This is a genomic window from Sphingomonas sp. ATCC 31555 (genome assembly GCF_000282895.1).
Classification (GTDB): Bacteria; Pseudomonadota; Alphaproteobacteria; order Sphingomonadales; family Sphingomonadaceae; genus Sphingomonas.
Map to the genome: position 1 here is coordinate 55,229 of NZ_ALBQ01000004.1, position 95,848 is coordinate 151,076.

Genomic DNA, 95,848 nt, shown 5'->3' on the forward strand with positions numbered 1-95,848 from the left:
CCGATCGCCTTTGCACGCTGCCGCCCGAACAGCAGCGAATAGGCGCCCACCACCGCTGAGGTCGCTCCGCTGGCACCAATCATAGGAGCGGTCGACATTGGATCGGCCAGCCACTGCGTAGCGGCCGCGGCATAGGCGCCGATCAGGTACAGGGTAATCAGTCCCTTGCCGCCAAGCGCCCGCTCCGCTTCCCGGCCGGTATAACCCAACATCAGCATGTTCATGCCCAGGTGGAAGAACCCGGCATGGATTAATGTGGAGGAAAGCGGCGTCAGTAGCGCCGGTACGGTCCAGGCCGCGGGCATTGCCACGCCGCCAGTCAGGCGCGCCGGCAGGAAGCCAGCCAGATACTGGATTTCGAGCGTATTGGGGGCGACGCTGACTAGCAGGCTCACCACGACGGTGATGGCGACGATCGCCGTCGTAGCACTCAGCGACCGCATCGAATTCCTCAGATGAACTCGATCTTGGAGACCAGATAGTAACGGTCGCCCGCAGGCACCGAAACTTCGACTTCCTCGTCGACCTTCCGACCAATCAGCGCTCGGCCGATCGGCGAATTGTACGAGATGCGACCCTTACTCGCATCGGCTTCAGTCTGACCGACAATCTGGTACTTCACCGGTTTGTCGTCTTCGTCGAGCAGCGTCACGGTCGCGCCGAACACGACCTTGTCGCCCGACAGCTCCTTCGGATCAATGATCTGGGCGCGGCTCAGCTTGTCCTCGATATCGTTGATCGAAGCTTCGACCTGGCCCTGCCGTTCCTTGGCGGCATGGTACTCGGCGTTTTCGGAAAGGTCGCCATGGGCGCGCGCTTCCTCGATCGCGTCGACGATCAACGGCCGCTCGGCCTTCAACCGCTTCAGCTCCTCGCTGAGCTTCTGATAGCCTTCGGCCAGCATCGGCATCTTTTCGACGGTCGCCATACGCCCTAGTCCTTCAATACGCCCCCGGGGACCGACCATCGCCCGAAAACGACGTCCGCACATTCACATCGGTTGGGGAAATCCATTGTGCGAACGCGAATTGTAAGGTGCGGCACCCGAAACATCAAGGCGGGGAGCGTAAAAGCAATCTTTAGTTCACTGCCAATGGGCTTGCGCTCCCCTCCCGCAAGCGGGAGGAGTCAGGGGGGAGATCGACGCGGAAGAAGCGCTGAACAGCTTCCGCCCCTCCCCCAGGATTCTCCCGCAAGTGGGAGGCGAACGATAGAACCGCACGCCTCCCGAATTTCACCCGCGCGAAGCGAAATAGGCTTGAATTGGCTGCACGCCGAACGGGTTCTGCCGCATCGCCGCGATCGCCCGCGCCGCCGCGACGCTGCCCGGCGCCGTGGTGAAATAGGGCACCTTCTGCGCCAGCGCCGAGGCGCGGATGCTCATCGAGTCCTTCAGCGACTGCCAGCCCTCGGTGGTGTTGAAGATCAGCGCCACGTCGCCGTCCTGGATGCGGTCGACGATGTGCGGGCGGCCCTGCGCCACCTTGTTCACCGTCTCAACCGCGATCCCCTCGGCCGCCAGGAACTCGGCCGTGCCGCTGGTCGCGATGATCTTGAAGCCGAGATCGGCCAGGATCTTCACCCCCGGCAGCACCACCGCCTTGTCGCCCTGCTTGACGCTGACGAACACCGTGCCGCCGTCCGGCAGCACCGTGCCCGCGCCGAGCTGCGACTTGGCGAAGGCGGTCGCGAAGTCGCGGTCGATGCCCATCACCTCGCCGGTCGACTTCATCTCGGGCGAGAGCACCGGATCGACGCCGGGGAAGCGCGCCCAGGGGAACACCGCTTCCTTCACCGCGATATAATCGATGTCGCGGTCGATCTTGGGCAGGGTCGCCAGCTTCTCGCCCGCCATCACCCGGCTCGCGATCTTGGCGATCGGCGCCCCGATCGCCTTGGCGACGAACGGCACCGTGCGGCTGGCGCGCGGGTTGACCTCGATCAGGTAGACCTCGCCGTCCTTGACCGCGAACTGGATGTTCATCAGCCCCTTGACCTTGAGCGCACGGGCCAGCGCCACGGTCTGGCGCTCGATCTCGGCGATGATCTCCTTGGGCAGGCTGTAGGGCGGGATCGAGCAGGCGCTGTCGCCCGAATGGACGCCGGCTTCCTCGATATGCTGGAGCACGCCCGCGACGACGACGTCGGTGCCGTCGGCGATCGCGTCCACGTCCACCTCGATCGCGTCGCGCAGATACTGGTCGATCAGCACCGGCGAGTCGCCCGAGACCTGCACCGCAGTCTGGATATAGTCGTCGAGCTGCTGGAGGCTGTCGACGATCTCCATCGCCCGGCCGCCCAGCACATAGCTCGGCCGCATCAGCACCGGATAGCCGATCCGCTCGGCGACGCGCACCGCCTCGTCGCGGCTGCGGGCGATGCCGTTGGCGGGCTGCTTGAGGCCCAGCTTGGCGACGAGATCGGCGAAGCGCTCGCGGTCCTCGGCCAGGTCGATCGCGTCGGGGCTGGTGCCGAGGATCGGGATGCCCGCATCCTCCAGCGCCTTGGCGAGGTTGAGCGGGGTCTGGCCGCCGAACTGGACGATCACGCCGACCAGCTCGCCCTTCGACTTCTCGACCTCGAGGATCTCGAGCACGTCCTCGGCGGTCAGCGGCTCGAAATAGAGCCGGTCCGAGGTGTCATAGTCGGTGCTCACCGTCTCCGGGTTGCAGTTGACCATGATCGTCTCATAGCCCGCGTCCGCCAGCGCGAAGCAGGCGTGGCAGCAGCAATAGTCGAACTCGATGCCCTGCCCGATCCGGTTCGGACCGCCGCCGAGGATCACCACCTTGCGGCGGTCGCTCGGCTCGGCCTCGTTCTCGGGCTCGCCGAAGCTCGGCGCCTCATAGGTCGAGTACATATAGGGCGTCTTCGCCTCGAACTCGGCCGCGCAGGTGTCGATCCGCTTGAACACGGGGCGCACGCCCAGCCGGTGGCGCAGCTTGCGCACCTCGGCCTCGGTCACGCCGCCGGAGATGGCGTTGGCCACCTCGCCGATCAGCCCCGAGCTGCGCGCCATCGCTTCGCTGCCCGCGCGGAGATTGACCGACTTGAGCGCAAGATAGGCCAGCCGCTTGTCGCTGAAGCCCATCGCCTTGAGGCGGCGCATGCCCGCCGCGTCCTGCGGCAGACCGTTGGTGGCGACGTCCTTCTCGGCGTCGAGGATCTCGGCGATCCGCTCGAGGAACCAGGGGTCGTAGCTGGTGAAGCGCTGGACCTCCTTGACGCTGAAGCCCTCTCGCATCGCCTGCGCGGCGATCAGCAGCCGGTCGGGCGAGCGGACGGTCAGCGCCGCCTCGATCACGTCGCGCGGCGCGCCGACCAGCCGGTCGACATCGTTGAAGCCGCTGAGGCCGGTCTCCAGCCCGCGCAGCGCCTTCTGGATCGATTCGTGGATCGAACGGCCGATCGCCATCACTTCGCCGACCGACTTCATCGCCGTGCCCAGCACCGCCTCGGCGCCCTTGAACTTCTCGAAGGCGAAACGCGGGATCTTGGTGACGACGTAATCGATCGTCGGCTCGAAGCTCGCCGGGGTGGCGCCGGTGATGTCGTTGTCGATCTCGTCGAGCGTGTAGCCCACCGCCAGCTTGGCCGCGACCTTGGCGATCGGGAAGCCGGTCGCCTTGGACGCCAGCGCCGAGGAACGGCTGACGCGCGGGTTCATCTCGATCACGATCAGGCGGCCGTCCTTCGGATTGACCGCGAACTGCACGTTCGAACCGCCGGTCTCGACGCCGATCTCCCGGAGACACGCGATCGATGCATTGCGCATGATCTGGTATTCCTTGTCGGTCAGCGTCAGCGCCGGCGCGACGGTGATCGAATCGCCGGTGTGCGTGCCCATCGGATCGATATTCTCGATCGAGCAGACGATGATGGCATTGTCGTTCCGATCCCGGACGACCTCCATCTCATATTCCTTCCAGCCGAGCAGCGATTCCTCGATCAGCACCTCGGTGGTCGGCGACAGGTCGAGCCCCGAGCGCACGATCGCGATGAATTCCTCGCGATTATAGGCGATGCCGCCGCCCGAGCCGCCCATGGTGAAGCTGGGGCGGATGATCGCCGGCAGGCCGACATGGTCGAGCGCGGTCAGCGCCTCGGCCTCGGTGTGCGCGATCGCCGAGCGGGCGCTTTCGAGCCCGATCTTGGTCATCGCGTCCTTGAACTTCAGCCGATCCTCGGCCTTGTCGATCGCATCGGCATCGGCGCCGATCATCGTCACGCCGAACTTCTCCAGCGTGCCGTCGCGGAACAGCGCGAGCGCGGTGTTGAGCGCGGTCTGGCCGCCCATCGTCGGCAGGACGGCGTCGGGCCGCTCCTTCTCGATGATCTTGGCGACGACCGCGGGGGTGATCGGCTCGATATAGGTCGCGTCGGCCAGCTCGGGATCGGTCATGATCGTCGCCGGGTTCGAATTGACCAGGACGATGCGATAGCCCTCTTCCTTCAGGGCCTTGATCGCCTGCGTGCCCGAATAATCGAACTCGCACGCCTGACCGATAACGATCGGCCCCGCGCCGATGACGAGGATGGAGGAGATGTCGGTGCGCTTGGGCATTAGTTACTCTGCATCATCTGGCTGACAACCGCACCCAGCAGGGCGTTGGCCAAAGCCTTGATTGTTGGATTTTTGTAGCGATCAATCAGTTCTGAAAGAGCGCGCACGAGCACTTCGTAAAGCAAGTACACGCGAAATTCGCCTGCACGTATCAACTCACGCCCAGCCTTGATTTGGCCAAGCAATCTTTCACGAAGCCCTGGCTGCTCAGGATCGCCATTGTCCTGCTCAAGAGCGTCAATAAGCTCGTTTACCGGACGAACAGCCTCTTCGACCTGATTATGGCTGAGGCTTACAATGCGATCAGAGGCCGGAATCTCAACCTCACTTTGACTCCGCTCGTTGTAATCTTTGAGTCGCGCAATCAAATTTCTCAGTGAAGGCAAACGCTCCGCCGCTTGCAAACCCTCGTCCGTGAGAGAGTAAGAAACAGGGCCATCATTCTCGAATTGACCAGTCCCAACAAGGCCAATGAGCCCTGAGTCAGTCAGACTAGTTAGTACTCTGCGCGTAAAGCCCAGCGCGAATACGTTATCCAAGCGCGCCTGGATGTCGTCTGCTCCTAGGCTGTCCCAATCTGCAAAGCCGTATAGCGTCTCGTACGCAGCGACGAGAACGATATCTTTAGCCTCGTCGAAGGTCGCTCTCACGCCATCATCCCCACGAACCGCTCGAACAGATAGAGGCTGTCCTGCGGGCCCGGGCTGGCCTCGGGGTGGTATTGCACGCTGAACGCCGGGCGGTCGGTGAGCGCGATGCCGGCGTTGGAGCCGTCGAACAGCGACACATGCGTCTCGCGCACACCCTCCGGCAGGCTCTCGCGCTCGACGGCGAAGCCGTGGTTCATGGAGGTGATCTCCACCGCGCCGTCTTCCAGCCGCTTGACCGGATGATTGGCGCCGCGATGGCCCTGGAACATCTTGGTGGTCTGCGCGCCCACTGCGAGGCCGAGCAGCTGGTGGCCGAGGCAGATGCCGAACAGCGGCTTGCCGGTCTCGAGCAGCTGGCGGATCACCGGCACGGCATATTCGCCGGTCGCGGCGGGATCGCCCGGGCCGTTGGAGAGGAAGAAGCCGTCCGGGTTGAACGCCATCACCTGCTCGAAGGTGGCGGTGGCGGGCAGCACGGTCACGTCCGCACCGGCCTTCACCAGGTTGCGGAAGATGTTGCGCTTCGAGCCATAGTCGATCGCGACGACCTGCGGGCGCTTGGCTGCGGGGCGGCTGGTGTCATAGCCGGCGCCGAGCTTCCACACGCCGCCTTCCCAGCCGAAATGCGTCTCGCACGACACGGTGACGGCGAGGTCCATCCCCTCCAGCCCCGGCCAGGCGCGCGCCTTTTCGAGCAGCGCGTCGAGGTCGAACTTGCCCTCCTTGGAGTGCGCGATCACGCCGTTCGGCGCGCCGCCCAGGCGGATACGGCGGGTGAGCGCGCGGGTGTCGATGCCCGACAGGCCGATGCGCTGGTGCTTCGCCATCCAGGCATCGAGATGCTCGGTGCTGCGGAAGTTCGACGGCTCGGTCACGTCCTCGCGGACGATCATGCCCAGCGCATGGGGATCGTCGGCCTCGATGTCGTCGGGGTTGGCGCCGACATTGCCGATATGCGGGAAGGTGAAATTGATGATCTGACCGGCGAAGCTCGGGTCGGTCATGATCTCCTGATAGCCGGTCATCGCGGTGTGGAAGCACACCTCGCCGACGGCATCGCCTTCGGCACCGAATCCTCGACCCCACAATATCTCGCCGCTCGCCAGAACCAGAACGCCCGTGGCTCCAACGGGCATGGACAAGGGTTTGGCGTCGGCCATTTGGGGCGGGCACTCCTGCTTTGGGTTTTGCGATGTTGCTAAGGGCCGCCCGCTAGACCCCATGGGCGGGTGCGTCAATCTGTTAAGTTTTGTGGCATTCGGCTATGTCTCCGCGCTTTCCCGGACAAGATCGAGAGACCACGAATGATTCGCGACGACATCAAGGCTGCGCTGGTGACCGCCATGAAGGGCGGGGACAAGGCGTCGACCGCCACGATCCGCCTGATCCAGAGCGCGATCAAGAACCGCGACATCGAGGCCCGCACCGGCAAGGCACCCGAGGACGACGACGTGCTGGTCGTCGAGGTGCTGCAGAAGATGGTCAAGCAGCGGCGCGAATCGATCGACATGTATGTGAAGGGCGGGCGGCAGGAACTCGCCGACGCCGAGGCAGCCGAAGTGGTGGTGATCGAGCGCTTCCTGCCGCAGCAGATGAGCGAGGCGGAGACGACCGCGGCGATCGAGGCGATCAAGGCCGAGCTGGGCGCAAGCGGCATGAAGGACATGGGCCGGGTGATGGCCGAGTTGAAGGCCCGCCACGCGGCGCAGCTCGACATGAGCAAGGCCAGCGCGCTGGTGAAGGCGGCGCTGAGCTGAGACAAAAGCTCCCCCTCCCTTCCAAGGGAGGGGGTCGGGGGGGCGGGTGCATGTTCACACATAGCAAGCTCTGGATGCAGACGCGCGCGAAAGAGCTTCGCCACAATCCCACGCCGATGGAGCAGAAGCTCTGGCAGCGCCTTCGCGCCTCCCAGCTTGAAGATCTGAAGTTCCGCTTCCAGCACGTCATCGAACCGGCAATCCTCGATTTCTGCTGCCCGAGCATCGGCTTGGTGATCGAGATCGACGGCGACACCCATGACGCGGACGCGGATCGCGACCGCGACATCGGGCTGGCGCAGCTGGGTTATACGGTGCTCCGCTTCACCAACCACGAGGTCGCCACCAACCTGGACGGCGTCCTCCAGACGATCGCGGATCGCGCACGCGGTCTACCCATTCGGCAGTGGAACCGAGGCGTCACCCACCCCCCGGCCCCCTCCCTTGGAAGGGAGGGGGAGCGCTAGGCCCCATCGTTCCCCCTCCCTTCCAAGGGAGGGGAGGGAGCCGCGCAGCGGCGGAAGGGGGTGGGTGATCGGTCGCCTGCCTACCGCCCTCACCTTCCCGACTCACTCACAAAGGCGCATCACGCACCAGTGTCCCTCACCCCCGCCTTTCTCGACGAGCTCCGCGCCCGCACCACGCTCTCCACTCTCATCGCCAAGTCGGTGAAGCTGCAGCGGGCGGGCAAGGAGTTCCGCGCCTGCTGCCCGTTCCACAACGAGAAGACCCCCAGCTTCTACGTCAACGACGACAAGGGCTTCTATCATTGCTTCGGCTGCGGCGCGCATGGCGATGCGATCCGCTGGATGACCGACCAGCGCGGCCTGCCCTTCATCGATGCGGTGAAGGAACTGGCCCAGGCCGCCGGGCTCGACATGCCCGAGCAGGACCGCCGCGCCGCCGAGAAGGCCGAGCGCGCCAAGGGCCTGCACGAGCTGATGGGCGACGCCGCCACCTGGTTCACCGAGCGGCTGAACGGCATCGAAGGCGCCGAGGCCCGCGCCGTGCTCCAGCGCCGCGGCATCACCCCCGAGACCGCGCGGACCTTCGGCCTGGGCTTCGCCCCCGATTCGCGCGGCAAGCTCAAGGAAGCGCTGAAATCCTATGGCGATCCGATGCTGATCGAATCCGGCATGCTGATCGCCGTCGAGGGCAAGGAGCCGTACGACCGCTTCCGCGGCCGGCTGATGATCCCGATCCGCGACGTGCGCGGCCGGACGATCGCGTTCGGCGGCCGCATCATCGGCGAGGGCGAGCCCAAATACCTCAACTCGCCCGAGACCCCGCTCTTCGACAAGGGCCGCACGCTCTACAATCTCGATCGCGCCCAGGCCGCCGCGCGCAAGGCCGACCGGGTGATCGCGGTCGAGGGCTATATGGACGTGATCGCGCTCGCCCAGGCGGGGTTCGGCGAGGTGGTGGCCCCGCTCGGCACCGCGCTCACCGAACACCAGCTCGAGCGGCTGTGGCGGCTGTCCGAAGTCCCCCTGCTCTGCTTCGACGGTGACAGCGCCGGGCAGAAGGCCGCGCTCCGCGCCGCCCACCGCGCGCTGCCGATGCTCGCGCCCGGCCGCAGCCTCGCCTTCGTGACGCTGCCGCAAGGCCTCGACCCGGACGACCTCGTCCGCGCGCAGGGCCCGGCCGCGTTCGAGGCGCTGCTCGCGAAACCCGAGCCGCTGGTCGATCGCCTCTGGGCGAGCGAAGTCGCCGCCGGCCCGCTGGACACGCCCGAGCAGCGCGCCGGCCTCAAGCGCCGCCTCACCGAACTTGCCGAGCAGATCCAGGATCCGAACGTAAAGCACGAATATATCGCGGAATTTCGCGCCCGTGCCGACCAGCAGTTCGGCCGCGGTCCGCGCGAGTTCCGCAAGGACCAGCGCGGCCCCTCGCCCGCCCGCCCGCAGCCGCGCGGCACCCGCAACGCCCGCGGCGTCTGGCAGCCGCCCGAGGCCCCACCCTCGCATCTGATCAAGGGCGTGCAGGCGAGCGGGCTCGATCCCATATTGGCACGCGCCGTCCTCGCGGGGCTGATCCGCCACCCGGTCGAGATCGCCCGCCACATGGAGATCCTCGGGAGTCTGCGTAGTGCATCGGGCGCGCTCGGCCGGCTATTCGAAGCCGTTGTCGAGGTGGCGCTTACCAATCCGGGCCTTCGTCAACTTGATAGCGAGGATTTCCTCACCATATTGGCTAGGTCCGGTTTCGATTCAGTGGCAAGCGAGTTGCTCCGTGCAGACACGCTCCCCTTCTCCTTCACGCGGCCCGCGGCCGACGTGGCGAAGGCGCGCGAGGATCTGGGCGAGGCGATCGCGGTGATGGCGGCGCAGCCCGCCGTCGACGTGGCGCTCGCCGAGGCGACTGCTGCACTGATGCGCGACGGTACCGAGGAAGCGTTCGCCCGCCAGGTGGCGCTTTCGCGGCAGCGGCAGGAACTTCAGGATCGGCTCGCGAATCTGATGCTTGCGGAAGACGGCGTTTTTGAGGAATAGAGGCGGTGTAAAATTGCCGCCATCTGAGTTTCGAGGGATTTGATGGCGAAGGCGAACATGGCAGACGTCACGGACACGGCAGACACGAGTGACGCGCCGCTGATCGATCTGAACGAGGGTTCGATCAAGAAGCTGGTCGCGCGTGCCAAGAAGCGCGGTTACATCACCGTCGACCAGCTCAACGAGATGCTGCCGCAGGACCAGATGTCCTCGGAGCAGATCGAGGACGTGATGGCTGCGCTCAACGACATGGGCATCAACGTCGTCGAGAACGAGGACGCCGGCGAGGACGCCGAGTCCGAGGACGATTCGGCCGACGATTCGGAAGCCGCCGACACCAGCGACGATTCCGCACCTGCCTTCGAAGTCGCGAAGAAGAAGGAAACCGTCGATCGCACCGACGATCCGGTGCGCATGTACCTGCGCGAGATGGGCGCCGTCGAGCTGCTCAGCCGCGAAGGCGAAATCGCCATCGCCAAGCGCATCGAGGCCGGTCGCGACACGATGATCCTGGGGCTCTGCGAGTCGCCGATCACGTTCAACGCGATCATCGGCTGGTCGACCGCGCTCAACGAAGGCACGATGCAGCTGCGCGAGATCCTCGATCTCGACGCCATGCTCTCCAAGGGTCCGTCGGCCGAGCAGGTCGAGGGCGCCGAGGACGACAATGGCGAGATCAGCGAATCGAGCACCGGCCCGACCTTCAAGGAAGAGGAAGAGCCGGAAGAGGTCGCCTCGGACGACGATGACGAGCTGACCGAACGCCGCGCCCGCCGCCCCTCGGACGACGAGGAGGAGGACAACACCCTCTCGCTCGCCCAGATGGAAGAGCAGCTGAAGCCGCAGGCGCTCGAGAAGTTCGCGAACATCACCGCGATCTACAAGAAGTTCGGCAAGGTCCAGCAGCAGCGGCTCGACACCATGTCGGCCGGCGAGGAATTTCCGGCCGCCGAGGAAAAGAAGTACAACAAGCTCCGCGAGGAGCTGACCGCCGAGGTAGAGAGCGTCCAGTTCCACCAAGCGAAGATCGAGTATCTCGTCGACCAGCTCTACAGCTTCAACCGGCGCCTGACCGCGCTGGGCGGCCAGATGCTGCGTCTTGCCGAGCGCCACAAGGTCAGCCGCAAGGACTTCCTGGATCGCTATGTCGATCACGAGCTGGACGAGAACTGGCTGCCCACCGTCGTCGGCGTCGACAAGAAGTGGAAGGCGTTCGTCGAGAACGAAAGCGCCTCGGTCGACCGCATCCGCACCGAGATGAGCGAGATCGCCCAGCAGACGGGCATGACGCTCACCGAGTTCCGTCGCATCGTCAACATGGTGCAGAAGGGCGAGCGCGAGGCGCGCATCGCGAAGAAGGAGATGGTCGAGGCCAATCTCCGCCTCGTGATTTCGATCGCCAAGAAGTACACCAATCGCGGCCTGCAGTTCCTGGACCTCATCCAGGAGGGCAATATCGGCCTGATGAAGGCGGTGGATAAGTTCGAATATCGCCGCGGCTACAAGTTCAGCACCTATGCGACCTGGTGGATCCGCCAGGCAATCACCCGCTCGATCGCGGATCAGGCGCGCACCATTCGCATCCCGGTGCACATGATCGAGACGATCAACAAGCTGGTCCGCACCAGCCGCCAGTTCCTCCACGAACAGGGCCGCGAGCCCACGCCCGAGGAAATGGCGGAGCGCCTGAGCATGCCGCTCGAAAAGGTGCGCAAGGTGATGAAGATCGCCAAGGAGCCGATCAGCCTCGAAACGCCGATCGGCGACGAGGAAGACAGCCATCTGGGCGACTTCATCGAGGACAAGAACGCGATCATTCCCGTAGACGCGGCGATCCAGGCGAACCTCAAGGAAACGGTCACCCGCGTCCTGGCGAGCCTCACCCCGCGCGAGGAACGCGTACTGCGCATGCGCTTCGGCATCGGCATGAACACCGATCACACGCTGGAAGAAGTCGGCCAGCAATTCTCGGTGACGCGCGAGCGTATCCGCCAGATCGAGGCCAAGGCACTGCGCAAGCTCAAGCATCCGAGCCGCAGCCGCAAGATGCGCAGCTTCCTCGACCAGTAAGTCGTCGACAAAGGGCCCCAGCAAGGATGCCGGGGCCTTTTCGAGAGAATTCAAGATTAATCGACGCGTAACCATCTTTCTACGCGCTTCGGTATATCCCCGCATGCGACGAAGCATTGCTCGCAGCAGCAACGTGATGCTTGATCCATTCGAGGAACAACATGCCGGTCGATATCGTACAGTCCGCATCCTTGGCCGGCGCATGGGGGGCGATGGGCACACTCGCCGCCAGCGATGGCAGCACCACGCATCCGCACCTCACCGCGCTCGCACGCGGCAATGCGTCGCTACGCGATCTGGCTGACGCGGTGCATCATGTTGCCCGGCTGCACGGCCGCCATCCTGGCCTGATCGATTTTGCCCGCCGACACGCCGTGCGTCCACTGGAACAGGGTTGGATTGAAGCCGCCGCCGATGCCTTTGTAGCGGAGCGGACCCGGTTGGTCCGGCTCGCTGCTGCCGCCGGCCCGTTGCCGCGCACGCCCGGCCATGCTGAAAGCGAAGCTGCCGCCGCCGCGCAGCGCCATGCGATGGACATGCTGGCCCAGTCCGATCGCACCGGCTGTGCCACCGGGGCGGCGATCGCGCTTGCTATCGATTGGGTCCCGATCCGCGCGATGCTGGATCTGGCCGCTGCGCATTTCGGCGTCGCGTCTGCCCGGCCAGAGCTTCCCATTCCCGCAGAAACGGTAACGGTAGTGGACGTCCTCGCCCGCGAGTCGGCGCTCGAGCGCGCGATGCTGTTCGGCGCTCAGCAGGTGTTCGCACAGCACCGTGCGCTGTGGGATCTGCTGGAAGCTCGCGCAGGCGCCCGTCAGCGCGGCTGATCGAGCAGCTTGCGCCGGCGCAACTTTCTCCCCACTTCGGCACCATGCGCTTCGAAGGCACCCAAAACTATATCGCGACAGCGGACCTCAAGGTCGCCGTCAATGCCGCCGTAACCTTGCGGCGCCCGCTGCTTGTGAAAGGGGAGCCGGGCACCGGCAAGACCGTGCTCGCCTATGAGATCGCCAAGGCGGTGGGCGCGCCGCTGATCGAATGGAACGTCAAGTCCACAACCAAGGCGCAACAGGGGCTTTACGAATATGATGCAGTGGCGCGGCTGCGGGATGGCCAACTCGGCGATCCGCGGGTGCACGAGATCGGCAACTACATTCGCAAGGGGAAGTTGTGGGAAGCATTTACCAGCCCCACTCTTCCCGTGCTGTTGATCGACGAAATTGACAAGGCCGATATCGAGTTCCCGAACGATCTGCTCCAGGAACTCGATCGGATGGAATTCCATGTTTACGAAACGGGCGAAACGGTCCGTGCCGCGGAACGGCCGATCGTCGTCATCACCTCGAACAACGAGAAGGATCTACCCGACGCGTTTCTGCGCCGCTGCTTTTTCCATTACATCAAATTTCCCGAACGCGACACGATGCAGGCGATCATCGACGTGCATTTTCCCGATATCCAGAAACTCGTCGTCGCCCGTGCGCTCGATCTATTCTACGAGATCCGCGACGTGCCAGGTCTGAAAAAGCGGCCGTCCACCAGCGAGCTGCTCGATTGGCTGAAGCTGATCCTGCATGAAGATATGCCGCTGGAGGTTCTGCAGTCCCGCGATCCCGCCAAGGCGATCCCGCCGCTCCATGGCGCGCTGTTGAAGAACGAGCAGGACGTAATGCTGTTCGAGCGCCTCGCCTTCATGGCGCGCCGGCAGAAGTAGGCAGCCCCGCGCCATACCGGGCACCTCCGGCGGTCAACGGAGTGGACGCGGACCGCCCCGCGCTCGTAGAATGTGGCATGTTCCTCGCTTTCCTCGATGAACTGCGCACCGCCGGCATCGCCGCCAGCCTGAAGGAACATCTTCTCCTTCTGGAAGCACTCGATCGTCAGGTCATCGATCCGACCCCCGAAGCCTTTTATTACCTTTCCCGCGCCACCTTTGTGAAAGACGAAGGCCTGCTGGACCGGTTTGACCAGATCTTCGCCAAGGTGTTCAGGGGCGTAGCGGCGAGTGCGCGAGTCTCCCCCATCAAACTGCCGGAGGAATGGCTCCGCGCCGTTGCTGAGAAGTATCTTACGCCCGAGGAGCGCGCGGCAATTGAGTCGCTTGGATCCTGGGAGAGGATCATGGAAACGCTGCGCGAGCGGCTTGCCGAGCAGCATGAGCGACATCAGGGTGGCAGCAAGTGGATCGGCACCGGTGGCACCTCGCCTTTCGGCAACGGCGGGTACAACCCCGAAGGCGTGCGGATCGGCGGCGAGGGTCAGCACCAGCGGGCGGTCAAGGTTTGGGAAGCGAGGGACTTCCGCAACCTTGATTCCAACCGCGAACTCGGCACCCGCAACATCAAGGTAGCGCTGCGCCGCCTGCGCCGTTTCGCGCGCCAAGGCGCCGCCGACGAACTCGATCTCGACGCAACGATCGCCGGCACCGCGCGGCAGGGCTGGCTGGACGTGCGGATGCGGCCGGAACGGCACAATGCCGTGAAACTGCTGCTGTTCCTCGACGTGGGTGGCTCGATGGATCCGTTCGTGAAGCTGTGCGAGGAACTCTTCTCCGCTGCGACAAGCGAATTCAAAAATCTGGAATTCTTCTACTTCCATAATTGTCTCTACGAAGGCGTGTGGAAGGACAATCGCCGGCGCTATACTGAGTGCATCGCCACCTTGGATATCCTGCGCAAGTTCGGGCCCGACTATAAAGTGCTGTTCGTCGGCGACGCGTCGATGAGCCCATACGAGATCACGCAAGTCGGCGGTTCCGTGGAACACATGAACGAAGAACCTGGTGCTACGTGGTTGCAGCGAGTGGTAGATGCTTACCCAGCAGCCGTTTGGCTAAACGTCTTGCCGGAAGCGCAATGGGCCTATTCGCATTCGGTGGAAATGATCCGCGCATTGATGCGTAACCGAATGTTTCCGCTCACGCTCTCAGGGATCGATGCAGCGATGCGCGAGTTGAGTAAAACGCGATGAACAGATTGCGATCGAAGCTCTCCTGGTGGCGGCGACGGCTTTTCGGCAGCTACCGTATCACCGACCCGCGATCGCTTGCGGAATCGGCCCCTTACACATTCTTCCTCCCTAGCGAGAACGAAGTGCTTGCACTGCGGCGGGGTGACCTGGCGAAACTGATCTTCCAATCGGTGCCCGCCTCCACCGACTATGCGGCCGAACGGATGTGGGTCGTGATCACCCTCGCCGACGGCGATCACTTGATCGGCCAGCTCGACAACGCACCGATCGATATGCCGCAACTGCGCCCCGGCAGTGAAATCCGGTTCCGGCGCGGCGACGTAATCGATCTCCGCTGGGGCGCCGATCGGCCCGTGCGGCCGCCCTCCGCCCCCGCCCGCCGCCACTATGAAGAGCGGTGCCTCGTCGATTCCTGCGTGCTGCGGGACGGCTTGGCCGTGCATTACCTCTATCGCGAGGCGGGCTTGCCGCACGACGAGGGCGAGTCTCCAGATAGCGGCTGGCGCATCCGCGGCGATTTCCGGGCCGAGGCGGACGACGCTGCCATCGATGCACGCCGAACCGAGTGGACCACCATCGGCCATGTGCTGAATGCGGACGATAGCTGGGTCAGTCTTGTCGATGCGCCCGTGGGTTCCGCCTATGTCCGCAACTGGCAGAGCAACCGATTCGAGCCGGAGTCCGCCGCGGCCGACTGATCGCCGGGCTTACAGCCCCTCGACTGCTCGCTCGATGCGCCGCAGCAGCACGCCGTCCTGTGCGCTGCGCCGCACCGCTTCATCCGCGAGTGCCATCAGTTGCACTGCGCCGAAGCTGCCCGCCAAGCTTTGCAGTCGCAGCGCCGCGCCAGCCCACGCCTCCGCGCCTCGTGCGGAGCGCATCATTTCGACAGAGCTGCGTGCGCTGTCGAGGAAAGCCATGCGCAACTCGGCGATCAACGCCGGCTCATCGCCCACCGCAGCTGCCAGAGCCGCATCGATCGCACCGGATTCATATGCCATGCATCGGGCTTACTAGGCGCGGCGTTAACGGTTCCTTTCCGCGCAACTCTTGGTGCCGTGAGCAAAACTGGTAGAGTGATCGGCATGACTGGGGGCAACACCGCCGAATCCGCGCCGATCCAACCCGAAGCTGCCGAGTTAATGGCAGCGACGGAGCTGTATCCCGCGCCTTTATCCGACGCGCTCGGGGCGCCTTCGCCGCATGAGCTCCCTGCCCGATGGCCGGCCATGGTAGCGGTCCTGCTCGGCATTGGTGCTACCCTCTCGCTGGTGTGGGTGGCGCTACCGGCACTGCAGGGCCCCCTCCCCCCTGCAGAACGTGCCCAGCTCCTCGCGGCGCTCTGTGTCCCGGCAGGACTCGTTGCGCTCCTCTATCTAGTGGCATTGCGCACCAGTAGCGCAGAGGCACGTCGCTTCGCTGCCACCGCCGGCGCGATGCGGGCGGAAGCGCATCAGGTCGATAGCATCACCGCTGCCCTATCGGCAAAACTCGCCGAACAGCAGGCGACTTTGGCGGAGCAGGCCTCGCAGCTGACTCGCCTCTCCGATGCCGCAGCCGAAAGGATCGCGTTGGCGGCGGCATCTGCGGCGCAACAGGCGGAGGCGATCGTCGTCAGCGCGGAGCGCCTGTCCGATGCGGCGGGCAGCGCCGAGCAGCGTGTCGCGGTCGTGCTCTCCTCCTTGCCGCGCGCGCGCGAGCAGATGCGCGACCTTGCTGAACGGCTCGACAGCACCGGATTGCAGGCCAGCCAGCACGCAGCCGCGCTCGACGTACAGGTCGCCGCCCTGGCCGAGCGGGGGCGCGAGGCCGATCGCCTCGCCGGCGGCGCCGCCGAATGCCTCGCCGCGCATATTTCTCGCATGGAGGCGTCGACGGACGCAGCCAGCGGCCGATTGGAACAGGTGTCCGAGCAGATGTCTCGCCAGGTGGACGAGGTGCTGGATCGGGCGGCCGTGGCGGTGGATCAGTCTCGTCAGGGTATTGCGGCGCAGGGCGAAGCGATATTGGCGATGTTGGCGACCAACCAGTCCGCGCTGGATCGCGCGGGCGCGGAGAGCATCGCCGCAATGGGCGAGCGAATCCGCGACATTGAAGATGCGATCATTCGGATTTCCGCGCGTCTAAGCGAGGAGCAGCGACGCGGCGATGCGCTGTTCGTGCGCCTTTCCGAGGGCGCGGTGCGGTTTGATCGCGAGATCGAGGTACTCTACGCGGCCGGTATGCAGCGAACCGAGGTGCTGTCGGCTTCACTCGGCACGCTGCACCGTTCAATGGACGCGATGACGGATTCGATGCGTACCGGCGAATCCACCGCACGTCAGGTAATCGCCACCACTGAGACGCTTCTGACGGGCTTGGATGCGGCCACCCGCGAAATGGACGAGACGATGCCCGCTTCGCTGGCTCGCCTGGACGCCCGCATTGTCAAAATGCGGCATAACGTCGCGCAATCGAAGCCGGAGCTGCTCGCACTGGTGACCGCCGCAGAGTCGACCCATGATGCGGTTGAAAGCATTCGCGCCGCCATCGCGCAGCAGGAAAGCGCGCTGGCCGAGGCCCAGGCTGCGCTCCTCGAAACACTGGCCACCGGCGGCGGGCAAGCGGAAAGGCTCCATCGCCTGGTCGAAGAGGCGATCGACAATGCGCGCCACTTCACTGACACGGCAGCACCAGACCTCATCCAGACGCTGATGGGGGTTCGGGACAGTGCCAACAAGGCAGCCGACCGTGCTCGGGAAGCGATCGACGCGATCCTTCCTTCGGTGGAGCGGACCCTGCGAGAGGCGAGCGCGGCCACGGTCGAAAAGGCGGTGGAACGCTCCGTACAGGAACAACTTGAATCCCTCACGCATGCTGCCACCGCAACGATGGCCGAAGCAGACCGAGCCGCGACAACGCTGCGTGAGCAGCTGGCTGCACTCGAACAGGCAACCACCGAAGCGCAAGCACGGATCAACGAAGCCGAGCGCATGCGCGAAAGCTCAGAGGCCGAGGGCTTTGCTCATCGCATGACCCTGTTGATCGAAGCGCTGAACGCGACCTCGATCGATCTCGCTAAGGCATTCTCGGCGGACGTTCCCGATGCCGACTGGGCTGCGTACCTCAAGGGCGATCGCGGCGTATTCACGCGCCGCGCGGTTCGCCTGCTGGCTCCGCACGAGGCGCGTGAGCTTTATCGCATTTATGAGCAAGACGCCGGCTTCCGGGAGCACGTGAACCGTTACGTGCACGATTTCGAAGCGATGCTCCGCCAGATGCTAGCACTGCGTGAAGGCAACCCGCTGGCCGTAACCCTGCTCTCGTCGGATGCAGGTAAGCTTTATGTCGCTCTGGCGCAGGCGATCGAACGCCTTCGCACCTGAGCGGAATCTTGGTCTGATGACCGAGCGCGATTGCTAAGGCGGACCTTTAAGGCAATGGACGGAGCCCGCCCCCTGCCGGTTTTGAATTGCGAGACCACCATGCGAAGGCTCGAACGAAAATCTGCGTCATAACCAGTACGGCGCGCGGCATCGGTCACGCCAGTTGCGAACGATTCTAGGCGGAAGGCGCCGACATTGTCCTTACTGATCGCGCCGTCGCCAAGGGCAAGGCCGCCGCGGCGGCGCTCAATCGCCGCTTCGGAACGGTGGAGGAAGTCGCCGCAATGCTGGCAGCGGATGAGGCAAGCTATATCACTGGCGCCGAATTCACGATCGACGGCGGGCTGCTCGCAGGCTCAGCCACCGCGCCTGGCTGTGTCCTTCAGCACTCCATCGTCGAGATACGGATCTAAGGCCGCGGCTTCCGCCTCGATCTGGCGGCGCATGGCCGATCGAATTACCGCCGAGGCCGCGCAATAGCCGGCCCAATCGGCAACGATCCGGCGCAGCGTCCAGTTCACGATGTGCGCGCTGGAGGCCGCCCGGTTTACCGGCGCTATCGCTGCAAGCGCCTGGACCGCCGCGTCCTCCGCGTCGACGCTCTCGCAAAGTACTTGCACCGCCTTGCGCCGGGGGCCGCTCAGCCGTGTCAGCCGATAGCGCAGTGCCGTAACCGCAGCCTCGTCGCAGGCCGGGCGGGGCGTGAGCGCTTCGAGGTCATCAAGGGCGCCCAGAAGGTCGCGGTGCAGAACGGGAAGGTCGGCCATCCCTATTTATAGGCGAAAAATGCCGTTCTTCCGATTAGTTATGCACCCAGTCCAGCATATCCGCTGTCACCCAGCCATAGATATAGTTTAGATAGAAGGCGGTGAAGAGAAGCGTGGCTATAATCGTCGTGCGCGCAACGATGCGCATAGGGCGAAACTCATGCGGCGCACTCGGCGATTGGCCGGGCACCAGCGGTGCCCCCGCTTCCTCGCTGGTACGCACCCCGAAAGGCAGCACGACGAACACCGAAAGCGCCCAGAAGAGCACATAAATCGCGAGCGCCGACTGCCACTTCATGGGGTGGAGGTTACGCCTCGATCAGCAGCACGTCCACTACCGGCTTCTTGCCGGTGAAGCGCACCGCGACGCGACGTACCGCTAGACGCAGCGACTCGCGAAGCTTCTCGCGATCGCGCCAGTCCTTCTTCACCGCCTCGGCGGCGGCATCGGCGGCGGCCTCGATCAGGTCCTCGCGGTCCTCTTCCACCGGCACGCCCTGCACGCGGATCTGGGGGGCGCCGAGCAGCTTGCCCTTGCGATCGATCGCCACCGCGACCGACATCTGGCCGTAGAGCGCGATCCGCCGCCGCTCGCCCATCGTCGCGCCGTCGGCGGGCAGGATCACGTCGCCATCGAGCACGAGGCGACCGACCGTCGCATGGCCGATCTTCTGCGGGCCGTTGGGCGCGAGGCGGATGATCTCGCCATTCTGCTGCTTCACCGCCTTGGGCACGCCCTGCTCCAGCGCGAAGCGCGCCTGCTCGTGCATGTGGCGGATCTCCCCGTGGACCGGCACGATGATCTCCGGCCGGATCCACTTGTACATCTCGGCCAGCTCCGGGCGACCCGGATGCCCCGAGACGTGGACGAAGGCCTGGCGATCGGTGATGATGTCGACGCCCTTGTCGGCGAGCGTGTTCATGATCTTGCCGATCGCGATCTCGTTGCCCGGGATCTGGCGCGAGGAGAACACCACCAGATCGCCCTGGTGGAGCTTGAGCACATGACTGCCCTCGGCGATGCGGTTGAGCGCGGCGCGGGGCTCGCCCTGGCCGCCGGTGGCGACGATCAGCACGCGCGAGGCGGGCAGCGTCATCGCCTTGTCGAAGTCGATCAGATCGGGGAAGTCGCGCAGATAGCCGGTCGCCTTGGCAACGCGGATGATCCGGTCCAGCGAGCGTCCGGCGACGCACAGTTCGCGGCCGGTGTCCCGGGCGACCTCGCCCAAAGTCTGCAGCCGCGCCGCGTTCGAGGCGAAGGTGGTGACGAGCACGCGGCCCTTGGCGCCGGCGACCACTTCGTCCAGGCCCTTGCGCACGTCGGCTTCCGAGCCCGAGGCCTCGGGGTTGAACACGTTGGTCGAGTCGCAGACCAGCGCGAGCACGCCCTTGTCGCCAATCGCGGTCAGTTCCTCGGCAGTCGCCGAACCGCCAAGCGACGGCGCCTCGTCCAGCTTCCAGTCGCCGGTGTGGAACACCTTGCCATAGGGCGTCTCGATCAGCACCGCATTGCCCTCGGGGATCGAGTGGGCGAGCGGCGTATAGGTGACCGTGAACGGACCGATGTCGAACGGCCCCTCTTCCTTGACCACGTTCAATTCGACACGGTCGTCGATGCCTTCCTCGGCCAGCTTGCCGTGGATCAGGCCCGCGGTGAACGGCGTCGCGTAGAGCGGCACGCCGAGATCGGCGGCGAGATAGGGCAGCGCGCCGATATGGTCCTCATGCCCGTGCGTCAGCACGATGCCGAGCAGATCGTCCACCCGGTCCTCGATGAACTGGAGGTCGGGCAGGATCACGTCGATGCCCGGATAGCTGGCATCGCCAAAGGTGATGCCGCAATCGACCATCAGCCATTTGCCGTCGCAGCCATAGAGATTGACGTTCATGCCAATCTCGCCCGAGCCACCAAGGGCGAGGAAGAGCAGTTCGTTTCTTGGAGTCACTTAATTTCCTTGCTGGCTGCGTTCCCACAGCATCGCCAAGCCCTGGATGGTGAGATCGGGCTCGATCGTATCGAACACCGATGTATGCCTTTCGAAGAGAATCGCCAGCCCACCCGTCGCAATAACCTTGAGCGGCCTGCCCACTTCGGCCTTCAGCCGCGCGACCAGCCCCTCGATCATCGCGACATAGCCCCAATAGATGCCGATATGCATCTGATCGACGGTGTTGCGACCAACCACGCTCGCAGTCTCGGGGGCCGAAATCGCGATGCGCGGCAGCTTGGCGGCGGCGGTCACCAGCGCATCGAGCGACAGGTTGATGCCCGGCGCGATGATCCCGCCCTTATAGGCGCCGCGATAATCGACCACGTCGAAGGTGGTCGCGGTGCCGAAATCGATGATGATCAGGTCGCCTTCGTGCCGCGCATGCCCGGCGAGCACGTTGAGCGCGCGATCGGCACCCAGGTTCTGCGGCTCGTCGACATCGAGCGCGAAGCCCCATTCGGCATTGCCCTTGCCGGCGATCACCGCCTCGGTCTTGAAGTATTTGCTGGCGAGTACCTGAAGGTTGTGGAGCGCGCGCGGCACCACCGTGCCGACGATCACGCCGCTGACCGCGCTGCGGTCGAAGCCCTCCAGCGCCAGCAACTGGCTGAGCCACACCGCATATTCGTCGGCGGTGCGGCGCGGATCGGTGGCGATGCGCCAGCGGGCGCGGATCTCGCCGCCGTCCACCAGCGCGAACACGACATTGGTATTGCCGGCGTCGACCGCGAGCAGCATCGCCCTTCCCTCTTCCTCGTTACAGCAGGAACACGTCGCCGGCGTGAATGGCACGGGTCGTTCCATCGGCCAAGCGCAGGATCAGCGCCCCGCTCGAATCCAGCCCGCCGAACAGCCCGTCGAAGCTCGACCCGTCGGCGAGCCGTGCGGTGAGCGCGGTGCCCTCGGGATGCGCCCTGGCAAGCCAGCGCTCGCGCACCGGCCACACCCCCTCGCCCCGCCAGCGTTCCAGCCAGCGGCCGAAGCTTTCGGCGAGCACCTCTGCGAAGATGTCGGGAGCGACGGTCACGCCTTGCGCGGCGAGGCTCGTCGCAGCGCGGTCGAGCCCGTCGGGCGCCGCCGCCAGGTTGACGCCGATGCCGACCGCGATCGCATCCCCTGCCCGTTCGAGCAGGATGCCGGAAAGCTTGGCGCCGCCCACCAGCAGGTCGTTGGGCCATTTGAGCATCGGCGATACGCCGAACGCCCGCACCGCCTCCTCCAGCGCGACGGCCGAGAGCAGCGCCAGCGTCGCCGACGACGGATCGGTCGACCGCACGCGGACCAGCGTCGAAATGTAGAGATTGCCCGCAGGCGAGACCCAGGCACGCCCCTGCCGGCCCTTGCCGGCGGTCTGGCGTTCGGCCCGGAGCCACAGCCCTTCCCCGGCGCCCGTAAGCGCCAGGGAAAGGATGTCGGCATTGGTCGATCCCGTCTCGGCGACGGTCCGGATCACAGGGGTCAGAACAGCGCCTTCGCCGCGACCAGCGACCAGGTGCCGAGCGCACCGAACAGCACCCAGCCGATCGGCGAGATGACGACCGCGCTGATCGCGATCAGCCCGCCTTCGACCAGGTCGGTCTTGCCCGCGAAGGCAGGGGCCGGCTCGTCGAAGTACATCGTCTTGACGATCTTGAGGTAATAGAAGGCACCGATCGTCGAGGCCGCGGCACCCACCGTGGCGAAGGCGATCAGGCCCGAATGCATCGCGGCGATGAACACCCCCAGCTTGGCGAAGAAACCGAGCAGCGGCGGGATACCGGCGAGACTGAACATGAAGATCGCCAGCGCCAGCGCCAGGCCCGGCCGCGTGCGCGACATGCCCGAAAGGCTGGCGATGGTCTCGACCTGCTCGCCCTGCTCGTCGCGCATCTGCAGCACCACCAGGAAGCTGCCGATCGTCATCACGACGTAGATCGCCATGTAGACGAGCACGCTCGCAACGCCTTCCTCGCCGCCGGCGGCAAGGCCGATCAGCGCGAAGCCGACATTGTTGATCGACGAGTACGCAAGCAGGCGCTTGATGTTGGTCTGGCCGATCGCCGCCACCGCACCGAAGATGATCGAGGCAAGCGAGGCGAAGATCACGATCTGGCGCCATTCGAGGATGGCAGGCCCCATCGCGTCGACCGCGACGCGCACCGCCATCGCCACCGCCGCCACCTTCGGCGCCGAAGCGAAGTACGCGGTGACCGGGGTCGGCGCGCCTTCATACACGTCCGGCGTCCACATGTGGAACGGCACCGCCGAGATCTTGAAGGCGAGACCGGCGAATACGAACACCAGGCCGAACAGCAGACCGGTATGCTGGCTGCCGGTCGCACCGGCGCTGTAGGCGTCGGCAATGCCGTCGAACAGCGTCGTACCGGCGAAGCCGTAGACCAGGCTGATGCCGTAGAGCAGGATGCCCGAGGCGAGCGCGCCCAGCACGAAATACTTCAGGCCCGCTTCCGCCGAGCGCGTGTCCCGCCGCATGAAGCTGGCGAGGATGTACGCCGACAGGCTCTGCAGCTCGAGACCGACATAGAGGCTCAGCAGGTCGCCCGCCGAGACCATCATGCCCATGCCCACCGTCGAGAGCAGGATCAGCACCGGATATTCCGGGCGCAGATCCTCGCCCGAGGTGCGCTGGAAGAACTTGGGCGCGACGAGGATCGACACCGCGGCGGCAACAAAGATCACCACCTTGGCGAAGGTCGCGAAGGCATCGGCGCGGTAGAGGCCGCCGAACGCGCTGCCGCCCGTCGAAGACGGACCCGCCAGCGCGATGCCGGCGCCGGCGAGCAGCGCCACCGAGGCCCAGCTCACCAGCTTGGTCGATGCCTGGCCACCCCAGGCGGCGACCAGCATCAGGACGATCGAGCCGGCCGCGAGCAACAGCTCGGGCAGCGTCATGAGGAGTTGCGTGGAATAGGACATCAGTGCGCCCCCTCGTGCGCGGAGGCTTCATGGGCGGGTGCCGCCTGCGGCGAACCCGGCGTGGGCTTGGAGTCGCTGATCGACGCGGTGTGCGCGGCGCTGTCGAGGCGCTGCGTCAGCCGCGCGACATCGGCGCGCATCGGTGCGGTGAAGCTGGTCGGGTACACGCCCATCCACAGCACCACGGCGGCCAGTGCCGCGAGCATCGCGACTTCGCGACCGTCGAGATCCGGCATCGCCTTCACATCGTCCTTGGTCAGGTCGCCCCACACCACCCGACGGAACAGGTAGAGCATATAGGCGGCGCCGAGGATGATGCCGGTGGTGCCGATCAGCGCGGTTGCGGTCGAGACCTGGTACACGCCGGCGAGGCTGAAGAATTCGCCGACGAAGTTGCTGGTGCCCGGCAGGCCGATCGAGGCCATGGTGAACAGCAGGAACAGCACCGCATAGCGCGGCATGTTGATCGCCAGGCCGCCATAGCGGTCGATCTCGCGGGTATGCAGGCGATCATAGATGATGCCGACGCACAGGAAGAGCGCGCCCGAGACCACGCCGTGGCCCAGCATCACCATCATCGCACCGTCGATGCCGTTCGCGTTGAAGGCGAACAGACCCATGGTGACGATCGCCATGTGCGCGACCGACGAATAGGCGATCAGCTTCTTCATGTCGCTCTGCACGAGCGCGACGAGCGAGGTGTAGACCACCGCGACACACGACAAGCCGAAGACGACCCACATGAACTGCACCGACGCGACCGGGAACATCGGCAGCGAGAAGCGCAGGAAGCCATAGCCGCCGAGCTTCAGCAGCACGCCCGCGAGGATGACCGAACCTGCGGTCGGCGCCTGGACGTGCGCGTCGGGAAGCCAGGTGTGGACCGGCCACATCGGCATCTTCACCGCGAACGAGGCGAAGAAGGCGAGCCACAGCCAGGTCTGCCAGCTGGCCGGGAAATCATAGGCCATCAGGTAGGGGATCGACGTCGTGCCGGTGGTCAGCACCATCGCGATCATCGCGATGAGCATCAGCAGCGAGCCGAGCAGCGTGTACAGGAAGAACTTGTACGACGCGTAGATGCGGTTCACGCCGCCCCAGATGCCGATGATCAGGTACATCGGGATCAGGCCGCCTTCGAAGAAGACGTAGAACAGGAACAGGTCCTGCGCGGCGAAGGTGCCGATCATCAGCACTTCGGTCGCGAGGAACGCCGCCATATATTCCGGCACGCGCTTGGTGACCGAGAGCCAGCTGGCCCCGATGCAGATCGGCATCAGGAACAGCGAAAGCTCGATCAGCAGGAAGGCGAAGCCGTCGATGCCGAGCGCCCAGGAGAACTCGACGCCACCCATCTTGAACAGCGTGACATGCTCGACGAACTGCCACTGCGGAGCGCCGTCGCCATATTGGAACTGCGTCCAGAGCCAAGCACCCAGCGCCAGGTTGACGAGCGTCGCTAGGAGCGCCGTCCAGCGGGCGCCCTGGGCACCCACGAACAGGCAGACCACTGCGGCAACCGCGGGCACCGCGAGCAGGACGGAAAGGATCGGAAAGCCGGTCATGATTCCATCACCTCGCAATGACCCAGGTGAGCGCGGCGGTGAGCCCGATCAGCATGACGAAGGCATAGGTGTAGAGATACCCCGATTGCAGCTTGACGGCCCCGAAGCTTCCGAACTGCACCAGGCGCGCCGCGCCATTGGGGCCGAACCGGTCGATCGTCTGCTCGTCGCCGCGCTTCCAGAACAGCCGCCCGATGGCGAACGCGGGACGCACGAAGAGCAGGTTGTAGAGCTCGTCGAAATACCATTTGTTGAGCAGGAACAGGTACAGCGGACGCACCTGCTCGGCGAAGGCCGCCGGGAAGCCCGGCGAAACGATGTACGCGAAGATCGCGGTGCCCAGGCCCAGCAGCATCGCCACCGTGGCCGAGAGCTTCACCCACACCGGCACTTCATGCATCGCGTGCATCAGATGCTCGTTGAAGGCCAGCGCGCCGTGCCAATAGGTCTCGCCCGCGCTCGGCTCGATAAACGCGCCGTGGAAGACGAAGCCGGCCAGCACTGCACCGATCGACAGCAGAACCAGCGGGATCAGCATGACAAGCGGGCTCTCGTGCGGGTGATAGCCCGCCGTGCCGTCGCCGTGATCGTGCGCGTGATGATGGTCATGGCCGTGCGCGTCGTGCGCGGCATGGGCATGATCGTCATGCGCGTGATCGTCATGGCCGTGGCCGTGCGCGTCGTGCACCGCGTGCTGGATATGCTCGGAAGCTGCCCAGCGCGGCTTGCCGTGGAAGGTGAGGAACACCACGCGCCACGAGTAGAAGCTCGTCAGCAGCGCGACGACCACGCCGACCCAGAACACGCCGGTGTTGCCCGAAGCGAAGGCCGCTTCGATGATCGCGTCCTTCGAGTGGAAGCCGGCAAAGCCGAACGCCACCGGATTGCCGAACAGCGCGGGGATGCCGACGCCGGTGATCGCGAGCGTGCCCGCCATCATCGCCGTGTAGGTCAGCGGGATCTTCTTCCAGAGGCCGCCATAATAGCGCATGTCCTGCTCGTGGTGCATCGCATGGATCACCGAGCCGGCGCCGAGGAACAGCAGCGCCTTGAAGAAGGCGTGCGTGAACAGGTGGAACATCGCCGCGCCGTACGCGCCGACGCCCGCTGCGAAGAACATGTAGCCGAGCTGCGAACAGGTCGAATAGGCGATCACGCGCTTAATGTCGGTCTGCGTCGTGCCGACGGTGGCGGCGAAGAAGCAGGTAGCCGCGCCGATCACCATCACGACGTGCATCGCGACCGCACTCTGCTCGAACAGCGGCGACATGCGGCAGAGCATGAACACGCCCGCGGTCACCATGGTCGCGGCGTGGATCAGCGCCGACACCGGGGTCGGGCCTTCCATCGCGTCCGGCAACCAGGTGTGCAGGCCGAGCTGCGCCGACTTGCCCATCGCGCCGACGAACAGCAGCAGGCAGAGCACGGTGATCGTGTCGAAGCGATAGCCGAGGAAGCCGATCGTCGAACCCGCATGGTTCGGCGCCGCCGCCAGGATCGTCGGAATGTCGACGGTGCCGAACACCAGGAACACGCCGAAGATGCCGAGCATGAAGCCGAGGTCGCCGACGCGGTTGACCACGAAGGCCTTGATCGCTGCGGCATTGGCGCTAGGCTTGCGGAACCAGAAGCCGATCAGCAGGTAGGACGCGAGACCCACGCCTTCCCAGCCGAAGAACATTTGCACCAGGTTGTTCGCGGTCACGAGCATCAGCATCGCGAAGGTGAACAGCGACAGGTACGCGAAGAAGCGTGGCTGGTCCGGCTCCTCGCTCATATAGCCCCAGCTATAGAGATGGACGAGCGCCGACACGCTGGTGACCACCACGAGCATCACCGCGGTCAGCGCGTCGACGCGCAGTTCCCAGGCGAAGCTCATCGTGCCCGAGGTCATCCAGTGCAGCACCGGGGTGACCGTCGGCGCGGCCGAGCCGCTCAGGTAGGAGAGGAAGATCGGCCAGGACAGGCCGCACGCCACGAACAGCGAGCCCGTGGTGACGATCTTGGGCAGCGCGGCGCCGAACGACTTGTTCACGAGCCCCGCAACGGCTGCCGCGAGAAGCGGCAGGAATGTGATGATCAGAATGGACGACATCAGCCCTGCATCCGATTGACGTCGTCGACCGAAATCGTGCCGCGACCGCGGAAATAGATGACCAGGATCGCAAGGCCGATCGCGGCCTCACCGGCGGCGACGGTCAGCACGAACATCGCGAACACCTGGCCGACCAGATCGCCGAGGAACGACGAGAAGGCGACGAGATTGAGGTTCACCGCCAGAAGGATCAGCTCGATCGCCATCAGGATGACGATCAGGTTCTTCCGGTTCATGAAGATGCCGAGCACCCCCATGGTGAACAGGATGGCCGAGACGACCAGATAATGGGTTAGCGAGATCACAGCTCCATCCCCTGCCCGACCGCCGGGTTCATGTTACGGGTGGCGTCCTTCGCACGGCGGGCGTTCTGGCGCGCAATGTTCTGCGGCCGCACGTCGCTGCGCTTGCGGTAGGTCAGCACGATCGCACCGATCATCGCGACGAGCAGCACCAGGCCGGCGCCTTCGAACACGAACAGGTAGCGCGTGTAGAGCAGCTGGCCGATCGCTTCGATGTTCGGCACGCCGTCCTGCACCGGGGCGACGCGGCGGCCGAGCGCCAGCGTGCCGGCGCTCCAGGCGCCCACCGCGACGATGATCTCGGCGACCAGCGCTAGCGCCAGCAGCAGGCCGACCGCGGCATACTTCATCACGCCCGCGCGGAGCTCGGTGAAGTCGATGTCGAGCATCATCACGACGAACAGGAAGAGCACCGCGACCGCGCCGACATAAACGATCACCAGCAGCATGGCGATGAATTCGGCGCCCACGAGCACCATCAGGCCCGCAGCGTTGAAGAACGCCAGAATGAGCCAGAGGACGGAATGTACCGGGTTACGCGACAGGATCGTGCAGGCGCCGGAGACGCACACGATGATCGCAAACAGGTAAAAGGCGAGAAGCTGGATCACGGAATCGGATGGCCCCTTTGAATGGTGCGGCGCTTAACGGTACGGCGCGTCGGCGGCAAGGTTCGCCGCAATCGCGCGTTCCCAGCGATCGCCGTTCGCGAGCAGCTTATCCTTTTGATAAATCAGCTCTTCACGCGTTTCGGTGGAAAATTCGAAATTCGGCCCCTCGACGATCGCATCGACCGGGCAGGCTTCCTGACACAGGCCGCAGTAAATGCACTTGGTCATGTCGATGTCGTAGCGCGTCGTGCGGCGGCTGCCGTCGTCGCGCGGCTCGGCCTCGATCGTGATCGCCAGCGCCGGGCACACCGCCTCGCACAGCTTGCACGCGATGCAGCGCTCTTCCCCATTGGGATAGCGGCGCAGCGCATGCTCGCCGCGGAAGCGGGGCGAGAGCGGGTTCTTCTCGTACGGATAGTTGATCGTCGCCTTGGGCTTGAAGAAATACTTCAAGGTCAGGGCGTGCGCCTTCACGAACTCCCACAGAGTCCAGGTGCGGACGAAACTTGCGACGCTCATGCGGGCACTCCAACCCGGGTCAGCATGAGAAACCCGGAAACGAGGAAGACGAAGAGAAGCGACAGCGGCAGGAAGATCTTCCAGCCCAGGCGCATCAGCTGGTCGTAGCGATAGCGCGGGACGGTGGCCTTCACCCAGCTGAAGCAGAAGAAGAAGAACAGCATCTTGGCGAACAGCCAGAGAATGCCCGGCACCATATACAGCGGCGCCCAGTCGAACGGCGGGAGATACCCACCCCAGAACAGCGTGGCGTTGAGCGCGCACATCAGGATGACGTTGGCATATTCGCCGAGCCAGTAGAGCGCGAAGGCCATCGACGAATATTCGGTCTGATAGCCCGCGACCAGCTCCGACTCCGCTTCGGTCAGGTCGAACGGCGCGCGCTGCGTCTCGGCGAGCGACGAGATGAAGAACACGATCGCCATCGGGAAGAGCAGCGGGTTGACGAAGTTGCCGTTGACGAAGCCGTAATAGCCCTTCTGCGCCTCGACGATCGCGCCGAGGTTGAAGGTGCCAGCCCAGAGCACGACCGAGATCAGCACGAAGCCGATCGAGACTTCATAGCTCACCATCTGCGCAGCAGCGCGGATCGCCGAGTAGAACGGGTACTTCGAGTTGGACGACCAGCCCGCGAGGATGATGCCGTACACGCCCAGCGACGAGGCCGCGAGCACGTAGAGCAGGCCGACATTGATGTTCGACAGCGCGACGCCCGCCTGGAACGGCACCACCGCCCACACGATCAGCGCGACCGTGAAGGTGATGATCGGCGCGAGCAGGAACAGGCCCTTGTTCGCACCCGACGGGATGATGGTTTCCTGCAGGAACACCTTCAGGCCGTCGGCGAAGGACTGGAGCAGGCCGAGCGGACCGACGACGTTCGGGCCGCGGCGCAGCGCCATCGCCGCCCAGATCTTGCGATCGGCATAGATGATCATGGCCACGGCCAGCATCACCGGCAGCGCGATCACCAGAATGTCGATGATCGTGGCGATGAACCAGGACCAGCCGTACGGCAGGCCGAGAGCGGTAAACCAGGAGGTCATTCTGCGGCCTCTGCGAAATCTTCGCCATGGAGCAGTTCGGCCGAGCAGCGCTGCATCGTCGGCGACGCACGGCAGATGGCGTTGGTGAGATAGAAGTCAGCGATCGGATAGGTCACCGGACCCGACGCCTGGCTGGGCAGCGACGGCGGGTTCCACGCGAACTCGGCCAGACCTTCCTGGCCGAGCGCCGGAACCTCGCCCGCCATCGCGGCGCGCAGCTCGTCGAAGCTGTCGAACGGCAGCGTGCGGCCGAGCTTTTCGGACAGCGCGCGCAGGATCGTCCAGTCCTCGCGCGCCTCGCCCGGTGCGAACACCGCGCGATCGGCGCGCTGCACGCGGCCTTCGAGGTTGACATAGGTGCCCGGCTTCTCGGCATAGGTAGCACCCGGCAGGATCACATCGGCATGATGCGCGCCCTGGTCGCCATGGTGGCCGATATAGACCTTGAAGCTGCCGGCGAACTTCGAGAAGTCCACCTCGTCGGCGCCCAGGAAGAAGGCGAGCTTCGGCGATGCCGCGACGATGTCGGCAATGCCGCCCTTCTGCGCATAGCCGAGCATCAGGCCGGCCATCCGCGCCGCCGCGGTGTGGACGACGTTGAAGCCGTTCCATGCAGCCTCGGTCTCGGTCGCGGCGCGCTGGAAGGCACCCGCGATCGCGAGCGCGGCACCATGGCCGTTCTTGAGCGCGCCGGGGCCGAGGATCAGCGCCGGCTTCTTGGCATTGTCGATCGCCTGGGCGAGATTTTCCGGCAGGCTGCCCAGCAGCCCCAGATCGTCACCCAGCCACTCGACCTTGTAGGTCAGGTCGACCTGCGGGCCGATCGCGAACACCTTGGCACCGCGCTTGATCGCCTTGCGCACGCGGGTGTTCACCAGCGGCGCTTCCCAGCGCAGATTGGTGCCGACCAGCAGGATCGCATCCGCCTCTTCGAGCGCCGCGATGGTGGTGTTGAACGCCACCGCCGACAGGCTCGACGTGTCATAGGCCATGCCGGTCTGGCGGCCTTCGAGCAGGTCCGAACCGAACGCCTTCACCAGCGCCTTGGCGGCATACATGGTCTCGGCATCGAGCAGGTCGCCGGCGATCGCCGCGACGCTCGAACCGGCATTGGCGGCCACGCCCGCGATAGCGTCGAACGCTTCTTCCCAGCTCGCCGGGACCAGCTTGCCGTCCTTGCGGACGAACGGGCGGTCGAGACGGCGGCGGACCAGCGCGTCGACATGGTAGCGGGTCTTGTCGTGCGCCCACTCCTCGTTCACGTCCTCGTTGATGCGCGGCAGGACGCGCATCACCTGACGGCCGCGGCTGTCGAGGCGGATGTTGGTGCCGACCGCGTCCATCACGTCGATCGACAGGTTCCGCTTGAGCTCCCAGGGGCGATATTCGAACGCGACCGGCTTGTGGGTCAGCGCGCCGACCGGGCACAGGTCCGCGACATTGCCCGAAAGCTCGCTCTTGAACGCCTTTTCGAGATAGGTCGTGATCTGCATGTTCTCGCCGCGATAGATCGCGCCGATATCCTCCACGCCGGCCACTTCCTCGCCGAAGCGGACGCAGCGGGTGCACTGGATGCAGCGGGTCATCACCGTCTTGATGATGGGGCCCATATATTTCTCGGTGACCGCGCGCTTGTTTTCCTCATAGCGCGACTGGCCACGACCATAGGCGACCGACTGGTCCTGCAGGTCGCACTCACCGCCCTGATCGCAGATCGGGCAATCGAGCGGGTGGTTGATCAGCAGGAATTCCATCACGCCTTCGCGCGCGGCCTTCACCATCGGGCTGTCGGTGCGGACTTCCTGATTGTCGGCGGCCGGCAGCGCGCACGAAGCCTGGGGCTTGGGCGGTCCGGGCTTCACCTCGACCAGGCACATGCGGCAATTGCCGGCGATGCTCAGCCGTTCATGATAGCAGAAACGCGGAATCTCCTTGCCCGCGGCCTCGCAGGCCTGGAGCACAGTGGCGCCCTGCGGCACCTCGACTTCGATTCCGTCAACCTTGAGCTTGGGCATTACTCTGCCGCCTCTTGCATGGTTTCGATGCCGCCCGACTTGCGCTCGTTGATACGGCGCTCGATCTCGGGGCGGAAATGGCGGATCAGGCCCTGGATCGGCCAGGCGGCCGCATCGCCCAGGGCGCAGATGGTGTGGCCTTCGACCTGCTTGGTCACCTGCTGCAGCGTGTCGATCTCGCTGATGTCGGCGTCGCCGGTGCGCAGCCGCTCCATCACGCGCCACATCCAGCCGGTGCCTTCGCGGCACGGCGTGCACTGGCCACAGCTCTCATGCTTGTAGAAATAGGAGAGCCGGCTGATCGCGCGGACGATGTCGGTCGACTTGTCCATCACGATCACGGCGGCGGTGCCGAGGCCCGAGCCGAGCGCGCGCAAGCCGTCAAAGTCCATCGGGCAGTCCATGATCTGGGCTGCCGGCACCAGCGGCACCGACGAACCGCCCGGGATCACCGCGAGCAGATTGTCCCAACCGCCGCGAATGCCGCCGCAATGCTTCTCGATCAGCTCGCGGAACGGGATCGACATGGCCTCCTCGACCACGCACGGCTTGTTCACATGGCCCGAGATCTGGAAGAGCTTGGTGCCCTTGTTGTTCTCGTTGCCGAAGCTGGCGAACCATTCGGGACCACGCCGCAGGATCGTCGGCGCAACCGCGATCGACTCGACGTTGTTGACCGTGGTCGGGCAGCCATAGAGGCCCGCACCCGCCGGGAACGGCGGCTTGAGGCGCGGCTGGCCCTTCTTGCCTTCCAGGCTCTCGATCATCGCGGTCTCTTCGCCGCAGATGTACGCGCCGGCGCCGCGATGGACGAACACGTCGAAGTCATAGCCCGAACCGCAGGCATTCTTGCCCAGCAGGCCGGCGGCATAGGCCTCGGCGACGGCTGCGAACAGCGTCTCGGCCTCGCGGATATATTCGCCGCGGATGTAGATATAGGCCGCCCGCGCGCGCATCGCGAAGCCAGCAACCAGCGCGCCTTCGATCAGCAAATGCGGATCGTGGCGGATGATCTCGCGGTCCTTGCACGAGCCGGGCTCGGATTCGTCTGCATTGATGACGAGGAAGCTCGGACGCTCGGGCGTCGGGTTCTTCGGCATGAAGCTCCACTTCATGCCCGTCGGGAAGCCGGCGCCGCCACGCCCGCGCAGGCCCGAGGCCTTGATGCGGTCGATGATGGTGTCCTGCCCCAATTCCAGCAGCGCCTTGGTGTTGTCCCACGCGCCGCGCGCACGGGCGGCGTCGAGGTGCCACGACTGGTAGCCGTAGAGATTGGTGAAGATGCGGTCCTTGTCCTGAAGCACCTTAGCGTCCCTTCCCGACCAGCTTCTGTACGAACAGATAGAAGACTACGGCCAGACCGATCAGGACGAGCGTCCCGATCAAGTTAAATGCAAGCTCGAGCACCCAGCCGAGCACGACGATACCGCCGATGATGGCCAGGATGGTGACGATGAGGCTGTTGCCCCGCATCACCATTCGCCCCGATAGTCATGGTTCTCATGGACCATCGCGGTAAGCGTCGTCGGACCGCCGAGCGGCTCGACGGTGTGACGGCCCGGCTCCTGCGTACCGGTCTTGGGGCTCTCGCCCTTGGCCAGCGCGTCGAGGATCGCGAGCGTCCGATCATAGTCGAGATCTTCGAAATTGTCGTCGTTGATCTGTACCATCGGCGCCGACGAGCAATTGCCCATGCACTCGACCTCGGTGAGCGTGAACAGCCCGTCCGCGGTGGTGTGGCCCTTCTTGAGCCCGCGTGCCTTGCACGCAGCCATCACATCGTCCGACCCGCGCAGCATGCACGGCGTGGTGCCGCAGACCTGCACATGGTAGCGGCCGACCGGCACCAGATTGAACATGGTGTAGAAGGTCGCGACCTCGAACACGCGAATATAGGGCATGTCCAGTTCGCGCGCGACGAACTCGATCACCGGAACCGGCAGCCAGCCCTGCGTGTTTGTCTCCGCGCCCACCTGGCGCTGCGCCAGATCGAGGAACGGGATGGTGCACGACATCTGGCGGCCCGCCGGATAGCGCGCCATGATCTCGCGCGCCTTCTCGGCGTTGGCCGGCGTCCAGGCGAAATTGCCCCAGCGCGCGCGGACTTCCGCTTCGTCGGGGAGTTGGGGTGCGTCAGCCATCAGCGGATAAACTCCACCCGATCGACCTTGTCGTCGGAGAACGTATAAATGGACATCACCTCGAAGGGCTCGGCCTCGGGCGAGCGCGACACCTTCTCGTGCAGCACGACGGTCTCGCCGAGCGCATAGGAGGACAGGATGTCGGCACGGTTGTGCGGAAACTCGGCGAACATCGCCTTCAGCCCCGAACGCACGCCTTCGCGGCCCTCGCGCAGCACGGCGCCGCGATAGGTCGCCTCGCAGGCGCCGTCGGTCATCAGCTCGACATAGCCGTCGGCATCCTGCGCGTTGTACCGCGCGATCATTTCATGGGTCGTGGCGATACGATCCGTGCTCAACGGTCGCACTCCCCGAACACGATGTCCATCGCGCCCAGAATGGCGGTGATGTCGGCGAGCATATGGCCCTTGGACATGAAGTCCATCGCCTGGAGGTGGCTGAACGCCGTCGGGCGCACCTTGCAGCGATACGGCTTGTTGGTGCCATCCGAGACCAGGTACACGCCGAATTCGCCCTTGGGGCTCTCGGTTGCGACATACACTTCGCCCGCCGGCACGTGATAGCCTTCGGTGAAGAGCTTGAAGTGATGGATCAGCGCTTCCATCGACTGCTTCATCTCGCCGCGCTTCGGGGCCCCTACCTTGCGGTCGAGCGTCAGGACCGGGCCTTCCGGCATGTCCTGGATGCACTGCTTGATGATGCGGGCCGACTGGTAGACTTCCTCGACGCGGACCATGAAGCGATCATAGCAATCGCCGCGGGTGCCGACCGGGATCTCGAAGTCGACGCGGTCGTACACGTCATAGGGCTGCGCGCGGCGGATATCCCACGGAATGCCGGCGGCGCGGATCATCGGGCCGGAGAAGCCCCACTTGATCGCGTCCTCGCGGCTCACCGTCGCGATGTCGACGTTGCGCTGCTTGAAGATGCGGTTCTCGGCGACCAGGCTGATCGCGTCACCGAACAGCTGCGGCAGGCGCGTGTCGAGCCATTCCGCGATGTCGTTCAGCAGCTTGACCGGCACGTCCTGACGCACCCCGCCGACGCGGTAATAGTTCGAGTGCATGCGCGCACCCGACGCCCGCTCGAAGAAGTTCAGGCAGTCCTCGCGGATCTCGAACATCCACAGGTTCGGCGTCATCGCGCCGACGTCCATCACGTGCGAACCGAGGTTCAGCATGTGGTTGCAGATTCGGGTCAGCTCGGCGAACAGCACGCGGAGATACTGGCCGCGCAGCGGCACCTCGAGATCGAGCAGCTTCTCGACCGCGAGGACGAAGCTGTGCTCCATCGCCAGCGGCGAACAGTAATCGAAGCGATCGAAATAGGGCAGCGCCTGGGTGTAGGTCTTGTACTCGATCAGCTTTTCGGTGCCGCGGTGGAGCAGGCCGACATGCGGATCGATGCGCTCGATGATCTCGCCATCCAGTTCGGTGACGAGACGGAGCACGCCGTGCGCCGCGGGATGCTGCGGGCCGAAGTTGATCGTGTAGTTCGCGATCGAGGTATCGCCCGTCGCCGGGTCGACATCGCGCTCCATGATCTTGGCTACGGTATCGCTCATTTGTTCTGCCCTTCGCCCTTGGTCGGGATCACGTCCGGATCCTTGGGCTTTTCGCCGGGCTGGTTGCCCGGATGCGGCTGGCCGGCGCCGGTCTGGGCCGGGCTGTCGGTGGTCTTGGTGTCCTTGCCCTGCGCCGGCTCGCTCTTGGCGGCGGCGGTGTCGGCGCTCGCGACTTGGGCGGCGGCAGCCGGCGTGGGCGCCCCCTTGGCCTGCGGCTGCGGCGCCTTCTCGTCGCCGGGCAGCACATATTGCGCACCTTCCCACGGGCTCATGAAGTCGAAGTTGCGGAAGTCCTGCGCCAGGCTGACCGGCTCATAGACCACGCGCTTCGCCTCTTCCGAGTAGCGCACCTCGACATACCCGGTCATCGGGAAGTCCTTGCGCAGCGGATGGCCCTGGAAGCCATAGTCGGTCAGGATGCGGCGGAGATCGTCATTGCCCTCGAACAGCACGCCGTACATGTCGTACGTCTCGCGCTCGAGCCAGCCGGCGACCGGCCAGATGTCGGTCACGCTCGGCACCGGCTTTTCCTCGTCGGTGATGACGCGGACGCGGATACGGTGGTTCCGGGTGAACGACAGCAGCTGGTAGACGACGTCGAAGCGCTCCGCGCGCTGCGGATAGTCGACACCGGCGATCTCGCTGAGCTGCTGATATTCCAGGCCCGGCGTGTCGCGCAGCGCGATCATCGCGTCGCACAGCTTCTCGCGGACGACGGTGAGCGACACTTCGCCCACGGCGTCCTTCGCCTCGACCAGCATGTCGCCGAGCGCGGCCTTGGCCGCCTCGATCACGCCGTCGTTCGCGGCATAGCGGGGAGCCGGCGCCCTCACCGGTCCAGGCTCCCGATGCGGCGGATCTTCCGCTGCAGCTGCATCACGCCGTAGAGCAGCGCCTCAGCAGTCGGCGGGCAGCCGGGGACGTAGATGTCCACGGGCACCACGCGATCGCAGCCGCGCACGACGCTGTAGCTATAGTGGTAATAGCCGCCGCCATTGGCGCAGCTGCCCATCGAAATCACGTATTTCGGTTCCGACATCTGGTCATAGACCCGGCGAAGCGCCGGGGCCATCTTGTTGCACAGCGTGCCCGCGACGATCATCACGTCCGACTGGCGCGGCGACGCGCGCGGGGCGGCGCCGAAGCGCTCCATGTCGTAGCGCGGCATGTTGACGTGGATCATCTCCACCGCGCAGCATGCGAGGCCGAAGGTCATCCACCACAGCGAGCCGGTACGGGCCCACTGGAACAGCTCCTCGGTGGAGGTGACCAGGAAACCCTTGTCCGAAATCTCGGCATTGATGTCGTTCAGGAAGCCGACGTCCGGGAGGGTCCCCGGCGGGGGCGGCGCCGAAAGCTCTACTCCCATTCCAGGGCTCCCTTCTTCCACGCATAGATTAGGCCGAGCGCCAGCTCGGCGAAAAAGATCATCATCGAAATCCAGGCGGTCCAGCCCAGGGTGAACACGCTCACCGCCCAGGGGTAGAGGAACGCCGCCTCGAGATCGAACACGATGAACAGGATGGCAACGAGGTAGAAGCGCACGTCGAACTGGCTGCGCGAATCCTCGAAGGCGGGGAAGCCGCACTCATATTCGGTGAGCTTTTCCGGCGTCGGCTTGTTCGTGCCGGTCAGGCGCGAGACGAGCATCGGCAGGAACACGAACGTGCCCGAGAGCAACAGGGCGATCCCCAGGAATATCAGGATCGGGAGATATTGTGACAGGTCGACCAATGGCCTTCTCTTCTCGCGACTGCGGAATCTTGAGCGGCTTCTAGGACCATGATCCCGGTGCGGCAAGGCCTGGAACCGCTGAGAATCATTCGCAATTGTTAAGGGGCGGTGAATAGGTCCGGAGCGGCTTTATCCAAGTGTATGAATTCGGATCGAATGCGCCGTCCCCTCGATCGTTGCGGGTACGAACCGCGCCCCGGGGCTTCCCCCAGGGACAGGGAGGGCAGGCGCGTTGATGATCGTCGCCAGCCGCTGGGCGAGGAAGCCGCGCGCGCCCTGCCCTTCTTGGTCGCGGGCGATGATCAGCAACTTGGCCTCGTCCGGCGCTGCACCCGGCTCGACGCCGTAGACCGAGATCGGCGCGCCGCGATGATCGGTGAGGCCGCACAAACCCGAAGGGCCCTCGATTGGCGAGGAAAGCCCGCGGAACGGCACCACTTCGCGGATCGCGTCGAGCGGGGTGGCGAGCAGCCGGGCACCGGTGTCGAAGATCAGGAAGGCGCTGGTGGCGGTGGCGTCCGCGCGGGGTCCGCTGGTGCCGCCGCCCGTCGCGGCCGTGGGCTGCCGGCACATCGCCGCCATCGCCTGGATTGCGGGATCGGCACGCACCGCCGCGCTGTCGAGCACGAGATTCTGCCCGCCGGCAGGATCGGTCGCGATGGACGCGAACAGCGTGTTGCGCCCTGCCAGCTCCACCGGCATCGGGCCGAACTTGTCGTCGGCGATCCGCGCGACGCTGCGCACGCTCTCCACGTGCCAGCCCACCAGCTTGTCCGGCGCGATCCGCAGCAGGATCACCGGACCCTGCGACTCTTCCGGCGTCGCGCCCTCGAGCCCCAGCGTCGCCAGCTGATCGAAGACGCGGACGTCGCGCCCGAGATAGTTGACGCTGCGCGACCAGCCGGGCGCGGGAACCGCACAGCGCCGCAGGCTGATCGCAGGCGCGGTGCTCTCCACCAGATGGCTGTCGATGGCGATGTCCACGCCGGCGACGGTCACCAGCACGAACGGCCTTCCGCGCCTGAGCGCCGAGTTCCCCGCGTCGCGCGGGACGCAACGGACCAGCGGCAGGCCGGGCAGGCCGAACAGCGCCTCGGGATCGAGGATGCCGACAAGATGCGCCTCGCGGACGAAGGCGCGATCCACCAGCCGCGCCGCGCCGGCCGAATCGACCAGCGCGCGCACCGCCGAAACGGGGATGCGGTACAGCCCCGACACCGCGTCGATGCGGAGCCCGAGCAGCAGGTCGTCCCGACGCAGCACCACCACCGTGCCGCCCGCGCCGGTTTCGGCGGCGAAGCCGAGCAGGATGCTGACATCGACGACGGGGATCACGTCGCCGCGTACGCCGATCGATCCGATCAGCGCCGGGTGGCTGCCGAAACGGGGCCCAAGCGCGAGCGGGCACGGCACGACCTCGCGCACCCAGTCGACCGGCACCGCGAATTCGACGCCGCACAGGCGGAGCAGCCCGACATCGAGATGCCGTCGCCCGGCCTCCCCTGCCACCGCCTCCGCCACCGCGTCATGCTCCACCCCCTCGCGCATGATCAGATCGCGCTGTGGGTGGACGTTGCCAGCTCGCCGATCATGGCGACCACCTGGCGCGACGTCTCGCGCTGGGCGCTGACCGACTGGGCGATGCCGGAAATCGCGCCGGTCGTCTTGTCGACGCACCCGGCGATCGCCTCGAACGCATCACGGGCCGAGCGCGAGCGTTCGGTGCCCTGGGTGACGCGCTCGCTCGACTCGCCGATCAGCCGGGTGATCTCCTCCGCCGCCGAGGCGCTGCGCTCGGCGAGCTTGCGCACCTCTTCGGCGACGATCGAGAAGCCGACACCGTGCTCGCCGGCGCGCGCCGCCTCGATCGCGGCGTTGAAGGCGAGCAGGTTGGTCTGGCCGGCAAGGTCGCCGATCACGTCGACGATGCTGGAGATCTTCTTCGACGACGCCGCCATCAGCTCCATCGATTCGATCGTGCCCTCGATCGCGCTGGTGCCGCGATCGGCCGCCGCCTGGGTCTCGCTGGCGAGGCCCGTGGCGCTGCAGGCGCCCTCGCTGATCGTCTTGATCGCCTCGGAGAGATCGCCGACGACGCCCTGCATCTGCTCGGTCTTGGCGGCGATCTTGCGCTCGAGCATCACCTGGTCGGTGACGTCATAGGCATATTTGATCACCCGCGACGGATTGCCCTGCAGGTCGAACACAGGCGAGTAGCTCGCCTGGATGAACACGTCGCGGTCATATTTACCGATCCGGTGGAAACGGCCCGATTGCCCCTCGCCGCGCCCGAGCGAGCGCCAGAAATCGCCATATTCCTTCGACTTGAGATGCGTCGGATCGACGAACATCGAATGGTGTCGCCCCTGGATCTCGCGCAGGGTATAGCCCATGGTCGACAGGAAATTCTCGTTCGCGGTGAGGATCTCGCCGTCAAGGCTGAACTCGATGGTGGCGAGGCTGCGGTCGACCGCCTGGGCGCGGCTCTTGCCCTCGATCGCCGCCTTCTTGCGCTCGGTGATGTCGTGCGCGAACTTGACCACTTTCACGACGTTACCGAGACCATCGAAGATCGGATTGTAGGTTGCGTTGAGCCAGATCTCCGCGCCGGCCTTGTTGCGGCGGCGGAAGTCGCCGGCGATGTACTCGCCATGCGCCAGGTCCGCCCAGAATCGCGCATATTCCGGCGAATTCACCAGTTCGGCATCGCAGAAGATCTTGTGATGCTTGCCGATCACGTCATCCCGCCGATAGCCGGTGGTCGCCAGGAAATTCTCGTTCGCGTCGAGCACGATCCCGTCGGGGGTGAATTCGATCACCGCCTGGGCGCGACTGATCGCCGCGACCTTGCCCTCCGCGTCCGCCGCCCGCAGCTTCTGCTCGGTAATGTCATAGGCATATTTGACGACCCGGATCAGTTTCCCGTCGGCATCGACAATCGGATTGTAGGTCGCCCGGATCCAGACGCGACGACCGTCCTTCCCGATGCGCGGGAAGACTCCCGCCTGGAATTCGCCCGCGGCGAGCGCGCGCCAGAAGCTGTTATACTCCTCCGTCTTAACATAGTCGGGATCGCAGCAGGTGCGGTGATGCTTGCCGATCAGCTCGCTACGCTCATAGCCCATCGTCTGCAGGAACATGTCGTTCGCGGCGACGACATAGCCGCTGGTGTCGAACTCGATCACCGCGGTCGAGCGATCGATTGCCGCCAGCTTGCCGGCGGCCTCGGCGCTTTCCGTCTGTTGCTTGGTCACGTCCATCGCGAACTTGACGATCTTCACCGGCAGGCCCTGATGATCGAGGATCGGATTGTAGGTGGCCTGGATCCAGCGGACGGTGCCGTCCTTGGCGACGCGCTTGTAGAGTCCGCCATCGAACTCGCCGTTCCCCAGCCGCTCCCAGAACTGGCGATAGGCGGGCGACCGGGCATATTCCGCCGTGCAGAACATGCGGTGATGCTGACCGATCAGCTCTTCCACCTTGTAGCCGAGCAGCTCACAGAAATTCTCGTTGGCGCCGAGCACGCGCCCGGACAGATCGAACTCGATCATCGCCGTCGCGCGGCTGAAGGCGTTGAGCACACTGCGGTTGAGCGCCGCCTCGATCTGCACGCCGCGAACGTCCCGCGCGATCAGAACGACGCGCTGCACCGTGCCGGTGGCGTCGGTGATCGGGGCATAATGACCGGCGAGCCAGGCATCCTTCCCCTCGCAGCCGTTGCGCCGCGCCGTCTCCTCGATGGTCTCGCCCGCGCGCAGCCGATCCCAGAAGGCGGCATAGGCGGGGCTGGCGGCATAGTCGGCGTCGCAGAAGAAGCGGTGATGCTCGCCGACCACGGTCTCGAGCACGCAGCCCATGGCGTCGAGAAACAGCTGGTTCGCCCGCAGCAACGTGCCGTCCGGGCTGAACTCGGCCACGGCGTAGAGCCGGTCCAGCACCGTGCCGACAACCTTGCAGAAGGCCTCGTCCTCAGCCTTTGCGCGCCGCCCATTGCCCAGGCCCGTCACTTCCATGTTCATGCGCCGTTCGTCCCGTCTCAGGCCGGCATTTTCGCCGGGGCCTTTTCAGGAACTTATAGAACGGTAACCGAACGAACCGGCTGGGAAACAAAGTTAATTCTAGGATCCCTACTCTTACGAGTGACCTCAACGCAGGGCGTTGGCGACCAGCTTGTGGAGCTTGGAGTGCAGCCCGTCATTGGCAGCGAGGAACTGGTTGCGCTGCATCGCCATGTCCTGGCCGCGATAGTCGGTGACGAACCCACCGGCTTCCTTCACCAGCAGCATGCCGGCGGCCACGTCCCAGGGCTTCAGGTCCGATTCCCAATAGCCGTCGAACCGGCCCGCCGCGACCCAGGCGAGGTCGAGCGCGGCCGAGCCCAGCCGGCGGATGCCCGCCACTTCGGGCGCCACCGCACCGAAGATGCGGCTCCATTCGGCGAAATTGCCATGGCCCATGAACGGAATGCCGGTGGCGATCAGCGATTCCGAGAGATCGCGGCGCGAGGAGACGCGCAGGCGCTGGTCCTGCAGCCAGGCGCCGCGGCCCTTCTCGGCCCAGAAGCTCTCGTCGGTCAGCGGCTGGTAGACCAGGCCATGGGTGATCTCCGGCTTGCCCTGCGATCCGTTCGGATCCTCCACCGCGATCGCGATCGAGAAATGCGGGATGCCGTGGAGGAAATTGGTGGTGCCGTCGAGCGGATCGACGATGAAGCGCGGCTTGTCCGGATCGCCCGGCAGTTCGCCGCCTTCTTCGGCGAGGATGCGCCAGTCGGGCCGCGCCTTGCGCAGTTCCTCGATCAGCGTCTGCTCGGCGCGCTTGTCGGCCATGCTCACGAAATCGGCCGGGCCCTTGCGGCTGACCTGCAGGTGCTGGACCTCGTTGAAGTCGCGACGCAGGCGGGGTGCCGCCTTGCGTGCGGCGCGGGCCATGACGGTGAGAAGGCCGGAATGCGCTACCATATCAATCTTTCTCCCTGCCGCAGTTGCGGGGGACTATGGAAGGCCTGACCCGAAAACGGGAAAAGGGGACGCAGGCCTGCCGTCCCCTTCCCTTCGCATGTTCGGCCGAAGCCGGCAGATCAGTCCGCGCGGCGGACGTAGGTCTGCTCGTACACGTCGACGACGATGCGCGTGCCCGATGCGATGTGCGGCGGCACCATGATACGCACGCCGTTGTCGAGCACGGCCGGCTTGTACGAGGACGAGGCCGTCTGGCCCTTCACCACCGCATCGGCCTCGACGATCGTCGCTTCGATCGTGTCGGGCAGCTGCACACTGATCGGCTCTTCGTCATAGAGCTCCATCAGCACGTCCATGCCGTCCTGCAGGAAGGCCGCGGCCTCGCCGAGCAGATCGCGCGGCAGCGTCGTCTGGTCGTAGGTTTCCTTGTCCATGAACACGAGCATGTCGCCTTCCGGATACAGGAACTGGAAATCCTTGGTGTCGAGGCGCACGCGCTCCACGGTCTCGGCCGAGCGGAAGCGGACGTTGTTCTTGCGACCGTCGCGCAGGTTCTTGAGTTCGACCTGCATATAGGCACCGCCCTTGCCGGGCTGGGTGTGCTGAATCTTGACGGCGCGCCAGATGCCGCCCTCATATTCGATGATGTTGCCGGGACGGATGTCCACGCCGCTGATCTTCATGGATCGTGCCTGTTGTTGAGAAAGAGCTGAGCGCGGCCCTTAGCTCCGGCCGGGCTTTCCCGCAAGCAGTGGATAGGGATCGATGTTCCGGCCCTCCCACCAGCGCTCGCCCGGCGCCATCTCCTTCACCTCCAGGTGGAGGTGGGGCGGCCCGCCGGCGGCACTGCCGCTGTCGCCAACCGTAGCGATCGGCTGCCCCTGGCGAACGATCGCGCCCTCTGCCACGCCAATCGTATCGAGGTGCGCATAATAGTGCACGCCCCCGCCGTCGGGGGTGCGGATATACAAGGTGTGGCCGCCGAGCCCGCTTTCGAACCGCTTTTCGACGGTGCCGCTCGCCGCGGCGAGCACCGGCGTGCCCTTGGGCGCAAGGATGTCGATCGCATGATGCTCGCGGTCGCCATCCCCACGCGGCTCTCCCCAATTGCTATGCAGAGCCGACACGGGCACGCCCTGCACCGGCACAATCAGGCCCGATGCCCCCGACGCGGGCGCAGATCGCGCCGCCTCGACTCGCGGTACCTGCCCGGCCGGCAGCACCCGCACGCGCGAGACCAGCAGCGCCAGCAGCGCTACCGTCACCAGCCCGACGATCACGCCCCGACGCCGCATTGCACTATTCCTGAAAGATCGCCGGCGTACCGGGCTTCACCATCAGCGCGAGGCGCGCGGCATCCCAATTGGTCAGGCGGATGCAGCCATGGCTTTCCGATCGCCCGATCGTCTGCGGCTCGGGCGTGCCGTGGATGCCGTAATGCTCCTTGGACAGGTCGATCCATACCACTCCCACCGGCCCGTTCGGGCCCGGCGGCAACATGGCGGGATCGTCGCTCTTCTTGGCATCCCAGAACAGGTCTGGATTATAATGAAACTTAGGATTGGTATCTAAACCATTGATCTTCCAACGTCCTATGGGCAATGGATCATGCTCGCTGCCCATGGTCGCGCTGAACTGGGCCACAAGGCGATTGCCGCTGCCATAGACCTTCAGCACCCCTTCCGATTTATCGACTACCAGATGGTCTGCCTTGGGCTGCGTTGCATCGACGTTCAGCATGCTGAGCGTCTGCCGCCATTCCGGCTTCATATCGTCGGGGTAGGCGCGCGACGAGGGCAGCGCATTGGGAAAGCGGAACACCGCACCGGTACGAATCGCCCGTCCACCGGGGTTCAGTTCCACCAGCACCTCGGGGGTGGTGTGGAACATTTCCGCTAGCTTCTCCAGCGGGCGGCGATAGGCCAGCGCGGACAGCTTGCTTTGTTCGGGCAGGTTCTTGGGGATGGGATCGACAAATGGTCCCGCCATCGCGTCAGCTGAGACTGCCAGCGTCTTCACGGGGCGCAAGCGGCGATACTGGTGCAGCACCTTCAGCGTCGCGGCATCGATGGTGCCTGTCACGGCAAGGCCGCGCGCTTCCTGGAAGCCGCGCAACGCCGCGGTCAGCGACTGTCCGGGGCGACCATCGAGAATACCGGGCGAGAAGCCGAGGTGATCGAGAATGACCTGCACATGGAGAATATTGAAATCGATGACCGAGCGCGGCGGCGCGGGCTGCGCCAGCGCGGGAATGCTAACGCAGCACAATGCCAACCCCAAAGCCTTCCGCACGTAAGCGACCTCCCCATCCATTCAGGCGTTGGTGGGGTAACGACTTATAAGGCCGGTTGTTTCCACACAGAAACAGAGTGGACAGGCGGGCGCCACCATGCCCTAGTGCGAACATGCGGCGGAATCCTCTAGAAACGGGACGACGGGTTCGGGCGATCGGGCGCGGTTCCTTCATCCGCCCTTCAGCAACGGGAGCATAAGGCAAGCGATGGTGCCGAACCCTTCCCGCCTCCTGTATCAGCGCCCCGGCTGGAAAGGCTGGGCAGCGATCCTGATCGCCCTGCTGGGCCTTGCCGCACTCGGCGTCTACTGGAGCGCAGGATTTCTCGACCGGGATCCGGTGCGCACCTTTACCATGCCGCCGTCTCCGCAAACCAGCGGCGCGCAAGTTGCCGCGGTGTTCTTCTCCGGCGACATGGGAATGCGCTACGGCATGGGGCCATATGTGGTCGAAGCGCTTTCGGGTGCCGGCGTACCCGTCTACGCCGTCGCCAGTTCCACGGCCTTCGCACACCACCGCAGCCATGCCGAAGTGACGGCGCTGGTGGCGGAGTCCGTGCGGCAGGCGATGCGCCGCTCCGGCGCCAGCAGAGTGGTGGTGATTGGCCAGTCTTTCGGGGCGGACATGGTCCGGGTAGGGCTGGCAGCGATGCCCGCCGATCTCCGGCCGAAGGTGGCCGCCCTCGTGCTGGTCGTGCCGGGTGCCACCGCCTATTTCCGCGCCGATCCGCTGGGCCTCGCCTATATGGGTACGCCCGATGAAGATGCCGCGGCAGCACATGGGATCGATTGGCTGCCCGTCACCTGCATCCGCGGGGCGGACGAGAAGGATAGCCTTTGCCCCAGCCTGCTTGCCCCCAATGTACGACGCATCACCTTACCCGGGGGACATTATCTACGCATGGATCATGACTTGCTGGTGCGCACGGTCTTGGGTGCGCTGACCCCTGTTCTGGGCGCACACCTGGAAGCCCCGACACCCTGATCGGCCGACTGCGGACTGATTGCACCTGAAGCGGCGCGGCGATAAGGACCCGCACGGCGTTCCCGGGGGAAGCAGATGCAGAGTTCAGGAACGGACGCGCCGCGGGATGTGAAGTCGGTGACATCGCGGACCGCGGCGTGGTTCTCGCGGCATCGCCGGGCGCTGCTGATCGCACTGGCGGTAGCGATCACGCTCATCGGGTTCGAAGCGGTCCGCGCCATCCTTGCCGAGGTGCATCTTCGCGACGTGCGCCACGCGCTGCATCAGATCGGCGCGCCGCGGCTCGCGCTCGCGCTCGCGCTCACCACGGCTTCCTATCTGTCGCTTACGCTCTACGACTGGTTCGCAGTGCGCACGATCGGCTATAAGCTGCCGTGGCGCACGGCGGCACTGGCTTCGTTCACCAGCTACACGATCAGCCACAATCTGGGCCTCTCGCTACTTACCGGGGGCACGGCACGGCTGCGGGCCTATCACGCGGCAGGCCTGGACTTCGCCGATGTCGCCCGGGTTACGTTGATCGCCTCCGGCACTTTTTGGGCCGGAGTCCTCGCGGTAACGGCGGCCGCCCTGATGGCGGCATCGCATCCGATTGCCGTGGCGGGGAACCTGTTGCCGGTATGGTTGCTCCACGGCGTCGGCGCGGCGATTGGGCTCGCCATTGCCGGGCTGTTCGTGCTGCGCACCCGGGGGCTGACCATGCTCCGGCTCGGCGCCGCCACGCTGCCCCTGCCGCGCCCGCGGCTAATGGCCGGGCAGATCGGCATCGCCGCGCTCGACCTGGCCTGTGCATCGGGTGCGCTGTTCGTACTGGTGCCGCATGCTGATCCCGCGCTGATCGGCGGGTTCTTCCTTGCCTATGCGCTGGCGATTGTGGTGGCGCTGGTCACGCATGTGCCGGGCGGCATCGGCGTATTCGAAGCGACGATGCTGGCGCTGGTGCCGATTGGCCACAGCGACCTGTTCGCAGCGCTGCTGCTGTACCGGCTGCTCTATTACTTCCTGCCGCTGCTGGTTGCGGGCGTGCTGCTGGCGATGATCGAGGGTCGGCGTCTACGCCACCCGATCGCCGCCGGGCTCAGTGTCGCGCATCGCCTCGGACAGGCGCTGGCGCCACCGCTGCTGGCCCTGCTCGTCTTCGGCGGAGGACTGGTGCTGCTCGTCTCCGGCGCGCTGCCGCCGGCGCACGGGCGGATGCACCCGCTGCATGCGATCCTGCCCCTACCCTTTGTCGAGGCCTCGCACTTCGCTGCCAGCCTGGTGGGCAGCGCCCTGCTGCTAACCGCGCCCGCCGTGCAGGCGCGGCTTAAAAGCGGCTTTCACGCAGCTCGGTTGCTGCTGGTAGCCGGCGCCGCTTTCTCCTTGCTGAAGGGCGTCGATTATGAAGAAGCGACGGTCCTGCTAGTCGTTGCCGCGCTGTTGCAATATGCGCGGCCGGGTTTTTACCGCAGCGCCGGGATCGGATCGGCGCCGGTGGCGCGCTGGTGGTGGGCCGCAGCGCTGATCGCGGTCCTGCTGAGCGCGTGGGCGGGTTTCTTCGCCTATAAGCGTGTGCCCTACACCGACGATCTGTGGTGGGATTTCGCCTGGCGCGGCAATGCCCCTCGTTTCCTGCGCGCCACGCTGGGCGCGACGATGCTGCTGGTCGGCTGGGCCTTTTGGCGGCTGATGTCCGCCTCGCCCCGTATCGTCGGGCAGCAGACGCTAGATGCCGATGTCGCAGCCCGGGCGATCGCGGCCAGCAGCCGGGCCGACGCCATGCTTGCCTTCACCGGCGACAAGGAGTTCCTCGTCTCCGCCTCGGACGACGCCTTCCTGATGTATCGCGTGCAGGGGCGCACATGGGTGGTGATGGGCGACCCCGTCGGGCCGGAGACGGCCTGGTCGGAACTGATCTGGGAAATTCGCCGTCGCTGCGATGCCGCTCACGGCCGGCTTTGCCTGTTCCAGGTGAGCGCTGCGGCACTGCCGCTGGTCGTCGAACTAGGGCTCCAGCCGATGAAATATGGCGAAGAGGCGCTGATCGATCTCCGCCATGGCTATGATCTGAAAGGCGCGGCGTTCAAATCGCTTCGCTATTCGGTAAACCGCGCCACCGCCGAAGGGCTGATATTCGAGGTTCTGCCCGCCGCAGCCGTCCCCGCCGAGCTCCCCGAATTGCAACGGGTCTCCGATGCGTGGTTGGGGGGCAAGCCCGGTGCCGAGAAGCGCTTCAGCCTTGGCGGGTTCGATGCCGACTATCTCGCACGGTTTGACTGCGCGGTGCTGCGCTTGCAGGGAGAGATCGTCGCCTTCGCAAACATCTGGGAGACGCCAAACCGCGAGGAAATGTCGGTCGATCTGATGCGCCATCTGCCAGATACGCCTTATGGCGCGATGGACCTGCTCTTCGTGCGACTGCTGCAATATGGCGCCAGCCAAGGTTTCGAGCGGTTCAACCTTGGAATGGCGCCGCTTTCGGGCCTGAAGCCGGGGCCGCTCGCGCCGATCTGGTCCCGCCTGGGCGCGGCGGTGTACGGACATGGTGAGCGCATCTACGGCTTTTCGGGCCTACGCGCGTTCAAGGCGAAGTTCGCCCCGCAATGGGTGCCGCGCTATATCGGCACATCCCCCGGCGTATCGGCACCGCGCGCGCTCGTAGATGTCGCCATGCTGGTGGGCGGTTAGCCCTTGGGGTCGCCGCGCGGCACACCATATGCTGCGACGCAACCAGGGAGACACGCATGGACCTCGCATTTCTCGGGCTCGGGCAGATGGGCATCGGCATGGCGAGTGCGCTGCTCGATGCCGGCCACACGCTCACTGTCTGGAACCGGACGCCGGAGAAGGCCGCTTCGCTTACCGATCGCGGCGCCCGGCTGGCGCGCACGCCCCGCGAAGCGGCCGACGGTGCCGAAGCGGTGCTGACGATGGTCGCCGACGATGCGGCGCTCGCCATGGTGTTGAACGGATCGGATGGGCTGCTGGCGGGCATGGCGCCTGCCACGCTGCACCTGTCGCACAGCACGATCGCCGTCGCTACCGCGGATCGGCTCGCCACCGCCCATGCAGAGGCCGGACATCGTTTCGTTTCCGCCCCGGTATTCGGCCGGCCACCGGTCGCGGCGCAGGGCAAGCTCGCCATCGTCGCGGCAGGTGCACCCGATGCGATGGAGGCAGCCGAACCGCTCCTCAAGGCGCTGGGTCGCGTCACTTTTCTCATCAGCGATACGCCCTCTGCCGCGAACCTAGTTAAATTGGCTGGCAATTTCATGATCATGGCCACGGTCGAAGCCTATGGCGAGGCGATGTCGCTCGGCGAAAAGGGCGGCGTCGCCCGCGAGAAGATGCTGGAGGTATTCTCGGGCACGATCTTCGACGGCGCGATCCACAAGGTCTATGGCCCGCCGATCGCCGAGCGTCGCCATCGCCCTGCGGGCTTCGCCGCGCCTTTAGGCCTCAAGGACATGCGCCTTGCGGGTGAAGCCGCCGAGGCGGTGGGCGCCAAGCTGCCGCTGCTCGACCTGGTCCGCGCGCATCTCACCGAGACCGTCGCCACAGAAGGCAGCGACGTCGACGTGACCGCGCTCGCTGAGACGATCGCCAAGCTGTGATTTGTCTTCCTCTCCCCTTGTGGGAGAGGGAGGGAGCGCCGCGTAGCGCGCGGAAGGGCGAGGGGGATGGGGAGATGCGGACCCAAGTCCCCCTCACCCTTCCCACTGCCTTCGGCAGCGGGCCCCTTCCCTCTCCCACAAGGGGAGAGGGATTCGGGACAGGATGCCCTTCCCCCCTGCCCCGTTCGCGCGTACAATTCCCACATGAGCACTCGGCTTTTCCTCGCCCATCCGCGCAGCGTCGGCGAAAGCTATGCCGAGCATGCCGCCACGGCGGCGCGGTTCGGCGTCACGATGATGATCGGCGGTGCCGCCTGCATCGTCCATGCGGTGCTGCGCTTCCTGTTCGTCCGCACCGCGAGCGACTCGGTGAAGCGGCTCTACGCCCAGATGAAGGCACGCCAGCCCGCCTTCGCCAAGCAGCAGGCCGCCTTCCGCCAGCCCGAGTGGCAGCTCGACTACGAAATCTGACGCCGGCATCGGGGGAGCCGCAAGCATGATCGAACACGTCGCCATCATCGGCGCGGGCTTTTCGGGCACGCTCCAGGCGATCAACCTCATCCGCCACGAGGGCCCGCGCGCGACGCTGATCGAGCGCGCGCCGGTGGCGGGCACCGGCCTCGCCTATGGCGCCGCCCACCCCTCGCACCTGCTCAACGTCCGCGCCGCGAACATGAGCGCCTTCCCGGATGATCCGGGGCATCTCGTCCGCTGGCTGGAGGCGCGCGGCGTGGAGAACGCCGCCGCCAGTTTCGTGCCGCGCCGGGTGTACGGCGAATATCTCCGCGAGATGCTGGGCGAAGCGCTCGCCCGCTATCCGGACCGCCTGCGCCTCGTCCGCGACGAAGTGGAAGACGTGACCTTCGATGCCGACGGCGCGACGCTCCAGCTGTCGGACGGCACGCTGCGCGCCGATGCCGCGGTGCTCGCGGTCGGCAACCTGCCGCCGCACGATCCGCCGGGGCTGGATCCCGCCACGCTCTCCGCTGAACGCTACAAGGGCGATCCCTGGGACCCGAGCGTCCCCGAAGGCCTGTCCGACAGCGATACGGTGCTGGTGATCGGCACCGGCCTGACCATGGTCGACGTGGCGCTGCTGCTGGAGGCGCGCGGGTTCGGCGGCAGGATCGTCGCGGTGTCGCGCCGCGGCCTGCTACCCCGCCCGCATGGCCCGGGGCAGGACTGGGACAAGATGCGCGAGCGCCCCCGCACCAGAGCCTCCGCGCTGGTCCGCACCGTGCGCGATCGCGCCGAGCAGGTCGGCTGGCGCAACGCGGTCGACGAACTCCGCCCCTTCACCCAGCCGATTTGGGCCAATGCCAGCGAGGACGAGCGCGCGCGATTTCTCCGCCATCTCCGTCCGTGGTGGGATGTCCACCGCCACCGCCTGGCCCCGGAGGTCCATGCCCGGCTCCAGGCGCTGGTCGATCGCGGCCAGTTGGCGGTGCGCGCCGCCAAGACTTTGGGCTTCGTGGAAGGTCCGGTGGGCATCGCCGTCACCCTCCGCCCGCGCGGGCAGGATGCGCCCGAGACGATCCTCGCCCAGCGCATCGTCAACTGCACCGGCCCGCTTGGCGACCTCGCCCGGTCGCGCGAGCCGTTGCTCCAGCGGCTCGCCGCCCGCAGCGTGATCCGTCCGGACACCGCACATATCGGCATCGACGTCGACAATCAGGGCCAGACCATCGCCGCCGACGGCACCGCCAACGCCAATCTCTACGCGCTCGGCCCGATGACCCGCGGTGCCTTCTGGGAGATCGTTGCGGTGCCCGATATCCGCACCCAGACCTGGGCGGTGGCCCGCCGCCTCTCCAATGCGCACTGGGTCGGCGGCGAGGGTCTGTGACGAACTGGTAACATTTGACACTAAATCGGGAAGTGAGGTATCAGGTCCGCTATGACCGATACCGCCAATCCGCTCGGCCTCAACGGCTTCGAGTTCGTCGAGTTCACCTCGCCCGATCCGGACGCGATGGCGCGCCAGTTCGAGCAGCTGGGCTTCGTCCCCACCCACCGCCATCCGCGCAAGAACATCACGCGCTACAAGCAGGGCCGCATCAACATGATGCTCAACCGCGACGATGCCGGCCGCGTCGCCGCCTTCCGCGGCGAGCATGGGCCCTCGGCCAGCGCGATGGCGTTCCGCGTCGCGGACCCGAAAAAGGCGATGGAATGGGCGCTCGCCCATGGCGGCAAGCCCACGGACGAGGACGACACCGTCATCCAGGGCATCGGCGGTTCCTACCTCTATTTCATCCAGGACGGCAGCGACCTCTATGCCGACTGGGCCGAGTTCCCGGGCTGGCGCGAGGCGGAGGCGCAGAACAGCGTCGGGCTCGACCTGCTCGACCACCTCACCCACAATGTCCGCCGCGGGCAGATGCGCGTGTGGAGCGAATTCTACCGCACGCTCTTCGGCTTCGAGGAGCAGAAATATTTCGACATCAAGGGCAAGGCTACCGGCCTGTTCAGCCAGGCGATGATCGCGCCCGACAAGGCGATCCGCATCCCGCTCAACGAGAGCCAGGACGACGCCAGCCAGATCGAGGAATTCCTCCGCGAATATAACGGCGAAGGCATCCAGCACCTCGCGCTGACCACCGACGACATCTACGACACGGTCGAGCGCCTGCGTGCCCGCGGCGTGCGGCTGCAGGACACGATCGAGACCTATTACGAGCTGATCGACAAGCGCGTCCCCGGGCACGGTGAGGATGTCGAGCGGCTGCGCAAGAACCGCATCCTGATCGACGGCTCGGTGGAGAACAACGAGGGCATCCTGCTCCAGATCTTCACCGAGACGATGTTCGGGCCGATCTTCTTCGAGATCATCCAGCGCAAGGGCAATGAAGGCTTCGGCAACGGCAATTTCCAGGCGCTGTTCGAGAGCATCGAGCTCGACCAGATCCGCCGCGGCGTGATCAAGGTCGACGCCTGACAGGTTCGGAGAGGGAGAGAGCCGGGGTGCCGCCGCAGCAACAGCTTGGCATACCCCGGCCCCACCGAACGCCCCATCCCCCTCCTGATCCTAAAGGGGAGACGCGCTGGAGAGGACGAGCCCGTGACTACCTATTTCCCCGGCTTCGGCAATCATGTCTCCACCGAGGCCGTGCCCGGCGCGCTGCCGATCGGCCGCAACAGCCCGCAGCGGCCGCCCTATGGCCTCTATGCCGAGCAGCTTTCCGGCACCGCCTTCACCGCGCCGCGCGCCGAGAACCGGCGCTCCTGGCTCTACCGGCTGCGCCCCAGCGCCGAGCACCCGCCCTACCGGCCCTATGAGGCCGCCCCGCTGTTCTCGCCCCACACCCCAGCCAAGCCGCTCGCCCCCAATCGCCTGCGCTGGGACCCGATCCCCGCCCCCACCGCGCCGATCGACTGGATCGACGGCATGGAAACGATGCTCGACACCCGCGATCCCGCCGATCTGGAAGGCGTGGTCGTCCACCGCTACGCCGCCAATCGCGACATGGACGCGCGTGCGTTCGTCGATGCCGACGGCGAACTGCTGTTCATCCCCCAGGCCGGGGCGCTCACGCTGCTGACCGAGCTCGGCCGGATCGACATCGCCCCCGGCCACATCGCCGTGATCCCGCGCGGCATCCGCTTCCGCGTGCTGCTGCCCGACGGCACCGCTTCCGGCTATGTCGCCGAGAATTACGGCGCGCCCTTCCGCCTCCCCGATCTCGGACCTATCGGTGCCAACGGCCTCGCCAATCCGCGCGACTTCGAGACGCCCGCCGCCTGGTTCGAGGACCGCGACACACCGTTCGAGCTTGTGCAGAAGTGGTTGGCAAATCTGTGGATAACCACCCTGCCCCAAAGCCCGCTCGACGTGGTGGCGTGGCACGGCAACCTCGCGCCCTATCGCTACGATCTCGCCCGGTTCAACACGATGAACACGGTGAGCTTCGACCATCCCGATCCGTCGATCTTCACCGTGCTCACCTCGCCCAGCACCGTCGCCGGCCGCGCCAACGCCGATTTCGTGATCTTCCCGCCGCGCTGGATGGTCGCCGAGGACACCTTCCGCCCGCCCTGGTTCCACCGCAACGTGATGAGCGAGGCCATGGGGCTGATCCACGGCGCCTATGACGCCAAGGCGGAGGGTTTCGCGCCGGGCGGGCTGTCGCTCCACAACCTGATGGCAGGCCACGGCCCCGACGTCGCCAGCTGGCGCGGCGCGACCGAGGCGACCCTCAAGCCGCACAAGATCGAGGGCACCTTGGCCTTCATGGTCGAGACTTGCTGGCCCTATCGTCCGACCGAGCACGCGCTCACACATGCGCAGCCCGATTACGACTCCGTATGGGAAGGCTTCCCGAAGGCGCAGCTGCCATGAACCTCGTCCGCTGGACGCGGTGCTGAATGGAGCGCCTCACCGCCACCCCAGCCGGCGTGCAGCTCGGCCCGATCGAGCTGATCCCGGACAATGCCGCACGCAACTTCGTCCTGGAAATGCGCGCGGGCCGCTTCCACGGCTTCATCGTGCGGCGCGGCGACAACGTCTTCGGCTTTGTCGATCGCTGCGCCCATGTGCCAGTGCCGCTCGCCCAGCAGCTAGATGGCTATCTCACGCCGGACGGCACGCACATCCAGTGCAGCTGGCATGGCGCCCTGTACCGTATCGAGGACGGACGCTGCGTCGGTGGCCCTTGCACGGGATCGCAACTGCTCGCATGGCCCGTGGCCGTCCGCGAGGGCATGCTCGTCACCATTGCTCCCCCGGTGGAGCCCGGCGAAACTGTACCAGCTTCGGTCATTTGAGCCTTTCACAAGGCTTGCGTCGACTGGCCCGTACCCGGATAGGACAGTACAGGGCGACGATCGCGTCGCGATGGAAAAGGACGAGCGAGCGCCGATGCCGAGCATGATCTTCCGGGACGCGTCCGCGGCAGACCTGCCGGCGCTGATCGCGCTACTGGATGACGACGATCTCAGCCGCGGGCGCGAGGATTCCTCGCTACCGCTCGACGCGCGCTATCTCGCTGCGTTCGCCGCAGTGGAAAGCGACCCCAACCAGCGACTGATCGTCGCCGAACAGGACGGCACGATCGTGGGCACGATGCAGCTTAGCTTCCTCCCCGGTATCGCGTTCCGCGGCGCTTGGCGTGGCCAGATCGAAGCGGTGCGCATCGCCGCCCCCGTTCGCGGGGCCGGTCTGGGCAGCCAGATGATCGAGTGGGCGGTCGAACGGTGCCGCGAGCGCGGATGCCGCATGGTCCAGTTGATATCGATGCAGACGCGCACCGGGGCGCACCGCTTCTACGAACGGCTGGGCTGGTCCAAGAGTCATTACGGCTTCAAGCGCGCAATCGAGCAGAAGGATTGAGCATGGCCGGCAAATTCTTCGACGAATGGCAGCTAGGCGACCGCATCGACCATGCGCTGCGTCGCACCGTGACCGAGACGGACAATCTGCTGTTCACCACCCTAACCCACAACACCCAGCCGCTGCACCTGGATGCCGAGGCGGCGCGTGCTTCGGAATTCGGGCAGATCCTGGTCAACGGCACCTACACGTTCAGCCTAATGATCGGCATTACCGTCGGTGACACCACCGCAGGCTCGCTGGTTGCGAACCTCGGCTATGACAAGCTGGTTATGCCGAAGCCTGTGTTCCTAGGAGATACGCTGCGCGCCAGTTCCGAAGTGATCGAGCTGCGCCCCTCGCGCTCGCGGCCGGGCCAGGGCATCGTGACCTGGCGGCACCAGATGCACAACCAGCGCGACGAACTGGTCTGCGAATGTCTCCGTTCGGCGCTGCTCCGCAGCCGCGCCGGCGGAGCGGCGTTATAACGACATGCGCGACGTCGACGTTCTGGTAATCGGTGGCGGCGCGGCCGGCATTGGCGCGGCCCGTACCCTTGCGGATGCCGGCGTCGACGTGCTGCTGATCGAGGCCGATGCCCGGCTGGGCGGCCGCGCCCGTACCGAGCATATCGCCGGTATGGCGCTGGATATCGGTGCAGGCTGGCTGCATTCGGCGGAGCACAATCCGTGGGTGGAGCTTGCCGCCCTGCACGGCTTCGCGATCGATCGCACCTTGCCGCGCTGGCGCGAGCAATGGCGTCAACTTGGTTTCTCGAAGGCCGAACAGAAAGCTGCGGCCAAGGCGTTCGGCGATTTCGAAGCCCGGCTGCGCCTCGACCCGCCGCCGGGCGACCGGGCCGGCGCCGCGCTGCCGCCGGGCACATCGTGGAGCAGCTGGATCGATACGATCAGCGGCTTCGTCAACGGAACCGCCACCACCAAGCTTTCGATTGCCGACTACCTCGCCTATGACGACGCCGCGACGGAGACGGACTGGCGCGTTCCAGCCGGCTACGGCGCGCTGGTCACCGCGCTTGCTGCCGGCCTGCGCACCGCGCTGGCAACGCCGGTGACGGCGCTCGATCGCTCGGGCACACGGCTGACGATCGAAACGCCACGCGGCACCCTCAGCGCGGGCAGCGCCATCCTTACGATTTCCACCGATGTGTTGGCCCGCGGCGCCATCAGCCTCACCGGGCACGACGAGATCCTCCATGCCGCCGCCGCGCTGCCGCTCGGCCTGGCGGACAAGCTGTTCCTCGCGATCGGCCAGGGCGAAGACGAGCTGGAGCCGAACGCCCACCTGCTCGGCGATCCGCGCAACGCGATCACCGGCACCTATACGCTGCGCCCTTTTGGTCGCCCCGTGATCGAGTGCATGTTTGGGGGTGAAGGTGCTCGCGAGATGGCCGAACGTGGGCTCCAGGGCGCCGCCGACTTCGCGGTGGAGGAATTGTGCGCGCTGCTCGGCGGGCAATGGCGACGCCGCCTAACGCTGCTGGCCGGATCCGCCTGGAGTCGCGAGACGCATATTCTCGGCGGCTATAGCCATGCCCTGCCCGGCCGTGCCGATGCCCGAGCTGTCCTCTCCACACCGATCGATCCGCGCATCCGGTTCGCCGGGGAAGCCTGTTCGCGCACCGAATTCTCGACCGTGCACGGCGCCTACAAAAGCGGCGTCGCCGCAGCACGCGCGCTCATCGGCTAGGCAACGCGCCGCCGCGCCGGTTCGGGGTTCGAAAAGACTAGCTCGTCGTCGATCCGGCCGAAGCGCAGGGCCAGCAGATCGCGGGTATAACTTTGATGCACGCGCCAAGGCTTGCGGTGGCCCTGCCGGGGCAGTTCCTTCGCAACCCGCTGGATGTAGCTGGAGGTGAAATCCAGAAAAGGCTGAGGCTGAACCGCCACCTGCGGCTCGGGCGTTACCTGGCGCATGCCGCGCCGCGCCATGCGGTTGAGCAGCCGGGCGACATGCTCGGCGGTCAGGTCCGCCTTCAGGGTCCAGCTGGCGTTGGTATAGCCGAAAGCGATGGCGAAGTTCGGCACGCCGGAAAACATCATGCCTTTGTAGGTCAGTCGATCGGACCAGGTGACCACGTCGCCGTCCACCGTCACGGGGATTCCTCCCATCAACTGCACCTCCAAGCCCGTCGCGGTGACGATCAGGTCGGCGGGTAGCAGGTCGCCCGATTCCAGCGCGACCCCTTCGGGCGTAAACCGAGCGATGCGATCGGTGACGACATCCGCCCTACCGTCGCGGATTGCGGCGAACAGGTCGGCGTCCGGTACCAGGCACAGCCGCTGGTCCCACGGGTCGTAGCGAGGCGTGAAATGGGTCGCGACGTCATAGCCATGGCCTAGTTCGCAGCGGACCATGTCCACCAGCCGTTCCTTCGCCTTTTCAGGATGCTTTCGCGCGATCCGATAGAAATACTGTCCCACCAACACATTCTTCCAGCGCGTTAGCATATAGGCCATCTTGCCGGGCAAGCGCCGGCGCAGCCAATTGGCGATGCCGTCTTCCGAAGGCCGCGCGACGATATAGGTCGGAGATCGCTGCAGCATGGTCACGTGCGCCGCCTGCTTGGCGAGTTCCGGCACCAGTGTCACCGCTGTGGCGCCGCTGCCCACTACAACGACGCGCTTGTCGGCATAGTCGATGTCCGGCGTCCAGAATTGAGGGTGCACGATCCGCCCACGGAATTCCGCTTGGCCGGCAAACGCCGGCATGTGGCCGCGAGCGTAATTGTAATAGCCGGAACACAGAAACAGGAAGCTGCAGCTGAACTGACGTGTTCGCCCGTCGGCCTCCACCGTCACCGTCCACAACGCCTCGTCACTGGACCAATCGGCCGCGATCACGCGATGGCGATAGCGGATGTGCCGGTCGATCCCGAACTCGCGTGCGGTATCTTCCAGATAGCGCAGAATGGCATCGCCATTGGCGATCGCCTTCGCCTCGGTCCAGGGCCGGAAGGAAAAACCGAGTGTGAACATGTCGGAATCGGAGCGGATCCCCGGATAGCGGAACAGGTCCCACGTTCCGCCAAGACGCTCCCGCCCTTCCAAGATCGCATAGGTCCGCCCGGGGCATTGGGTCTGCAGATGATAGCCAGCCCCTATCCCGGAAATTCCCGCGCCCACGACAAGTATGTCGAAATGCTCGCGCATCTACCGCCTCTCCTGACGGTATCGTCGCATGCCTTGTCATGTCGCGCTACCTCAATAATCACGAGAGTAGCGCAGGCTTGCTCCCGATCCGCCGAAGGAACTGGTCTGCGACAATGCACTCAGCGCCCGGGAAAGCGAAATCTCTAGCTGCGTCGCTGTGAAACCGCGGGCATCGGTGATGATCTCGATGTAGATATCGTTGGTGATATACTTGCCCGCGGCAAGTGAGGTCCCGCGGCCCGTCGTATCGTCGGCGCCGAGCACGCGCAACCGATCGATACCCGTTGCCGATTTCAGCTGGCCGAGCGGATTGAGCCCGCCGCCGCTACCGCGCAGCGAGTTCAGCGCCGCCGCCAACTGGATCGCCTCCGTGGCGGAAAGATTGGTCACGTTCGTGCCGAAGAACAGGCGCGACAGCACTTCGTCCTGCGGCAGCGCAGGATTGGACGTGAATGCGATCTGCGGCTTTTGCGCGGTTCCGGTGATGTTGAGGATCGCGGTGACGCCTTCCGCCGTGGTGCTGGCGGAGATGTCGATCGTCGGATTAGTCAGTTCCGCGCCCTGAAAACGGATGATACCCTTGCTCAGGTCGAACCGGCGGCTGGCGAAGCTATAGGTGCCGCGCACGACTTCCATCGTTCCGCGGACCTGCGGGTTGATCGTCGTGCCGCCGATGGTGATCCGCGCCTGCCATTCGGATTCCAGGCCCATGCCGCTCAGCATCAGCCGGTTATCGGCATGCACCAGGATGTTCAGGTCGAAATTGGCGAAGGCACGCGCCGGCTTGGGTGCACGCGCCTGCTGCGCCGGATCCAAGTCGCCCTTCCGCCGGACCCCGGTCAGTTCCGAGATCTCGGCCGCGCCCTGACGGATTATCTGGTAATTGGCTTGGGGGATGGAAATGTCGCCCTCGATCTTCTGCACGCCGGCGCCCTTGGTGACCGTCAGCGATCCGCTCGCGGTCGCCCCAAGCGATTCGCTCCGCGCCAGGCGCGCATCGGCGAGCTTGACATTGATCGCCATCGGGAAACCCTCTGCGGATGAAAGGCCCACCCGGCCGCTCGCGCTCACGGTGCCGTCCCCGGCACGCGCGCTTGCCTGGTTGAGGACGAAAGCGTCGTTGGAGAACTGCCCGTCGATCTTCAGATTGGCGAGGCGCGTGCCCGTCGTTTCGTTGTCGTAGGTCAGGTTGTCGGCGCGCACCAGGCCGTTCAGCTGCGGTCGATCAACGCGGCCGGAGAAGTCGGCAGCGATTCCGATCGGGCCGGTGAGCTGCTGGTTCGGCAGCCCGGCAAAGGCGAAGGGCAGCGCGGACGGGCCATTATAGCGGATGCCGCCGGAAAGCGGCGCTGCCATCAGCCGCTGCGTCCAACTACCCGCGCTCGGGCCGAGCGGCCGCAGCGTCGCGACCACGCGGCCGATCGTGGCATCGCCCTTTCGGATCAGCGCCCGCGCGTCGCCGCCATCCGGCAGCAGCCGGGCCAGCAGGCTGACATGCACCGGCGTCGAAACCCGCGCGAGGCTCGATCGGGTCAGGTCGTCGATCTCAAGCCGGACATCGGCGCTCGGGAACGTATCTGCATCCGGCTGAGCGAAGTCCAGGCTGCCGGACGCGGTGCCGCCCATGCCCAGATCGGGCACGAAGGCGTTGATGATCGCCAGGTCCATCCGGTCGAGCCGCGCCTGGACGGCCATGCCGTCGCCATATCGCCCCGCGATCCGCACGCTGCCCTGGTCGAAGTCGATCCGCGTCGGCAACAGCCGATATCGCCCATCGTTCACCGCGACCTGCATCGCATTCGGTGTGCGGAAGCGGATGCCGCTCGCCTGCCCCTGCAACGTCAGCAGCCACTGCTTGGGCGTCATTCGTCCGTTCACCGCGATGTCGAACGGCACACCGGACGATCCCGTCGCAACCGCCTGCACCGATCCGTTGCCGCCACGATAGTCGATCTTGGCGCGTGCCGTCTTCAGCAGGAACTCGCCGCGCTTCAGGTTGGCGATCTGCACATCCGCTAGGATCTGCGGCTGCTCCGCCAGCACGATGCTGCCAGTGGCAATGGCGCGGCCGATGGAGAACTCCGCGACGCCCGGTATGCTCGCGTTGAAAGCTGCGGCGCGCAGGTCCGCGCGCTGAAGATCGCCTTCTGCGCCCAGCGTCGCCACGCCATCGACACCCGATCCCTGGAAGCGCAACTGTCCTGCAAAGGGCCCAGTCGGCGTGGCTTGCACCTGGCCTACGATGTTCATGCCCGCAAAGCGGGCCGCGCGCACGTCGATTGCCAGCGCGCGGCCGGTGCGCACCAGCACATCGGCGTTGAACGGCCCGTAATTGCTCTCGCCAGTGGCGGTGACGGCATAGGCGTCGCCGCGCCCGCTCACCCGCGCCTCAACCTTGGCAAGGCCCACGCCCAACCCCGGCTTTTCGGCCCGCAAGAGGAGCTGCGGCGCTGCCAGCGTGCCGGTCACGCGCGCGCTGAGCGGGCCATATCGGGTCGATACGGCCTCGGCGGTCAGCCGGATCGGTCCGGCCGGATCATAGGTGCCCGATCCGCGCAGCACCCGGAATTGAGGTGCCCGCATTCGCACCTCGCTGATACCGATCACGCCGCGCGGATCCAGGTTCAGCCGCGCCGACGCGACGGTGTTCCCGCCCAAAAAGTTGCGCACGCCTTCGTTGAACAGTGTGCGGCTGCGCCCCGCCACACGGCCGCGAATGCCCCAGCCGCCGCCGGGCGCGGTATAGAGTTCCGCATCGGTGTTAAGGTCGACCACGCCGACCCCATCAATCCGATACTGGTTGATCCGGCCCTTGATCGCACCGGCGTAGCGGCCGCGCGCCATGTCGGCGGCGACAATGGCAGTCGCGTCCACCTTGTCCGAACGAAGCCGGAGATTGTCGGACAGGATACGTCCGCCCGAGATGGCTAGGTCGCCGTTGATCGACACGTTAGTAACGAGCCCGCCGGCGGCGGCATTCAAGCCCGCAATGCGCTTCGCGCTTGCGCGCACGGGGATCAGGATCCGGTCGGAATTCACCCTGGCCTGGCCCTCCGCCACCAGCCCCTCGACCACCGTCTCGCCGAAGCCGATCGCGCCCGCGGAGAGCTTGTAATCCACCATCGGCGTGGCGAACGCTCCATCCAGTGCCAGGGCGGCGCGCACTGCTCGCCCATTCAGCTGCGGCGCGATCGAGCCGGGCTTGATCAGCAGCGCGTCGACGCGCACGTTGCGGAATTGGTTGTTGCCGAGGTCGACGAGCCCGCTCGCCTCTGCCGAAAGCGCGTCCGAGCGTAGCTTCACCACGCCGTTCGCCGTCCGGTCCGCCCATCGGAAATCGGTATCCAGCTGCAGACCCGGCGCCGTCAGCCGCTCCACTGGCCCCGCCAGATACAGGCCCGGATGCGTCATGCCGCGGATTTGGAAGCGACCATTGTCTGCGGCAATCGTTAGATTGGCGAAATTCGCACCGCCCAGCGTGGCAAGGCCGCGCCCGCGCCATTGCTTCCAGTCACCGCTGCCTTGCACCGTCGCACGCAGCGGCGCCTGCAGCTTGGCGAGACTGGCGACCAGACCTGCCGCCGGCGCGTCGAGCCGAAGATCGATGCGAAGCCGGTTCGCCGCCGGCACCGCGTCCAATGTTAGGTTCAGCCGGTCGCCGCCCGCTACGCCGCGCGCCGCGATCGTGCCGGCATCGGCGCGGATCTGTGCCCGTCCGTCCGAAAGATGGGCCGATCCACGCAGCCGCGCGATGTGCCGCTGCCCGCTCACGCCCGGGCCGATGTCGACCCGGACGACCTCCAGCCGGGCGATATCGATGTTCAGATCCGGGAGCAGCGGCGCGTTCGGATCGCCCGACGGTTTCAATTCGGGCAGCCGCGCCAGCCGCACCTCGGGACTGGTAAGGCTGCGGATGTCAATCCGGTTGTTGGCATAGGCGAACGGCCGCCAGTCCAGCCGGATCTCCTGCGCGGTAGCGAACACGCCCTTTGCATCGCGCACACGCACATCGCGCAGCACCATCGCGCCATAGATCGATCCATCGATCCGCCCGATGCGAAAACCGAGGCCGGAAGCGAGTTGCAGGCGGCTGAGCTGGTCTGCGATCAGTCGGCGCCCCGGCTGGGTATCGAGCCCCAGCAGCGCCAGCCCCACCACCGCGGCGAGCGACACCGCGCCGACGACAACCCACTGCACGACGCGCAGCCAGATGGGCTTGCCCGGTCGCACTGCGGATGCCGGTTTCTCGCCTTCAGGCAATGCGTCCACCATCAGAAGGCCTGCCCGATCGAGATATAGAGTGCGATCTTTGGTTCGTTCCGCTTGCGTGCGATCGGCGTCGCCACATCGATTCGCAGCGGGCCGAAGTTGGTGTAAAGCCGACCACCGATGCCCGCGCCGAAGCGCAGATTGCGCCCCGTCGGCATAACGCCTTCATAGACCTGTCCCGCATCGACAAACGGGACGATGCCGTAGTTGCCGAAGCGATAGCGCGCCTCGATGCCGAATTCGTTAAACGATCGGCCGCCCACCGGCCGGTCGTCTGGCGATCGCGGGCCGAGCTGCTGATAGCCGAAGCCACGCACCGATCCGCCGCCCCCGCTGTAGTAGCGCCGTGACGGCGGCAGTTCGTCGCGCAAGACGCCGTTGATCGATCCCGCACGCGCGCGCCCGGCGATTACTATGTTGCGGGTGACGGGATAATAGCCGGTCACCTCGACCATCGTCCGCACATAGGGCCGCACCGATCCGCGCACCGACGTTTCAGCGCTCGCATTGGCCTTGATGCGATAGCCGCGGGTGGGATTCAGCAGGTCGTCGGACGTGTCATAGCCAAGGAACGTAGGAATTGCCGCGATCAGCCAGGTGCCGCGGTCGCGCTTCCCCAGGTCGAAATTGTACCGGTCCTCGTTCGAACCCACCAGTTCCGCGCCGTAGTAATAGGTCCAGCGCTTTTGCCAGATCGGCGTCGAATCGCGCGAGATCCGCCCCGACAGCGTCGTGGTATAGGATTCGAATGCTTCGTAGTTCGCGTGATTGAGCGAGGCGATCAGCAACAGCGTGCGATCGCGCTTGCCGGCATTCGATCTGCGGAAGGTGGTCGTCAGCGCCTGTTCTTGAGTACCCAAGATGCTGCTCACGGTCAGCGCGCCTTCGGGCGGGAACAGGTTGCGGTGAGTCCAGCTCGCCTGCAGCTTGATGCCCTGTCCGGTGCTGTAGCCCAGTTCGCCAGCCAGCGTGCGCGGCTTTCCCGCCACTTGGGTGACGAGCAGATCTACCTTCTCAGTGCCGTCGGGGCCGGGCTCGCCTGTCCGCTTCGGCTCCACCGCGACGGTGGAGAACAGCCCAGTCGCGATCAGCGCCTGCCGCAAATCGTCCACCCGCCGGCTGTCATAGATCGCCCCCTCACGATAGCGGCGGAAGATATTGACGTGCTCGGCATCGAACACCGGCCGCGCCCCGCCCGTCTGGATCGCCCCGAAGCTGGCGCGCGGCCCAAGGGTAACCGGCAACGTATAGTCGCCGGTATGCGTCGTCTCGTCGAGCAGGATGTCACGCTGGCCGACCTCCACAAACGGATATCCCTGCTGCGGCAGCCGCAGCGAGACGTTCGCCTCGGCGCCCATCACGCGATCCGCTTGGATCGGATCGCCCGGGTTCAAATTCAGCTCGCGGTCGAGCAGGCCGAACGGAACGGTCTGGTCGCTCTCGATGCGGATCGTGCCCAACCGGTACAGCGTCCCCGGGCTTGCCGTGATCGTCGCGCGCAGATTGCCCGAATTAGGCGGCACCTGTTCGAGCAGCGACGAGGCGGCGCCGTCGTAATAGCCGAGTGACCGCATCAGCCGGAGCGCGAGCTTTTCGTCCTCGCGCGCGCGCGCAGCGACCATGGCGGCGTTGGCGGCCTTGCCCTTGCCGTTGGATAGGGCGGAGAGATTGTCGAACGAATCTTCCAGCCGCAGCTTGTCGAGCCCCGTCACTACCGTGGTGTAGCGAATAGCCGGCGCCTCTTCGGAATCGTCTTCCGCCGGGGCTGCGGAGGGATCGACCTTGAATTCGGCTAACGATGGCAGTGGCGCTTCCATCTCAGCGGGAACCGGCCCCACTGGCGCGAGCCCCTGATTCTGGCTGGGCGCGGGCGCCTGATCCCCCGCGGGCACGGGCGCCGGACTCTGCTGGGTCGGCGCTGCAGGCTGCACAGCGTTGGGCTGCACGGGCGGGGCTGCGGGTTTATCGAACCTCTGGATCGGCTCCAGCGGCGCATTGATGTCGTCGCTCAGCTTGGGCAGCGCCTTTTCGAATGCCGCGTCGGGAACGATCGGCTCTTGGGCGTCAGGGGCCGGATCGCGCGCAGCATCGCCGCCGGGCAGCGCCTGCCCCGGCGCGCCCTGGCCCGGCTTGGCATCGCTGATCTGCGCCTGGGCCAGTGCCGGAATGAAACTCGCCCCGGCGAGCGCGGCGATCCAAACCGCCCGAACCCCTATTACCACGCGCCTCCTTCGGGAGCCGTGATCGATTCCGGCCCACTTGAATCCGTAACGGTTTGTTGCCGATTTTGCTCCCAAGCTTAATCCGCAGAAGCGAAGGTTGCGATCAATTGCAAGCCTCGCGCGCCTTGGCGAGGGCGCGGAAGCGGTGCAGCAACGGCTCCGTATAGCCGTTTGGCTGTGTCGCTCCTTCAAAGATCAACGCCTTCGCCGCCTGAAACGCCAAGCTCCGCGCCGGATCGCTTGCCATCGAGCGATAGGCTGGGTCGCCGGCATTCTGCGCGTCCACCTTGGCCGCCATGCGCAGCAAAGCGGCTTCCACCTGCGCCGCGCTCGCAACGCCGTGCAGCAGCCAATTGGCGATGTGCTGCGACGAAATGCGCAGCGTCGCGCGATCCTCCATTAAACCGATATCGTGCAAGTCCGGCACCTTCGAGCAACCGACCCCCTGGTCCACCCAGCGAACGACATAGCCCAATATGCCCTGCGCATTGTTGTCCAGTTCCTGCGCGATCTCGTCTGCCGTCCAGTTCCGCCCCCCGGCGAGCGGCACGGTCAGCAGATCGGACAAAAGCGGCGGCACCGCCGTTGCAAGCGCGCGCTGGCGGGCGAAGACATCGACCTGATGATAATGCGTGGCGTGCAGCGTCGCCGCGGTGGGGCTCGGAACCCATGCAGTAGTCGCGCCGCTGTTCGGATGCGCGATCTTCTGCGCCAGCATGTCGGCCATTCGATCCGGCGCCGCCCACATGCCCTTGCCAATCTGCGCCTTGCCGGAAAGGCCGCAATCCAGCCCAATGCGCACGTTACGCGCCTCATAGGCGGCGATCCAGCGCGCGTTCTTCATCTCGGCCTTGGGCACCATTGGGCCCGTGCGCATGCTGGTGTGAATTTCATCGCCCGTGCGGTCGAGGAATCCGGTGTTGATGAAGAACAGCCGGTGCTTCAGCGCATGGATGCACGCGGCGAGATTGGCGGAAGTGCGCCGCTCCTCGTCCATCAGGCCGATCTTGATCGTGTTGGGCGCGATCCCAAGCAGTTTCTCGACGGCACCGTAGAGCCGATCGGCAAAGGCGCATTCCTCGGGCCCATGCATCTTCGGCTTCACGACATAGATCGATCCCGCCCGGCTGTTGCGCAGCGTGCCCAGACCCTTCAAGTCGTGCAGGCCAATCGCCCCAGTGACGATCGCGTCCAAAACACCCTCGGGCGCTTCTTTGCCGTCTGGCAAAAGCACCGCCGGCGTCGTCATCAAGTGGCCGACATTTCGGATCAGCAGCACCGCGCGACCGGGTAACGTGACCCCGTTCGCCAGCACGCGATCGGCGACCAGTGTACGGGTAAGGCTCTCGCCATTCTTCACGAATGTTTCCGCCAGATCGCCGCGCATTAGTCCGAGCCAATTGGCATAGCCGAGTACCTTGTCCTCGGCATCTACCGCCGCGACCGAATCCTCAAGGTCGATGATTGCGGTCAGCGCCGATTCGAGCAGCACATCGGCGATATGATCGGGATCGTCCTTGCCGATCGGATGGCGGGGATCGCGCACGATGGCGAAGTGCAGCCCGTTGCCGCCACGATAATAGGTCGCCTCCCGCGCGCCGTCCGTGGCGCTGCCGATTTCGGTAGCTGCCGGCGCAATCTGGTCGAGAAAGCCCCGCGCCCAGGCGATCACCTGCCGGCCTCGCGCCGCATCATAGCCGCCGGAATGCGGCGCACCTTGGATGGCATCGGTGCCGTACAGGGCATCATACAGGCTGCCCCAGCGCGCGTTTGCCGCGTTGAGCACGAAACGAGCGTTGAGCGCCGGCACCACCAGCTGCGGCCCGGCAAGCGTCGAAATCTCGGCATCGACATTTTCGGTGGCGATGGCGAACGGCGCCGGCTCAGGCAACAGATAGCCGATCCCGCGCAGAAAGCCCTCGTCGACCGCCTCGCCGGCCATCAGCCGCGCGTCGATCGCCGCTTGCAGTGCATCCCGCTTGTCAAGGAGCGCGCGATTCACCGGCGCGAGTTCGACGAAGACCGCCGCCGCGCTCGTCCAGAAGGCAGCGCTATCGATGGAGAGCGGCGGGAGCACGGCCTCCTCGACGAAGCGGGCCAGCGTGGCTGCAACCTGCAATCCGGCGCGGTCAACATAAGTCGTCACGGAGTCCTCCTCGCGGTTCTTTGCTACACGCCTGGGGAGGGCAGACCCTGTCTACGCGAGGGCACGCCGGGCGATCAACCCCCGTCAAATGCCGTAGCCGCCGCCTCGATCCGCGCAAGCATCGCCGAAAGCTGCGCTTTCTCCGCATCCGAGAAGCTGGCGAACAGCCTTGCCTCCAGCTCCAGCGCCTTGGGCGCGATCTGCTCGTACAGCTGCCATCCTTCCGGCGTCAGCGCGACGAGATGCGACCGCTGGTCACTCGGATTGGCGGCGCGAGCGATCAGGCCGCGTTCGACCAGTCCGATTGCGGCGCGGCTCACCGTCACCTTGTCCATGCGCGTGCGGCCGCATAGCGCCTGCTGGCTCATCGCCCCGCCTTCTGCAAGCACCGCCACGAGTCGCCATTCCGGGATGCGCAGGCCAAACAATGTCCGATATGCGCTGGCCACTGCATAGGATACGGCGTTTGAGGCGATGGACATCCGATACGGCAAAAAATTGTTTAATTTCAATGTTGTCACGCAGATCCCTCATGTGCGGTTTCGTTTTTCGCAAGTGACAACGCTAACAGGTTGCAAATTTTGCAATGATACCGGTAACACTTCGCACTTGCAGCAGACCCTCGTAAGGTGCAGAAAGATCGGGCCTTTCAGGCATCCTCTCCTAAGACTTTCATAGGCTGCCCTTTGGGGCGGCCTTTTTTTTGGGCCGTTTGCCGCTGCGGTTCAATGCGCGTCAGGTACCCTCGCTAATATCATCGTACTGCCCGGCAGCGGTGATGGCGGAACAAGATGCGGCGCCAGCCACACCGTCCACGCACCGGCGGCGAGCATCACCCCGAACGGCAGGCGATCCGTCGCCCGCACCCGCCTGCCGGCGCACATCATGCCCAGCACTGCTGCCAGCCCGATCAGGCTCGCCGCCAGCAGCACCAACGGTAGGTCCTGCCATCCAAGCCAACAGCCGATTGCAGCGAACAGCTTGGGATCTCCGCCGCCTAGTCCCTGTCGCCCTCGAGCCGCCTTATATCCGCGCGCCACCAGCCATAGCACGGCGAAGCCACCTGCCCCGCCGATTACGCGATCCGCCAGTGGCGGGCCCAGCGCGAACGCGCCGGTAGCGAGCCCCGCCACGGCCAGCGCGGCATTGAGCGCGTTCGGCAGCCAGAACGCTGCCAGATCGAGGGCGGCAAGCGCCAGCAGCAGCCAGCCGAACAGTGCACCGGCGGCCCCCTGCAGCCCCGGCACGGCGAGGCCGGCAATCACGCCGATCGCCAACCCGGCGATCTCCGTCACCACATGGCTCGGCGGGATCGTCGCCTGGCAGTGGCGACATTTGCCTCGCTGCACGAGGAAACTCAGCACCGGTATCAGCTCCGCTGCTGTCAACGATCGGGCGCAGCTGTCGCAGGCCGATCGCCCCCGCGTGGCGCGGCGTCCTGCGGGCCAGCGGATTGCGACCACGGCAATGAAGCTGCCGAACACCGCTCCCAAAACGCCGAGCAGGACGGGCCACCCCCACGCCGCGATCGCGCTCATGCGCCTGCCGCTTGCATATTGGAGAGCTCCCAGTGCCGGAACCGCCCGAGCGTGCCGCGAGTCAGCCGCAAATCGCGGCGCGGTTTATCGGAAGATCGACGGGGTTCATGCACCGCGCCTTCCTGCGGGAGCGCGATCGCTTTTGCAAACCGTAGCCCGCCCGCCTAGATCGGCGCCAACCGTTGAGAGGAGCCTGTATGTCCGCCGATCCGATCGTGATCCTTTCCTATGCCCGCACGCCGATGGGCAGTTTTCAGGGATGTCTCGCCGATGCTAGCGCTACCGACCTCGGCGCCACGGCGGTGGGCGCCGCTGTCGAGCGCGCCGGGCTACACGGCGAGGCCGTCGAGCGCATCTATATGGGCTGCGTGCTTCCCGCCGGACTAGGCCAGGCTCCGGCCCGGCAGGCCGCACTGAAGGCCGGCCTGCCGCTGCACATCGAAGCGACAACGATCAACAAGATGTGCGGATCGGGCATGCAGGCGACGATCATGGCGGCCGAGGCGCTTGCCGCCGGCTCGGCCGGTCTACTGGTCGCCGGGGGCATGGAGAGCATGACCAACGCGCCCTATCTGTCGATGCGTCACCGCAATGGCGCGCGCATCGGCCACGACGTGCTGAAGGACCATATGTTCCTGGACGGGCTGGAAGATGCCTATGAGCCCGGCCGGCTGATGGGCAGCTTCGCGGAGGAAACCGCCGGCGAATATCAGTTCACCCGCGATGCGCAGGACGCCTTCGCCATCGCGAGCCTCGAGCGTGCCAAGGCGGCACAGACCAGCGGAGCGTTCGACCGGGAGATCGTCCCCGTCGATTTGCAGGGCCGTAAGGGCGTCGTGACCGTGGCGCTTGACGAGCAGCCTGGGAAAGCCGATCCGGCGAAGATCCCGACGCTCAAGCCGGCTTTCGCCAAGGACGGCACGATCACCGCCGCCAATGCCTCGTCGATCTCGGACGGGGCAGCGGCGCTGGTGCTGGCCCGCGCATCGGTCGCGGAAAAGTTGGGTCTGACGCCGATCGCGCGGATCGTCTCTCATGCCGCCCACGCACACGCGCCGGCGCGCTTCACTACCGCACCAGTCTTCGCCATGCGCAAGGCGCTGGAGAAAGCTGGCTGGCAAACGGGCGATGTAGATCTTTTCGAGGTTAACGAAGCCTTTGCCTGCGTGACGATGATCGCGATGCAGGACCTGGGCCTCAGCCATGACGTGGTAAACATTCATGGCGGTGCATGCGCGCTAGGCCATCCTATCGGCGCGAGCGGTGCGCGAGTGCTGGCGACGCTGCTATCGGCGCTGGAACGCAAGGGCCAGAAGCGCGGCCTGGCATCGCTGTGCATCGGCGGAGGCGAAGCGACAGCCGTGGCGGTGGAACTCATGGACTGACGAGTTGCGCGAGCGAGCGCTGCTCGACATGCGGGAGGAAAGAAGTCATCCCTCTCCCATGTCTTCCTACGGCTCTGCCTGGCGCGGGCTTCCGCGACCGCAGCTGGCGTCGCTCCTGCTCCTCGGCCTCGCCGTCGTCTTTGCGAACATCCGCCAGCCCTACCCGGAAATCGCGCCGCTGCAGCACCTGCCGACCGTGCTGCTGCTTTTGGCGGCCCCGCCTCTGCTGCGGCGCTGGCCCTTATCGGATGCCGCTATCGTCGGCTTGCTCCTCTTCTGGCTGCTCCACACGCTGGGTGGCCGCTACACCTATTCGAACGTCCCCTATGACGCCTGGGCGGTCGCTCTTACTGGGCACAGCATCGGCGGCACGCTCGGGCTTGTGCGCAACGGCTATGACCGGTTCGTGCATCTGGCGTTCGGCCTGCTGTGGGTGGCACCTGTTGCACAGGCGATGCACCGCCACGCCAGCATGGGGCGGCGTGCGGGCGTGTGGACCGCATTCCTGTTCGTCGGTGCAATGAGTGCCTTTTACGAGATCTTCGAATGGCTGCTGACGATCCTCATCGCCCCAGACATGGCCGATGAGTATAACGGCCAGCAGGGCGATGCTTGGGATCCGCAAAAGGATATGGCGATCGCCTTATTCGGCGCCGCCCTCGCTGCGATTTGGCTTTGGCCCCGCAGGAACGACGCCGCCTGATCGCGGCGCCCGTCTACCGCACCGCCTCCCCCGGATCGGTCCCCCAAAGACGCGCCTGCTCGACATAGCCTGCGCGGCCCGCGACGTCGAACCAGCACCAGCCGGCGTTGCACGCGCTGATCCGCCCCACCACTCCCGGGGCCGCGCGCCAGCTGATGTGCGAATCGCCCGCGGGGGTGCGTCGCAGTTCGGCCACGCCGCCGCGCACGATTCCCGTGCGTTTGTCCTCGAGCAGGTTTGCCTGCATCCAGCCTTCCGCGCCATCCGGATCGCGCACCTTCAGCCATGCGCCGTAACTGGCGACCACCTTCAGCGGCAGGCCGCGGCGCTGATAGAACCAACTGGTCGGATAGTTGCGCCCCGGCCCGCTACGCATCCGCGCCTTGCTGGCCTTCAGCGAGGCATAATAAGGCGGCTTGCGCTCCGCATGCGCAGGAGCGGCGAACGCCAGGACCGCCAGAGTCAAAAGTCCAATCGAGAAGCATCGATGCTGCATGGCCCCGTCTATCGACCAGCGGCGCAAGCGCTTCAACCGTTGACTGCATCGAACGCACTCGCCAAGCCATTGCCATGGCCGATCCAAAGCGACCGTCCCGCCCCCGGGTGATTTTAACGCGCGCGCTGCCGCACGCCAGCGAAGCGCGAATGGGCGAGCTGTTCGACTCGGTACCGAATCCCGACGATCGCGCGATGGACGCCGCGGCTCTCTCCGCCGCCATGGCCGATGCCGACGTGCTGGTGCCGACCGTCACCGACCGCATTACAACGGATCTGATAGCCGCCGCGCCCAATCGGTTGCGGCTGATCGCCAATTACGGCGCCGGCGTCGGCCATATCGACCTCAAGGCCGCTCGCGCCCGCGGCATCGTCGTTACCAACACCCCCGGCGTGCTGACCGACGATACCGCCGACATGGCGATGGCGCTGATCCTCGCCGTGCCGCGCCGACTGGTGGAAGGCGACAAGCTGGTCCGCTCGGGCGCGTGGCGCGGCTGGAGCCCCACCAGTATGCGCGGCCACCGGATCGGGGGGCGCAGGCTAGGCATCCTCGGTATGGGCCGTATCGGCCAGGCGGTGGCGCAGCGCGCGCGGGCGTTTGGGCTGCAGATCCATTATCATGGGCGGCATCGCGTGCATGAGGTGCTGGAGCACCAGCTCGGCGCAACCTATCACGACGATCTCGACGCGATGCTGGAAGCGATCGACATCCTGACGATTCACACGCCGCACACGGCCACCACCAGCGGCCTGATCGACGCTCGGCGGCTCGATCTGCTCGGGCCCAACGCTTGGCTGGTCAACACCGCGCGCGGCGAGATCGTCGATCCGAACGCGCTGGTAGCAGCGCTACAGGAACGCCGCATCGCAGGTGCCGGGCTCGACGTCTATGTCGACGAGCCGAACGTCGATCCGCGGCTAATGGGGCTCGAAAATGTCGTGCTGCTGCCGCACCTCGGCTCAGCGACTTTCGAGGCGCGCGAGGCGATGGGTATGAAGGTCATCGCCAATATCCGCAGCTGGGCGGACGGGCATCGCCCGCCGGATCAGGTGTTTGAGGGGTGGCTGTAACACCCATCTAAGCCCCTCCCCTTCAGGGTAGAGGTTGGGACGGAGCTGAGTCTCACACAGATCAACCGCTGTTCTGGAATTCCTTCGCCCTCAAACCCCTCCTCCAAGGAGAAGGGGCTTGAAAGTGCGGATTCAATCCCCGGTCAAGATCCGGTCCACCAGTTGCTTCACCGTCGGCACGAACCCGTTTGAATAGAAGGGATCGCGCTTGAAGTTGTACGCGGCATGGCCGGCAAACATCAGGTTCTGATCGGTATCGCCGCCATGGGCGATGTCCTGCAGGGTCTTCTGGATGCAGAAGCTGCGCGGATCGGCCAGTCGGCCGGTCGAGTTGGTCTCGCTATCCGCCCAGGACGAGAACTGGCACTGGCTTAGGCAGCCCATGCAGTCGGCCTGGTCCTTGCGGATGATCTGCTGGTCCTCGCTGGTCACGAATACTAGCGTGTTGTCCGGCGTCTTGAGCGCACTGGTGAAGCCCAGGGCATACCATTCGCGTGCACGCAGAAGGTCGTTTCGCGTAACCCAGAAATTCTTGCCCTTCACGCCCACGTCGAGCTGGAAGGTATGGTCGCCTGCCGCTTCGGTCGAATACGGGATCTGGCGCTCCGAACGCGCTTCGAGGTGGCGCAGGAACGGATTGCGCACCGCACTCGAGTAGAAGCCTGTGGGCGAGAAGCGGTGCAGCAGCACATCGCCTTCCTCGATCTCCATCAGCTTGGCCTTCCACCCCTCAGGGATCGGGCTTTCCTTGGTGAGCAGCGGACGGGTGCCGAACTGGAAGGCAATGGCCCCCAACTCTGGATTGTCGATCCAGTCGTTCCAATCGCGCAGATACCACACGCCCCCAGCCATCACGATCGGCACGCTGTCCGGCAGGCCGCCCTCGCGCATTACCTCACGCAGTGCTTTGACGCGCGGATAGGGGTCCTGCGGCGCGCGCGGGTCCTCGGCGTTGGACAGGCCGTTATGGCCGCCGGCGAGCCACGGGTCCTCGTAAACCACCGCCGCCAGCCATTCCTGCGCCTTCGAATAGGCCCGCTTCCACAGCGCGCGGAAGGCGCGGCCGGAGCTGACGATCGGCAGGTAGCTCACCTCATGGTGCGCCGCGATCTCGCTGAGCTTGTAGGGCATGCCCGCGCCGCAGGTGACGCCCGCCACCATGCCCTTGGTCCGCTCCAGCACGCCCTGGAGGACGCGCTGCGCGCCGCCCATTTCCCAGAGGACGTTGATGTTGATGGCCCCCTTGCCGCCGGCAATGTCGAACGCGCGCTTCACCTGCTGCACGGCGCCTTCGATGGCGTATTGGATCAGTTCTTCATGGCGCTCGCGGCGCGTGAGGGCACGGTAGATCTGCGGGATGATCTTGCCATCCGCGTCGTAGCTGTCGGCGTTGACCGCACTTACCGTGCCGATGCCGCCGGCTGCCGCCCAGGCCCCTGCACTCGCATGGTTGGTCGCGGCGACGCCCTTCCCACCTTCTACCAGCGGCCAGACCTCGCGACCGTTGTAGTTGATGGGCGAAAGACCCTTGAACACATTGCCTCCACAAAAATTGCCGCACGACGCTAGCCGGAACGGCCGCAACAAGCGAGTAACAAATAGCGCGGACCTATCTCAGCCCAGCACGCCCGGCCGGCCCATCGCCTGCCCATAGAGCCGGGCATGGGCCTCGACCATCGCTTCCGCATCGAACAACGCCGCAACGCGCAATCGGTTCGCCTCGCCGACCCGCCTGCGCTCTTCCGGGTGCTGCGCAAGGGGATCCAGGCGGTCGCGCAGCGTCACTTCGCCGCGATCCGGTAGCAAATATCGCTGGTTTGGCTCGGATACCATCGCAGGGATATCCCCTAGCCTGGGTGCCACCACCGTCAGTCCTGCGGCCATCGCCTGCAACACCGATACCGGCGCCTCTGCGGCCTTGGCCGAGAGCGCGAACAGGTCGAACAACCCCAGATAGCGGTGCGGATCGGGCAGCACGCCTGGCAAGAATACCTGGTCCTCCACCGCCATCGCCTCGGCCTGGTCAAGGATCGCCTGGCGCTCCGGCCCCTCACCCATGATCACCAGCCGGAAGCGCGATGTCATGCCGCCCACAGCACGGACGAGCAGCGGCAGATCCTCGACCGGCTGGAGCCCAGAGATACACGCGATGAATATCTCCCCCTTGCGCCGCTTACTCAGCATCGGCAGCAGCGACGGCTCTGGTGCCTGCGCATAGCGCGCTACCGGCACGCCGCGCGGAATCCGCACAATCCGCTCGGCCGGCTGCTTCCAGAACTGCAACGCCACCTGCTCGATCCGCGCCGAAGGCACGATCAGCGCATTCGCCGCCGGCAGTGCGAGGCGTCGATACATGTTGCGCATCGTGCTCTGCTTGCCGGTGTCTCCACCGTCGAGCTCATCCTCGTGATGCACGATCGGCGGCAGTCCCTTGCCGAACACCCGCGCGGCCATCACCCCGTCGATCGCGCCCCAGCCATGGGTCAGCACCAGATCGAAGCGCCGCATGAACCGCGCGATCGCCTCATAGCGCTTGACCGAAGGCTTGCCGACGAGCGGCGGCGGGTCGAGCGCGATCTCGTATTTCACATGCTTGTCGATCGCATTCCGTGCGGAGAGCTGATCGGGCAGCGCCGAGACGACGGTGTGCCGGGCACGATCGCCAAAGGCGTTCATCAGCTGCACCGATCGCGGTTCGCCGCCGTCCATCGCGAAGCTGGAATGAAGATGAAGGATATGGATCGACATGGGGGCCGGGGTTTAGCGGGCGTTTGCGGCGCCGTCATCCGTTAGGATGGGGCGCCAAGATCGTATTCGGCTCCGTCGCGCCGTTCCTTCGCAGCTAGGAATGCAGAACGCCAGCCACGCATGTGCGATAAGCCTCCCTGGCCTGCGGCGTATCTTATGCCACCTTCGCCAGCAGCCGCTCGATACCCGCCACCGCCTCCGGCTCGTCGAGCGTCGGCGCATGGCCCACCTGCTCCACCGTCACCAGTTCGGTGCCCGGCGCTCGCGCGACCATCTTGTCGGCGGTTTCGGCGCGCAGGATGTCCGATCGCGCGCCCCGCACCACCAGCAGCGGACGGCCGGCAAGCGCGTCGATCGTCGGCCACATATCCGGCCCCGCCTCGTTGCCCGGCACACGGAACGGCTCGGCGATCTTCATGTCGTAATCAAGCACGATGCGGCCTTGGCTACTCACCCGGTGCAGCCGCTTGGCCATTCCCAGCCACTCCTCGATCCCGTAGTCGGGATACACATCGGCGTTGGCCTCCGCCATAGCCCGGGCCGCGTGCATCCAGGTGGGATACCATGCGGCTTTCCCGACATAGCTCCGAATGCGCGCAAGCCCCTGCGGGTTCAGCTCCGGCCCCACGTCGTTCAGGACCGCGCCCGCCAGCTTGCCCCGATCGGTAGCCGCCAGAAGCATTGTCACGATGCCGCCGAGCGACGTGCCGATTGCGACGAACTTCTCGATCTTCAGCTCGGCCAGCAGCGCCTCGACATCCTGCAGGTAGATAAGCGGCGCATAGCTCATCGGATCCTTGGCATAGGCGCTTTCGCCGCGCCCGCGAAACTCGACGCACAGCACCCGCCAATCGCCGGAAAGCCGCGCGGCTAAATCGGCGAAGTCGCGCGCATTGCGGGTAAGCCCCGGGAAACACAGGACGGGCGGGCGATCTTTCCGGCCCGGATAGTCGCGATAATGCAGCCGCAGGCCGTCTTTCGACCACCAATATCCGTCGGAATAGTTGCGCCGGTCACCCATCGTCCCCCATATCGCCGCATGGCCTTCGCTCCGCAACAGGCGATCCTCAGCCTTGGGGATGGCTTCTTCGATCCGGTTCGCCCGGCGCGCTTCCCGCAGACGATCCTCCGCTTCCGCAACGATCGCGCCGCGGCGTCGGTCGGTCTCGATGGTTTGAGCGATGCCGAATGGATCGCCCATTTCGGCCGATTCGAACCGCTGCCGGGCAGCCTGCCGCAGCCGCTGGCGCTCCGGTATCACGGTCATCAGTTCCGCGTGTACAATCCCGAGATCGGCGACGGTCGCGGCTTTCTGTTCGCGCAGATGACCGACGATCGCGGCCGGCTGATGGACTTCGGCACTAAGGGGTCGGGGCAGACACCGTATAGCCGCTTTGGCGATGGCAGGCTGACGCTGAAGGGCGGCGTACGCGAGATCCTCGCGACCGAAATGCTGGAGGCGCTGGGGGTGGAAACCTCGCGCAGTTTCTCGTTGATCGAAACCGGGGAGGCGCTCCACCGTGGCGACGAGCCCTCGCCCACCCGCTCCTCGGTGCTGGTCCGCCTCAGCCACGGCCACATCCGCATCGGCGCGTTCCAGCGGCTTGCGGCGTTCCAGGATCTGGAGGGGCTGCGCACGCTCACCGCCTATGTGCTGCAGCGATATTTCGGCGAAGGCGACGGGCCGGATGCCCCGGCCCGGCTGCTGGCAGGAGTGGTGGCGCGCACTGCCCGCATGGCGGGCCGGTTCATGGGGGCGGGGTTCGTTCATGGCGTCCTCAACAGCGACAATATCAACGTCACCGGCGAGAGCTTCGATTATGGCCCCTGGCGCTTTACGCCGAGCTGGGCTCCGCATTTCGTCGCGGCCTATTTCGATCAGACTGGCCTCTATGCCTTCGGGCGGCAGGCGGAGGCGATCTATTGGGATGCGATGCAGCTCGCCATTTCGCTGCGGCTGATTGCGGAGGAAGCGCCGCTGATCGACGCGCTGGAGGGCTTTGCCGATGCGTTTCATCGCGAGCAGGCCCAGGCGATCCTCTGGCGGATGGGGCTGGCGCCGCGCGACGAGGCCAATGATCGCGCGCTCGCAGGCGCCGTAGAACGCGCGCTTCAGCAGAGCGGGGCACCGCTCGACAGCTTCTATTTCGACGTGTTCGGCGGGCAGCTGCCGGATCGATATGGACCCGAATTCGATCCCGTGCGGGGCCTGCTCGCCACGTATCGGGCGCGGAAGGATCGGTCAGCCAATCCTTATTGGCGGGGCGCGCCGCAATCGATGCTGATCGACGAGGTCGAGTCGATCTGGTCCGCGATTGCCGATCGCGACGATTGGGGGCCGCTGCATGCCAAGGTCGCGGCCATCCGCGCGATGGGTCAGGCACTGGCCTGACGAACCGGATTCAGGCAGAAGCCTGGCCATCTCTTGCGCCCCACAACGATATCAGAAGAGCCATGCCCGAGCAGGAACTAGTTTCGATCGAACCCGCCACCGGTGCGCTGCTGTGGCGCCGTCCCGTCGGCGATGCGGACACGGAAGTCGCGGCTGCGCGAGCGGGCTGGCCGCTCTGGGCGGCGCGGCCGCTGGGGGAGCGGGTGGCGGCGCTGCGCCGCTTCGCCGCGGTGGTCCGCGAGCGATCGGAAGCCTTTGCCGATCTAATCGCCCGCGAGACCGGGAAGCCGCTGTGGGAAGCCCGCACCGAAGTCGATACGGTGATCGGCAAGGTCGAAATCTCGATCGCCAGCCATGCGGAGCGCACCGGCCAGCGGCAGCTCGACGCCCCCGCCCACAGCCGGCTGGCGCTGCGCCACAAGCCGCATGGCGTGCTCGCGGTGCTCGGGCCGTATAATTTTCCCGCGCACCTGCCGAACGGCCACATTGTGCCCGCGCTGCTCGCCGGCAATGCTGTGGTGTTCAAACCCTCGGAAAAGACGCCAGCCTCCGGGGCGTTCCTGGTCGACTGCTATCTCGCGGCGGGGGTCCCCGAAGCCTGCGTCCGGCTGGTCGTCGGCGGCGCCGATGTGGGCAAGGCGCTAGCGGGGCATCCCGGCATCGACGGCCTGCTGTTCACCGGCTCCGCGGGGACTGGCTTGGCGCTGAACCGCCAGTTCGCCGATCACCCGGAAAAGATCCTCGCGCTAGAGATGGGAGGCAACAACCCCATCCTCCTTTGGGACTCGAAAGATCTCACTGCGGCGGCAGCGCTGGTGGTGCAGTCCGCCTTCACCTCGGCTGGCCAGCGCTGTACCGCTGCTCGCCGCCTGATCGTCGACGAGACGCAATTCGATCCGTTGATGGCCGAACTGGATGCGCTGATCGGCCGGATCATCGTCGGCGCGCCGCATGATGTGCCCCAGCCTTTCATGGGACCGGTGATCGACAATCACGCGGCCGACATGTTGGTCGAAAGTGTCGGGAAGCTGGTGGCGCTCGGCGGACGGCTGCTGCGCCCGTTGAGGCGCCCCGTCGCGGATCGGCCGTTCCTCACCCCCTGTGTGATCGACATGACGGACGCGCGCGAGACGGTGGACGCCGAACTTTTCGGCCCCGTGCTGCAAGTATTTCGAGAGGCAAGCTTCGATGCCGCGATCGAGGCGGCGAATAACACGCGCTATGGCCTATCCGCCAGCCTGATCAGCGACGATGCGGGTTTGTACGAACAATTCTGGGCACGAATCCGTGCAGGGATCGTAAACTGGAACAAGCCTACCAACGGCGCCTCCTCGGCGGCGCCGTTCGGCGGCATCGGCTGGTCCGGCAATCACCGACCGAGTGCTTTCTACGCCGCCGATTATTGCGCCTATCCCGTGGTGTCGTCGGAAGCCCCGCAAGTGCAGGCGGCGATCAGCGTAGGCCTCCGCGCTTAGGGTTTTTCCAACCCGGCTGTTTAACCCTGTTTTAGCCCTCCCCCGCCATGGTGCGCGCCGACGGACGGGGAGATATGATGGATTTGGCGCAGACGTCCGCGACGGTTTTCAGCCTGATCGCCGATCTACCAGCCCCGCGGGGCGGCGGCGCGGCAGCCGGCGCTCGCCTTGATTCAGTGCAACTCGAGCATGCCGGACAGGCATTTGCCTGCGGCTTGCATTGGATCGGACCGTGCGGCGCACGATTGCGCAGCGACACGCCGGTGCCCGCACAGCAACCGCTCAGCCTGCTACTCGACGGCATGGAACCGATATCCGGCCGCAGCCTGTGGTGCGATGGCGACGAAAACGGCATTGCCTTCGAGGCCCCTCTGGACGTCCTCGGGCTGGTCGCGCGTAACCTTGCCCGCGCTACGGTCGGCGATCGACGACTGCCCCGTATCGAGCTGCGACAAACCGTTGGCGTCCACTGCAATGGCATGATCGAACAACTCGCCATGCACAATATTTCGCAAGGCGGTATCGGCGTGGAAGCCGCTCGGCTGGAAGTCGAGGAGAAGGTGGGACTAACCTTTGACGGGCTGCGCCCACTGGATGGCACAGTGCGCTGGGTGCGCGGCGGCGCCGCCGGCATCGCCTTTGTCGAAGAACTTGGCTGGCAGACGCTGTTCCCCTGGTTGCGCGGGCTTCAACATGCGCCACAATCGGCCCGGCCGCGACCGCTTCTCGGCGGGCTGCTGCGCGACGGGCTCGCGCTGCGGCTCGACGCGCCGGGCCGGGTGCGAGAAGGCGTGCGTTGGTGGAACTGCCGGGTGCACGCCGTCACCGCGCGGCAGGTGGAGTTCGAAGCCGCGCACGGCTTCAGCCCCGGCGCCTCGCTGTGGATCGCTCTGCCCGATATCGGCGGCGGACCGGCACGCGTGGTGCGAACCAGCCACGGTCGCACCCTTGCAGACTTCCGCATGCCGCTCCGCGACCAGGACCTGCGCACCCTCGCCGCGACCATCCCCAGCGACTGAGGCCCCTTGCATCCTGCCTCCCGTGCCGCCAAGCGGTAGGCATGGCGCTGCTCCCCATTGCCGAAGCGCAGGCGCGACTGCTCGCGCTTGCCGATCGAACGCCCGTCGAAATGGTGCCGCTCGCGCAGGCGGCGGGACGGTGGGTGGCGGCACCAATCGTCGCGCGACGAACCCAACCGGACAGCGATTTGTCGGCGATGGACGGCTATGCCATTCGCTTCGAGGATCTTCCCGGCCCCTGGCAGGTCATAGGCGAGAGCGCAGCGGGCTCCGCCTTTCCGGGAAACGTTACCCCAGCCACTGCGGTGCGTATCTTCACCGGAGCCGCCCTGCCCGATGGCGCGGACACGGTTCTGGTCCAGGAAGAAGCCGCCCGCGCGGGGGATACGCTGCGCCTCGACGGCGAAGGCCCCGCGCATAAGGGCCGCAACGTGCGCCGCCGCGGCCTGGATTTCGCGGAAGCGGACATTCTGATTGCCCCGGGTGAGCGGCTGACTCCGGCGCGGCTGGCGCTCGCTGCCGTCGCAGGCCATGCGACGCTGCCCGTTTACCGCCCGGTTCGCGTGGCGATCGCGGCAACCGGGGACGAATTGGTGCCGCCGGGCGCACCAGTCGGTCCCGCGCAGCTTCCCGAATCCAACCGGGCGATGCTGGCGGCGCAGATCGCCGATCTGCCCGTGGAGCTGATCGATCTGGGCATCCTGCCGGATCGTCTCGACGCATTGCAGGCGGCGTTCGGTGCCGTCGAGGCGGATCTGCTCGTCACCAGCGGCGGCGCCTCGGTCGGCGATCATGATCTGGTGCGCCCCGCGCTTGAAGCCGCAGGCGCCACCATCGACTTCTGGCGGATCGCGCTTCGGCCCGGCAAGCCGATGATGGCAGGACGGCGCAGTTCCATGACGGTGCTGGGCCTGCCTGGCAATCCCGTGTCGGTATTCGTCACCACCATGCTCTTCGTACGGCCCGTGATCGCAGCATGGGCGGGGGCGACCGATCCGTTGCCGCGCACGCAGCGCGCCGAACTTGGGGAGCAACTCCCTGCCAATGGCCCCCGCACCGATTATCTCCGCGCGGCGCTGGTCGACGGTCGAGTGTTCGCTTCCACGGTGCAGGACAGCTCGATGCTGCGGACCCTCGCCCGAAGCACCTGCCTGATCGTTCGCGAACCCTTTGCACCGATGGCAAAAGCCGGTGACACAGTAGAAATCCTCGAGATCGCTTGACAGCCCGCCGGAACATTGCATAAACGTTCGCAGTCTGTTCTAGACCCGGAGGATTGGATGCTCACGCGCAAGCAGCACGAGCTGATCTGCTTCATTGCCGACCGCCTTGCCGAAACCGGCGTGTCGCCCTCGTTCGAGGAGATGAAGGAGGCGCTTGATCTAAAGTCGAAGTCGGGCGTGCACCGCCTGATCAGCGCGTTGGAAGAGCGCGAGTTCATCCGGCGCCTGCCCAACCGTGCCCGCGCGCTCGAGGTGCTGCGTATGCCGGAACGGGGCGAACGCAAGCCGATCACCAAGACGGCGAAGCCGACGGCCGCCCCCGCCGTGCCACCCGCCGCTGCGAACGACGTGATCGAAATCCCGCTGCATGGCCGAATCGCCGCCGGTACCCCGATCGAAGCGCTGGAAGGCTCGACGATGCTGCCCGTGCCTGCTGCGTTGCTTGGCACCGGCGAACATTATGCGCTCGAAGTAGCCGGCGACTCGATGGTCGAAGCGGGGATCCTAGACGGTGATTATGCGCTGATCCGTCGCACCGAGACCGCGAAGGATGGCGAGATCATCGTCGCCCTGATCGACGATGCCGAGGCGACCCTCAAATATTTTCGCAAGGAAGGCACGATGGTCCGGCTCGATCCCGCTAATCGGGACTATTCGCCGCAGCGCTATCGCCCCGATCAGGTGCGCGTGCAGGGGCGGCTCTCGGGATTGCTGCGACGCTACTAACGCGTTTATGTTAATAGCGAGCGGCGCCCCTTCGAGGCGCCCGCCTAGTTCTTCGATACATGCTGCCCGGCAAGCTGAGGGCAGCCTGTTGGTTTGCTCGTTTCCTTCGAACAACAACAGGCTATGATGAGCGCCGTCCGCTGACAGCGAATGGAGCGTGGAACTATGCGTGCGCCCTTGTTGGTCGTGTTATCAGGACTACTCCTGTCCAGCGTGGCCGAAGCGCAGCAAAGCCATCCTTTGGTGACGGCTGCTCCTGGCGCCCAGAGGGACCCTGTACCTCCCAACGATTCGATCATTGTTAAGGGCGCTCCTCTGCCAACAGAAAGCGAAGTTCGGTCACTCGCCCGCGCGATAACACCTAAAGTATCGTTTCTGGATCCCTTAGATCGATTTCAGGATTCTGTCTGCTTCGGAAGTGTCGGACTCGATCGACCTGTTCTTGAAGAGATCGGCGACCGTCTTGCGCAGAGCGCCGAACGGGCGGGACTGAAACTGGCCGGCCCCGGTTGCAAGCCGAACATCGTCATCCTCTTCGTCGATCGCGTTGATGCAGAGATTGCCCGATTGATACGCCGTAGGTGGTGGGTCTTCGGAAATCGCTCGCCTTCCCAGATCGATATGATCGTGAAAGAGCGAGGCCCAGTTCGCGCCTGGAGCAATATCGAAGTCAAAAACGCCGATGGAGAGTCCATCGATGCAGGCGGCATCTTGAGACGGACCACAGCTTCCAACATCATGTCCGCGACCCGGCGAGACGTGATCGCATCTATCGTGTTGGTCCAAAGATCCGCTTTGTTCGGCAAAACCGTGCGTCAAATAGGCGATTACCTTGCGATGCGGACGCTGGCTGGCGTGCGTCCGGAGCGTGCGACGGGCAAGGACACCATCCTAGCGCTGTTCAATGAGGGCGTCACCAGTTCGCCCAGCGAGATGACCGCATTCGATCGCGGTTACCTAAAGGGTCTGTACTCGGCGCAAGCCAATCAAGTCGCATCCAGTATGCGAGCCACAATTGTACAGACCATCTTCAAGGAACAACATCGGGCAGCCAAATAGGGCGTTGCAAACGGATCACTATAAGAAACCAGTCACGTATCTTAAGCAGCCCTGACCGGACCTTATCGCCAAACCCGTCGTTCCGGCAAACGCCGGGGCCCGATCGCATTTTCGGCGTCAGCATGAATGGAGACGAGTCTCCAATGCATTCGGCTTCCGCGGGCAGAGTTCCATGGTGTACCGCAGGTCGTATTACGGGACCTGGATACTACCTATTTGTCTTCCGCTGCATCTCCGCGTCGAACGCGGCCTGTGCGGCGTCGACGCGGCGACGCAGTTCGCCCGGGTCGACAAAGGCTTCGGTGTCGCCAGCAACCTGCTTCGCACGCTTGAGCGCGAGGTCGAATTGCTGGGCATGAAAGCTGAGGAACACGTCCGCCTGGGTGGCGCGCAGCTTGGCAAAAGTGGCGCGGAAGTCAGCAGGTGCCGCGTCATAGCCATGCCCCGGCGTTAGGGGCTGGTCGGCCACGCTCAGGCTGCACGCGAACAGCACGGTCAGGCTGTCGCCACCGGAAGGGATCTGCGTGCTGAAGCTGGTACAACCCTTGGTGTGCCCCGGCGTCAGGTGCGTCACCAGCGTGTTTGTGCCGAGGCGGATCTCCTCGCCATCTTTGAGCACGCCATCCACCTTCACGCCCGGTGCCGATATGCTGATGTCCGGTCGATAATCCGACCTGCCTGACTCCAGAGCAGGCACTTCGGCCGCGCTGGCAAGCAGGCGTGCGCCGGTGCGCCGCTTCAGTTCCGCAAGACCGCCCGCGTGATCCCAATGCGCATGGTTCACCAGCAGAATCTTCACGTCGGCCAGCTTGAAGCCGAGCTTCTCGATATTGGCGGCAATCAGCGGAGCGCTTTCCGCCATGCCGCCGTCGATCAGAATATGCCCCTGTGGGCTGGTAAGCAGATAGGCGGAGATTCCGGCAGTGCCGACATAGTGGACGTTGCCCAGGATTCGGAACGGCGCCATTGGCTGGTTCCATTCGGCACGGACCTTTACCCAGTCGGTTTGCTGCGCAGGCGCCGAAGGTGCGACGGTAAGTGCGGCTGCTGCCACCAGTATCCGGATCATCATGGATGCGTCTCTACCGCCTTGAACGGTGGTTGCACAGTCCGTGGATGAAGCCAGGGATGACGTGCGCCGGTTTCGACGCTGCGGATCGACCGCCCGGCAAAGGCGATGGCCACTCCGCCGCTTTCGTTCAGCGCCGTACGGTCGAGCAACAGCCAGCGCGGACGGCAAGCACGCGGCAGGCGGCGTTCGCTGACCACCAGATCGCTTGCCGCACATGTCGCAACTAATTCGCCCCAAGCGATCGCATATCCACTGCGGGTTGCCGCGATGCGCCAACGCCGCGCATCTGCCGCGATATCCGCCACGCACAGATCCGCGCTGCACCGCGCCTCGGGGCGCTGGGCGAGAAGCGTCAACGCGCCTTCTTCCACACCCCCCATCTCGCTTAACGCGGTCCGGGTGAATGCCTTCGCGCCGTCGCGCAGCAACGCAAAACTGCCATCGGGCATTCTTATGGCGAGATGGCGTCCGTCGCCGGTGACCAGCAGATCGGGGACCGGGCTAAGCGTGGCCCAGGCAAGCCCCGCCACCAATGGCACCGTGCCTGCCACTCGCATTGGCGTCCGCCAAAGAGCGATCCACAGTCCGCCAAACACGATCAGTCCGAACGCGGCGCCCGGCATCACCGGCAGCGCCGCGACCGATCCCGGCGCGTTCGCCACCACATGGGCAAGCACGAGCAGCAGTGCGAGCGCCCGGCCCACCAACCACCATGCCGGCCAGCCGAGCCCCACGCAGTCCAGAAGCAACGCAAGCGCTTCCAAAGGCATCACGACAAAGGTCGTCAACGGAATGGCGACGAGGTTGGCAAACGCGCCGTACAGCCCTGCCTTGTGGAAGTGGAACAGCCCGATCGGCATGAGCGCCAGTTCCACCACAAAGCCGGTGAGCAGCAGCGCGACCAGGCTGCGGCCCGTTCGCCGCAGACGCCCCTCCTCACGACGCTCGCACCAGCGCCGCACTCTCACATTTTCGTGCAGCGCGACAATCGCGGCGACCGCAGCGAAGCTGAGCTGAAAGCTGGCGCCCGCCAGCGCCTCGGGCCAGAGCGCCAACACCACCATGGCTCCGGCCGCGACCAGCCGCAGCGTTACGGCCTCACGGCCAAGACTTAACGCCGCAAGCACGAGCAGTGCGGCGACGCACGATCGGATCGTGGGCACCTGTGCGCCGGTCAGCCAGGTATAGCCGATCGCCGCCAAAGCGGCAGCACCCGCTGCCACCAGCGGCAACCGAACGCGCAGGGCCAGGGAGGGGCTGAGGGCAAGCACGCGGAGCACGATCAGCATCGTCGCGCCCGTCACAGCCGTCACGTGCAGCCCGCTGACCGACAGAAGATGCGCCAGCCCCGCGCGCCGCATCGCCTCCCCGTCGACTTCGTCGATTGCGCCTTCGTCTCCTGTTACTAGCGCCGTGGCGATACCGCCCGCACTCCCGGACAAGCGCGACTGGATGTGCGCGGACAGCCGGGCACGAAGGCCGGGTCCACGGGATGCTTCGCTGGACAGCATCTTCACCGAGCCCAACGCTTTTCCCGTCGCGCCAATCTGGTTGAACCATGCGACACGGCGAAAGTCATATGTACCGGGCACGGAAGGCGGCGGTGGCGGCACCAGCCGCGCCCGCAGCGCTACCCGTGCGCCGGGCGCGAGCCCTTCCGGCACGCCGGCCATATCGACATTCACCCGCAGGCGCGGCGGCAGGTCTGCCCGGCCGATCGGTTCAAGCACAAGCCGCGTCACGCCTCGCGCGGCAAAGGCGTCCGCCTGCCGAACGGTGGCGTCGAACGATACCGCCACCGGTCGCGCGAGCACCGGAGCGGAAACCGCTTCGGCGCGCAACCACACCATCCCGCAACCAAGCGCCGATGCCAGCCCGGCGACGAGCAACACGCGCCCCGCCCGGCCCGCCGCGATCATACCCGCTGCGGCGATCGCAAGCGCCGTGCACATAAACCCGATCCACTGCGCGGGGCTCTGCATTGCGAACCAGGCGGCGATCCCCGCCCCGAACGCCACCGGCAGCCACAGAATGATCTGGCCGCGTTCGGCCTCCAGCCACGCCTCCACGCCGCGCTGCCCTTTCGGGAAGCGGTTCGCCACTCCCATTTGAAGGGCGCGGAACCCCGTGCTAGGGGCCTCGGCGGCTGAACTGGCCATCAATGCAACAGTCTGGGAGCAGCCGCGCTTGAGCGCAACTACAGATACCAACGGCGCCAAGCCCGTCGTAACTCGCTTCGCACCGTCGCCCACCGGCTTCCTGCACATCGGCGGCGCGCGCACCGCGCTGTTCAACCTGCTGTTTGCCCGTCACCATGGCGGCAAGTTCCTGCTGCGTATCGAGGACACCGATCGCGCACGCTCGACCCAACCGGCCATTGAGGCGATCCTCGACGGGCTTCGCTGGCTCGGCCTGGATTGGGACGGCGATGAAGTCTATCAGTTCGCCCGCGCCGCTCGGCACGCCGAAGTCGCGGACGAGATGATCGCGCGCGGTGCCGCCTATCGATGCTACCTGACGCAGGACGAACTCGCCGCGATGCGATCGGAAGCGGAAGCCGCCAAGAAGCCGCTGCGCATCCGCTCCCCTTGGCGCGACCGCACCGATGGCGATCCGGCGATGCCGCATGTCGTCCGTCTCAAGGCGCCGACCGAAGGTGCCGTGACGATTCGCGATCACGTTCAGGGCGAAGTGACCGTGCAGAATGCGGAGATCGACGATCTCGTTCTGCTTCGGTCGGACGGCACGCCCACCTATATGCTGGCTGTGGTCGTCGACGATAACGACATGGGCGTGACGCATGTGATCCGCGGAGACGATCATCTTAACAACGCGTTTCGCCAACTTCCCATCTACCGCGCAATGGGCTGGAACGAGCCGGAATATGCGCATATCCCGCTGATCCACGGGGCGGATGGCGCCAAGCTCTCCAAGCGGCATGGTGCGCTGGGTGTGGATGCCTATCGCGACGAACTCGGCCTGCTCCCCGAGGCGGTGTCTAACTATCTGCTCCGCTTGGGCTGGGGCCATGGCGACGACGAGATCATCAGCCGCGAGCAGGCGATCGAATGGTTTGATTTAGCTGGTGTCGGAAAATCACCAAGCAGGTTCGATCTCAAGAAACTTGAGAACCTAAATGGCCATTACATTCGGCAGTCGGATGATGCGAAGCTGGCAGATTTGGTAGCCGGACGCCTGACGTTCGAAATCAGCGACGCGCAAATGGACCTTCTGCGTCGCAGCATGGCGGCACTGAAGCCGCGGGCCGCCAATCTCCTTGAACTGGCCGATGGCGCAGGCTTTCTCTTTCGCACCCGCCCACTGGAAATGGACGAGGCAGCGGCAGCTCTGCTAGAGGGCGATGCGCGTCTCCTGCTCGCTCGGTTGCATACCGCGCTTGACGGATTGGCAACGTGGGATACGGAGGCGCTCGAAGCGGCGGGACGCACCGTCGCTGACGAAGCGGGCGTGAAGCTCGGCAACCTGGCGCAGCCATTGCGTGCGGCGTTAACCGGACGCCGAACCTCGCCGGGTATCTTTGATGTCTTGGCGCTGCTGGGACGTGAGGAGAGCCTCGCCCGCATCGCAGATCAGATGCGTACGCCCGCCTGAAAACGGGTCGAAGGAAAGGACGACAAAATGAGCGATACCGCCAAGCTGCACGTTGGAGGCAAAGACGTCGAATATCCCGTCCTGAAGGGCAGCACCGGCCCCGATGTCGTCGATATCCGCAAGCTTTATGCCCAGACCGGCGCCTTTACCTATGATCCTGGCTTCACATCGACCGCCAGCTGCGAGTCGGGCCTGACCTTCATCGACGGCGACGAGGGCGTGCTGCTCCACCGCGGCTACCCGATCGGCCAGCTCGCCGAGAATTCGAGCTTCATGGAAGTCTCGTACCTGCTGCTGAACGGCGAACTACCGACGCAGGCAGAGCTCTCGAAGTTCGAGAATACGATTACCCGCCACACTATGCTGCACGAGCAGCTGGCGACCTTCTATCGAGGCTTCCGTCGCGATGCGCACCCGATGGCGGTGATGTGTGGCGTGGTCGGCGCGCTTTCGGCATTCTACCACGATTCGACCGACATCACCGATCCGCAGCAGCGCATGATCGCGTCGCACCGCCTGATCGCCAAGATGCCGACGATCGCGGCCATGGCGTACAAGTACAGCGTCGGCCAGCCGTTCCTCTATCCGAAGAACGACCTGAGCTACACCGGCAACTTCCTCCGCATGACCTTCGGCGTTCCGGCCGAGGAATATGAAGTGAACCCGGTGGTGGAGAAGGCGCTGGACCGCATCTTCATCCTCCACGCCGATCACGAGCAGAACGCCTCGACCTCGACCGTGCGCCTCGCCGGTTCGTCGGGCGCCAATCCGTTCGCGTGCATCGCGGCCGGCATCGCCTGCCTCTGGGGTCCGGCGCATGGCGGCGCCAACGAAGCGGCGCTCAACATGCTGCACGAGATCGGCCGTCCGGAGCGTATCCCCGAGTTCATCGCCCGCGCGAAGGACAAGAACGATCCGTTCCGCCTGATGGGCTTCGGCCACCGCGTGTACAAGAACTATGATCCGCGCGCGACCGTGATGCAGAAGACGGTGCGCGAAGTGTTCGCCGCGCTCAACGTGACGGACCCGGTGTTCGAAGTGGCGCTCCAGCTCGAGGAAATGGCACTGAAGGACGACTATTTCGTCGAGAAGAAGCTGTTCCCGAACGTCGACTTCTATTCGGGCGTGATCCTGTCCGCGATTGGCTTCCCGACGACGATGTTCACCGCGCTGTTCGCCCTGGCTCGCACCGTCGGCTGGGTGGCGCAGTGGAACGAGATGATCTCGGATCCCGAGCAGAAGATCGGCCGTCCGCGCCAGCTCTACACCGGCCCGACGCAGCGCGACTACGTGCCCGTCAGCCAGCGCTAAACGCAAGGCCCAAGGGCCTAGCCCAAGCGGCTCGACAAGAAGACGGCGCCCCGCACCAGCGGTGGCGCCGTTTTTCGTGTTACCGCGGGAAGCGATACGTCGGCTTGTCACCGGCACAACGGTTTACCTCACCGAGCATCTTGTCCGGCGTAATCCGGAGGGCAAATCGTCGCCCTTCGCACCAGCTTCGCCTCCGGCATTCTCGTTCAAGATCCAAGCGTGGCAACAGACACCATCATTAGGCTTGGCCTTGCGCCCGCATCTGTTACTCTGAGTAAATATGATCGAAGGAGAGTCTGGGAATGCCTGTTCACATGGGCGGCGTACATACTTCACGCCGCACCTTCCTCTCCAGCAGTGGTTTCGGCGCTATCGTGGCGGGAGCCTGGGCAAGCTTGCCTGCTGCATCGGAAGCATCGCCTCCCCAAGCCATGCCCCCAAGTGCGCAAGCGAAGCTGCAAGCTTTCGATCTCACCGATGTCGACCTTGCCGAAAGCCCGTTCCTCCATGCGCAGCGCGCGACAGAAGCCTATCTGCTGCGCCTGCAGCCGGATCGGATGTTGCACAACTTCCGCGTCAATGCGGGGCTCAAGCCTAAGGCGCCGGTATATGGGGGATGGGAATCCGAGCCGACCTGGGAGGACATCAACTGCCACGGCCATACGCTCGGCCATTATCTATCTGCCTGCGCCCTCGCGTATCGAGCGACGGCAGATGTGCGCTACAAGCAGCGGATCGACTATATCGCGGACGAACTCAGCGCGTGTCAGGACGCGGCGAAAAGCGGGCTGGTTTGCGCTTTTCCGAAGGGCGCGGCACTGTTGGCCACGCACTTGCGCGGAGAGAAGATCACCGGCGTTCCCTGGTACACGCTGCACAAAGTCTATGCAGGTCTGCGTGACGGCGCAGTATTGGCCGACAGCGCGGTGTCGCGCACTGTATTGTTGCGCCTCGCCGACTGGGGTGTCGTGGCGACGAAGCCCCTTTCCGACGCCGAGTTCGAGGCCATGCTGGAAACCGAGTATGGCGGCATGAACGAGATTTATGCCGATCTCTACGCGATAACCGGCAAACAAGAGTATCGGGTTCTAGCGGAGCGCTTCTCGCAAAAGGCTTTGCTGCAACCACTGGCTCGGGGCCTCGACCATCTCGACGGCATGCACGCCAATACCCAGATCCCCAAAGTGGTGGGGTTTCAGCGCGTCTATGAAGCGACAGGAGATGAACGCTACCACGATGCTGCGCGCTTCTTCTGGAAAACCGTAGCGCACACTCGCTCGTTCGCTACCGGCGGGCACGGCGAGAACGAGCATTTCTTCGCCATGGCCGATTTCGAGAAGCGGGTCTTCTCTGCCAAAGGCTCGGAAACTTGCGGCCAGCACAACATGCTAAAGCTCACGCGCGCGCTATTCCTGCAGGAGCCCCGCGCCGAATACGCAGACTATTACGAACGTACGTTATATAACGGCATCCTCGCCTCACAGGATCCGGACACTGGGATGTGCACCTATTTCCAGGGTGCCCGCCCCGGATACATGAAGCTGTATCATACGCCCGAGGACTCCTTCTGGTGCTGCACCGGCACCGGAATGGAAAATCATGTAAAATATCGCGATTCCATTTACTTCCGCGATGACCAGTCACTCTATGTGAACCTGTTCATCCCCTCTGCGGTGCGCTGGCGCGAAAAGGGCGCAGTACTGACGCAGGAGACCAGCTTCCCGGAGACGCCGAACACGCTCCTGGGCTGGCGCGTGAATCGACCCGTCGATCTAGCGCTTAAGCTGCGGCATCCCAGTTGGAGCCGTTCCGCAACCGTACTGGTGAACGGGAAGCAGGCGATGCGCTCCATTGCCCCCGGCAGCTATATCGACCTTCGGCGCACTTGGCGTGACGGCGACCGCGTCGAACTTCGCCTAACGATGGAAACCGGGGTCGAGCGCGCGGCGGCCGCCCCGGATATCGTCGCCTTCACCTATGGCCCGCTGGTTCTCGCGGGCGCGCTAGGCCAGGACGGGCTCGCACCTGGTGCCGACATCATCGTCAACGAACGTCGTTATGGCAGCTACAATGATACGCCCTTTGCCGTGCCGATGCTGACGGGCGAGCCGGCCGCATTGATGGCAAAGATCCGGCCGACTTCCCGCCCGCTGGAGTTCACCATTCCGGCGGCCGATGGGCGATCCGTCCGCCTGATCCCCTATCATCGAATCGCGCATGAGCGCTATGCAACCTATTGGAAACTCAGCACGCCTGCCGCTTGATGCAACGTGAAGAACGGCGCCCCGTGGCAGGGGCGCCGTAGAGATCACCCCTTCAGCAGTTCGAAACTGCCCTTCAGCCCCGTTCCTTCCGCCGAAGGCGCGATCCACAGATCGAAGCGCCCTGGCTCCGCCACCGGCACGTTGTCCCTGCCGATGAACTGGAGCTGCTCGCGCCGGATGCGGAAGGTCACGCGCTCGGACTTGCCGGCCTCGAGACGCAGCTTCCGGAACGCCTTCAATTCGCGCACCGGCCGAGTAACGCTGGCGGTGACGTCGTGGATGTACAACTGGACGACTTCCTCCGCAGTGCGGCTGCCGCGATTGGTGATCGTCGCGCTTACGAGCAGTTCGCCGTCCCATCCCATCTGCGGCGCCACCTGCAGATCGGCATAGTCGATCCGGCCATAGGTGAGCCCGTGGCCGAACGGGAACAGCGCCGAGTTCGGGATGCCGCGATAATGCGCCTTGTACGGCTCGAGCTTCTCGTCCGAAGGGTTCGGCCGGCCGGTAGGCTTGTGCGCATAATGGTAGGGCTGCTGACCGGGCGAGCGCGGGAAGCTGCACGGCAGGCGGCCCGACGGGCTGTAGGCACCGAACAGCACATCCGCGATCGCGTTGCCCGTCTCGCTGCCCAGAAACCAAGTCACTAGAATCGCAGGCGCGTCGCGAACTGCACCCTCCAACGCAAGCGCGCGGCCGTTTTTCAGCACCACGACTACAGGCTTCCCGGTCGCGGCAACCGCCTCCGCGAGCGCCTGCTGCGGTGCTGGCAGCACGATCTCTGCGCGCGATTGCGCCTCCCCGGACATGTTCTGCGACTCACCGATCGCCAACAGGACGACATCCGCCGCGCGGGCGGCCGCGACGGCGGCTTCGATGCCGCCCCCGATCGCCGTTTCTACGCCAGAGCCTTCGACGATGGTGACAAGTGACGAGTCTTGCACCGCCGCCTTCACACCGCTGGCCAGATCGACAGCGTGCGTATCGTCGCCATAGACCACCCACGGACCCACCAGGTCATGGGCGCCGGCCGCGAACGGCCCGATGATCGCTATCTTCTTGCCGGCCCTGGGTAGCGGAAGCAGATCGCCGTCATTCTTGAGCAGCACGATCGACTTGCGCCCCGACTCGCGCGCCAGATCGATTGCCGTGCGCGTGCGCGTGCGCGCCTGCTCGCGCTTGCGATCGATGCGCCGGAAGGGATTATCGAACAGGCCCAACCTCGCCTTCAATGCCAGCACCCGCCGAACCGAGGCATCGACCAGCGCTTCGTCCACTTCGCCCTTGGCAACAAGATCGGGGAGGTGATCGCGGTAGAAGCCGCTCGTCATGCTCATGTCGACACCGGCAAGGAAGGCAATCTTGGCCGCGTCGCGCGCATCGGCCGCGAAGCCATGATCGATCAGTTCCATGTCACCCGTGTAATCGGACACGACAAGGCCTTGGAAACCCCATTGCTCGCGCAGCAAGGTCCGCATCAGCCATGGGTTGCCAGTGGAAGGAATGCCTGCGATCTCGTTGAACGAAGCCATGAAGGAAAGCACACCCGCGTTCAGCGCGGCCTTGAACGGCGGCAAGTATACTTCGCGAAGCGTGCGTTCCGAGATATCGACGGTGTTATAGTCGAGGCCCGCCTCCGCAGCGCCATAGGCGGCGAAGTGCTTCGCGCAGGCGAGCACGGCTTCGGCTGAAGTGAGGTCCTTGCCCTGAAAACCGCGAACACGAGCGGCGCCAAACATCTCCCCGAGCAGCACGTCCTCGCCCGCGCCTTCCATACCGCGGCCCCAGCGCTGATCGCGGGCGATGTCGACCATTGGCGCGAAAGTCCAATCGATGCCCGAGGCGGCGGCCTCGAACGCTGCCATGCGGGCGGTGCGCTCCGCCAGATCAGGCTCGAAGCTGGCGACTTCGCCCAGTGGGATCGGGAAGATTGTGCGGTGGCCGTGGATCACGTCGGCCGCGAAGATCAGCGGGATCTTCAGCCGCGACTGCATCGCCGCGCCTTGCATGCGGCGGGCCATCTCGGCGCCATTGCCGTTGAACACGCCGGTGATCCGGCCCTGGCGCACCTCTTCCAACTGGGCTTCGAAGCTGGGCCCGTTGGTGGGCGGATTCAATGCCGTGGCAGCGCTGCCGCCCCACGCGCTGGGCATGATAGTCAGCTGCCCGGCCTTTTCGGCGATCGTCATCTTCGCGACCAGTGCATCGATGAATGCCGGCACCGGCAACGCCGCAGCCTCCATCAGCATGGCCTTTGCCGGGCTGTGCATCCATGCGGCCATCGCACCCGCGCCGAGCAGCGCCGCGCGCCGTGAAATCCTGCCGTCCAACATTCGCCTGAAACCCTCTGCCTAAACGCCGCCGTGATCGCCAATTCGGGCTTGTAGCGGCAAGCCGTAACCGGTTACATAGCTTGCGTAAGACCGGGATTGCAATCGCCGATCTAGCCTGAAACATTGCGCGCCGCGATAAATATAAGGAGAGCATTCGCATGGCCGAAGCCACGATTCGTGACGTAGCGGCGAGAGCCCAGGTCTCGGTGGCGTCGGTATCCCGCGCGCTGAACGGCCTTAATAATGTACGCGGCGACACCCGCGAACGCATCCTCGCCGCCGCCGAGGAACTCGGCTATGTGCCCCACGCGGGTGCCCGAAGCCTGAGCCTGGCGCGCGCGCATTCGATTGGCGTGGTGCTGCCCGATCTGCACGGCGAGTTCTTCTCCGAGTGCGTCCGCGGCATGGACCGTGAGGCAAGCCGACGCGGGTATCTGCTGCTGCTATCGAATATGCACGACGAAGGCGATCGTGCGATGAAGGCGCTGCGTGCGATGCGCGGTCGCGTCGACGGGCTGCTGGTGATGGCACCGCATATCGCCCCCGATCTTTTGGCCGATGCGCTGTCGCCCGGGCTACCGGCGGTTTTGATCAATTGCCTGCAAGCCAAGCAGGCCCGCGCATCGCTGCGCGTCGACAATCACGTCGGCGCGGAGGCCGTGGTGCGCCACCTCGTCGAAGCCGGTTGCCGGCAGATCGTGCACCTGGCCGGCCCCACCGGGAACATCGACGCACGCGAACGAGCCGAAGGCTATCGCCAGGCGATGCACCGCCTGCTGCCGAATGTGCCGCCGGTGGTCCTGCCTGGAGATTTCAACGAAGGCGCCGGCGAAGCGCTCGCGCGGCGCATTGCTGCGGGCGAGATAGCGTGTGACGCGGTATTCGCCGCCAACGACATGATGGCGCTCGGCTGCCTGCACGGGCTGCGCAGTGCGCAGATCGCCGTGCCGGAGCAGATCGCCGTCGCCGGGTTCGACGACGTTCCCCTCGCCCGGTATCTTGGCCTCACCACGGTGCAGGTCCGCATCGCCGAACTAGGCGCGCGCGCCGTTGCACGGCTGGTCGATCAGATCGAAGGCAAGGCGCAGGGTGCCGAACAGACATTGCTGACGCCCGAACTCATCGTTCGCGGCACGACCGCTCAAAGCCTTCACAACTGAGTCTCGATATGCCGATCTTCAAAACTGCTTCTTCTCGTGCTGCAAAATATGTAACCGGTTTCATGAGCACCGCTGCGGCGCAAAATGAACAGTTTCCCCCCGCTCGGGGCGGCGCCGATCGTGCCGCCCCGCTTTTTCGGGAGGAGCCGCAACCGCTGCAGCTGAACCGCCGTGCCCTGCTATCGGCTTCGACCCTGTTCCTCGGCAGCACGGCGCTGGCCGGTTGTGCGGGCACACTAGGCCGGGCAGGTGGAGCCGCCCCCGCCGGCCCGGCACTCCCCGACTGGTATGCCGACTTGGAGGAGCGCACCTTCCGCTTCTTCTGGGAGCGCGTGAACCGGAAAAACGGACTGGTGCCGGATCGCTGGCCCTCGGAGAGCTTCTGCTCGATCGCGTCGATTGGCTTCGCGCTAACCGCCTATCCCGTCGGAGTAGAGCGAGGCTGGTGCACCCGCGCCGAAGCAAGCGACCTGACGCTGACGACGCTTCGCTTCCTTTGGGAAGCGCCACAGGGACCGGAACCCACCGGCAATGCGGGCTATAAGGGCTTTTTCTACCACTTTCTCGACATGGAGCAGGGTCACCGCTTTCTCGACGTCGAGCTCTCCAGCGTCGACAGCACGATCCTGTTCATGGGCGTGCTGTTCGCCGGCCAGTATTTCGATGGCGGCGACAGCCGGGAGGCGGAGATACGGCGCCTCGCCGAGGCAATCTACGCCCGCGCCGACTGGACCTGGTTCCAGGACGGACGCAGAGCGATTTCAATGGGTTGGCATCCCGGCGGCGGCTTCATCGCGCGAAACTGGGAAGGGTATAATGAGGGCATGTTCGTCTATGTCCTTGGCTTGGGTGCCCCCAATCACCCGCTGGCGCCGAACAGCTGGGAAGCCTGGACAGCGCCCTACCAGCAGGTCTGGCGCGGCGAAGGCTCTACCCGCCATCTCGCCTTCGCTCCCTTGTTCGGGCATCAGTACAGCCATGTCTGGATCGACTTTCGCGGCATTCGCGATGCCGCGATGCAAGCCGCCGGCATGGATTACTTCGAGAACAGCCGCCGTGCCGCCTACGCGCAGCGCGCCTATTGCACAGCCAATCCGCTGCAGTGGGAAGGCTATGCGGCTGATCTATGGGGCATCACCGCCTGCGACGGGCCAGGCCATACCAAACTGCCGTTCAAGGGCGGGACGCGGGAGTTCTTCGCCTATTCGGCCCGCGGACCGCTGGGCATGCCAGACGAGCGCGACGATGGTACCCTTGCGCCCACGGCGGCACTGGGCTGCCTGCCCTTCGCGCCCGAAATCGTGCTCCCCTGCGCGGAGCGAATGCGACGCGACTATGGCGACATCCTCTATGGGCAATATGGCTTTCTGGATTCATTCAATCCCAGCTTCCGATACACCGATCCCGAACCGGTGAAGGGCAAGGTGGACCCGGTGCGCGGCTGGGTGGATGACGATTATCTCGGCATCGATCAGGGACCGATCCTGCTGATGGCGGCAAATTACCGCAATGATTTCGTGTGGCGCATCATGCGTTCCGTGCCCGCGATCCGCCGCGGACTGATCCAGGCAGGCTTCAGCGGAGGTTGGCTGGAGTCTTGAAGGCTCTGCTGATTGACGGCGCGCGGGAAACGTGGCTTGCAGCCAAATATGTCTGCAGAACAACCGCATCTCGGCGCCCTGGAATCTCTGGTTGGCTATCGTCTTCGTAGAGCATGGATTGCTTTCTCAGCGGATTTCACGTCGGCGATGGAAGGTACGGGCGTGCGCCAGGTCCCATTGGCTGTGCTGTCAATCATTGCAGCCAATCCCGGCATCAATCAGGGTGCCACCGGACGCGCGCTGGGGATCAAGCGCGCGAACATGGTGGCGCTGATCAACGAACTGGTCGAAAACCAGTGGATCGAACGGGCCATCGATGCGAACGATCGCCGCGCGTTGACACTGACGCTGACGCCGGCTGGCAAGGCGGTGATGGCAGACGCGTTGCAGCGGATCGCAACGCACGAAAACCGCATGCTGTCGGACATGGAGCCTGCGGAGCGTTCGCTGCTCCTCGACATGCTCATCCGGATCGAGCGGCGAAACCCTGCAGCCGAAGCCGAGGATTCCGGCAACAGCTGAGGGCCGGGCTTTAGAGCGTTTTCCGATCAATCTGGATCATATCCGCAGGAACT

The 95,848-nt window shown here is 65.4% G+C and carries 82 protein-coding genes (1 of these 82 only partly in view); 36 read left to right on the top strand and 46 right to left on the bottom strand.

The features are described from left to right. The 5 genes from B215_RS0101865 to carA form a co-directional block, all read right to left on the bottom strand. A protein-coding gene (locus B215_RS0101865) for a rhomboid family intramembrane serine protease (RefSeq protein WP_019367927.1) crosses the window boundary here: on the bottom strand, nt 1–443 show its 5' portion. 187 nt of this gene lie to the left of the window's left edge; only the first 443 of its 630 coding nucleotides appear in the window; its start codon is at nt 441–443; its stop codon lies off the left edge, out of view. A gap of 8 nt (nt 444–451) precedes the next feature. Next, complete coding sequence (gene greA, locus B215_RS0101870; protein ID WP_019367928.1) at nt 452–928, bottom strand: transcription elongation factor GreA; 477 nt, start codon at nt 926–928, stop codon at nt 452–454. 306 nt (nt 929–1,234) lie between these two features. Then, nucleotides 1,235–4,564: a carbamoyl-phosphate synthase large subunit gene (gene carB, locus B215_RS0101875; RefSeq protein WP_019367929.1), complete on the bottom strand. Its 3,330-nt coding sequence runs from the start codon at nt 4,562–4,564 to the stop codon at nt 1,235–1,237. Beyond that, nucleotides 4,564–5,214 carry a hypothetical protein gene (locus tag B215_RS0101880; RefSeq protein ID WP_019367930.1) on the bottom strand — a complete coding sequence of 217 codons (651 nt, stop codon included), beginning with the start codon at nt 5,212–5,214 and terminating at the stop codon, nt 4,564–4,566. The genes carB and B215_RS0101880 overlap by 1 nt, the downstream gene beginning before the upstream one ends. Further along, complete coding sequence (gene carA, locus B215_RS0101885; protein WP_019367931.1) at nt 5,211–6,374, bottom strand: glutamine-hydrolyzing carbamoyl-phosphate synthase small subunit; 1,164 nt, start codon at nt 6,372–6,374, stop codon at nt 5,211–5,213. Before carA ends, B215_RS0101880 begins: the two co-directional genes overlap by 4 nt. A gap of 144 nt (nt 6,375–6,518) precedes the next feature. On the opposite strand from carA, the gene B215_RS0101890 reads away from it, so the two are divergent. The 8 genes from B215_RS0101890 to B215_RS0101925 all read left to right on the top strand — a co-directional run bounded on the left by B215_RS0101890 (nt 6,519) and on the right by B215_RS0101925 (nt 15,201). Beyond that, nucleotides 6,519–6,971, top strand: a complete 453-nt coding sequence (locus B215_RS0101890; protein WP_019367932.1) for a GatB/YqeY domain-containing protein — start codon at nt 6,519–6,521, stop codon at nt 6,969–6,971. Nucleotides 6,972–7,021: 50 nt separating this feature from the next. Beyond that, the gene (locus B215_RS0101895) at nt 7,022–7,438 is read left to right on the top strand and encodes an endonuclease domain-containing protein (RefSeq protein ID WP_019367933.1); all 417 of its coding nucleotides are present in this window, start codon (nt 7,022–7,024) and stop codon (nt 7,436–7,438) included. Nucleotides 7,439–7,567: 129 nt separating this feature from the next. Then, on the top strand, nt 7,568–9,463 hold the full coding sequence (gene dnaG / locus B215_RS0101900) for a DNA primase (protein ID WP_019367934.1): 1,896 nt from the start codon (nt 7,568–7,570) through the stop codon (nt 9,461–9,463). Between the two features lie 42 nt (nt 9,464–9,505). Beyond that, nucleotides 9,506–11,533, top strand: coding sequence for an RNA polymerase sigma factor RpoD (rpoD, locus tag B215_RS0101905; RefSeq protein ID WP_019367935.1), 2,028 nt, complete (start codon nt 9,506–9,508; stop codon nt 11,531–11,533). A gap of 161 nt (nt 11,534–11,694) precedes the next feature. Continuing rightward, a complete protein-coding gene (locus tag B215_RS0101910) occupies nt 11,695–12,360 on the top strand; it encodes a DUF6975 family protein (protein ID WP_050990117.1) in 666 nt (221 codons plus the stop codon). A 44-nt stretch (nt 12,361–12,404) separates the two neighbouring features. Continuing rightward, nucleotides 12,405–13,247 carry an AAA family ATPase gene (locus B215_RS0101915; RefSeq protein ID WP_019367939.1) on the top strand — a complete coding sequence of 281 codons (843 nt, stop codon included), beginning with the start codon at nt 12,405–12,407 and terminating at the stop codon, nt 13,245–13,247. Between the two features lie 77 nt (nt 13,248–13,324). Continuing rightward, on the top strand, nt 13,325–14,503 hold the full coding sequence (locus B215_RS0101920) for a vWA domain-containing protein (RefSeq protein WP_019367940.1): 1,179 nt from the start codon (nt 13,325–13,327) through the stop codon (nt 14,501–14,503). Beyond that, nucleotides 14,500–15,201 (top strand): immunity protein Imm33 domain-containing protein, encoded by a 702-nt coding sequence (locus B215_RS0101925; protein ID WP_019367941.1) that lies wholly within the window; start codon nt 14,500–14,502, stop codon nt 15,199–15,201. Before B215_RS0101920 ends, B215_RS0101925 begins: the two co-directional genes overlap by 4 nt. Before the next feature lie 9 nt (nt 15,202–15,210). Here B215_RS0101925 and B215_RS0101930 read toward each other — a convergent pair whose 3' ends face one another. Continuing rightward, the gene (locus B215_RS0101930; RefSeq protein ID WP_019367942.1) at nt 15,211–15,504 is read right to left on the bottom strand and encodes a hypothetical protein; all 294 of its coding nucleotides are present in this window, start codon (nt 15,502–15,504) and stop codon (nt 15,211–15,213) included. 435 nt (nt 15,505–15,939) lie between these two features. Here B215_RS0101930 and B215_RS19435 point away from each other — a divergent pair, with 435 nt between their 5' ends. Both B215_RS19435 and B215_RS22095 read left to right on the top strand, forming a co-directional pair. Continuing rightward, a complete protein-coding gene (locus B215_RS19435; protein WP_237718450.1) occupies nt 15,940–17,868 on the top strand; it encodes a hypothetical protein in 1,929 nt (642 codons plus the stop codon). A 194-nt stretch (nt 17,869–18,062) separates the two neighbouring features. Continuing rightward, complete coding sequence (locus tag B215_RS22095) at nt 18,063–18,281, top strand: SDR family oxidoreductase (RefSeq protein ID WP_269083839.1); 219 nt, start codon at nt 18,063–18,065, stop codon at nt 18,279–18,281. On the opposite strand, the gene B215_RS21150 is transcribed toward B215_RS22095, so the two are convergent. The 27 genes from B215_RS21150 to B215_RS0102070 form a co-directional block, all read right to left on the bottom strand. Beyond that, a complete protein-coding gene (locus tag B215_RS21150; RefSeq protein WP_019367944.1) occupies nt 18,225–18,635 on the bottom strand; it encodes a hypothetical protein in 411 nt (136 codons plus the stop codon). The two genes, B215_RS22095 and B215_RS21150, sit on opposite strands and share 57 nt — an antisense overlap. Before the next feature lie 34 nt (nt 18,636–18,669). Continuing rightward, nucleotides 18,670–18,933 carry a DUF1467 family protein gene (locus tag B215_RS0101945; RefSeq protein WP_019367945.1) on the bottom strand — a complete coding sequence of 88 codons (264 nt, stop codon included), beginning with the start codon at nt 18,931–18,933 and terminating at the stop codon, nt 18,670–18,672. Nucleotides 18,934–18,943: 10 nt separating this feature from the next. Continuing rightward, on the bottom strand, nt 18,944–20,581 hold the full coding sequence (locus tag B215_RS0101950) for a ribonuclease J (protein WP_026008843.1): 1,638 nt from the start codon (nt 20,579–20,581) through the stop codon (nt 18,944–18,946). Next, the gene (locus B215_RS0101955) at nt 20,582–21,364 is read right to left on the bottom strand and encodes a type III pantothenate kinase (protein WP_019367947.1); all 783 of its coding nucleotides are present in this window, start codon (nt 21,362–21,364) and stop codon (nt 20,582–20,584) included. A gap of 19 nt (nt 21,365–21,383) precedes the next feature. Beyond that, a complete protein-coding gene (locus B215_RS0101960) occupies nt 21,384–22,079 on the bottom strand; it encodes a biotin--[acetyl-CoA-carboxylase] ligase (protein WP_019367948.1) in 696 nt (231 codons plus the stop codon). A gap of 5 nt (nt 22,080–22,084) precedes the next feature. Then, nucleotides 22,085–23,542: an NADH-quinone oxidoreductase subunit NuoN gene (nuoN, locus tag B215_RS0101965; protein ID WP_019367949.1), complete on the bottom strand. Its 1,458-nt coding sequence runs from the start codon at nt 23,540–23,542 to the stop codon at nt 22,085–22,087. Then, the gene (locus B215_RS0101970; protein ID WP_019367950.1) at nt 23,542–25,107 is read right to left on the bottom strand and encodes an NADH-quinone oxidoreductase subunit M; all 1,566 of its coding nucleotides are present in this window, start codon (nt 25,105–25,107) and stop codon (nt 23,542–23,544) included. The genes nuoN and B215_RS0101970 overlap by 1 nt, the downstream gene beginning before the upstream one ends. 7 nt (nt 25,108–25,114) lie before the next feature. Then, on the bottom strand, nt 25,115–27,202 hold the full coding sequence (gene nuoL / locus B215_RS0101975) for an NADH-quinone oxidoreductase subunit L (RefSeq protein ID WP_019367951.1): 2,088 nt from the start codon (nt 27,200–27,202) through the stop codon (nt 25,115–25,117). Further along, nucleotides 27,202–27,507 carry an NADH-quinone oxidoreductase subunit NuoK gene (gene nuoK, locus B215_RS0101980; RefSeq protein ID WP_019367952.1) on the bottom strand — a complete coding sequence of 102 codons (306 nt, stop codon included), beginning with the start codon at nt 27,505–27,507 and terminating at the stop codon, nt 27,202–27,204. Before nuoK ends, nuoL begins: the two co-directional genes overlap by 1 nt. Next, nucleotides 27,504–28,115: an NADH-quinone oxidoreductase subunit J gene (locus tag B215_RS0101985; protein WP_019367953.1), complete on the bottom strand. Its 612-nt coding sequence runs from the start codon at nt 28,113–28,115 to the stop codon at nt 27,504–27,506. The genes nuoK and B215_RS0101985 overlap by 4 nt, the downstream gene beginning before the upstream one ends. 33 nt (nt 28,116–28,148) lie before the next feature. Next, a complete protein-coding gene (nuoI, locus tag B215_RS0101990; RefSeq protein ID WP_010545143.1) occupies nt 28,149–28,634 on the bottom strand; it encodes an NADH-quinone oxidoreductase subunit NuoI in 486 nt (161 codons plus the stop codon). After that, nucleotides 28,631–29,680, bottom strand: a complete 1,050-nt coding sequence (gene nuoH, locus B215_RS0101995; RefSeq protein WP_019367954.1) for an NADH-quinone oxidoreductase subunit NuoH — start codon at nt 29,678–29,680, stop codon at nt 28,631–28,633. Before nuoH ends, nuoI begins: the two co-directional genes overlap by 4 nt. Then, a complete protein-coding gene (gene nuoG, locus B215_RS0102000) occupies nt 29,677–31,695 on the bottom strand; it encodes an NADH-quinone oxidoreductase subunit NuoG (protein WP_019367955.1) in 2,019 nt (672 codons plus the stop codon). Before nuoG ends, nuoH begins: the two co-directional genes overlap by 4 nt. Continuing rightward, nucleotides 31,695–32,999 (bottom strand): NADH-quinone oxidoreductase subunit NuoF, encoded by a 1,305-nt coding sequence (gene nuoF / locus B215_RS0102005; protein ID WP_019367956.1) that lies wholly within the window; start codon nt 32,997–32,999, stop codon nt 31,695–31,697. Before nuoF ends, nuoG begins: the two co-directional genes overlap by 1 nt. Nucleotide 33,000: 1 nt before the next feature. Beyond that, complete coding sequence (locus B215_RS21155; protein ID WP_156804349.1) at nt 33,001–33,168, bottom strand: hypothetical protein; 168 nt, start codon at nt 33,166–33,168, stop codon at nt 33,001–33,003. Beyond that, complete coding sequence (locus tag B215_RS0102015) at nt 33,168–33,836, bottom strand: complex I 24 kDa subunit family protein (protein ID WP_019367958.1); 669 nt, start codon at nt 33,834–33,836, stop codon at nt 33,168–33,170. Before B215_RS0102015 ends, B215_RS21155 begins: the two co-directional genes overlap by 1 nt. Then, a complete protein-coding gene (locus B215_RS0102020; protein WP_019367959.1) occupies nt 33,836–34,174 on the bottom strand; it encodes a nuclear transport factor 2 family protein in 339 nt (112 codons plus the stop codon). The genes B215_RS0102015 and B215_RS0102020 overlap by 1 nt, the downstream gene beginning before the upstream one ends. Continuing rightward, nucleotides 34,171–35,400: an NADH-quinone oxidoreductase subunit D gene (locus B215_RS0102025; protein ID WP_019367960.1), complete on the bottom strand. Its 1,230-nt coding sequence runs from the start codon at nt 35,398–35,400 to the stop codon at nt 34,171–34,173. The genes B215_RS0102020 and B215_RS0102025 overlap by 4 nt, the downstream gene beginning before the upstream one ends. Further along, nucleotides 35,397–36,233 (bottom strand): NADH-quinone oxidoreductase subunit C, encoded by an 837-nt coding sequence (locus B215_RS0102030; protein ID WP_019367961.1) that lies wholly within the window; start codon nt 36,231–36,233, stop codon nt 35,397–35,399. Before B215_RS0102030 ends, B215_RS0102025 begins: the two co-directional genes overlap by 4 nt. Further along, nucleotides 36,230–36,769, bottom strand: coding sequence for a NuoB/complex I 20 kDa subunit family protein (locus tag B215_RS0102035; RefSeq protein WP_019367962.1), 540 nt, complete (start codon nt 36,767–36,769; stop codon nt 36,230–36,232). Before B215_RS0102035 ends, B215_RS0102030 begins: the two co-directional genes overlap by 4 nt. Continuing rightward, complete coding sequence (locus B215_RS0102040; protein WP_019367963.1) at nt 36,760–37,134, bottom strand: NADH-quinone oxidoreductase subunit A; 375 nt, start codon at nt 37,132–37,134, stop codon at nt 36,760–36,762. Before B215_RS0102040 ends, B215_RS0102035 begins: the two co-directional genes overlap by 10 nt. A gap of 129 nt (nt 37,135–37,263) precedes the next feature. Beyond that, nucleotides 37,264–38,682, bottom strand: a complete 1,419-nt coding sequence (locus B215_RS20525; RefSeq protein WP_019367964.1) for a chemotaxis protein CheW — start codon at nt 38,680–38,682, stop codon at nt 37,264–37,266. Between the two features lie 2 nt (nt 38,683–38,684). Continuing rightward, nucleotides 38,685–41,153, bottom strand: coding sequence for a methyl-accepting chemotaxis protein (locus B215_RS0102050; protein ID WP_019367965.1), 2,469 nt, complete (start codon nt 41,151–41,153; stop codon nt 38,685–38,687). A gap of 126 nt (nt 41,154–41,279) precedes the next feature. Next, nucleotides 41,280–42,095, bottom strand: coding sequence for an inositol monophosphatase family protein (locus B215_RS0102055; RefSeq protein ID WP_019367966.1), 816 nt, complete (start codon nt 42,093–42,095; stop codon nt 41,280–41,282). A gap of 119 nt (nt 42,096–42,214) precedes the next feature. Beyond that, on the bottom strand, nt 42,215–42,778 hold the full coding sequence (gene efp, locus B215_RS0102060; RefSeq protein ID WP_010545156.1) for an elongation factor P: 564 nt from the start codon (nt 42,776–42,778) through the stop codon (nt 42,215–42,217). Between the two features lie 39 nt (nt 42,779–42,817). Then, nucleotides 42,818–43,390: a M23 family metallopeptidase gene (locus B215_RS0102065; RefSeq protein ID WP_019367967.1), complete on the bottom strand. Its 573-nt coding sequence runs from the start codon at nt 43,388–43,390 to the stop codon at nt 42,818–42,820. A 4-nt stretch (nt 43,391–43,394) separates the two neighbouring features. Then, on the bottom strand, nt 43,395–44,387 hold the full coding sequence (locus tag B215_RS0102070) for a L,D-transpeptidase family protein (protein ID WP_050990118.1): 993 nt from the start codon (nt 44,385–44,387) through the stop codon (nt 43,395–43,397). A 208-nt stretch (nt 44,388–44,595) separates the two neighbouring features. On the opposite strand from B215_RS0102070, the gene B215_RS0102075 reads away from it, so the two are divergent. From B215_RS0102075 to B215_RS0102125, 11 genes are all read left to right on the top strand, one after another. Next, nucleotides 44,596–45,372, top strand: coding sequence for an AcvB/VirJ family lysyl-phosphatidylglycerol hydrolase (locus B215_RS0102075; RefSeq protein WP_019367969.1), 777 nt, complete (start codon nt 44,596–44,598; stop codon nt 45,370–45,372). 75 nt (nt 45,373–45,447) lie between these two features. Continuing rightward, nucleotides 45,448–48,039: a bifunctional lysylphosphatidylglycerol flippase/synthetase MprF gene (mprF, locus tag B215_RS0102080; protein WP_019367970.1), complete on the top strand. Its 2,592-nt coding sequence runs from the start codon at nt 45,448–45,450 to the stop codon at nt 48,037–48,039. Nucleotides 48,040–48,095: 56 nt separating this feature from the next. After that, nucleotides 48,096–48,965, top strand: coding sequence for an NAD(P)-dependent oxidoreductase (locus B215_RS0102085; RefSeq protein WP_019367971.1), 870 nt, complete (start codon nt 48,096–48,098; stop codon nt 48,963–48,965). 204 nt (nt 48,966–49,169) lie between these two features. Further along, on the top strand, nt 49,170–49,436 hold the full coding sequence (locus B215_RS0102090; protein WP_019367972.1) for a DUF6356 family protein: 267 nt from the start codon (nt 49,170–49,172) through the stop codon (nt 49,434–49,436). Nucleotides 49,437–49,461: 25 nt separating this feature from the next. Then, nucleotides 49,462–50,811: an FAD/NAD(P)-binding protein gene (locus tag B215_RS0102095; protein ID WP_019367973.1), complete on the top strand. Its 1,350-nt coding sequence runs from the start codon at nt 49,462–49,464 to the stop codon at nt 50,809–50,811. Nucleotides 50,812–50,862: 51 nt separating this feature from the next. Beyond that, nucleotides 50,863–51,903, top strand: coding sequence for a 4-hydroxyphenylpyruvate dioxygenase (gene hppD, locus B215_RS0102100; RefSeq protein ID WP_019367974.1), 1,041 nt, complete (start codon nt 50,863–50,865; stop codon nt 51,901–51,903). 123 nt (nt 51,904–52,026) lie between these two features. Then, the gene (gene hmgA / locus B215_RS0102105; protein ID WP_019367975.1) at nt 52,027–53,304 is read left to right on the top strand and encodes a homogentisate 1,2-dioxygenase; all 1,278 of its coding nucleotides are present in this window, start codon (nt 52,027–52,029) and stop codon (nt 53,302–53,304) included. 26 nt (nt 53,305–53,330) lie between these two features. Further along, a complete protein-coding gene (locus B215_RS0102110; RefSeq protein WP_019367976.1) occupies nt 53,331–53,729 on the top strand; it encodes a Rieske (2Fe-2S) protein in 399 nt (132 codons plus the stop codon). A 70-nt stretch (nt 53,730–53,799) separates the two neighbouring features. Further along, the gene (locus B215_RS0102115; protein ID WP_019367977.1) at nt 53,800–54,294 is read left to right on the top strand and encodes a GNAT family N-acetyltransferase; all 495 of its coding nucleotides are present in this window, start codon (nt 53,800–53,802) and stop codon (nt 54,292–54,294) included. A 2-nt stretch (nt 54,295–54,296) separates the two neighbouring features. Then, nucleotides 54,297–54,761 (top strand): MaoC family dehydratase, encoded by a 465-nt coding sequence (locus B215_RS0102120; protein ID WP_019367978.1) that lies wholly within the window; start codon nt 54,297–54,299, stop codon nt 54,759–54,761. A gap of 4 nt (nt 54,762–54,765) precedes the next feature. Beyond that, the gene (locus tag B215_RS0102125; RefSeq protein ID WP_019367979.1) at nt 54,766–55,983 is read left to right on the top strand and encodes a flavin monoamine oxidase family protein; all 1,218 of its coding nucleotides are present in this window, start codon (nt 54,766–54,768) and stop codon (nt 55,981–55,983) included. Here B215_RS0102125 and B215_RS0102130 read toward each other — a convergent pair. From B215_RS0102130 to B215_RS0102155, 6 genes are all read right to left on the bottom strand, one after another. After that, nucleotides 55,980–57,446: a flavin-containing monooxygenase gene (locus B215_RS0102130; RefSeq protein WP_019367980.1), complete on the bottom strand. Its 1,467-nt coding sequence runs from the start codon at nt 57,444–57,446 to the stop codon at nt 55,980–55,982. The genes B215_RS0102125 and B215_RS0102130 overlap by 4 nt on opposite strands. 51 nt (nt 57,447–57,497) lie before the next feature. Continuing rightward, nucleotides 57,498–61,718: a translocation/assembly module TamB domain-containing protein gene (locus B215_RS0102135; RefSeq protein ID WP_019367981.1), complete on the bottom strand. Its 4,221-nt coding sequence runs from the start codon at nt 61,716–61,718 to the stop codon at nt 57,498–57,500. Then, nucleotides 61,718–63,937: an autotransporter assembly complex protein TamA gene (locus tag B215_RS0102140; protein WP_019367982.1), complete on the bottom strand. Its 2,220-nt coding sequence runs from the start codon at nt 63,935–63,937 to the stop codon at nt 61,718–61,720. The genes B215_RS0102135 and B215_RS0102140 overlap by 1 nt, the downstream gene beginning before the upstream one ends. Nucleotides 63,938–64,040: 103 nt before the next feature. Further along, nucleotides 64,041–66,083: a malate synthase G gene (locus B215_RS0102145; RefSeq protein WP_037512792.1), complete on the bottom strand. Its 2,043-nt coding sequence runs from the start codon at nt 66,081–66,083 to the stop codon at nt 64,041–64,043. Nucleotides 66,084–66,157: 74 nt separating this feature from the next. Continuing rightward, on the bottom strand, nt 66,158–66,565 hold the full coding sequence (locus B215_RS0102150) for a MarR family winged helix-turn-helix transcriptional regulator (RefSeq protein WP_019367984.1): 408 nt from the start codon (nt 66,563–66,565) through the stop codon (nt 66,158–66,160). 243 nt (nt 66,566–66,808) lie between these two features. Next, the gene (locus B215_RS0102155) at nt 66,809–67,621 is read right to left on the bottom strand and encodes a prepilin peptidase (RefSeq protein WP_019367985.1); all 813 of its coding nucleotides are present in this window, start codon (nt 67,619–67,621) and stop codon (nt 66,809–66,811) included. 197 nt (nt 67,622–67,818) lie between these two features. On the opposite strand from B215_RS0102155, the gene B215_RS0102160 reads away from it, so the two are divergent. Beyond that, nucleotides 67,819–69,006: an acetyl-CoA C-acyltransferase gene (locus tag B215_RS0102160; RefSeq protein WP_019367986.1), complete on the top strand. Its 1,188-nt coding sequence runs from the start codon at nt 67,819–67,821 to the stop codon at nt 69,004–69,006. Between the two features lie 58 nt (nt 69,007–69,064). Beyond that, nucleotides 69,065–69,709 carry a DUF2238 domain-containing protein gene (locus B215_RS0102165; protein WP_019367987.1) on the top strand — a complete coding sequence of 215 codons (645 nt, stop codon included), beginning with the start codon at nt 69,065–69,067 and terminating at the stop codon, nt 69,707–69,709. Nucleotides 69,710–69,722: 13 nt separating this feature from the next. Here the strand turns inward: B215_RS0102165 and B215_RS0102170 are convergent, their stop codons facing one another. After that, a complete protein-coding gene (locus tag B215_RS0102170; protein WP_019367988.1) occupies nt 69,723–70,205 on the bottom strand; it encodes an SH3 domain-containing protein in 483 nt (160 codons plus the stop codon). 74 nt (nt 70,206–70,279) lie between these two features. On the opposite strand from B215_RS0102170, the gene B215_RS0102175 reads away from it, so the two are divergent. After that, nucleotides 70,280–71,278, top strand: a complete 999-nt coding sequence (locus B215_RS0102175) for a 2-hydroxyacid dehydrogenase (RefSeq protein ID WP_026008848.1) — start codon at nt 70,280–70,282, stop codon at nt 71,276–71,278. A gap of 132 nt (nt 71,279–71,410) precedes the next feature. Here B215_RS0102175 and B215_RS0102180 read toward each other — a convergent pair whose 3' ends face one another. From B215_RS0102180 to B215_RS0102190, 3 genes are all read right to left on the bottom strand, one after another. Continuing rightward, nucleotides 71,411–72,814, bottom strand: a complete 1,404-nt coding sequence (locus B215_RS0102180; protein WP_019367990.1) for an NAD(P)H-dependent flavin oxidoreductase — start codon at nt 72,812–72,814, stop codon at nt 71,411–71,413. A gap of 78 nt (nt 72,815–72,892) precedes the next feature. After that, entirely contained in the window at nt 72,893–74,026 is a 1,134-nt protein-coding gene (locus B215_RS0102185) for a glycosyltransferase family 4 protein (protein ID WP_019367991.1), read from the bottom strand. Nucleotides 74,027–74,180: 154 nt separating this feature from the next. Next, on the bottom strand, nt 74,181–75,047 hold the full coding sequence (locus B215_RS0102190; RefSeq protein ID WP_026008849.1) for an alpha/beta fold hydrolase: 867 nt from the start codon (nt 75,045–75,047) through the stop codon (nt 74,181–74,183). Nucleotides 75,048–75,065: 18 nt separating this feature from the next. Between B215_RS0102190 and B215_RS0102195 the strand changes: the two genes are divergently transcribed. The 6 genes from B215_RS0102195 to B215_RS21160 all read left to right on the top strand — a co-directional run bounded on the left by B215_RS0102195 (nt 75,066) and on the right by B215_RS21160 (nt 81,920). After that, nucleotides 75,066–76,418, top strand: coding sequence for a protein adenylyltransferase SelO family protein (locus B215_RS0102195; protein WP_026008850.1), 1,353 nt, complete (start codon nt 75,066–75,068; stop codon nt 76,416–76,418). A 62-nt stretch (nt 76,419–76,480) separates the two neighbouring features. Then, entirely contained in the window at nt 76,481–77,893 is a 1,413-nt protein-coding gene (gene astD, locus B215_RS0102200) for a succinylglutamate-semialdehyde dehydrogenase (RefSeq protein WP_019367994.1), read from the top strand. A gap of 77 nt (nt 77,894–77,970) precedes the next feature. Further along, entirely contained in the window at nt 77,971–78,912 is a 942-nt protein-coding gene (locus B215_RS0102205; RefSeq protein ID WP_236704448.1) for a PilZ domain-containing protein, read from the top strand. 41 nt (nt 78,913–78,953) lie between these two features. Then, complete coding sequence (locus B215_RS0102210; RefSeq protein WP_019367996.1) at nt 78,954–80,135, top strand: molybdopterin molybdotransferase MoeA; 1,182 nt, start codon at nt 78,954–78,956, stop codon at nt 80,133–80,135. A gap of 57 nt (nt 80,136–80,192) precedes the next feature. Then, complete coding sequence (gene lexA, locus B215_RS0102215) at nt 80,193–80,861, top strand: transcriptional repressor LexA (RefSeq protein WP_019367997.1); 669 nt, start codon at nt 80,193–80,195, stop codon at nt 80,859–80,861. Between the two features lie 213 nt (nt 80,862–81,074). Then, entirely contained in the window at nt 81,075–81,920 is an 846-nt protein-coding gene (locus B215_RS21160; RefSeq protein WP_156804350.1) for a hypothetical protein, read from the top strand. A 208-nt stretch (nt 81,921–82,128) separates the two neighbouring features. Here the strand turns inward: B215_RS21160 and bla are convergent, their stop codons facing one another. Both bla and B215_RS0102230 read right to left on the bottom strand, forming a co-directional pair. Next, nucleotides 82,129–82,992 carry a subclass B3 metallo-beta-lactamase gene (gene bla / locus B215_RS0102225; protein ID WP_019367999.1) on the bottom strand — a complete coding sequence of 288 codons (864 nt, stop codon included), beginning with the start codon at nt 82,990–82,992 and terminating at the stop codon, nt 82,129–82,131. Next, on the bottom strand, nt 82,989–85,100 hold the full coding sequence (locus B215_RS0102230) for a ComEC/Rec2 family competence protein (RefSeq protein ID WP_019368000.1): 2,112 nt from the start codon (nt 85,098–85,100) through the stop codon (nt 82,989–82,991). Before B215_RS0102230 ends, bla begins: the two co-directional genes overlap by 4 nt. A gap of 79 nt (nt 85,101–85,179) precedes the next feature. On the opposite strand from B215_RS0102230, the gene gltX reads away from it, so the two are divergent. The 3 genes from gltX to B215_RS0102245 all read left to right on the top strand — a co-directional run bounded on the left by gltX (nt 85,180) and on the right by B215_RS0102245 (nt 90,179). Continuing rightward, a complete protein-coding gene (gene gltX / locus B215_RS0102235; protein WP_026008852.1) occupies nt 85,180–86,604 on the top strand; it encodes a glutamate--tRNA ligase in 1,425 nt (474 codons plus the stop codon). A 27-nt stretch (nt 86,605–86,631) separates the two neighbouring features. Further along, a complete protein-coding gene (locus B215_RS0102240; RefSeq protein ID WP_019368002.1) occupies nt 86,632–87,915 on the top strand; it encodes a citrate synthase in 1,284 nt (427 codons plus the stop codon). A gap of 431 nt (nt 87,916–88,346) precedes the next feature. Beyond that, a complete protein-coding gene (locus tag B215_RS0102245; protein WP_019368003.1) occupies nt 88,347–90,179 on the top strand; it encodes a glycoside hydrolase family 127 protein in 1,833 nt (610 codons plus the stop codon). Nucleotides 90,180–90,223: 44 nt separating this feature from the next. Here the strand turns inward: B215_RS0102245 and B215_RS0102250 are convergent, their stop codons facing one another. Continuing rightward, entirely contained in the window at nt 90,224–92,512 is a 2,289-nt protein-coding gene (locus B215_RS0102250; RefSeq protein ID WP_019368004.1) for a glycoside hydrolase family 3 N-terminal domain-containing protein, read from the bottom strand. A gap of 158 nt (nt 92,513–92,670) precedes the next feature. Between B215_RS0102250 and B215_RS0102255 the strand changes: the two genes are divergently transcribed. The 3 genes from B215_RS0102255 (at nt 92,671) to B215_RS19445 (ending at nt 95,795) form a co-directional block, all read left to right on the top strand. Beyond that, the gene (locus tag B215_RS0102255) at nt 92,671–93,672 is read left to right on the top strand and encodes a LacI family DNA-binding transcriptional regulator (protein ID WP_019368005.1); all 1,002 of its coding nucleotides are present in this window, start codon (nt 92,671–92,673) and stop codon (nt 93,670–93,672) included. Between the two features lie 62 nt (nt 93,673–93,734). After that, nucleotides 93,735–95,273 carry a glucoamylase family protein gene (locus B215_RS0102260; RefSeq protein ID WP_019368006.1) on the top strand — a complete coding sequence of 513 codons (1,539 nt, stop codon included), beginning with the start codon at nt 93,735–93,737 and terminating at the stop codon, nt 95,271–95,273. Between the two features lie 36 nt (nt 95,274–95,309). Beyond that, nucleotides 95,310–95,795 carry a MarR family winged helix-turn-helix transcriptional regulator gene (locus tag B215_RS19445; protein WP_026008854.1) on the top strand — a complete coding sequence of 162 codons (486 nt, stop codon included), beginning with the start codon at nt 95,310–95,312 and terminating at the stop codon, nt 95,793–95,795. Nucleotides 95,796–95,848 lie beyond the last annotated feature (53 nt).

Coding starts and splice junctions, on each gene's coding strand:
- B215_RS0101910 (WP_050990117.1), top strand. CDS start 11,695: ATGCCGGTCGATATCGTACAGTCCGCATCCTTGGCCGGCGCATGGGGG.
- B215_RS0102250 (WP_019368004.1), bottom strand. CDS start 92,512: ATGTTGGACGGCAGGATTTCACGGCGCGCGGCGCTGCTCGGCGCGGGT.
- B215_RS20525 (WP_019367964.1), bottom strand. CDS start 38,682: ATGCGCGAGGGGGTGGAGCATGACGCGGTGGCGGAGGCGGTGGCAGGG.
- B215_RS0102230 (WP_019368000.1), bottom strand. CDS start 85,100: ATGGGAGTGGCGAACCGCTTCCCGAAAGGGCAGCGCGGCGTGGAGGCG.
- B215_RS0102055 (WP_019367966.1), bottom strand. CDS start 42,095: ATGGTAGCGCATTCCGGCCTTCTCACCGTCATGGCCCGCGCCGCACGC.
- B215_RS21150 (WP_019367944.1), bottom strand. CDS start 18,635: ATGGCCGACCTTCCCGTTCTGCACCGCGACCTTCTGGGCGCCCTTGAT.
- B215_RS0102260 (WP_019368006.1), top strand. CDS start 93,735: ATGAGCACCGCTGCGGCGCAAAATGAACAGTTTCCCCCCGCTCGGGGC.
- B215_RS0102095 (WP_019367973.1), top strand. CDS start 49,462: ATGATCGAACACGTCGCCATCATCGGCGCGGGCTTTTCGGGCACGCTC.
- B215_RS0102190 (WP_026008849.1), bottom strand. CDS start 75,047: ATGGGTGACCGGCGCAACTATTCCGACGGATATTGGTGGTCGAAAGAC.
- B215_RS0102120 (WP_019367978.1), top strand. CDS start 54,297: ATGGCCGGCAAATTCTTCGACGAATGGCAGCTAGGCGACCGCATCGAC.
- B215_RS0102170 (WP_019367988.1), bottom strand. CDS start 70,205: ATGCAGCATCGATGCTTCTCGATTGGACTTTTGACTCTGGCGGTCCTG.
- carB (WP_019367929.1), bottom strand. CDS start 4,564: ATGCCCAAGCGCACCGACATCTCCTCCATCCTCGTCATCGGCGCGGGG.
- nuoI (WP_010545143.1), bottom strand. CDS start 28,634: ATGAGCGTCGCAAGTTTCGTCCGCACCTGGACTCTGTGGGAGTTCGTG.
- B215_RS0102155 (WP_019367985.1), bottom strand. CDS start 67,621: ATGAGCGCGATCGCGGCGTGGGGGTGGCCCGTCCTGCTCGGCGTTTTG.
- rpoD (WP_019367935.1), top strand. CDS start 9,506: ATGGCGAAGGCGAACATGGCAGACGTCACGGACACGGCAGACACGAGT.
- B215_RS0102065 (WP_019367967.1), bottom strand. CDS start 43,390: ATGCGGCGTCGGGGCGTGATCGTCGGGCTGGTGACGGTAGCGCTGCTG.
- B215_RS0101895 (WP_019367933.1), top strand. CDS start 7,022: ATGTTCACACATAGCAAGCTCTGGATGCAGACGCGCGCGAAAGAGCTT.
- B215_RS0102135 (WP_019367981.1), bottom strand. CDS start 61,718: ATGGTGGACGCATTGCCTGAAGGCGAGAAACCGGCATCCGCAGTGCGA.
- B215_RS0102255 (WP_019368005.1), top strand. CDS start 92,671: ATGGCCGAAGCCACGATTCGTGACGTAGCGGCGAGAGCCCAGGTCTCG.
- B215_RS0102150 (WP_019367984.1), bottom strand. CDS start 66,565: ATGTCCATCGCCTCAAACGCCGTATCCTATGCAGTGGCCAGCGCATAT.
- nuoH (WP_019367954.1), bottom strand. CDS start 29,680: ATGACCTCCTGGTTTACCGCTCTCGGCCTGCCGTACGGCTGGTCCTGG.
- B215_RS0102085 (WP_019367971.1), top strand. CDS start 48,096: ATGGACCTCGCATTTCTCGGGCTCGGGCAGATGGGCATCGGCATGGCG.
- astD (WP_019367994.1), top strand. CDS start 76,481: ATGCCCGAGCAGGAACTAGTTTCGATCGAACCCGCCACCGGTGCGCTG.
- B215_RS0102185 (WP_019367991.1), bottom strand. CDS start 74,026: ATGTCGATCCATATCCTTCATCTTCATTCCAGCTTCGCGATGGACGGC.
- B215_RS0102240 (WP_019368002.1), top strand. CDS start 86,632: ATGAGCGATACCGCCAAGCTGCACGTTGGAGGCAAAGACGTCGAATAT.
- mprF (WP_019367970.1), top strand. CDS start 45,448: ATGCAGAGTTCAGGAACGGACGCGCCGCGGGATGTGAAGTCGGTGACA.
- B215_RS0102210 (WP_019367996.1), top strand. CDS start 78,954: ATGGCGCTGCTCCCCATTGCCGAAGCGCAGGCGCGACTGCTCGCGCTT.
- B215_RS0102175 (WP_026008848.1), top strand. CDS start 70,280: ATGGCCGATCCAAAGCGACCGTCCCGCCCCCGGGTGATTTTAACGCGC.
- greA (WP_019367928.1), bottom strand. CDS start 928: ATGGCGACCGTCGAAAAGATGCCGATGCTGGCCGAAGGCTATCAGAAG.
- B215_RS0101920 (WP_019367940.1), top strand. CDS start 13,325: ATGTTCCTCGCTTTCCTCGATGAACTGCGCACCGCCGGCATCGCCGCC.
- B215_RS0102160 (WP_019367986.1), top strand. CDS start 67,819: ATGTCCGCCGATCCGATCGTGATCCTTTCCTATGCCCGCACGCCGATG.
- B215_RS0102205 (WP_236704448.1), top strand. CDS start 77,971: ATGGATTTGGCGCAGACGTCCGCGACGGTTTTCAGCCTGATCGCCGAT.
- B215_RS0101915 (WP_019367939.1), top strand. CDS start 12,405: ATGCGCTTCGAAGGCACCCAAAACTATATCGCGACAGCGGACCTCAAG.
- B215_RS0102130 (WP_019367980.1), bottom strand. CDS start 57,446: ATGCGCGAGCATTTCGACATACTTGTCGTGGGCGCGGGAATTTCCGGG.
- B215_RS0101955 (WP_019367947.1), bottom strand. CDS start 21,364: ATGCTGCTCGCGGTCGACGCCGGCAATACCAATGTCGTGTTCGCGCTG.
- B215_RS0102110 (WP_019367976.1), top strand. CDS start 53,331: ATGGAGCGCCTCACCGCCACCCCAGCCGGCGTGCAGCTCGGCCCGATC.
- B215_RS0102165 (WP_019367987.1), top strand. CDS start 69,065: ATGTCTTCCTACGGCTCTGCCTGGCGCGGGCTTCCGCGACCGCAGCTG.
- nuoN (WP_019367949.1), bottom strand. CDS start 23,542: ATGTCCTATTCCACGCAACTCCTCATGACGCTGCCCGAGCTGTTGCTC.
- hppD (WP_019367974.1), top strand. CDS start 50,863: ATGACCGATACCGCCAATCCGCTCGGCCTCAACGGCTTCGAGTTCGTC.
- B215_RS19435 (WP_237718450.1), top strand. CDS start 15,940: ATGCGGGCGGAAGCGCATCAGGTCGATAGCATCACCGCTGCCCTATCG.
- B215_RS0101890 (WP_019367932.1), top strand. CDS start 6,519: ATGATTCGCGACGACATCAAGGCTGCGCTGGTGACCGCCATGAAGGGC.
- nuoG (WP_019367955.1), bottom strand. CDS start 31,695: ATGCCCAAGCTCAAGGTTGACGGAATCGAAGTCGAGGTGCCGCAGGGC.
- B215_RS0102075 (WP_019367969.1), top strand. CDS start 44,596: ATGGTGCCGAACCCTTCCCGCCTCCTGTATCAGCGCCCCGGCTGGAAA.
- lexA (WP_019367997.1), top strand. CDS start 80,193: ATGCTCACGCGCAAGCAGCACGAGCTGATCTGCTTCATTGCCGACCGC.
- B215_RS0101925 (WP_019367941.1), top strand. CDS start 14,500: ATGAACAGATTGCGATCGAAGCTCTCCTGGTGGCGGCGACGGCTTTTC.
- B215_RS0102125 (WP_019367979.1), top strand. CDS start 54,766: ATGCGCGACGTCGACGTTCTGGTAATCGGTGGCGGCGCGGCCGGCATT.
- bla (WP_019367999.1), bottom strand. CDS start 82,992: ATGATGATCCGGATACTGGTGGCAGCAGCCGCACTTACCGTCGCACCT.
- efp (WP_010545156.1), bottom strand. CDS start 42,778: ATGAAGATCAGCGGCGTGGACATCCGTCCCGGCAACATCATCGAATAT.
- carA (WP_019367931.1), bottom strand. CDS start 6,374: ATGGCCGACGCCAAACCCTTGTCCATGCCCGTTGGAGCCACGGGCGTT.
- B215_RS0101970 (WP_019367950.1), bottom strand. CDS start 25,107: ATGACCGGCTTTCCGATCCTTTCCGTCCTGCTCGCGGTGCCCGCGGTT.
- B215_RS0102015 (WP_019367958.1), bottom strand. CDS start 33,836: ATGGCTGACGCACCCCAACTCCCCGACGAAGCGGAAGTCCGCGCGCGC.
- nuoL (WP_019367951.1), bottom strand. CDS start 27,202: ATGTCGTCCATTCTGATCATCACATTCCTGCCGCTTCTCGCGGCAGCC.
- B215_RS0102115 (WP_019367977.1), top strand. CDS start 53,800: ATGGAAAAGGACGAGCGAGCGCCGATGCCGAGCATGATCTTCCGGGAC.
- B215_RS21155 (WP_156804349.1), bottom strand. CDS start 33,168: ATGCGGGGCAACAGCCTCATCGTCACCATCCTGGCCATCATCGGCGGT.
- B215_RS0102090 (WP_019367972.1), top strand. CDS start 49,170: ATGAGCACTCGGCTTTTCCTCGCCCATCCGCGCAGCGTCGGCGAAAGC.
- B215_RS0102035 (WP_019367962.1), bottom strand. CDS start 36,769: ATGGGAGTAGAGCTTTCGGCGCCGCCCCCGCCGGGGACCCTCCCGGAC.
- B215_RS0102050 (WP_019367965.1), bottom strand. CDS start 41,153: ATGAACATGGAAGTGACGGGCCTGGGCAATGGGCGGCGCGCAAAGGCT.
- B215_RS0101930 (WP_019367942.1), bottom strand. CDS start 15,504: ATGGCATATGAATCCGGTGCGATCGATGCGGCTCTGGCAGCTGCGGTG.
- B215_RS0102245 (WP_019368003.1), top strand. CDS start 88,347: ATGCCCCCAAGTGCGCAAGCGAAGCTGCAAGCTTTCGATCTCACCGAT.
- B215_RS0102025 (WP_019367960.1), bottom strand. CDS start 35,400: ATGAGCGATACCGTAGCCAAGATCATGGAGCGCGATGTCGACCCGGCG.
- B215_RS0102195 (WP_026008850.1), top strand. CDS start 75,066: ATGGCCTTCGCTCCGCAACAGGCGATCCTCAGCCTTGGGGATGGCTTC.
- B215_RS0101945 (WP_019367945.1), bottom strand. CDS start 18,933: ATGAAGTGGCAGTCGGCGCTCGCGATTTATGTGCTCTTCTGGGCGCTT.